Here is a 115,343-nt window from a genome sequence, read left to right on the forward strand (position 1 = left end):
GAGTACTGGTTGAACGCGGAACCCGACTTCCTCACCCGGTCACGACTGTGGAACGCCATCCTCGACATCGCCGCGGTCCGCCCGGTGCAGGGGTGGGGCTGGGTGGGCACGTGGCCCGACTTCCTGACCCCGTACTCATACATCCGTCTGAGCACCGACCAGCCGCACCGCTCCGCCTTGAACGCCTGGATGGATGTCCTCCTCCAGGCGGGCACCGTCGGCGTCGTCCTCCTGTTCGCCTTCGCCGGTCTCGCACTGGCCCGGGCCTGGATGACAGCCAGCGAGCGCCGCTCGACGGTGCACGTCTGGCCGGCCCTCGTGATCATCACGATCCTCGCCGACTCCGTCGTCACCTCTTCTCCCCTCGGAGGCTTCGGGTGGTTCCTCCTGGTGGTCTGCGCCACCCAGGCGTCGCTCGTGCGGGGCTGGCGAAAGAGCTGGCAGGAGCGTCGCGCGCGAGCGGACGTCAGCGACCTGCCCCCGGGCGCCGCCGAGGACCCCGCATAGAATCGAGGGATACCGTCGAGGGCATGGAGGTTCCGGTGCGAGCACTTCGCAGTCGACTGCGAGGGAACACCTTCCTTCAGAAGTGGCGGTTCGCGCCATACCTCCTGGCATACGCTGTCCTCGTCCGGTGGGTGCGCGTAGAGCCCGGTCGTGTGCTCTTCCTCTCCGACTCCCGCCGCGACTTCACCGGGAACATCGGCTTCCTGCGGGACGAGATCCGGCGGCAGGACCCGACGGCCCGCATCGTCGGGATCTTCAAACCCTCGCTCGGGTCGCGGCGCCCCATCGCGGAGATCATCCGCCTCCCCTGGGAGATGGCGCGCGCCCAATCGATCGTGCTCGACGATTACTACCCGGTCGTCTATGCCCTCACGATCCGCCCCGACACCCGCCTGATCCAGGTCTGGCATGCGGCGGGCGCGTTCAAGCGGGTGGGCTGGAGCCGCGTCGGACTCCCCGGCGGACCGCTGCCGGGCTCTCTCGCCCATCGGAATTACACCGATGCGACGGTGAGCGCCGAGGGCATCCGCGCCGACTACGCCGAGGCCTACGGAATCGACATCGAGCGTGTCCACGCGCTGGGTGTGCCCCGCACCGACGTCTTCTTCGACACCGAGGGTGTGGCGCGCAGCGCCCGCTCGGTGCGCGCCAGACACGGCATCCCGGACGGGCAGAAGATCGCCGTCTTCGCCCCCACCTTCCGAGGGAACGGGCAGCTGACGGCGAGATACGACATTGAAGCTGTGCCGTGGGAACGCTTCCTCGACGACCTCGGCGAGGACTGGACCGTCCTCGTGAAGATGCACCCCTTCGTGCCGCCCGTCGCAGATCGGATGCCGCGGCATCCCCGTCTCATCGATGTCTCCCACGAGCGCGAGCTGAACGACCTCCTGATGGCCGCAGACGTGCTGATCACGGACTACTCCTCGGCGATCTTCGAGTACGCACTGCTCGACCGGCCCATCGTGTTCTTCTGCCCGGACCTGGAGACGTACACCGCCGACCGGGACTTCTACCGCCCCTTCGAGGAGTACCTGGCCGGTCCCCTCGTGACCGAGGGCGAGAAGCTGGCCGAGGCCGTCCGCACCGCGGAGGTGGGGCCGCTCGCCGCCGCCTTCCGGGAGCGGTTCATGTCGGCGTGCGACGGGCGCTCGAGCGAGCGCATCGTCCGGGAGGTCATCCTGCGCCGCCGCGTCGAGGTGACCGCCGATCCCGTGGCCGCCGGAGGCACCCCCGAGCCCACCCGCGTCCGCGGTGCAGCCTGGGCCCAGATCGCCGTCGCCGCCCTCACCCGCGCGTCCCTCACGGCGGTGTACGCCCCTCTCAAACTGCTCCCCACCCGGCGCAAAGTCGTGATGATCAGCCGCGAGCATCCCACCGAACCGGAGGACTTCGCCGACCTCCGCGCCGCGATCGGCCGCGCCGACCCGGGCGTCGAGGTCGTCTCCCTCGTGAAGATGGTGCCGCCGGGGATCATCGCGAAGGCCGGCTACGTGCTCCACATGCTGGTGCAGCTCTACCATGTGGCGACCGCCCGGGTGCTCGTCGTCGACACCTACGCCATCGTCGCGAGCGTCCTCACCCACAAGTCCGACCTCACCGTCGTGCAGATCTGGCACGCGCTCGGCGCGTTCAAGAAGTTCGGCCTCAGCATCCTCGGCCAGGCCGAGGGTCGCGACGCGCGACTGGCCGAGGCGATGCGCATGCACGCCGGCTACGACATCGTGCTCGCGAGCGCGGAGGACTGCCGGGCGCCCTACGCCGAGGCGTTCGGCACGCCGCCGAGCCGCATCGCGGTGGCCCCTCTCCCCCGCGTCGATCGGCTGCGCGATCCGGAGCGTCGCGAGGGTACCCGGGAGCGCATCTACGAGCGCCACCCGCACCTGTACGGCCGCACCATCGCCGTCTTCGCGCCGACCTTCCGCCTCGACGGCACCATGACCGTCGACGTCGCCGCGCTCAGCGACGCGCTGCACGCCGTCGGCGTCCACACGGTGGTGAAGCTCCACCCCCTCATGCACGGCGACCTCGGCGATCTCGACACCGCGCCCGGTTTCAGCACGCAGGAGCTACTCTCCGTCGCCGACATCTTCATCACCGACTACTCCTCCGCGCTCTACGAGGCGGCGATCCTCGGCATCCCGAGCTATTTCCTGGCACCGGACCTGGATGACTACCTCGCTTCGCGCGATTTCTACCTCGATTACCGTGCGGATCTCCCGGGGCCGATCCTGCGTACGGTGAGCGAACTCGCCGAGGCCGTGCGCGAGCGGCGCGCCGACGCAGACACCGCCATCCGCTTCGCGCGGCGGTGGGTCACCGTGCCCGGAGACCCGGCTCCCGCACCCGGGGCGACCGTGTGCGCGGACGCCATCGCGGCGCTCATCCTCCCCCGCCTGGCACTCCCGTTCTCCCCGGGAAGCCCCACGTAGGATTGCGGTGCGGAGGCGCCCCCTCCGGCGCACCATCCCCGAGGAGTCACCCTGTGAGCACACCGCGCACCGTCGCCGTCGTTTTGGCCGGTGGCATCGGCGTCCGCGTCGGCCTGGGCATCCCGAAGCAGCTCATCAAGATCGCCGGCAAGGCGATCGTCGAGCACACCCTGGAAGCCCTCGAGGCGAGCCCACTGATCGACGAGATCATCATCATGATGAACGCCGCCGCTCTCGACGAGCTGGAGCACCTTCTGCGCAGCGGCCGCTTCCCCAAGCTCTCCCGGATCCTCCCCGGCGGCGAGACCCGCAACGACACCACGAAGCTGGCGATCGCCGCACTCGAGGGAGATGACACCAAGGTCCTCTTCCACGACGCCGTGCGCCCCTTCATCGACGACCGCATCATCGAGGACTGCGTCAACGCGCTCGACGAGTACGACGCGGTCGACACCGCGATCCCCTCCGCCGACACCATCATCCAGGTGAACGAAGACCGGATCATCACCGGCATCCCGAACCGGTCCCTGCTCCGCCGTGGACAGACTCCGCAGGCCTTCCGCCTGCGCACCATCCGCCGGGCGTACGAGATCGCCGCCAGCGACCCCGCCTTCACGGCGACCGACGACTGCGGCGTCGTGTTCACCTACATGCCGGACGTTCCGATCTACGTCGTCGACGGCACGGCCGAGAACATGAAGGTGACCGAGCCCATCGATGTCCACATCGCCGACAAGCTGTTCCAGCTGCAGTCGGCGAGCCTGTCGCTCGAGAGCATGACCTCGATCCCCGACCTCGACGGCAAGAGCATCGTCGTCTTCGGCGGCAGCTACGGGATCGGCGAGAGCATCGTCGCGCAGGCCCGCGCCGCAGGCGCCGTCGTGAGCGAGTTCAGCCGCTCCTCCACCGGCACCGACGTCCGTTCCGCGAAAGCCGTCCGGAAGGCTCTTGCGAGCGTCAAGAAGGACGTCGGCCGGATCGACGTCGTCATCGTGACGGCGGGAGTCCTCCGCATCGCCCCCCTCGTGGAGAGCCCGAAGCGCGACCTGAAGGACACCATCCAGGTGAACCTCATCGCCCCCGCCATCGTCGCCCGCGAGGCCCACCCCCACCTGCGCGAGACCGGGGGCCAGGTGGTCCTGTTCACCTCCAGCTCGTACACGCGCGGCCGCGCCGGGTACAGCGCCTACTCCGCGACCAAGGCCGGTGTCGTCAACCTCACGCAGGCCCTGGCCGAGGAGTGGGAGGCCGACGGCGTGCGCATCAACTGCATCAACCCGCAGCGCACCCGCACCCCGATGCGCACGCAGGCGTTCGGCGACGAGCCGGTGGAGACGCTCCTCGACCCCGCCGACGTCGCGCGCGTGACGCTCAACGTGGCGGCATCCGATCTGACCGGTCAGATCGTGACCGTTCAGGTCGCCGCGATGCGCGACCTGAACCCGAGCTGATCGCGGGGCGCTCGCCCGAGCGCGGATGCCGCGAGACAGCGCCGCTCGGCGGGCTCAGCCGCCGATCTGGTTGCGCTCGAGCACGTCGAAGAACGCGCGGCAGATGTAGTAGTCCTCCGCCGTCGTGATCTTGATGTTCGACCGCGGGCCGTCGACCCGGTAGAGGGTGTGTCCGTAGCGGCGCAGCAAGCTGCAGGTGTCGATGGAGTCGTGCTCGCCCTCGGCGACGGCCTGGTCGTAGACACCGAGCGCCGTCTCCAGCGTCGCGCTCTGCGGCGCCTGGGCGACGTAGAGCAGGTCGCGCGGGATGACGTCGTCCACGACGCCCTCGGTCGAGGCGATGATCGTCTCGTTGAACTTCGTGCTCGTGATGGCCGGTCCCCGCGTCTTCACCGTCTCGATGTTCGCGGTGATGACGTCGGCGTTGATGAGGGGGCGCACGCCGTCGTGGAGGAGCACCACGGTGTCACCGGGCGCCTCGTTCGCGACGGCGCGCAGGGCGCGGTGCCGCGATTCCTGGCCGGTCGCACCGCCGTCGACGATCCAGTTCACCTTGGTCAGCTCGTAACGGGCGACGAGGCGCGCGAACCGGTCCCGCCACTCGGGGAGGATCGACACCGCGATCCGGTCGATCTGAGGGTGGTCCTGGAAGTGCTGGATCGTGTGCACGATGAGGGGCGTGCCGTGGATCTCCAGGAACTGCTTCGGCAGCGTCGCGGAGGTCATGCGGGATCCGATGCCGCCGGCGAAAATGATGGCGATGTTCACGCGATCTCCTCTTCTGGGATGTCGGTCTCCGACGACTCGGTGTCGACGTCGGTCTGCTCCTCGGTCGCCGCCGCGGCGCTACTGGCCTCGGTCTCCGGCCGCCCCAGGATCAGCCAGTCGATGACGCGGTCGGCGGCGCCGGTGTCCACCCGGTCGAAGTTCTGGGCGCGGAAGGCGGCCACCTTCTCCTGCTCGAACTCGCCGGTCCGGAGCGCGTCGAGCACCTCATCGAACGTCGAGGCCACCCGGCCGGGCGCCGTCTCGGCGTAGTCTCGGTGGAACCCGCGGGTCGCTGCGTAGTTGACGCGGTCGGGCGCGAAGAACAGCATCGGCCGGTCGAGCAGCGAGAACTCGTAGATGATCGACGAGTAGTCGGTGATGAGGACGTCGACCGCGTGCAGGAGGTTGAGTCCGTCGCGGTAGTGGGTGAAGTCGAAGAACCGATCCCGATACTGCTCGGGGATCTCGATCGGCTCCTTGACGAAGTGGTGCATGCGGAAGAGCACGACGGTGTCGTCGCCGCAGACATCGGCCAGTCCCGCCCAGTCGATCTGCTCGTAGTCGTAGAACGCCGTGTAGATCGAGCGGCCGCGGAAGGTCGGGGCGAACAGCACGACCCGTTTGCCGGCGATCTGGGGGAAGTCCGCGGCGAAGCGCTGCAGGAAGTCGTCGCGACGCACCGGATCGAGGAACCAGTCCACGCGCGGGAGGCCGGTCGGGATGACCGCCGCCTCCTCGATCCCGAAGGCCTCCGCATAGACGTGACGCAGATGCTCCGAGCCGGTGATGGCGTAGGTGTACTGCCGGTGCGGATGCCAGAGCTTGGGCGACCCGAGGTTGCCGAAGCGGCTGTACCCCACCGACTTGAACCCGCTGCCGGCGTGCCACAGCTGGATGACCCGGGTGCGGGGGTTCAGCGTGATGCTCTTCAGGATGCCGAAGTAGTCGTCGAGGAGGACGATCTCGCTCGTCGCGAGCAGGTACAGGATCCGGATGGTCGTCCCCCAGCCGCCCGATCGCGGCAGCCGGAACGAGTACTTCATGTCGAAGCGGTCGGCGAGTCCGCGCTCTCGGAGGCGTTCCTGCACCCTGAGGAGGTTGCCTTCGATGGACAGGCGCTGATCGGACGCGAAGAGGATGCGGCCGGGCTTGACCCCCACGGTGCGCGTGATGGCGCCGTGGATCCAGCCGGCGTACCGCTGCTTGGCCCGGTCGCCGAGCAGCAGGGTCTTCACCCTCTTGAACGGTCGCCGCTTCTTGGGCTTCGCGCGCTCGCGGAAGAGGTGGTACGTGCGCATCAGGAAGTCGAGGCGTTCCAGGTCGACCGCGTTCTCCGCGATGCCGAACGACGCGGTGACCACCGACCGGTTGCCCTCGTAGAGGAACACGCGTGCGGCGTCATCGAGTTCGGCGAGCGCCGCGCCGTCGAAGGTCGCGGGGGCCGTCCGCTCACCGTGGGCGAACAGGACGACGCGCCAGGTGCCATTGGGGATCGCCTGACGCGCGAGGAAGGTCGGGACGTTGATGGTGAGGTCGTAGAGCCCGTCGCCGAGATCGGTGTAGGGCACCGGAAGCCGGCGGCGGCCGTCGACGAGGCGGAACTCGACGGGCGCGAACGGATCTTGGCCCTCTTCGGGGGCGAGCGGGATCCACGGGCCGGTCTGCTGCACGGAGACCCGGAGCGTCAAAAGCGCACGCTCCCACGTGAGCTTCTCCACCCGCACGACATACGGCGGGTACACCCGCTCGGCGAGCGGAAGGAGGACGGGCTCACCGCCGCGCACCGCGGGACGACGACGGAGCGCCTGCGTCAGGCGTGCCAGCGGACCGGATGCCGCGGCGCCGCGCCCGGGATCGGTCGGCGCGCTCACGCGCGACGCTCCTCGTGCCAGGCGATCGTGCGCGAGACACCCGCCGCGAGGCCGGCGCGAGGCGCCCAGCCCAGGGCGCGGAGTCGCTCGTCGGAGAGCCCCTGCCCCTTGACCGGGTTGTAGGCGCTCACGTCGACGCCCTCGCGGAAGCGCACCTTGAGGCCTGCCTCGGGCCGCGCCTGCGTGAAGGTCTCGGCGAGCTGCCGGATGCTGATGAAGCCGTCCCGGTCCGAGATGTTGTAGGCCGTCGGCTCCCCTTGCAGGATGGCGGTGAACATCCCCGCGATCGCGTCGCCGAGGTAGGTGTACGTGCGTCGCGCGCTGCCGTCGCTGTTGAGGGTGATGTCACGGCCGTTCAGGACGTCAGCGGTGAAATCCGCTTGGACACGGCCGTCATCGAGCGCCATGCCGGGGCCGTAGATGTGACCGAATCGAGCGATCGTCACGGAGACGCCATGCTGGGCGTGATAGCTCACCGCGATCGTCTCGGCGGCACGCTTGCCCTCGGTGTAGCAGGCGCGCGGATTGAGGATGTCGACGGAGCCGTACTCGTCCTCGCGCACGAGCGAGCCGTCGTCTGCCCGGTGTCCGTAGACCTCGGCAGACGACATCAGGACGAAGTGCGCCCCGCCGGAGCGGACGCAGAGATCGAGCAAGCCGAAAGCTCCGACGACGTTCGCTCGGATCGTGTCGACGGGGCTCGCCGCGTGGAGCGCGGGCCGTGCGGGCGAGGCTCCGTGAATGACCATGTCGACCGTGCGACCCAGGTCGATCTCCTGCTGCACATCACCCGGGATGAGCTCGAAATCGGGACGGTCTGCAACGGCACCGAACGTGCGTCGCGCCTTCGCCACGTCGCGGACGAGTCCGAGGACGGTGATCCCCGCGGCATGCCGGTCGTTCAGCGCGAGCAGTGTGTACACGGCGTAGGCCGGGATCATGCCTGCGGCACCGGTGACGAGAACGGTCTTCCCTGCCAGGTCGCCCCACGGCAGAGGCGCCGAGAGGATCTCCGCGAGATCACCGTTGACGACGGCGCTCCCGGTCACTCGGACGGCGCGCGCGGACGCGGAACGGGCATCACCGGCTGCATGGTCGGGCATTCTGCCGATCCTACGGCACGACCCTCGACGACCGCCGGATGCCGGTCATCGCAGACCCCAGCGGCGCAGGACCCGTCCGACCTTCCGCCGGGCCCGCTTCCACAGTGGCAGCGGGGCGGGCGTGGGCGGCGGGACAGCCGTCGGTGCGGCCGACGGTGCAGCGGCCGGCTTCTCGCGGGTGCTGCGCCGCGGAGTGGTGTCGGTGCCGTCGAGCCGGACGATCCAGGCGGCAGGTCCACCGGGCGTTCGGTCACCGACGCGGATCTCGGCGGACTCACCGTGGAGGCCCGCGATCTGAAGGTGCGCCGTCCCGTCCGCATCGAGGGAGATCGTCGCGGGGCGGTCGGTGAACGTGTTCTTCCCCTCGTCCCACACGCCGACGACGGTGTCCACGGCGCCCTGTCCATCGTGCGTTCCCGACAGCACGAGGCGGAGACCCCCGCGGTGGCGGACGTCCACGGACACCGGCGCGAGACGTCGAACCGCCTCGCGCTGCCCGCCGGGGATGAGCGTGGCGCTGCCACCGTCGTTGGGATAGATGAGGTGCAGCCGATTCTGGGTGATGGTCGCCGAGGCGGGGATGTCGGTCCGCATGCTCCGATCGGTGGCGCCGCTGCCGAACCGCGTGTGGATGTTGATGTCCCAGTGCGTGGCGGTGTCCAGCGGCGCGCCGAAGGCGGCCGTCATCGGGTCGAGCGTGCCGGAGACGGATGCCGACATCGTGACGGTTCCGTCCTCGGCGTCCTCCGTCGTTACGGTGCCGGTGGCGGGGAGGCTCCATGCGACCCGGGAACGACGTCCGTGGACGAACATGCCGAGTTCGACGGCGGCGATCTCGTCGGTCACATCGGCGAGCGCCTCGGGGATCGCCGCTGCGACCTCCTCGGGGAGCGCCTTGACGATGCGCTCGCCCGAGCGGACCAGCGCCGGCACCCGGCCCGCCGAATCCGACCACTGCACGTCGGCCTCGATGTGGAGCACGCCTTCACGCCACTGGATCGCCCGGGCCCTCCCCCAGCCGGGCACCGCGGCATCCGCCGAGCACACCGTTTCCATCAGGTCCTGGCGACCCGTCTCGAGAAGGTGCGCGCGAATCCTCCGCGACGACGGCAGCCGGTCGTCGAGCCGGGAATACCCGAAGTCCTGCTGCAGCGAACGCGAGTGGTCGAAGATGAACTTCCGGTTCCGCTCCGACCGCTTCGTGTAGGCGAGGTCGAAGACCCCCACGATCCGCGTGGAGTACTGGTGATAGTTGAGCTGCTCGCGCTGGAGGCGGTGCTCCTCCCCCGCGAGCACGCTGTCGGTCTCCTCGCAGACCCGCCGCAGCCAGTGCCAGTAGTCATCGGCCGACTTGATGAACGTCGTCGACCCGCTCCCCTCCGTGGTGACCCAGTGGTAGTAGGGAACGCTGGAGAGCGTCGAGATGACCTTCGCGTCACGGCTCACCTGCAGGTTGAAGAAGATGTCCTCCCACAGCACGCGGCGTCCCTCCGGGAACCGGATGCCGTTCTCGAGAAGGAAGCGGCGACGGTACAGCTTGTGCGGGTTCATCGGCAGGAGCGGATGACGGGCCGTCGAACCGATCACCTGTGCGTCGTCGGCCTCGTAGACGCCGATGCCCCACGCGGGTGCATCGGTGCGCGATTCCTTGCCGTTGACGACGTCCGAGCCGTTCGCGACGGCGAACTCGTACGCCGCTCGCAGCCCGTCGGGGTAGATCTGGTCATCGTGGTCCATGAAGGCGACGAACTCACCGCGGGCCTTGTCGATGCCGACGTTGCGGGGGCGCGACGGCCACCCGGAGTTCTCGATCACCTCGACGGAGATGTGGGGACGCGTGCGGGCTACCTCCCGCAAGCGGGTCACGGTGTCATCGGGCGAGCCGTCGTCCACGAAGATCACCTCGAAGTCGCGCCGAGACATCGTCTGGGCATCGAGGGATGCGATGAGACCGGCCAGACCGTCCTGCGGCGTCTGATAGGTGGGGATGATGACGGAGACCTTCAGCACGCCACCACTTTAGGCGAGCGGGCCGAACCCGCCGAGGAGCGCCACCGTCGGGGCACCCATGGGCCGTGTGGGACGATAGGCGCATGAAGGGCATCATTCTCGCGGGGGGTTCGGGGACGCGGCTGCACCCGATCACGCTCGGTGTTTCCAAGCAGCTCATTCCGGTGTTCGACAAGCCGATGGTGTACTACCCGTTGTCGACGTTGATGCTCGCGGGCATCCGCGACATCCTCATCATCACGACCCCGCATGACGCGGAGCACTTCGAGCGCCTGCTGGGGGACGGGTCGAAGTTCGGCATCAACCTGACGTTCGCGCAGCAGCCGTCGCCGGATGGTCTGGCGCAGGCGTTCACGATCGGCGCGGACCACATCGGTGAGGACAAGGTCGCCTTGGTCTTGGGTGACAACCTGCTCTACGGTCCGGGGCTCGGCGCGCAGCTGAAGCGTTACGCCGACGTCGACGGTGGTGCGGTGTTCGCGTACTACGTCGCAGAACCCAGCGCGTACGGTGTCGTCGAGTTCGATGCCGACGGTCGCGCCATCTCGCTCGAAGAGAAGCCCGCTGAGCCGAAGAGCAACTACGCCGTGCCTGGCCTCTACTTCTACGACAACGACGTCGTCGAGATCGCCCGCGGTCTCGCGCCCTCGCCCCGGGGGGAATACGAGATCACCGACATCAACAAGGCGTACCTCGAGGCGGGCAAGCTGCAGGTCGAGGTCCTTCCGCGCGGCACGGCGTGGCTCGACACCGGCACGTTCGACCAGATGCTCGACGCGGGCGAGTACGTCCGCACGATGGAACGTCGGACGGGTCTGCGCATCGGTGTGCCGGAGGAGGTCGCCTGGCGACAGGGCTTCCTCTCGGACGAGGAACTGAGGGAGCGGGCTGAGAAGCTCGTCAAGAGCGGCTACGGCCGCTACCTGTTGGAAACGCTGGAACGAGGCCTGTGAACATGTCCCACCTTCTTGTCACCGGCGGCGCCGGCTTCATCGGATCGAACTTCGTGCACCACGTCGTGGCGCACACCGACCACACCGTCACGGCGCTCGACAAACTCACCTACGCCGGCAACGAGGCGTCCCTCGCGGGCCTCCCGGAGGATCGTGTGAACCTGGTCGTCGGCGACATCGCCGACGCCGAGCTGGTCGATTCGCTGTTCGCGAAGGCGGATGCCGTGGTGCACTACGCCGCCGAGTCGCACAACGACAACTCGCTCCACGACCCGCGGCCGTTCCTCGACACGAACATCATCGGGACGTACACGCTGCTCGAGGCGGCCCGCAAGTACGACACCCGGCTGCACCACATCTCCACCGACGAGGTGTACGGCGACCTTGAGCTCGACGACCCCGCGCGGTTCACCGAGAACACCCCGTACAACCCGTCGTCGCCCTACTCGTCGACCAAAGCCGGCAGCGACCTCCTCGTCCGCGCCTGGGTCCGCTCGTTCGGGGTCCGCGCGACGATCAGCAACTGCTCGAACAACTACGGCCCGTACCAGCACGTCGAGAAGTTCATCCCCCGCCAGATCACCAACGCGATCCGCGGCATCCGTCCCAAGCTCTACGGCAAGGGCGAGAACGTCCGCGACTGGATCCACGCCGACGACCACTCCTCCGCCGTTCTCACCATCCTCGACAAGGGCGAGATCGGGGAGACCTACCTCATCGGCGCCGACGGCGAGAAGGACAACAAGACCGTCGTCGAACTGATCCTCCAGCTGATGGGACACGAGCCCGACGCGTACGACCACGTCACCGACCGTGCCGGTCACGACCTGCGGTACGCCATCGACTCGACCAAGCTCCGCACCGAGCTCGGCTGGACGCCCAGCTTCCAGGACTTCGAAGCGGGACTCGCCGCGACGATCGACTGGTACCGAGCCAACGAAGCCTGGTGGGCACCCGCCAAGGATGGCGTGGAGGCGTTCTACGCCTCGAAGGGACAGTGAGCGTGACGGAGTTCTCCAAGGCCCTCCAGCCCTCCCCGACCCCCATCCCGGGTCTCACCATCTGGGACCTTCCCGTGCACGGCGACAGCCGCGGCTGGTTCAAGGAGAACTGGCAGCGCGAGAAGATGACCGCGGCCGGGCTCCCCGACTTCGGTCCGGTGCAGAACAACATCTCCTTCAACGACGCCGTCGGCACCACCCGCGGCATCCACGCGGAACCCTGGGACAAGTGGGTCTCCGTCGCCACGGGACGGATCTTCGGTGCGTGGGTGGACCTGCGCGAAGGACCGACCTTCGGCGCCGTGTTCACCGCGGAGATCGATCCGTCCCGGGCGATCTTCGTGCCGCGCGGCGTGGGCAACTCGTATCAGACCCTCGAGCCCGACACGGCGTACACGTACCTCGTGAACGACCACTGGTCTCCGGACGCGTCGTACTCGTTCCTGAACCTCGCCGACGAGACCGCCGCGATCGCGTGGCCGATCCCGCTCGCCGAGGTCGAGATCTCCGCGAAGGATCTCGCGCACCCCCGTTTGGCGGACGTCGTGCCGATCCCGCCGAAGAAGACCCTCGTCGTCGGCGCCGGCGGCCAGCTCGGCCTCGCCCTGCGCGCCGAGTACGAGGGCGACCCGAGCGTCGAGTTCGCGACCCGCAGCGACCTCGACCTCACCGGCGACCTCACCACGGCCCGCCGCTGGCGTGACTACGGCACGATCATCAACGCAGCGGCCTTCACGGCCGTCGACGCGGCAGAGACCGACCGGGCGGGTGCCTGGGCGGGAAACGTCACCGCCGTCGCCCAGCTCGCCCGCATCGCGACGGCGAACGGCATCACCCTCGTGCACGTCTCCAGCGACTACGTCTTCGACGGCGCCGCATCCGCGCCGTACCGGGAAGACGAGCCGGTGGCGCCGCTGGGCGTCTACGGTCAGACCAAGGCTGCGGCGGACGCCATCGTCTCGGCGGTCCCGCGCCACTACATCGTCCGCACCTCCTGGGTCATCGGAGAAGGCAAGAACTTCGTCCGCACGATGGCCTCCCTCGCCGAACGCGGCGTGGACCCCAGGGTGGTCGGCGACCAGGTCGGACGGCTGACCTTCACGACCGACATCGCCCGCGGCATCCGGCACCTGCTGGAGACGAGCGCCGAATACGGCACCTACAACCTGACCGGGGATGGCGAGCCGACCTCCTGGGCCGACGTCGCACGGGCCGTCTACGAGCTCACCGGGCACGACCCGGCGCGCATCGCGGACGTCACCACGGCCGAGTACTTCGCGTCCGCGTCGGCACCGGTGGCGCCCCGCCCGCTGTACAGCGTGCTCGACGTCTCGAAGATCGCGGCGACGGGTTTCGCCCCCACCGCCTCACTCACCGGGTACCTGGCTTAGTCGCCACCCAGAAACGGGCCGCTCACCTGAGGTGAGCGGCCCGTTTCCGTGCGCCGATGCCGCCGGTCAGCGACCTTCGGCCATGCGCCCGAGCTTGCGGAATGCGCGCGCGGCGAATCGCCGCGCGCGGCGGACGAAGACGGGGCCGGTCGGCGGGATCGCCTCCAGCGGGATCTCCTCCTTCGCCTTGCGGGCGGCGTCGGATCGCATGATCTCGAGGTACATCCGCGACCACTGCTCGTTGCGGATGTCGAGGAGCCGCTCGAGACGGTCGGCCGGGGCGCCGTACTGGGCCCACGACGTGACGTGCTCGATGACACCGAGGATGTTCGCGTGGGCACGCTCCCCCAGCACCTTGCCGCGGTCGTCGGCCGGCATCGCGAGCGCCTTCGCCGCCGCGGCATCCATCTGGTGGTGGTTGACGCCCCACGGCATCTCGTCGTCCCACGTGCGGACGTAGTCGTCGACCTTGCGCTTGGCGAAGCTCACCCGGGGCACACCGTAGGCAGCAGAGATGATGCGACCGTGCAGCGAGCTGCCGATCCACAGCTTCGCTTTGGCGATCTCCTCCACGCGGGCCCACGGGTCGATCGTCCGGCTGATCTCGATGCGGCGGCTCGGGTCGGCCGCTTTGACGATCGCGAGGATCTCCTCATACTTCTCGAACGAGTCGTGCCCGGTCGCGGTGCCGGCGGTGAAGAGCCGGACGGGGTGCGCTTTGAGGACCGGGCTGTCGATGATGGCCTTTGCGAACCCCTGGATGCCGTACTTGCGCAGGTGGGCGGTGGAGGCCTGGATCAGGATGTAGTCGCCGCGGTCGGCGCCCAGCTCGGGGCGCGTCACGGCGATCGAGTGCACGAGGTCGGGCTCGAGGTTGTGCGCGACGCCCTCGCGCTCGAGGAACGCACTGGCGTACTTGTCGCGGACCGTGATGCTGGTGGCCTCGTGGAGGATGCCGATCATGCCGGCCTTCCGGACGGCGCCGAGGCCCTGGATGCCGGCGAGTCCGACGGAGTTCATGACGGTCGCCGCCTGACGGTTGCGGGCGTAGGCGCTCGCGCGGGGAAGGTAGGGCGACTCCATCGGCACGGTGCCGTTCTCGGTCGCGAGGATCGCTCGCTTCTCCTCCGGGGTCATCGCGCTGTACTCGGCGAACGCCTTCTCCCCGTGCGCCGTGCGGTAGGCGTAGTCCAGCCCGGTGCCGCCGACCTCACCGCCGACGGTCCATACGGCGTCGAAATGCTCGTTCTCCAGCAGCGGACCGTATGCGGGGACCTTCAGGCCTAGGAGGTCGGTCATGTCGGCTTCGAAGGGCGCCGCGTACACGGCGTCAGCACCGGCCTGCGAGAGGTACTCGGCGGTGATGATCTGGAACAGCAGATCGCCGAAGTTGTCGCGCTCGTAAGCTCCGACACAGAGGATCCGGGGGCGGCGCGGCGCGGAGGCGTCGGTCATAGCGGGTTCACTGCTCTCTCCGGAGGTGTCCGGGGTCATCGTGCCTCGACGTACGTCAAGGCTTCGTCGATCGGGCCGTCGAAGATGACGCGACCCTTCTGGATCACGACTCCTCGCGTGCACAGCTTCTTCACGACGTTCTTGCTGTGGCTGACGATCATCATCGTCACTCCGCGCTCGGCGAGTTCCTTGAGCTTGGCGTTGCACTTCGCGCGGAACGGCGCATCACCGACGGCGAGCACCTCGTCGACGAGGAGGACGTCGAGTTCGACGTGGATCGCGACGCTGAACGCCAGTCGCATGAACATGCCGGACGAATAGTGCTTCACCTCCTGGTCGATGAAGTCACCGATTTCGCTGAAGGCGACGATCTCGTCGTAGCGGTCTTTCGTCTCCTGCTCGCTCATGCCGAGGATCGCGGCGTTGAGGAAGACGTTCTCACGCCCGGTCAGATCGGGGTGGAAGCCGGCGCCGACCTCGATGAGACCCGCGACCCGGCCTCGCGTGAAGACCCGTCCTTCGTCGGGCTCCATCACTCCGGAGACGAGCTTGAGGGTTGTCGACTTGCCGGACCCGTTGAGACCCATAACGGCGACGGATTCGCCTTCGCCGATCTGGAAGGACACGTCATCGAGCGCCTGGAACTGACGGGAACGCACGGCGCGACCCCGGACGAGATTGATGAAGGCGTCCTTCAGCGACCTCGAGCTCCTCTTGTTGAACCACTTGGAGACGTGCTCGACGACGATGCGCGGCTGCGGGGCGGTGGCGGTGTCCATCACAGATCCTGGGCGAAGGTGCGCTCGGCACGGCGGAAGACGAACTGACCGATCACGAGTGACACGAGGATGATCGCGACGGAGGAGATGACGTATACCTCGAACATCGGCGGCCACCCGAGGTTGTCGGGCGCCGGAACCTCACCCGTCACGACCGGAAGGGTTCCCCAGAACGCGTGGTGGAAGAACTCGACGGCGACGGCGAGGGGGTTCGACATGTACAGGTGGAACAGCCAGGGGATGGTCTGAGCGCGTTCGTAGACCATGGACCAGGTGTAGAGGATCGGCACCGACCATGTCGCGATGGTGCGGATGATGTCGACGATGTTGCCGGCGTCGCGGAACCGAACGTTGACGGCGGAGAAGAAGAGTCCGAGTCCGACCACGAAGCCCAGCACGATCGCGAGGCCGGCGAGGATGAGCCCGACGGAGGCGAACGACGGCAACCACCCGAACAGCAGGCTGACGACGACCAGCACTGCCAGCTGCGGCAGGAAGTGGGTGAGCGCACCGATGATGGCAGCGAGCGGGAACAGCTCGCGGGGAAGGTAGATCTTCCGCACCAGCGCCCGGTTGCCGACGATCGACTTGGTCGCTGCCGAGAGCGTCTCGTTGAAGAGGTTCACGAGGACCAGGCCGCTGAACAGGTACAGCGGGAACGCCGGGAGGTTGCGGTGCATCCCGAGGATCTCGCCCACGACGAGGAAGTAGACGAGGAACTGGATGGTCGGTCGCACGTACGACCAGAACCAGCCGAGCACCGAGTTGCGGTACCGGAGCGACGTGCTCTTGCCGATCAACAGCCTCAGGAGGTACCGATACTTGACGACGTCGAGGAGACCTCGCCCGCGCCCGGGGACGTCGAAGGCGCTGTAATCGATCTGTGTCACGGGCTTCCTCGGGAGTGCGGGGATCCTTCCGGGTGAGCCGGCGGAACGTCGATCATCCTAACCGAACCGGCCTGGGCGCCTGCCGCACCACGGCGGGCAGGCTCACTTCAGGTATTTACCGTGAACCCAGCCGGTGCGACTGCCGACAGTCACCTTCCGCCACACGCCCGAACCCGCGACGACCCGGACCTGGGTTCCCTTGGCCAGCACGGTGACGATCCGGGCGGATGTGGAGGCGGACGATCGCAGGTTCAGGCCGGTCGTGGTGGTGCGGAGTGTCGCTGCCGGGCGATTCTTCAAGAGGTCCTTGTGGACCCAGGCGGTCCTGGACCCGTAGTTGATGAGTCGCCAGGATCCCTGTCCGGCTCGCACGGTCACGGGGTGCGCCTTGCGCAGCGTGCCCCAGACCTTGCCCGACGCCGACGCGGTAGCGCGGACCTTCGCAGCGACGGTGGTCTGCATCGCCCGCGGCGTCGCCAGCGCGGCGAGGTGAGAACCCTGCATCCAGCCGGATACGGAGCCCACGGTAACCGCCCGCCACGCGCCGAACGTCTCGAGGACCTCGATCTCGTCGCCGACCGTCACCGTCTTCAGCACCTGCCCATTTCGGGACGCGGTCTGACGCACGGGCGTCTTGTAGACGGCCTGGCGCGTTCGCGCCGTCTCTGTCGCCGGCTTCTCGCGGGCTAGCTTCGACGTGACGACCCATCCGCTGCGGTCACCGAAACTCACCTTGCTCCACTTTCCGTCGACTGTAGAGACACTGACCTTCTGCCCCTTCCGGAGGGTGAAACCCAGGGTCGGCGATCCAGCGCTGGGTCGCAGGTGGGTCGGCGAGGCCGCGAACATCGTGATCGTCTCGACCGGCTTCGCTGGGGTCGGAGCGGGCGTCGGCTTCGGCGTCGCCGTGGGAGCGGGGGCGGGTACCGGCGGCTTGGTCGGCGTCGTCGTGGGAGTGGGAGTGGGGGTGGTGGGCTTGGCCGGCGGTTTCGCGTCCGCGAGCTTCAGGTAGTCACTGTGCGCCCAATACGTGGACCCGTTGGCCGTGAGTCGCCACCACGAACCGTAGACGCCCGTTCGAGCGTACGACGCCCCCTGGGTGAGGGTGATGCGCCCGGTGGCACACGATGTCATCGGAGCCTTGCGCCCGTTCAGGGCGGCCGAGAGAACGACGGCCTGACCCTCGGCCTTGGTGATGGCCGACTCCGCGGGGACGGCGCACGCGCCTTGCCCTGCCGAACTTCCACTGGCCGGGAGCGCAGACACCGGGACCCAACGGGTCTTGCCGGAGATGGAGACACGTCGCCACGCACCATACGAGCCGGTGATGCTGACCTTCGTCCCCTTCGCTATCGACAGCGGACCCGAATCACACCCGTTCGTGGGTGCCCTGCGACCGACGGTGGCTGCCGTCGTGGTGAGCGACCCGGTCGCCGACATGACATCGGCCGCGGCGGGGACGGTGCAGGCGTCGATGAGAGCGGGTGCGCCCGCCGAGTCATTCGCGTCCGGCGCGAACCACTGGACGTAGTAGTTGTAGAAGTTGCGGTTGCCGTACGTCGAGCACGTGTCACCCGTCGCGTAACCCGCCGCCAGGGCTGCGACGTTGGGACGGTAAGGCGTATAGATGTAGAGGTTCGCGGTGGCCTGATTCTCGATGTAAACCTTCGACGTTCCGCACGACGCGCTCGGGTGCCACTGAATCGTGTTCACCTGGCCCGCCTTGTAGTTGTAGCTGTTCGGGTTCTTCGCATACACCTGTTGCTGCCGGACACCCATCGTGATCTGCTTCGCGAGGCCCGCGTATGCGGGATTGCATCGTGCGAAGTCTGGGCAGTCATAACCCATAGCCGCTTGATAGGACCATTCCGACGGACGCGTTGCCGTCACGACACCCTGCTCCTTTTGCAGCATCACCAAGACCACCTTCGGATTGATGCCACACGCTCTCGAAACGACGACGATGATGTGCGCCGCGGTCGCGTTCCGCTTAGCGGCAATCGCTGCGCAGTACTTGTCAGCCCCGCGCGAGGGCAGGTCGGCTCGATAGTCACGGAGGCATGTGGGACCAGTCGTGGCCTTGCAGGTCGGCACGCGCTTCTCGAGGAAGGTCTGCACCTGCGCAACCGTCATCGAGTCACCGTCGAAGAACTCTTCGTCGCTGATGATGTAGCCACCGTCGAGGATGGATGCCGGCAGCTCCGCGGCGCGAACCGGCGCGGGCGCGAGAGCGGACAGCAGGGCGACGGCGAGGGCGACGACCAGCGCCATCGCCGAGGGCCGGGCGATCTGGGATCGGCGGGCGGTCGGGGTGTGACGCATGAGAACAGTGTTACTGAAGTCGATCAGAGATACCAGTCGAGCCATCCTGGAGCCGGACGACACGCCGATCCGGCGCTCTCAGAGATCGGCGTGCAGCTGCCACACCCGCTCAGCGGCACCCGCCCACCCGAAGGCGCGACCCCGGTCGGCGGCCAGCACGGACAGTCGCTCGACCGCATCGGTCGATCCGAGGGCGGATGCCACTGCCGCCCCCATCGCCTCCGCGTCGCCCGCCGGAGCCAGCGCGGCCGCATCGAGGAGGACCTCACGGTGGACCGCGGTGTCCGTGGCGACGGTCGGCACCCCGAGCCGCAGTGCATCGATCGCCCGCCATGGCGTGCCGCTCCCCTGCTCAGTCGCGAGGTAGGCCACCGCGCCTCCGAACACGGAAGCCCGGTCTGCGGCGTCCAGTCGGGGCCGGACGCGCACACGGCCCTCCGCCAGACCCGCTGCAGCGGCGAGCTCGGTCACGGCGGGCTCGTCACCCTCCGGCACGTCGATGACCACCGCCGGGGTGTCGCGCCCCGCGGCGACGAGCGCGGCGAATGCGTCGATCAATCCGTGCGAGGGCGCGAAGGACCCGCTCATGAGCACGTATCCCTCGGGGAGGTCGAGCCCCCGACGCCGGCCGATCTCGTCGGAGGGCACCCGAAGACCGGGGGTGGGAGCGCCTGCGATCACGCGGATGCGATCCCCGAAGGGGGCGATCTCGCCGAGGCGTCGCGCAAGCTCGTGGGTGGGCGCGACGACAGCATCCGCGTGTCGATGGGCGCGACGGAGCATGGCCTTCGCCCATCGCACCTCCGCTGCGGGAAGCTCGTCGGGGAACTCCCACGGCCGCAGGTCCCACACGGTCACAACGGTCTGATCGTGGTCGTGCACGCGGTCGTGCCGGACGAGCGGTGCGGACAGGGAAGCGGAGTGGATAAGCCCATCGCCCGCGCCGGCGCGCTGACCGATCGCCCAGAGTCCGGCGACGGCGGAGGCACGCAGCGGGAGCCGGTCGACCCCTGCGACCCCCTCGATGTCCGCGGCCCCGTCGCTGCCCACGATTGCGTGCACATCACAGCCGCTGGGGCTGGTCGCCACGAGCGCTGCCGCGAGGTCGCGGGATGCCTGGACGACATCGGGGTCCGCGCCCGGAGGGAGCGGATCGAGGACGACGCGGAGAGTGGTCATCGCTGTGCCCCGCCCGTCACGGTTCCGGCGTTGCGGTCGGCGTCGGCGGGTGCATCAGCTCACGCGCCGCGTCTCGGATGAGCTGCCAGTCGGAGCTCGTCGGGTCCTCCGGGTCGATGCCGACCCCCTCCGGCGTGAGCTCGAGGTTCTGCACCTCCTGCTCCTTCGCCTTGACGGCGAGGTCGACGAGGAAGGGCAGCAGCGAGTCGGGGACATCGGTCTGGACCAGGTTGGTGCCGGCCGAGACGATCTCGCTGAACCGTGCGACGACGTTCGAGGGGGTGGCCTGGGCGAGGATGGCGGACTGGAGCTCCCGCTGCCGGCGCATCCGGTCCCAGTCGCTGGTGGTGTAGCGCGACCGGGCGTACCACTGGGCCGTCGTACCGTCCATCAGCTGGGTCCCCTCCTCGATCCAGCCGGTGGCCCACTCCTCGACCGGCTGTCCCTCGTAGCGAGGGCCGGGGCCTTCCGGAAGGCGTTCCTCGACGGTGATCTCGACGCCGCCGAGCGCGTCGACGAGGTCGGCGAAGCCGTGCATGTCGATGAACACGTGGTACGGGATCTCGATGCCGAGGATCGCCTCCGCGGCATCCTTCGTCGCTTCGACGGCGGGGCTGGAATTGCTCGCCACTGCGTCGGGGTACAAGCCCGCGCCCCGGTCCTCCCGACAGGTCTCCACCGCGTTCATGAGCTGGTTGATGCCCGATCCCCACCCACAGCTGCCGGAGATCTGGCCCTGGAAGCCCTCCGGGTACAGATCCTGCATGGGCCCCTCGGAGAAGGGGGCGTGCCGGAGGTCGCGCGGGATGCCGAAGATCGTCACCGCGCCGCTGTCGGCATTGACCGAGACGACCGAGATGCTGTCGAACCGCATCGAGTCGCGGCCCTCGCCGCTGTCGGCTCCGAGCAGGAGGAAGTTGTAGTAGCCGTCGGACGGCGGGACGCTCGGCCCGGACGCGAAGATCGACAGCCCCGTCCGCAGCGGCGCGACCACGGCCTGCGCGGCGTACACGGCCCCGGCACTGGGGATCAGCGCCAGGACGAGGGCGACTGCGACCGCCGCGACGCCGGTGCGCTGCGGCACCCGCCCCACGCGGATGAGCCGGAGTGTGTCGACGGTCAGCACGAGCCACAGCGCCGCGTACACCCAGAGCAACAGCTGCACCGTCATCAGGGTCCACCAGGAGGCGAGCACCGTCGTGAGAAGCGGGCGGGCGAACAGCGCGGCGAGGATCGTCACGATGAGGGCCGCCCACAGGAGGACGGTGGCGATGAGGCCCACTCTGCCGAGGCGCCGATCACCGGCGACGATCTGAGCCGACCCGGGGAAGAGGAAGTTCGCGATGACGAGCCACCACGCGCGGCGGCCCATGATCTGCGGCGACGAGCTGTCGGGATGCCGCAGCGGGCGCTCCTCGAGCACGCGTCGCGCGGCCGGGGCCGTGGCCCGCGGCGGACTGCTGACGCTCACGTCCGCGACCTCACAGCGAGTCCTTCAGCCGCTGGTTCTTCGCCTCGACCTGACGCTCGAGATCCTCGGCGTAGGCGTGCAGACGCGTGGCGATTCCCGCATCGGTCGCGCCCAGCAGGCGCGCCGCCAGCAGGCCGGCGTTCTTGGCGCCGTTGATCGAGACAGTGGCGACGGGGATCCCGGCCGGCATCTGCACGATGCTCAGGAGCGAGTCCATGCCGTCGAGCGTGGCGAGCTGCACCGGAACGCCGATGACGGGGAGCGTCGTCACCGAGGCGAGCATTCCCGGCAGGTGCGCGGCACCGCCCGCGCCGGCGATGATGACGCGGATGCCGCGCTCGCGCGCTTCTCGGCCGTATCGCAGCAGCTTGTCGGGGGTGCGGTGCGCGGAGACGACCTCGACCTCGTGGGGGATGGTGAAGTCGGAGAGGATCTGGGACGCATCGCTCATGATGCGCCAGTCGGAGTCGGATCCCATCACGACGCCGACCAGGGGGGACGAAGAGGAGTGAAGCGGGCGGGTCACGGCTCCAGGCTAGGCCGCGATCCCGGGAGTTCGCCGCAACGGCACGATCAATCGGTGAAGAACGACGCCGCTCCGCGGGCCTCGTAGCAGACCGCCGCGAGGTCGTCCCCCGCGACCGTGACATGCCCGACCTTCCGACCGGGTCGGGGGTCCTTGCCATAGGTGTGGACCTTCGCCGACGGGTGCGCCTCGAGAGCGGCGGGCAGGCGTTCGGAAAGCGTGCCGTCCGTGGGCCCGCCGAGGATGTTCACCATCACCGCCCAGGGAGCCCGGAGCGCCGTGTCCCCCAGCGGCAGGTCGAGCACAGCGCGCAGGTGCTGTTCGAACTGACTGGTGATCGCACCGTCCTGGGTCCAGTGCCCGCTGTTGTGCGGACGCATCGCGAGCTCGTTGACCAGCAGACGCTCGTCCGTGGTCTCGAACAGCTCGACGGCGAGCATGCCGGTCACTCCGAGACCGACGGCGATCGCCTCACCGATGTCGCCGGCCACATCGGCCAGTCGGCCCGCGGAATGCGGGGCGGGGGCGATCGCTTCGGCACAGACACCGTCCTTCTGCACCGTCTCCACGACGGGGTAGACGACGAGCTCCCCGGAAGGCCGCCGCGCGACCTGCTGCGCGAGCTCGCGGGTGAAGTCGACCAGTTCCTCGACGAGGAGTTCCCCGCCGTCCTCGAGTGCGTCCAGCCAGTCGGCGGCATCGGATGCCGCGGCGACGACCCGCACGCCCTTGCCGTCGTATCCGCCGCGCGGCGTCTTGACGACGGCGCGGCCGCCGTGCGCGGCGATGAAGCTGTCGAGGGACGCGGCGTCGGCGACCGGAGCCCAGTCCGGCTGAGGCATCCCGAGCTCGGCGAGCTTGGCGCGCATGCGCAGCTTGTCCTGAGCGTAGAAGAGGGCGTCGGGGCCAGGGTGGACGGCGACGCCGGCCTCGACCAGGGCGCGGAGGACGTCCTGCGGGACATGCTCGTGATCGAAGGTGATCACGTCGACGTCGCGGGCGAAGGCCATGACGGTCTCGACGTCGCGATAGTCACCGACGTCGGTCGCTGCGAGGGCGGCTGACATGCCGTCCTGTTCCGCGAGGACGCGCACGTCGATGCCCAGTTCGACGGCGGGAGCGATCATCATCCGCGCCAGCTGTCCGCCGCCGACGATCCCGACCTGCAGTGCCATCTCGTTCCCTTCGTCGAGTCCATCTTCTCGCACTCGACGACGCGCGATGCGCCTCAGGGACGCTCGCCCACGACCGGCACCGCGTGCGAGTCGCGATGGGCGAGGATCTGGCTGACCTCGACCTGGTCGGCCAGGGTCTCGTGCACCAGGCGCACGGAGGGGATGTCGACGAGGCGAAGCGGAGCATCGACGCCGTTCGAGAGGCTGAGCGAGCCACTCCCCCACAACCGCTGCAGCGGCGTGCGCCGCTCCGAGATGGTGTAGCCGCGGGCGTGCGAGACATCGACCCGACGCCGACTGAGCAGACCGCTGCGCTCGATGACGCGCCGTGTGGTGAGGGTGTAAGTGCGGGAGAGCCACCGCAGATAAGGCACCACGACGAGCAGGAGCACGATGACGGCCGCGGCGATCCAGAGCATGAGGTCGGTCATCCATCCCGAGACGGCGTCCGGAAGATTTCCGGAGAAGAAGCCGACGGCTCCCGAGGTGGCGATGAGGACGAGCGCGGGAAGGATCAACCGGCGAGCGTGCGGCCGCAGCCGCGCGATCCTCATCTCGGGGGCGGCACTGCCCGGCGCCGGTGCGTGCGGGCGCCCGGTGAAGGCGGTCGGCTGGCTCACCCTCACATCATGGCGTGACCGGCCGACGGCGAGCTGACGGCGCGCCCTTGTTCATCGGACGTGCACCACGTCCCCCGCCGCGACGCGACGCTCTCCCTCCGGGCTCTGCACGACGAGCGATCCGTCGGGATCGAGGGACAGGGCCCGCCCCGTCAGCGAGGTGCCGCCCGGAAGGCTCACGACCACCTCGGCACCGAGGGTCGCACACGCGTCAGCGATGCGCTCACGCAGCGCCGCGAAGCCGGAGCCACCCAGCGCGATCGTCGCGACCCCGTCGCGCAGCCCGGTGAGGAAGTCGGCGAGCAGTCGGTCCTCGTCGACATCCTCGCCGCGCGCCGCGAACGAGGTCGCGGTCGGGACGGGCAGCTGCGCGGCGGTCATCGCGGTGTTCACTCCGACCCCGACGACGACCGCGTGGGGGTTCGACGGCATGACTTCGGCGAGGATGCCGCTGATCTTCAGCCCGTCGACGAGGACGTCGTTGGGCCATTTGACCGCGACGTCGGCACCCGGCGCCTGCTGCCGGACCGCGGCGGCCATCGCCTCGCCGGCGGCGAGGGGGATCCAGCCGCGGGCGTTCACCGGGACGGCCTCGACGCGCAGCAGGACCGATACGGCCAGCGCGCTGCCGGCAGGGGCGACCCACGTGCGATCCAGGCGGCCTCGACCCGATGTCTGGTCCCGCGTCAGCACCACCGAGAGATGAGGGTGCCCGTCAGGGTCGTCGAAGGCGTCCCGGAGGAGCTTCGCGTTCGTCGAACCGACCTGTTCGACGATGTGGAGGCGAGGGCTGACGGCCGCGGCGCGGGGGTAGCCGGAACCGGGGTGTGCATCGGTGGGCGTCGACATGCCGTCACCCTACGTGCGTGGCCGCTCGCCCCGCCCGGCCTTGACACCGCGCGCCGCCAGTGACCCGCTGCGCGAGACCCGTGACGATGTCGGAATCCACAGCGGAACGCAGATCCGGTTGTCGCATGTCGCCAACGCTCGGCGGAGGCGGCTCGCTAGGGTGGAATGCGTGCCAGACCCGTCGAACGAGCCCCTCCAGTCGAACCAGCCGGGATCTCCCGACCTCTTCACGACGGCCGGCAAGATCGCCGACCTCCGTGCCCGCTACGAAGAGGCGGTGCGCGCCCCGGAGGAAGCCGCGCGTGCGAAGCAGAGCGCGAAGGGGAAGCTGACCGCGCGTCAGCGGATCGAGCTGCTCGTCGACCCCGGCTCGTTCGTCGAACTCGACGAATACGTCCGCCACCGCACGACCGCGTTCGGGATGGACCGCTCCCGCCCGTACGGCGATTCCGTCGTCACCGGCGTGGGCACCATCCACGGTCGAACCGTCGCGGTGTACGCGCAGGACTTCACGACCTTCGGCGGCTCGCTCGGCGAGGTGGCGGGCGAGAAGATCGTCAAGGTGATGGAGCACGCGCTCCGCGGCGGCATGCCGATCATCGGCATCCTCGACTCCGGCGGCGCACGCATCCAGGAGGGGGTCGTCGCCCTCGGCAAGTACGGCGAGATCTTCCGCCTCAACACCGCGGCATCGGGCGTCATCCCGCAGATCTCGCTGATCATGGGCCCGGCCGCCGGCGGCGCGGTGTACTCCCCCGCCCTCACCGACTTCGTCATCATGGTCGACAAGACGAGCCAGATGTTCGTCACCGGTCCCGACGTCATCAAGACCGTCACCGGCGAGGACGTCGGCATGGAGGAGCTCGGCGGCGCCTACACGCACAACACCCGTTCGGGCGTCGCCCACTACCTCGCCGAAGACGAGGACGACGCGATCGACTATGCGCGCACACTCATCGGGTACCTCCCGGACAACAACATGTCGGACGCGCCCGGCTACGAGAGCGCCTTCGACTTCGAGACGACAGACAGCGACCGGGTGCTCAATACGATCATCCCCGACTCGCCGAACCAGCCGTACGACATCCACGAGGTGATCTCCCATCTGGTCGACAGCGGTGACTTCCTCGAGGTGCAGCCCCTGTTCGCACCCAACATCGTCATCGGGTTCGGGCGCATCGAAGGTCGAACGGTCGGCATCATCGCCAACCAGCCGTCGCAGATGGCGGGCACTCTGAACATCGACGCCGGAGAGAAGGCGAGCCGCTTCGTGCGGTTCTGCGACGCCTTCTCCATCCCGATCCTCACCCTGGTCGATGTCCCCGGGTACCTGCCCGGCACCGATCAGGAGTGGACCGGCGTCATCAGGCGCGGCGCGAAGCTGCTCTACGCCTACGCCGAAGCGACGGTGCCCCTTGTGACGGTCATCCTGCGGAAGGCCTACGGCGGCGCCTACATCGTGATGGGCTCGAAGCAGCTCGGCGCCGACTTCAACCTCGCCTGGCCCACGGCCGAGATCGCGGTCATGGGCGGGCAGGGCGCCGTGAACATCCTGTACCGCGGCGAGATCAAGCGCGCCGAGGAAGCGGGCGAAGACGTCGCGGCCGTCCGAACGAGGCTGGCGAACGAGTACACCTACAACGTGGCCTCGCCCTTCCTGGCGGCCGAGCGCGGCGAGCTGGACGGCATCATCGAGCCGGCCCAGACCCGCGTCGCCGTGGCCAAGGCGCTGCGCACCCTTCGCGGCAAGCGGGCGAACCTGCCCGCGAAGAAGCACGGTAACATCCCGCTATGACGCGGGAGGATGCCGACGGAGCCGCGACGCTCCGCGTCGACGTGCTGCGTGGCAATCCCACGGATGAGGAACTCGCCGCGGTCGTCGCCGTCGTCACCGAGTCTTACGTGCGCGAGGCCTCGTCGGCCGTCGCGGAGGAGCAGCCGACGACTACGTGGGCCGTCTCGGCGCGTGGGCTGCGCGAGCCGCTCCGCCGAGACTCGCGCTGGGGCGCTTTCCGCGGGTGACGGCGCGATGGACGTTCTTGTCCCCCAAAGTACCTACAGACAACCTGTGAATGATCGAAGAGACTTGAACCGCTGGAACGCTTCTGCGTTCGGTTGACCCGCATCCCTCAGAACGCGGGTCGACCTGCGGGTCGGTTTTCGGGTAACCACCCGCGTGGCGAGGGGCGGGCGGCTTCGCCGCCCCTCGCCTCCCTCCCCCTCATCGTCGCGTTTCTTCGCGACGGGGGTTCGGCTCTCCCACGGAGCGACCAGGGCGAAGCGGTCAGTGCCGCGCGTCCCCCGGATGTGCGATCTCGCGCCAGAGGTCGACGATCTCCTCGCCGTCGACGCCGTCCTCCTCCTTCGAACGTCCCACGACGGTGACGGCGATGCTCTCGTGCGGAGAAGTGCGGATGTAGATGCGGTCGGATGCCGCGCCCTCGAGAGCCTGTGCGAGGTCGGCGCGGATGCGAGCCAGTGCGTCCGCGTCGGTCGACTCCAACCCGCCCTCGTCGAGGACGGTGACGATGCTGCCGCGCCGCCGGGCCTCCGCCAGTCGCTCGCGCACCGTTTCGTCGAGCAGGCGCGGACCCCTCAGCTCATCGCGGAGAGCTCCCTCGGCGAGGCGCGCACGTTCACGCTCCTCGTCGCTCAGGACGCCGTCCATCTCGATCGTGCGCATGAGGACGGGGCCGGCGAGGTCGATGGCACGTTGGACGCGGACGCGGCGTTCGCGCCGGCGCCCCTCCTGGCTGGCGAGCCACTCCGACGACCGCCGCTGGATGTCGCCCAGTTCGACCGTGTCGACGGCCGCGCGATCAACCAGCCCGCGCAGGAGCTGCGCCGCGACGACCCACACCACGGCTCCGACGACACCCAGGGTGAGGGCGTCGACAGGACCGATCCAGGCGGTCGACGCGACCGCGAGGGCGGCGACCCCGATCCAGGCGATGAGCGGCCGCCGCCGCACCATCACGATGGTCATCAGCGCGCCGATCCCGCCGAGGGTCCACGTCACGAACGGCTCGGAACGCACCTCGGCATCGACGGAGAGGAAGGTCACGGAAGGGATGATCCCGCTGGCCGCCAAGGCCAGGAGGGCGACCCCGAGGGGAAGAGTCGAGCTCTGTCGCCCTGCGCTCGCGTGTTCCGACTCCTCGGAGGGTGACGCCACCGTCGACGCGGCGACCCCCGGGGTCTCCGCCTTCCAGAAGATGCAGATCCATGTGACGGCGAGGAAGATCGCCACCGCGCCGAGGAACAGCAGCGGACGCTCGACCGGCGCCGTCCAGAACAGGGCGCCGGCGACGAGGTAGGCCGTGAAGATCACGGCGAGCAGGGAGAGGCCGGTGTGTACGCGCGCGTTCATCGGGTGCGCTCCCATCGCAGTTCGACGATCGTCCCCGACTCGGAGCTGCGCACGCGGGCATGTCCCCCGACCGCGGCGACGCGCGCGATGATGGAGCCTCGGATGCCGAGCCGGTCCTCTCCCACGGCTCCCGCGTCGAACCCGGCCCCCTCGTCGATGACGCGGACCACCACTCTCCGATCGTCCACCGCCACGTCCGCGCGCAGGCCCGCTCCGCCGGCGTGCTCGACGGCGTTCGCGATCGCCTGCCCGGCGGCGAGCACGAGCGCCCGAGCGACGCGACCGGGAAGAGGCGGTGTGCCGTGGGCCACGGCGGTGTCGACCCGGAGGGACACGTCGTGTTCGGCGGCCACGCCACGCAGACCCTCGATGAGGAAAGCAGGGGCCACCGGATCGTCGGGCCCCTCTTCGGCATCGCGGTCAGCGTTGGCCAGGCGAGTGAGCGCTTCGCGCGCCATCGCGACGGCGAGATCGCGCTCACGCGGACTCGTGGCGCGCTCGGCGGCGATGAGGGCGGCGAGGACGCTGTCGTGCATGAGCGCGGCGACGGAGACGCGTTCCTGCTCCATCGCGTCAGCGGCCGCGGCCGCGGCGTACGAGGCCACAGCCGACTCCCGCGTGTGGTCGAAGTCTGCCGCCAGCCGTCGGAGGAGGTGCCCCACCATGATCACGACCACGGCCAAGATGACCGCGAACACGACCTGGCGCCCCACGGCGAGGATGACCGACGCCTCCGGGCCGAGCTGGATGACCCGCGCGACACCGTAGAGCACCGGCACCATGACCGCCCACACGAACTGCACCCGCACCGAGAACACGAAGGCGCTCGCGAGCGTCGCGAGGTTGAGGAGATACCAGATCCACGGCTCACCCGCCGCGAATTCCTGGCGCCCCGCCGTGGCGAACGGCCATGCGATGAGCACCAGCGGGAACACGATCGCGAAGATCGCGCCGAAGAGCCGCACGAACATCCCGACGATCCCCGCGACGACCATGAGACCCAGCGGCGCGAACGTGACGGTCATCAGGATGATCCGCCACAGCGGATCCTCGTGGTCCGACGCCATCGCGTTCAGGAATGCCTGCAGACCGATGAGTGCGCTGGCGATGCCCCCGACGAGCCCGATGATGCGCTCGATGCGCGCACGGGTGAAGAGGCTGACGTCGGCCGGGCTGGTGACGCCGAAGACGGCGGAGTCAACGGCCATCCGGTCCCCCCTCGGTGACGAGCCCGTCCTCGATCGCGCGTCGGAGCAGATCGATCTTCGTCGGCGCGGGGCGCCCCACCTCGACGTACTTCACACGCACCCGCGTGATGTTCTCCTTGGCGGTGGAATAGGCGATGCCCAGCCGCTCGGCGACGGCCTTGAGCGGCAGCCCTGCGGCGTACAGGCGCAGGACTTCGCGCTCGCGGGTGGCGAGTTGGGCATCGGCGAAAGCGCGGTCGCCGTCGATTGCCGAGGCCCACTCGACGGTGTCGAGACTGTCTCCGCGCGCGACGGTGCGGATGGCCCCGAGCACGTCGTCGATGCGCGAGGACTTGCTCACCACTCCCGCGGCTCCGGCGCCCAGCGCCTCGCGCACCGCTGCGGGACGGTCGGCGACACTGTGGATGATCACGGGCGACCCATCGGCGACCAGTCGCGTGACGTTCTCGGTCACCGTGGCGCCGTCCCCCAAGGTGAGGTCGAGGACGACGACGTCGACCGGGTGCTCGCCGCGGGCGGAGCGCCACTCGAGGTAGGCGGCCACGGTCGTGCCCGAGTACAGCACGACGGTGTCCTCAGCCCGCACGCAGGCGGCCTCGAGGCCGAGTCGGACCGACTCGTGGTCGTCGATGAACACCACGCGGATCATGTCGTCAGATTACCCAGCACGCTCAGCGGGCCAGCACAGCGATCGCCTCGACATGATGCGAGTGCGGGAACAGATCGAACGCACGGATGCCGTCGGTGCGGTAACCCGCCTCCGCGAACGTCCCGAGGTCCCGGGCCAGCGCGACAGGGTCGCACGCGACGTAGACGATCCGGTCGGGCGCGAGACCCACGAGGCGCTGCACCACTTCTTTGCCCGCTCCGGCGCGGGGCGGGTCGAGGACGACGACTCCGCGGCTGAGTCGCTCGCGCTGCGCGGGCGACGCGCCGGCATCCCACGCGGCCAGCCATCGGTCCACCCGGCTGGTCTCGGCGCGCGCGCCGATCCACTCTGCGAGGTTCTCACCGGCGTGCTCGGTCGCACGGGCGTCGGCTTCGACCGATGTCACGCGTGTGCCCTCGCCCCCGACCGACCCGAGCGCCGCGGCCAGCAGGCCGACGCCGCCATAGAGGTCGAGGTGCTCGGCGGTCGGGTCGAGCACGCCGGACGTCGCGCTGACGACGGCGTCGTGGAGGGTCGCAGCGGCGAGCCGGTGGACCTGCCAGAACCCGCCCGCATCGAGCCGGAATGAGCGGCCGCCGACGCGCTCGTCGATGACCTCGCGCGCGGCGGGGTCTACCGGCGTGCGGCGGGTCGCGGCATCCGGTCGGGGGATGACACGCACCCGCCCGTCGGCGGGGTGTACGAAGTCGAGACGACCGGCGGCTGCCGATCGCGCCTGGCGGGCGGCGTCGGCGATCGCGGCCGTGGCGAGCGGGTGCTCGTCGACGGGGATGACGCGGTGGCTGCGCGCGGCGTAGGGACCGACGCGGCCGGCGCCGTCGACGTGCAGGCTGACGCGGGTGCGCCATCCGGTGCCGTCCGCGGCATCCTGCTCTTCGCCGGCGGCAGCGGCCTCCATCGTGACGGGGACCTCGTACCGGGCGAAGCGGCGAAGCGCGTCACGGACGACCTCCGCTTTGAGCTCGCGCTGGTGGTCCAGCGCGATGTGCCCGAAGTCTGCGCCACCGGGACGATCGGCCGGGGCGACCGACACGTCGGCGGCCGACCAGACATGCGGGCGACGATGGGGCGAGGCGTCCAGCACCTCGACGACATCACCGCGCCAGAACGATGCTTTTCGGGTGTCGGTCAGCGTGACCCGGACCCGCTCACCCGGGATCGCGTCGGGGACGAAGACCACGCGGTTCTCGTGGCGGGCGACGAAGACGCCCCCGTGAGCTGCGGCGGTGATGTCGAGGTCGAGGAGGTCTCCCGGTTGCACCCTTCGATGCTTTCACATCCCGGCAGGGCGCCCGGTGTATCGCATGACCGTCGGGCGTGCAACCACCTCCCGCGATCACGGTGGCGGCGACCGTGCGACGCTGTGGTTCTCCCCGGACAAGCTCCACGTCTTCGATCCCGAATCCGGTGTCAACCTGACACGCGACGAGGCGAAGGCGGAACGCCTCGAAGCCGACGCACGCGACCAGCGGACGCGAGCACTGGAGCGGGCGAAGGCCGCGATGGCCAAGGAGGAGACCGCCCCGAAGTGAGCGCGCACTAGCGTGGACCGCATGCGTGTCTGCCTCGCCTCGACCTCCCCTGCCCGCCTCATGCTGTTCCGACAGGCGGGCGTCGAACCCCTCACCCGGGCCCCGCGAGTCGACGAGGAAGCGGAGATCGCCCGCGTCGAGCGAGCCGAGGCGCGCACCCTTCCCCCGGAGGAGCACGTTCTCGTGCTCGCGCGGCTCAAGGCTGCGGACGTCGCCCACTCGCTCGCCGAGGAGGGCTTCGACGGCATCGTCGTAGGGGGCGACTCGATGTTCGAACTGGACGGCGAGATCCTCGGCAAGCCCTACACCCCGGATGCCGCGCGGGCACGGTGGCAGTCGATGCGCGGGCGCACCGGGGTGCTGCACTCCGGTCACAGTGTGTTCCGGGTCCGGCCCGGAGAGGTGCCCGTCGAGGCGCACGCCGTCGCCGAAGCCTCGGTCACCTTCATCTCCGACATCACGGATGCCGAGATCGATGCGTACGTCGCGACCGAGGAGCCCCTGCTGGTCGCCGGCGCCTTCACCGTCGACAGCCTGGGCGGCCCGTTCATCGACCGGGTGGAGGGCGATCCCTCGACGGTCGTGGGGATGTCCTTGTCGACCGTGCGCAGACTCGTGCGTGAGCTGGGCGTGGAGTGGACCTCGCTCTGGAACCGGCCCGCTGATTCGTAGACTTCCCCAGATGATTTCCGGATGATCTTGTGCGAGTGATCCAAAGGAGAGCATGCCCGGCTGGGTAGGCTCGAATCCATGCCTGAGCGCGTGCCCCCCCGCATCTCGAAAGTCCTGATCGCCAATCGGGGCGAGATCGCCGTGCGCATCATCCGCGCCGCCCGCGATTCCGGCGCCCTCTCGGTCGCCGTGTATGCCGACCAGGATCGCGACGCCCTGCACGCCCGGCTCGCCGATGAGGCCTATTCGCTGAGCGGCAACACCAGCGCCGACACGTACCTCTCCATCGAGAAGATCCTCTCGGTCGCCCGGCGCTCCGGCGCGGATGCCGTCCACCCCGGAGACGGCTTCCTGGCCGAGAACGCCGAGTTCGCCCGCGCTGTCATCGGCGCGGGTCTGATCTGGATCGGCCCGTCCCCCGAGGCCATCGAGGCACTCGGCGACAAGGTCACCGCCCGGCACGTCGCCGAGAAGGTCGGCGCGCCGCTCGCTCCCGGCACCCCCGGCCCCGTCGCGGGCGCGGACGAGGTCGTCGCTTTCGCCCGCGAGTTCGGACTCCCGATCGCGATCAAAGCCGCCTACGGCGGCGGCGGCCGGGGCCTGAAGGTCGCCCGCGAGTTCGAGGAGATCGAGGAGCTGTTCGATTCCGCGACCCGAGAGGCGATCACCGCTTTCGGGCGCGGCGAATGCTTCGTGGAGAAGTACCTCGACAAGCCGCGTCACGTCGAGACGCAGTGCCTCGCCGACGCCCACGGCAACGTCGTGGTCGTCTCCACGCGCGACTGCTCGCTGCAGCGCCGCCACCAGAAGCTCGTCGAAGAGGCGCCTGCACCCTTCCTCACGGATGCGCAGAACGAGGTCCTCTACTCCGCCTCGAAGGCGATCCTGAAGGAGGTCGGGTACGTCGGTGCGGGCACCTGCGAGTTCCTGATCGGCGCCGACGGCACGATCTCCTTCCTCGAGGTCAACACCCGCCTGCAGGTCGAGCACCCGGTTTCGGAAGAGGTCACCGGCATCGACCTGGTCCGCGAGCAGTTCCGTCTCGCCGTCGGCGGCACGCTCGACTACCCCGACCCGGAGCCGGTCGGACACTCCATCGAGTTCCGCATCAACGGCGAAGACCCCGGTCGCGGCTTCCTCCCGGCGCCGGGCAGCATCCACGTCTTCAAGACGTTCGGCGGCCCGGGCGTCCGACTGGACTCCGGGGTGACCGCCGGCGACAGCGTCTCGGGCGCGTTCGACTCGCTGCTCGGAAAGCTCATCATCACCGGGCGCACGCGCGAGGAAGCCCTCGAGCGCTCCCGCCGCGCGCTCGACGAGTTCGAGGTCACCGGCATGCCCACTGTGCTGCCGTTCCACCGCGAGGTCGTCCGCGACCCGGCTTTCACCGCTGAGGACGGCACGTTCGGCGTCTTCACCCGGTGGATCGAGACGGAGTTCGTCAACGACATCCCCGCGTGGGACGGCGAAGCGGCCCCGATCCCCGAGCCCGAAGCGCGACACACGGTCGTCGTCGAGGTCTCCGGCAAGCGGCTCGAAGTCAGCCTTCCCGACCGCATCGCGCAGCCCGCCGTGAGCGCCGGACGACCGGCCGCGGTGCCGCCGTCTCGCCGGTCGCACGCGACGACCGCGATGGCGGGCGCGAGCGGGGACACCGTGGCATCCCCCATGCAGGCCACCATCGTCAAGGTCGCCGTCGAAGAGGGTCAGCACGTCGTGAAGGGCGACCTCGTCGTCGTCCTCGAGGCGATGAAGATGGAGCAGCCCATTCAGGCCCACAAGGACGGCACCGTCGCGGCCGTCAACGCCGAGCCCGGCACCACGGTCTCGGCCGGTCACGCTCTGCTCACGATCGTCTGAGCCGGAGCACCTTCCGCACTGCTTACGCCTATCGTGTCGGCATGAGGCGCTCACCGGTCCTGCTCGTCACCGCCACGGCCACCCTGTTCGCGCTCAGCGGCTGCGCGTCATCGCCGAGCGTCGACCTGGACGCCGCCGAGGAGTGGGCGCAGGACGTGGTCGCCGCCGAGTCCGATGGGCCCGGCTCCGCGGGCACGCTGTCGACGAAGGTCGGCCCCGACGGGAAGGCCGCAGCGCTGACGCTCGCCTTCGAGCAGCCGACCTCCCTCGTCCGCATCGACGTGCGGTGCTACGACGGCGACCTCGACGATGTGACGGCGACGGTGTCTGCCGCGATCACCGTGACCGACGGCGACGTGGCGACCGCTAAGGCCGACGTCCCCTGCGACCGCGAGCTCCACGAACTGATGGTGGATGCCGCGGACGCGGTCTCCGTCGATGTGGAAGCGACCGCGAACGTGCAGACCTACCTGCACGCGACCATGATCCAGGAGCTTGTGATCGAGCGCTGAGACCGGCTCAGAAGGCGAGCATGCGCACGTGCGACGTCACACGCCAGGACCGCGCGGAGGCGTGCCACCCGTAGGAGCGCGTGCCGTGTGTCGCGGCGCCGAATCGGGAGCCGGTGCTCAGCGCCGTCTGGACGCCGTCGCGACCGAAGCCGACGATGTCCGCGCGGCCGTCACGGTTGATGTCGACGACGGTCCGCGGCATCCACCCGTTCGTCCACTCCCGTGAGCCGAACGCGCGTGTCCAGCGCTTCTGGGCGGAGAACGACGAGCCTTGGTTGATCGCCACGTAGGTGCCGGCGCTCGCGAACCCGACGATGTCCGCACGCCCGTCGCCGTCCACGTCGGCCAGCGTGCGGGGGTGTCGGTCGGTACGCCACGTGCCGGCCGGGGCGGAGCGGAAATCGCGCGACCACAGCGTCGGGGACGCGAATGCGTCTCCCGTGTTCTTCGCCACCCACACTCCCTGGGGTCCGAACCCGACGATGTCAGGGCGACCGTCGCCGTCCGCGTCGATCACGTGGCGCGGGGTGCCGGCGACGGACCACCCGCGAGCGGCGCCGAAGCTCCCCACCCAGCGGCGGGGGCCGTCGAACGCCCCGCCGGTGTTCCGCGCGACGTACACGCCGTCGGTCCCGAATCCGACGAGGTCCGCGAGACCGTCACCGGTGACGTCGACGACCGTCCGGGGCGTCCGCGACTGGTTCCACCCGCCCGCCGAGGCCGACGAACCCATCTGCCCGGTCCACAGTCGCGGCGCCTCGAAGGAGGACCCGATGTTGCGTGCGACGTGGACACCCGCCGGACCGAACCCGACGATGTCCGGACGGCCGTCGCCGGTCACGTCCACGACGCTGCGCTGGTGCACGCCGACCCGCCAGCCTTTGTTCGTGCCGAAACTGCGCACCCACAGGCGCGCAGAGGCGAATTTCCCGGGCGCCCCCGGTGCGACGTAGACGCCGCCCGGTCCGAACCCGACGATGTCCGGTCGGCCGTCGCCCGTCACGTCGACGGTCACGCGCGGGTGGTCTTGCGCGTCCCAGCCGCGTGAGCTTCCGAACGCGCTCGTCGCGAGGCTCGCCGCGGTGAAGGCCCTCCCCGTCCCGGCCGAGGTGTACACGCCGACGCTGCCGAAGGCGACGATGTCGGGGGCCCCGTCACTGTTGAGGTCTGTGTCGACGGCGCTCGCGCCGAGGTCGTCGTCGACCCCGTCCCCGTCCGAATCGGGTCGCGGCGAATCCAGGGGCTGCGGACCGACTCCTGAGGACGCCGTGAGGCAGCAGCGGATGCCGCGTGAGGTCACGACCGTGTCGCCGGAGAGGTCCCGCCACACCCCGTTGTACGCGCCGCTGGTGTCGCGCAGCGTGTACCCGTCGAACTGGACGCCGTCGACGGGGACGTAGCTGCGCTTGCCGCTGGGGACGTCGACGGCCTCGTTGAGGATCGACAGGTGGACGTGGGCACGCGAGCCCGGCGTGCCGCCGCACGGGAGGGTCTGCGCCGCATCGCCCAATCGGGTTCCCGCCTCCACCCACGAACCGACGAGACCGGCACGCGCGTTCTCGAGGTGGTAATACTCCGACATCCAGCCGCCGCCGTGGTCGACCCCCAGGAACCACCCGCGCCCGCAGGTCACCCGGTAGACGGTGCCCGAGGCGACGGCGAGGACGCTCCTGCTCGCCGAGCCGGTGGGGGCGAAGTCGATCGCACCCCGGTGGATGCCATCGCTGTCGGCATGGGAGCCGCTGACCGCCCAGCGCGCACCGGCGGCGTAGGGAAGGCGGAACACCGGTTGCGGACCGTACTCCGGCACGGTGAGCCGTCGCGGCGCGATCGGCGAAGGGGAGGCGACCGGAAGCTCGCGTGTCAGCGGAAGAGTCGGCCCGTCAGTTCCGTGATCGTGCGGCAGCTCCTCCGCGGCCTTCACTTCGGGCTCGGACGGGGACTCGGCGGCGTGCGCGGGCGGCCCGACGAGCAGCGCGGCCAGAAGGGCGCCGAGCAGTCCGGTGGTGATGGTCCGTGTAGGTCTTGAGCGCATGTCTCCTCCGGGTCTCCCCAGAAGGTCTCAGCCTACGTGAGCGCATCCGCGGCCGGGCGGGTCAGGAGAACGTGTCCTCGTCGCGGCCGACCTGGTGCATGGCCCGGGTCGCGTCGGTGATGCTGCCGGCGAGCGAGGGGTACACCGCGAACACGCGCGAGAGCTGGTCGACCGTCAGGCGCCGTTCGACGGCGATGGCGATCGGGTAGATGAGCTCCGACGCGCGGGGCGCGACGATGACGCCGCCGATGACGGTACCCGATCCCTCGCGCGCGATGACCTTCACGAAGCCGTCCTTGACACCCATCATCTTGGCGCGGGCGTTCGCGGCGAGCGGCAGCTTGTGCACGTAGCCGTTCACGGCGCCCGAGGCGATGTCCTTCTCCTGGCGTCCCACCGTCGCGATCTCGGGGGCCGTGAAGATGTTCGCCGTGACGCGGTGCTTCTCGAGCGGGATGACCGTGTCGCCGAGGGCGTGGAAGACGGCCATGCGGCCCTGCATCGAGGCGACCGATGCCAGCGGCAGGAAGGTCGTGCAGTCCCCGGCCGCGTAGATGTTCGGCACGGAGGTGCGCGCCACCCGGTTGACCTGGATGTGACCGGATGCCGTGAGCTGGACGCCTGCCTCCTCCAGTCCCAGGCCCGCCGTGTTCGGGATGGAGCCGACCGCCATGAGGCAGTGGCTGCCCTCGACCGTCCGACCGTCCGACAGCGTCGCGACCACGCCCGTCGCGGTGCGCTCCACCTTTTCGGCACGGGACTTCGACAGGACGGTCATGCCGCCGCGGGTGAACACCTTCTCGATGACCGCTGCGGCATCCGAGTCCTCGCCGGGGAGGACCTGGTCGCGGCTGGAGATGAGCGTGACCTTCGAGCCGAGGTTCATGTAGGCGCCGGCGAACTCCGCACCGGTCACACCCGACCCCACGACGATGAGGTGTTCCGGAAGCGACTTCATGTTGTAGAGCTGCGTCCAAGTGAGGATGCGCTCGCCGTCGGGCTTGGCGCTGTCGAGCTCGCGCGGGGACGCACCCACCGAGACGACGAGGGTGTCGGCTTCGATGCGGTCGAAGTCGGTGCCGTCCGGGCCGGTGGACACCACGACGGCGTGCGGCCCGTCGAGGCGACCGTGCCCCGAGACGATGCGGACGCCCGCGTCGATCAGGTGCGCACGCATGTCGTCGGACTGCTGCCGCGCCAGCGCGAGGAGCCGCTTGTTGACGGCCGCGAGGTTGATGGCGATCTCGGTCTTGAGGGGCTTCGCGTTGTCGTCGCGGGCGAACAGCTGCACGCCCAGGTCGGACGCGCCGCGGATGGCGACAGCGGCGTCGGCGGTGGCGATGAGCGACTTCGAGGGCACCACGTCGGTGATGACGGCGGACCCACCGACACCGGCGCGCTCGACGAGCGTCACCTCGGCGCCCAGCTGCGCGGCGGCGAGCGCCGCCTCATATCCGCCGGGGCCGCCGCCCAGGATCGCGACGCTCTGAGTGGTCTCGAAGCTCACAGACATGATGTCCATTCTCTCAGTACGCGCGGCGCTCGCGCCGCCATCTGGCTCCGCCCCCCTCGGGGTTCCTAAAGTGGACTCATGTCCGATCACACCAACCCCCTCGACGACACCTCGAACGACCCCTTCGAGGTGGCCGCCACCGCGGCCGCCGACATCGCACGTCTGACCGGTGTCGAGCGTCACGACATCGCCCTCACCCTCGGAAGCGGCTGGGGGAAGGCCGCCGAGCTCATCGGCGAGACGACGGCCACCCTCGCGGCCACCGATGTCACCGGTTTCAGCAAGCCGGCCCTCGCGGGGCACGTCGGGTCGCTGCGCAGCATCCTCACCCCGAAGGGCAAGCGCGTCCTCGTGATCGGTGCGCGCACCCACTACTACGAAGGCCACGGCGTCCGCCGCGTCGTGCACAGCGTGCGCACCGCTGCGGCCACCGGCGCCAAGACGATGGTGCTCACCAACGGCGCGGGGGGCATCAAGACCTCCTGGAAGCCCGGCCAGCCCGTCCTCATCAGCGACCACATCAACCTCACCGGCGACTCCCCGCTCGAAGGCGCCACCTTCATCGACCTCACGGACCTGTACTCGACGCGACTGCGCGATGTCGCACGCTCGATCGACCCGACCCTGGACGAGGGCGTCTACTGCCAGTTCCGCGGCCCGCAGTACGAGACCCCGGCCGAGGTCCGCATGGCGAAGACCATCGGCGGCAACATCGTGGGCATGTCGACCGCGCTCGAGGCGATCGCCGCCCGTCAGGCCGGGATGGAGATCCTCGGCTTCTCCTTGATCACGAACATGGCTGCCGGCATCCAGACAACGCCGCTGAGTCACCAGGAGGTCATCGACGCGGGCCGCGAGGCCGAGCCGGTGATCTCGGATCTGCTCGCCCGCGTGATCGGCGCGCTATGAGCGCGGCGCACCTCGACGCGGCCCGCGCCTGGCTCGCGCAAGACCCCGACTCTGCCACGCGGGACGAGCTCACCGCGGTCATCGATCGCGCCGAGGCCGGAGACCCCGGCGCGATCGCCGACCTCGCCGACCGGTTCGACGGTCGCCTCGCCTTCGGGACGGCGGGCCTGCGCGGTGCGCTGGGCGCCGGGTCGAACCGGATGAACCGCGTCCTGGTGGGACAGGCGGCCGCCGGCTTCGCCGCCTACCTGCGTGATCGGGAGCCGGAGGCCACACCGTCGGTCGTCATCGGTTACGACGGGCGTCGCAACTCCGATGTCTTCGCCCGCGACAGCGCGGAGATCTTCGCTGGAGCGGGCCTGCGTGCGATCCTCCTCCCGCGCCTTCTGCCCACCCCGGTGCTGGCCTTCGCGGTGCGGCATCTGGGCGCCTCCGCGGGCGTCATGGTCACGGCATCCCACAACCCTCCCGACGACAACGGCTACAAGGTCTACCTCGGCGGCGCGGAGGAGGGCGCGCAGATCGTCTCGCCCGCCGACGCCGAGATCGCCGCGCACATCCAGGCCGTCGCCGACCGCGCAGACCTCGGCTCCGTCCCGCGGTCGGAGGACTACGAGATCGCCGACGAGTCCGTCGTGGATGCGTACGTCGCCGCGACCGCGCTCGTCGCCCCCGCCCCCGCCGGCGCCGCCGGGATGCCGTGGGTGTACACGGCCATGCACGGTGTCGGATGGGCGACCCTGCGCCGCATCCTCGAGACCGCCGGGTACCCTCTTCCCACCGTGGTCGCCGAGCAGATCGAGCCGGACGGCCGCTTTCCCACCGTCGCCTTCCCGAACCCCGAGGAGCCGGGCGCGATGGACCTGTCCTACCGGACGGCCACCGCCGCCGGCGCGGAGTTCATCCTCGCGAACGACCCCGACGCCGACCGTCTCGCCGTCGCGATCCCCGACGCCACCGCCGCCGAGGGCTGGCGCCGTCTCACCGGCAACGAAGTGGGGCTCCTCCTCGGGTGGCGCGCCGCGCGCACGGCATCCGGCGGATCCCTCGCGTGCTCCCTCGTCTCCTCCCCCGGACTTCAGGTCGTCGCCGAGCACCACGGTCTGGACTTCCACGCCACCCTCACCGGCTTCAAGTGGATCTCCCGCGCACCGGACCTGGTGTTCGGGTTCGAGGAAGCCCTCGGCTACCTCGTGAACCCCGAGACCGTCCGTGACAAGGACGGCATCTCGGCGGCCGTGGCGATGCTCGGGCTCATCGCCCAGGCGCGTGAGGACGGGGAGACGCTCGCCGAGCTCCTCGCCCGCTTCAGCGAGACCTTCGGATTCTTCGCGAGCGGCCAGGTGTCCATCCGGGTCGACGACGTCTCCGTCATCGGCCGGATCATGGCGGGGCTGCGCGCCGCGCCGCCCGCCGTTGTGGGAACGGTGGCCGTCGACCGGATCGACGACCTTCTGGAGGCCGCCCCCGGCCAGCCGTCGGGCGACGTGCTGCGGTTCTGGCTGGCCGACGGCTCCCGGGTCATCGTCCGCCCCAGCGGCACTGAGCCGAAGCTGAAGGCGTACCTCGATGTGCGAGGCGACTCCGCAGCGGATGCCGCGGCGCGCCTGGCCGCGCTCGAGGCCGGCGCGCGCGTGGTCGTCGCCACCCCCGAGGGCTGATCGTGGCGATGGGTCCGCAGGGGTCCTACGCTGACTCCATGCGCCTCATCGACCCGATCGTCCTGGAGAACTCCCATGTGCGGCTGGAGCCGCTCGACGGCCGTCACGCGGATGACCTGACGGCCGCACGCGAGGGCCTCGAGTACGCCTGGTACACGTCGGTGCCGGCATCCGTCCCCGCCGAGATCGACCACCGCCTCGCCGAGCACGCCGCGGGGCGGATGAACCCCTGGGCGGTCGTCGCGGGGTCGCGCGCAGTGGGGATGACGACCTTCTGCAACATCGACCAGGACAACCGGCACGTCGAGATCGGCCACACGTGGCTGAGCCGGGGCGTGCAGCGGACCGCTGTGAATACCGCGGCGAAGCTCCTCCTGCTCGCCCACGCCTTCGAGACGTGCCAGGCGATCGCCGTCGAACTGCGCACCGCCTGGCACAACCGACAGTCGCGCGCGGCGATCGAGCGACTCGGCGCGAAGCAGGACGGCGTCCTGCGCAACCATCGCCTCGGGCCGGACGGCAGCCTCCGCGACACGGTGGTCTATTCGATCCTCCCGCACGAGTGGGCGGGGGTCCGGCTCGGCCTGGAGGCGTCGCTGCAGCGCTGAGCGGCGGTCTCAGCCGTCGACGACGGCGACGAGTTCGTCGAGGAACGCCGCGAAAGAGGTGCCGCGACGGAGGATGCGCTGCACCCTGTCGCGCTCGCTGAAGACCTCGACGAGCTGCTCGAAGACGGTCTGGAACGCCTCCCGGTCGGATTCGGAGAAGGCGACCATCGCGACGACCTGCACGCGCCGCTCCCCCCAGGCGACCGCGGGGTCGGCCAAGCCGACGGCGATCGCCGTGCGGGTCCCCGTCATGCCGATGGCGTGCGGCACGGCGAGCGCGTCGGTGAAAGCGGTCGAGGACATCCGCTCCCGCTCGAGGGCGCGCTCGATGTAGTCCTCCTCGATGATGCCCTGCCGCACCAGCAGCGCGCCGAGCTGACGGATGACCGACTCCTCGTCGGATGCCGCGTCGAGGCGCGCGATGAAGGCGTCCGCCGAGAAGTACCGTTCGAGCTCCTTGCGCAGGCCCGCGAGGCGCCGGGCCCGGCGTGCCCGCGAGGCGGCCGTCTGCACGCGCTCGACGTCGCTCTCGGTCAGGAACGGCTGGATCCTCACGATGCGCTCGGCGGGGGCGGCCGGATCGATCGTGGTGAGGACGAGGTCGGTGTCGAGCTGCGACCAGTCCGGGTCGGCGCGACTTTCCACGGCGACCACCTCGATCTCCCCTCCCAGGGCGCGATCGATGCTGGCGTGCAGCAACTCGTGCATCTCGTAGTACCCGGGGCTGACCAGGGTCGCCGTGAGCAGCCGACCCGCCTGCCGGGATCGTTCGAGACGGCCGCCGACGTGCATAGCGATGTAGGCGATCTCATCCTCGTGCAGGGGCGCACCGATGAGTCCGCGCAGTTGCTCGGCGATGTAGACGGCGACCTCGAAGATCATCGGATACGTCGCCTTGAGCGATCGGGTCAGCGCGTTGCGCGACCACGCCTGCTCCTGCGCGCGGTGCCGCAGGTTCTGCACGTGCAGCGAGAGGCGGAGGATGAAGTCCTCGTGATCGATGTCGACGAGGAACTCGGATGCCGCGCTGCCCACGACCGCGCGCACGACGCCCTCGAGATCGTCGTCGAGGCTCCCCCGGATGACGGTTTCCGGCTCGGCGGCGCCGGGGGCGACCACACGGGTCTGGACGAGAGCGGCGAGGTGATCGCGGTCGCCCGCTCCGAGCCGCACACCCAGGTGCGCATCGGTCAGCCGCTCGATGAGGGCGCCGATGGTGGAACGGGCGGAGGCGGGCTCGGCGACCTGCTCGTCGAGCCGGTGACCCCGGCCGGCCCGGTCAGCAGCGATGGCGATGTGCATCATCACGTCGCCGATACCGAACTCGTTGACGAGGTAGCCGAGCTCGCCGAGGCCGGCGACGAGGTCCGCTTTGAAGGCCCCGAGCGCGGAGGTGTCGATGGTCTGCTCACCGAGCGCCCGCCGCAGCGATCGGAGATCGAAGGCACCCTGCTCCATCTCCTCGTGCGCGAGTCGGCTGAGCAGGCGCCGCTGCGCCATTTCGGAGCCGACCAGACGCACCCGCGCCGCCGAACGCTCCAGAGTGAGGTGGGTGCCGCCGAGCAGCGCGCGCAGGCGTCCCAGATCGCCGTCGAGAGTCGCCTCGCTGACGTGGAACCTCATGGCGGTGTCGTAGACGTCGACGCCGTCGTCCGAGTCGAGGATCTCCCGCACCAGCCGGTGCAGCCGGTCGCGCGGCGTCTCTTCGATCGGCGACGCGCGGAGGGCGAGCGATGCGCCCGACCCGGCGCGGTATCCGGAGGGCCCTGACTCGACGGCATCCGCGCCCGGCACCCGCGCGTTCAGGGCGGCGACGTACGAACGGATGCTGCGCGGGGTCACGCCGAGGAGGTCGGCGAGCTCTCCGGCGGTCCGCCACCCGCCCTCGCGGGACAAGAGCGCCATCACGCGGTCCTGTCTCGTCCGGCTCACCGTCTCAGTCAATCACGGGGTGGACGCTTCCTCCCCGACCGGGACGTTCCTTTCCTCCCCTGCGGAAGAAGGAGTGGTTGTCGCGGCTGAGGCGGCGCGATCAGAATGTCGGAAGAGACAAGGAGGCGGATCGATGAAGATCCTCGTCGTCTGCGGCGCCGGCGCGTCGAGCACGTTCGTCGCCCAGCGGGTGCGCGCCGCCGCACAGCGCCTAGCACGGAACGTGGTCGTCGTGGCGGGCACCCCCAGCCGGGTCAGCGCCGAGGTCGAGGCAGGCGACGTGGTGCTGGTCGGTCCGCATCTGCGTTCCGCGCTCCCCCATGTGCGTGCCGACGCCGCGAGCCGGGGCGCGCACGCCGTGCTGCTGCCGGCCGACATCTTCGACGATCGGGAGGGCGCGCGGGCGCTCGCCCTCGCCGACGAGGCCGCCGCGGCCCCCGCACCGACCGAAAGGACACCCCGATGACCGTGAAGGCCACGCGAACGGTGCGGATCGGATCGGCGAACGGGCTGCACGCCCGTCCGGCGAAGCTGTTCGCCCAGGCGGCGAAGGAGGCCGGCGCACCCGTCACCGTCGCGAAGGGATCGGGCGCCGCCGTCAACGCCGCCAGCATCCTCAGCGTCATCTCACTCGGCGCCGAGTACGGCGACTACGTGACCCTGACCGCCGAGGGCGAGTCCGCCGAGCGGGTGCTCGACACCCTGACCGAACTTCTCACCACCGATCACGATGCCTGAGGGAACCATGACAGAGCTCCGCGGAGTCGGAATCGGCCTGGGCGTCGCCCACGGCCCCATCGCACGGATGGCAGCGCCCCTGCCCGCCCCCGAGGACAGTCCCAGCACGGCGACACCCGAGGAGGAGACCGCGCGCGTGCGCGACGCGATCGCCGCCGTCGCGCGCGACCTCGAGACGCGCGGCGAGACGGCCGGCGGCGCCGCGCAGGAGGTGCTCGAAGCCCAGGCCATGATGGCGGAGGACCCCGCCCTCGAGGAGGAGGTCGCCGCGCGGCTCGCCGCGGGCAAGACTGCCGAGTTCGCGGTCTTCGACGCGTTCGCCTCGTTCCGCGACACCCTCAGCGCGATGGGCGGGTACCTCGGTGAGCGTGCCGCGGACCTCGACGACGTCGCCCAGCGGGTCATCGCGCACCTGCGCGGCCTGCCCGCTCCGGGCGTCCCCGACCCCGGGCATCCGTTCGTCCTGGTGGCGAAGGATCTCGCGCCCGCCGACACGGCGCTGCTCGACCTCGACAAGGTCCTCGCCCTCGTGACCACCGAGGGCGGGCCCACCTCGCACACTGCGATCCTCGCGCGGGAGAAGTCGATCGTCGCGATCGTCGGCGTGCACGGCGCGGGCGACCTGGCCGACGGCGAGACGGTCATCGTGGATGCCGCGCAGGGCACCGTCGTGACGTCGCCGAGCGAGACGGACATCGCGCAGGTCGAGCGCCGCAAGGCCGACCGGGCCGCTGCGGCTGCGGCGCCCATCACCCCGGGCGCCCTCTCCGACGGCACCCCCGTCCCGTTGCTGGTGAACCTCGGCAAGCCGGACGGCGCCGCCGCGGCCGTCGAGCTCGGCGCCGAAGGCGTCGGGCTGTTCCGCACCGAGTTCCTGTTCCTGAGCTCCGCACAGGCGCCGGGCGTCGAGGAGCAGACGAAGGCATACACCGAGCTGCTCCAGGCGTTCGAGGGCAAGAAGGTCGTCGTGCGGGCGCTGGATGCCGGAGCCGACAAGCCGCTCGCCTTCCTCAACGACGCGCACGAGGAGAACCCGGCGCTGGGTCTGCGGGGCCTGCGCGCCCTGCGCGCGAGCGAGGACATCCTGCGCGAGCAGCTGACGGCCCTCGCGAACGCGGATGCCGCGACGAACGCCGATCTGTGGGTCATGGCGCCGATGGTCTCGACCGTCGAGGAGACGGAGTACTTCGTCGCCATCGCGAAGGAGCACGGCATCAAGACAGCGGGCGTCATGGTCGAGGTGCCGTCGCTCGCGCTGCTGGCCGACAAGGTGCTGGCGGTCGCGGACTTCGCCTCCATCGGCACGAACGACCTCACGCAGTACACCCTCGCCGCCGACCGGCTGCTGGGTTCGGTCGCCTCGTTCCAGGACCCGTGGCACCCCGCCGTGCTGCAGCTGGTCAAGGCGACCGGCGACGGCGGCCGCGTGCACGGCAAGCCCGTCGGGATCTGCGGCGAGGCGGCGGCCGACCCGCTGCTGGCCGTCGTGCTCGTCGGCCTCGGGGCGACCACCCTGTCGATGGCGCCGACCGCCCTCGCCGATGTGCGCGCCACCCTCCTCACCCACAGCCTCGACGATGCGCGCCGCATCGCCTCGGCAGCCCTCGCCGCGTCCGACGCGGCATCCGCCCGAAGCGCAGCCCACGAGGCTGCGTCCCTCCCGAAGGAGATCCACTCATGACAACGACGTCCTCTCCGTCGGCGCCGGGAGGTGTCCGGGTCGCCGTCCAGCGATTCGGGACCTTCCTGTCCGGCATGGTGATGCCCAACATCGCCGCATTCATCGCCTGGGGCCTCATCACCGCCCTGTTCATCGATTCCGGCTGGGTCGGCAAGGAGAGCCCCGTCGAAGCCTGGCGCTGGTCAGACTCGCACATGCTGGGCGGCGGCGAAGGCCCCGACGGCACCGTCTGGGTCGGCCTCGTCGGCCCGATCATCACCTACCTCCTGCCGACCCTGATCGCCTACACCGGCGGCCGCATGGTGCACGGTGTCCGCGGCGGCGTCGTGGGTGCCGTCGCCGCCATGGGCGTGATCGTCGGCGCGAACGGCACCGTCATGTTCCTCGGAGCCATGATCGTCGGCCCGCTCGCAGCCCTCGCGCTCAAGTACGTCGAGAAGCTCTGGGAGGGCAAGGTCCGTGCCGGCTTCGAGATGCTGGTCGGCAACTTCAGCGCCGGCTTCGTCGGGTTCTTCACCGCCCTCGCCGCGTTCTTCTGGGTGGCACCGGTCATCAAGGCCGTCACGACGGGCCTGGGCGCGGCCGTCGGCTTCCTCATCCAGAACGGCCTGCTGCCGCTGGCGAGCATCCTCGTGGAACCGGCCAAGGTCCTCTTCCTCAACAACGCCATCAACCACGGCGTGTTCACCCCGCTCGGCAGCCAGCAGGTCGTGGACGACGGCAAGAGCCTCCTGTTCCTCGTCGAGGCGAACCCCGGCCCCGGTGCCGGCCTGCTGATCGCGATCACCGCGTTCGGCGTCGGTGCCGCCCGCGCCACCGCTCCCGGTGCGCTCGTCATCCAGTTCCTCGGCGGCATCCACGAGGTGTACTTCCCGTACGTGCTGGCCAAGCCGCTGCTGATCCTCGCGCTCATCGCCGGTGGCGCCTCGGGCGTCGCCACGAACGCGATCTTCCAGTCGGGTCTCGTCGCCGCAGCCTCCCCCGGATCGATCTTCGCCGTGCTGATCCAGACCTCCCCCGGCAGCCACCTCGGCGTCATCCTGTCGGTCGTCATCTCGGCAGCGGTGACGTTCGCCGTCGCCAGCGTGATCCTGCTCGCCGCCCGCAAGCGCGACCTCGCCCGGGAGGCCTCAGGACAGGGCGGCTTCACCGAGGCGATCGCCCGCACCGAGGCCAACAAGGGCAAGAGCTCGTCAGCACTGTCGGGCCTGCGCGGGACGGATGCCGCTCCGGCAGCGGCCGCCGCGGGAACGCTCACCGCCGGCGACCGTGAGATCCGCTCGATCGTCTTCGCCTGCGACGCCGGCATGGGGTCGTCGGCGATGGGCGCGAGCGTGCTGCGCAACAAGATCAAGAAGGCCGGCATCGACGACGTCACCGTCGTCAACAAGGCCATCGCAAACCTGGACGGCACCGCTGACCTCGTGATCACCCAGCAGCAGCTGACCGACCGGGCGAAGCACCAGAACCCCGACGCGATCCACGTGTCGGTCGACAATTTCATGAACTCGCCGAAGTACGACGAGGTCGTGGAGATGGTGCGGCGTCAGCACGACGCCCCCTGATGCGGACCGCTGCGGGGTCGGAGACAATGGTCCCGGCCCCGCAGCCCCGCTTCCGTTCCACCCCACCAGCAGGAAGAGAGATCCCCATGGCCCGCGACGTCCTCACCCTCGGTCAGATCCGCATCCACTCCGGTTCCGTCAGCCAGGAGGAGGCGATGCGGGAGGCCGCTGACATCCTCCAGACCGCCGGCGCCGTCACCGGCGCCTACTTCGACGCGATGCAGCAGCGCGAGGTCGCCGTCTCGACCTACATGGGCAACGAGCTCGCCATCCCGCACGGCACCAACGACACGAAGGACACGATCCTCGACTCGGCGCTCTCCTTCGTCCGCTACGACGGAGGCGTCGACTGGGGCGGCGAGCCGGTCACCTTCGTCGTCGGCATCGCCGGCAAGGGCGACGAGCACCTCGAGATCCTCTCCCAGATCGCCCTGCTCTTCTCGGAGGACGAAGACGTCGCCCGTCTGAAGGCCGCTCAGACCCCCGAAGATCTGTTCCGTCTCCTGTCGACGGTGAACGAGGCATGAAAGCCGTCCACTTCGGCGCCGGCAACATCGGTCGCGGCTTCGTCGGCCTGCTGCTGCACGAAGGCGGCTACGACCTCGTCTTCTCCGACGTCGCCCCCACCCTCGTCGACACGATCAACGGCGTCACGGAGTACACCGTGCACGAGGTCGGCACCGGCGGGAGCGACAAGACCGTCACGGGCTTCCGTGCGATCAACAGCCAGACCGATCCCGATGGCCTCGCCGCCGAGATCGCCACGGCCGACGTCGCCACCACCGCAGTGGGCCCCACGATCCTGCCCTTCGTCGCGCCCAGCATCCTCGCGGGACTCGCGCGGCGGGACCCGGCATCCGCTCCCCTGCAGGTGATGGCGTGCGAGAACGCCATCAACGCCACCGACCTGCTCCGCGCCGAGATGGAGAAGCTCGCCGGCGACGAGTGGGAGGCGCTGTCCGCGCGCGCGGTGTTCGCGAACACCGCCGTCGACCGGATCGTCCCCGGCCAGCCCGCAGGCGGTGGCGTCGACGTCACCGTCGAGCCGTTCCTCGAGTGGGCGATCGAGCGCGGTCCCTTCGGCGACGACCCGCCGCACATTCCGGGCGCGCACTTCGTCGACGACCTCGCGCCGTACATCGAACGGAAGCTCTTCACCGTGAACACCGGCCACGCCGCCACGGCCTACCTCGGTGCGCAGGCCGGCCTCACCCGGATCTCCGACGCCCTCGCCGATCCGACGATCGCCGCTTCGGTGGAGCGCGCCCTCACCGAGACGTCCGCCCTGCTCCACGCCGTCCACGGACTGGATGCGGCAGAGCTCGCCGACTATCGCCGGACCATCCTGCAGCGCTTCGCCAACCCGGCCCTCCCCGATACCGTGCAGCGCGTCGGTCGTCAGCCGCTGCGGAAGCTGTCGCGGCACGAGCGCTTCATCGGCCCGGCCGCCGCGGCCGCCGAGCGGGGACTCCCCGTCGAGGGACTCGTCGCCGCGATCTCAGCGGCGCTGCGATTCGAGGACGCCGGGGACCCGCAGGCGGTCGAACTGCAGCAGCGGCTCCGGACGGAGGACGCCGACGCGTTCGTGGCATCCGTCACCGGTCTCGACGCCGGTCACCCGCTCTCCCCCACCGTGGTCGCCGCCGTCCGCGAGCGGCAGAGCGAGCTGGGCTGACCGCGCTTGTGACGGGAACAGTCGAACTCCCGCAGGAGGCCGTGAACTGACGGCAGGCCGCCGCCGTCGGCGCCGACAGCGGATCGTGAAGATCTCGCGCTCTCCCTCGCCGGGGTGCTGGTCGCGGGAGCCATCGGCCTCATCGCCTGGACCCAGACCGGCGTCATGGCCGCCGAGGAATCCGCCTCAGCACTACGGCACCCAGTCCGGCGACGGCGACCCCACCATCACCGACGCCGAGATGGCCGCCGAGATCGCGGCATCCGTCCGCACGCTCCTCGGCCGCCTCTGACCCCGGTCCGCCGCGGCGGCGCGCTGAGCGGCCCGCCGTCGCCGCCGTGCCGCAAGTCCTGAAGAACGGCCGGGATCGGCATCAGATCGCGCACCGCACTGCGCGACAGCCGGGAATGTAAGGAGTTAGCGCACGCCGCCCGTTCCAAACTGGGTCCGCAGAGCCGACGACACGCTCGGCCACACGACCGCGCACGGGCTCCTCCCCCGCGGGCGGTGAGCACGACTTGTCCCCCGGTCCGTGGCGGGCGCGCCTGAACCCGGGCAGCTCGGACACCATCGCCCCGTGATGATCCGCCGCGCACTGACTCGGAGCGAACTGCCGCTCAGCCGTCGCGCCCTCCGCGAGGCCGTGACGCACGGACATCTCCTCCGCGTGCGTCGCGGTCGGTATCTGCCGGCTTCTGCTCACCCGGACATCGTCGCCGCCGCCCGGCTCGGCTGCCGCCTCGACTGCGTCTCGCTGCTGCGTTCGCTGGGAGTCTTCGTCCTCGATCACGCCGCCCTGCACGTTCACGCGGCGAACGGGTCGAGCAGACTGCCTCTGCCCGGCGACCGCGTCGTCCGGCACTGGCGAGCGTGCGCAGACGCCGCCGGGACCGTGGTGGTCGACCTGGTCGACGCGCTGGCGCAATCGTGCCGCTGCCAGGACCCGCGATCCGCGATCGCCACCCTGGACAGCGCGCTGCATCTCGGGCTGATCGACGAGGACGGACTCACCGAGGTGTTCCGACGTCTCCCGGCGAGGTTCGCGCATCTCCGCCGGCTTCTCGATCCGCGTGCGGAGTCTGGAGCCGAGACACTGATGCGACTGTTGTTGCGCACGCTGCCCTGCTCCGTCCAGGTCCAGGTCAGGATCAACGGAGTCGGACGCGTGGATTTCGTCGTCGACGGATGGCTCATCATCGAGTGCGACAGCAGAGCCCACCACGAGGGGTGGGATGCGCAGCGCAACGATCGGCGCCGCGATCTCACCGCCGCCACCCTCGGCTACACCACGATCCGGCCGATGGCCGAAGACATCTTCTTCCGCCGGGACGAGCTCCGCGAGACCATCGCCGCGATCCTCCGCCACCGGCCCGTCGCCGCCCGCTGACTCACAGCTCGGCCAGCCGGACCGTGCGCCGCCGCCAACGCCGCACAGACAGACGAGACGCGTGTGCTAACTCCTCAAGCCCGCCATCACGCCGCGATACCGGAGGCCGGTTTCCGCGGCAAACTCTCAACGATGAGGAGTTAGAGCACGCGGAGGACGGGAGCGCGCTCGCGCACGCGCACGTAGAGGGCCGGAACGCGTCCAGGGCACGCAAACGGCCGGGCGCGGCCTCACCGCTCGCGGACGGCCGGCGCGGGCCGCCCGCGGCGAGCTCAGCGGGAGAAGCCCTCGGCGATGAGCTCGATGAGCTCCTCACGCTCCTCGACGGTCAAGAACGCGGCCGCGGCGGCGTTGAGCTGGAACGCCTCGAGGTCGTCGAGGGTGTACTCGAACGTGTCGGCCAGGAGACTCAGTTCGCGGGTCAGCGAGGTGCGGCTCATCGTGCGGTTGTCGACGTTCACCGTCACCGCGAAACCGAGCTGGTACAGCAGGTCGAACGGGTGATCGACGAGCTGGGTGCCCCACTTGGCGATAGCTCCGGTCTGCAGGTTCGAGGACGGCGACAGCTCCAACGGGATCTCGCGGTCCCGCACCCAGCGGGCCAGGGCGCCGAACCGCACCTGCACCTCGTCGCCCTTCTCCTCGACGACGTCGAGGTCCTCGGCGATGCGCACACCGTGCCCGAGCCGCAGCGCGCGACCGTCGATGAGCGCCGAACGGATCGAGTCGAGTCCGGCCGCCTCGCCGGCGTGCGCCGTGACGGGGAAGAACTCGGATGCCAGATAGTCGAACGCCTCACGGTGCTTCGAGGCCGGGAACCCGTCCTCTGCACCCGCGATGTCGAAGCCCACGGCGCCGCGCCCGCGGTGCGCGATCGCGAGCTTCGCGATCTCCAGGGACCGGTCGGCGTGGCGCATGGCGGTGATCAGCTGACCGACGCGGATGTCGTGACCGGATGCCTCGGCGGCGTCCTCGCCCTCTTCGATCCCCTCCTGCACGGCTTCGACCGCCTCGTCGAGGCTGAGCCCGCCCGCGAGGTGCTGCTCGGGAGCCCACCGCACCTCGCCGTAGATGACGCCGTCGGCGGCGAGGTCCTCGACGAACTCCTTCGCGACGCGGCGCAGTCCGTCACGGGTCTGCATCACGGCGGTGGTGAGGTCGAAGGTCTTCAGGTACTCGACGAGGGAGCCGGAGTCGGCCTGATCCTCGAACCAGTCCGCGAGGTCGTCTGCGGCATCGGTGGGAACCTCGACGCCCGCCTCGTCGGCGAGCTCGATGATCGTCTGAGGCCGCAGCGCACCGTCGAGGTGGTCGTGCAGCGACACCTTCGGAAGCGAACGGATCGAGACGCCCTGCAGCTTCGCGTCGCCGTGCTGGTCGATGGCCATGAGGGTCTCCTCGTTGTGGGGGGTCAAGCGGTGATGCGTTCGAGGACGAGCGGGCGGGATGCCGGTGCGTCCGCGCCGATCTCCCATGCGCCGTCCAGCGCCTCGGCGGCGCGGTCGAACCGCTTGTCATCGTCGGCCAGCAGGGTGAACAGGGGCTGTCCGGCGGTCACCGTGTCGCCCGGCTTCACGTGCAGGTCGATGCCGGCGGCGTGGATGACGGGGTCTTGCGCGCGCGCACGACCGGCGCCGAGACGCCACGCGGCGATGCCGAAGGGCAGCGCTTCCATCCGCGTGAGGATACCCGAGGTCGGCGCGGTGACCGTGTGGGTCTCGCGGGGGGTGGGCAGGGGCGCGTCGGGGTCGCCGTCCTGGGCGGCGATCATGGCACGCCACGCGTCCATCGCTCGGCCGTCCTTGAGGGCCGCTTCGACGTCGGCATCCGGCTGTCCCGCGAGGGCGAGCATCTCTCGCGCGAGCGCGACGGTCAGCTCGACGACGTCGGCGGGGCCGCCTCCGGCGAGCACTTCGACCGATTCGCGGACCTCGTTGGCGTTGCCGATCGCAAGGCCCAGCGGCGTGTTCATGTCGGTGAGCAGCGCGGTCGTGGCGACACCGGAGTCGGTGCCGAGCGCGACCATCGTGCGAGCGAGCTCGCGAGCCTTGTCGACGTCGCGCATGAAGGCGCCGGAGCCGAACTTCACGTCGAGCACGAGCGAGTCGGTGCCCTCGGCGATTTTCTTCGACATGATGCTCGACGCGATCAGCGGGATCGCCTCGACGGTTCCGGTGACGTCGCGCAGTGCGTAGAGCCGCTTGTCGGCGGGGGCGAGCCCCGACCCTGCGGCGCAGATGACGGCGCCGACGCCGCGCATCTGCTCGACCATCTCCTCGTTGGACAGGGCCGCGCGCCAGCCGGGGATGGCTTCGAGCTTGTCGAGCGTGCCTCCGGTGTGTCCGAGGCCACGGCCGGAGAGCTGCGGCACGGCGACGCCGAACGAGGCGACCAGTGGCGCCAGCGGGAGGGTGATCTTGTCGCCGACGCCACCGGTGGAGTGCTTGTCGACGGTGGGCTTGCCGAGTCCCGCGAAGCTCATCCGCTCGCCGGAGGCGATCATCGCATCGGTCATGACGCGGATCTCGTCACGGCTCATGCCGTTCAGGAGCACCGCCATCGCGAACGCGGCCATCTGCGAGTCCGCGACGTACTCACGCGTGTAGGCATCGATCATCCAGCGGAGGGCGTCTTCGGGGACCGCGCCACCGTCGCGCTTGGTGCGGATGACGTCGACCGCGTCGAACGGCTCCACACCGCTCATCGAGCCGCCTCCAGGTCGCGGGGACCGAACGCGTCGGGGAGGACCTCGTCGATGGAGCGGATGCCGGAGACGGTCTCCAGCAGCATCCCGGGAAGGGCGAATTCGTAGAGCAGCTGGCGGCAGCGACCGCACGGCATGATCGTCTCGCCGTCGTTGTTGACGCACACGAAGGCGACGAGCTCGCCGCCGCCGGTCATCTGCAGGTTGCCGACGAGCCCGCACTCGGCGCACAGCCCGACGCCGTACGAGGCGTTCTCGACGTTGCAGCCGGTGACGATGCGTCCGTCGCTGACGAGGGCGGCGGCGCCCACCCGGTAGCGGGAGTACGGGGCGTATGCCTTCTCCATGGCGTCGACGGCGGCGGCACGCAGCTCGTCCCAATCGATGTCTGTCACGGGAGGACTCCTAGCTCTTGACGTAGGGGACGCCGGACGCGGCGGGCGGACGCGACCGCCCGACGACACCGGCGACGGCGAAGATGGTGACGAGGTAGGGCAACATCAGCATGAACTGGCTGGGCACCGGCGAGCCGATCACCGACAGGATGCCCTGCAGGTTGGTCGCGAACCCGAACAGCAGCGCCGCGAGGGTCGCCCGCAGCGGGTCCCACTTTCCGAAGATGACGGCGGCGAGGGCGATGAAGCCCGCCCCGGCGGTCATCTCGCGGTTGAAGGCCGGCACCGAGACGAGCGTGTAGAACGCGCCGCCCATACCGGCGACCGCGCCCGCGAGCATCATGTTGACGTACCGGGTGCGCGCGACTTTGATGCCGACGGTGTCGGCGGCCTGCGGGTGCTCACCCACGGCGCGCAGGCGCAGACCCCAGCGGGTGCGGTACATGCCGTACCAGACCAGGAACACGGCGAGGAACATCACGTAGACGATGACGCTCTGGCGGAACAGCACCGGTCCGATGATCGGGATCTCGCTCAGCAGCGGGATCGAGACCGTGCGGAACAGCTCAGGACTGTTGAGGGTGTCCGAGTTCGGGACGAGCACCTGCCGGTAGAGGAAGGTGGTCAGGCCGATGACGAGGACGTTGAGCACGACACCGACGATCACCTGGTTGACGTAGTACGTGATCGCGAAGACGCTCAGCACGAGTCCGACCAGCACGCCCGCGACCATCGCCGCGACCAGGCCCGCCCAGGGCGATCCGGTGAGCGAGGAGGCGACCGCGGCGCTGAAGGCACCGGCGAGCAGCTGTCCCTCGATGGCGATGTTGACGACACCGACCCGCTCCCCGATGACGCCGCCGAGGGCGCCGAACACGAGGGGCGTGGCGAGGGCGATGGACCCCGCGAGGAGGCTGACCACCGGAAGCGTCGCTCCGGCCGAAGCCCAGGCGAGGAATCCGATCACGAGGACGACGCCGAAGACGGCCGTCAGCCACAGCGGCGTGCGTCGTCCGCGCGTCGTGAAGAACGCGGCGGCGACGGTGACGAGCGCCATGACGACGACGGCGAACCAGGCGGTGCCATCGGCCGGGAGGACCAGGTCGGCGAGCTGGATGGCGTCGCCGCCGGCGGCGAGGCGGAAGGCGCTCTCGCCACGGCGGGGCGCCAGCAGCGGCAGGAGGGCGAACAGCACCGTGAAGACGGCGAACACGATGGTCGTCTTCCAGGAGACGACGGTGACGGTGCGCTGGCCGTCGGAGACGACGGCGGTTGCGGGGGTCGTGGTCACGCCGCCACCTCCTTCTTCGAGGAGCGCTGCTTTCGGCGCGCCGGGCGATCCTTCTGCGGGAGGCGGAAGATTGCGCGCACCAGCGGCGGCGCGGCGATGAACAGCACGATGAGCGACTGCACGACGAGGACGATCTCGACGGGGATCTGCTCGGATGCCGACATCGCGAAGCCACCGGCCTTGAAGGCGCCGAAGAGGATGCCGGCGGCGAGGATGCCGAGCGGCGACGAGCGTCCGAGGAGGGCGACGGTGATGGCGTCGAAGCCGATGCCGGCGTCGATGTCCTGACCGAAGCCGGTCGTCACGGTGCCGAGCATCTGGCTGACGCCGGCGAGGCCGACGAGGGCGCCCGCGATGATCATCGCCCACAGGTACATCCGGCCGACGTTGATGCCGGCCGTCTTCGCCGCGGCGGGGTTCTCACCGACGGCCTTGAAGCGGAAGCCGAGGCTGGAGCGCTGCAGGAGCCACCACACGAACCCGACGGCGAGGAGGGCCAGGATGAAGCCGGCGTGCAGCTTGTACTGCGGGCCGAGGATCTGCGGCAGGATCGCCGACTCGGGCATCGCGGCGGTCTTGGGGTTGCTGGAGCCCGGCGCCTGCAGGATGCCCTGCGTCGCCAGCATCCAGGCGATCAGATAGACGCCGACGTTGTTGAGCATGATCGTCACGATGACCTCGTGCGCGCCGGTGCGCGCCTTGAGGAATCCGGCGATACCGGCCCACAGGCCACCGGCGACCATGCCCGCGAGGATCGCGAGCAGCATGTGCAGCGGCCACGGGGCGTTGACCGAGGTCGCCAGCCAGCCGGCGGCCGCGGCGGCCATGAGCATCTGACCCTGGCCACCGATGTTGAACATACCCGCACGGAAGGCGAGCCCCACGCCGAGACCGGCGAGGATCAGCGGTGTCGCGAACTTCAGCGTTTCGGTCAGCGGACGGATGCCGGTGGCGAAATCGGCCGCGTTGACGTTGTAGATCGCGCCGCGGAACAGGGCGCCATAGGCGCCGCCGATCGCCTCGCCGAGCGCGACGATGGTGTCCATCGGTCGAGCGAAGAAATACCCCGCCGCAGCCTGGACGCCTTCGTCGGTGAAGGCGATCATGATCGAGCCGGCGATGACGGCGAGCAGCACGGCGAACACCGAGATGATCGCGTTGCCGGTGACGACGTTCCGCCACGCGCTCTGCCAGCGGTTGGTGCCCGTCGGCGCGTTGGGGTGCTCGAGACGGTCGGGCTGGGGAAGCTGCGTCTCGGGGCTCGCGGCGCTCATGCCGTTGCTCCTTCCGTGGCCGAGAGGCCTGCCATCATGAGGCCGAGTCGGTCACGCGGGGTGTCACCGGGGACGATGCCGACGACCTTTCCGCGGTACATCACCATGATCCGGTCGGCGAGGGCGGTGACCTCGTCGAGTTCCGTGGAGATGACGATGACCGGAACGCCGGCGTCGCGGGTCTCGATGACCCGCTTGTGGATGAATTCGATCGAGCCCACGTCGACGCCGCGGGTCGGCTGCGCAGCGACGAACAGACGCAGATCGCGGCTCAGCTCACGAGCGAGCACCACCTTCTGCTGGTTGCCGCCTGACAGCCGTCCGACCGGCTGCGCCGGTCCCTGCGTACGGATGTCGAACTCGGTGATCTTCTCGCGCGCGAACGTATCGAGGTCGCGGAGCTGGAGCGTGCCCGCCCTGACGAAGGGCGCACCGTTGGATCGGTCGAGCATGAGGTTCTCGGCGATCGAGAACTCCCCCACGAGACCGTCGACCTTGCGATCTTCGGGCACGAACCCGACCCCGGCGTCGAGGATACCGCGCACCGACTTGCCGATGAGCTCCTCGCCGTCCAGGCTGACGGAGCCGCTGACACGGTCCTGGAGACCGACGATGGCCTCGGTCAGCTCGGTCTGCCCGTTGCCCTGGACGCCGGCGATCGCGAGCACCTCACCGCGGCGCACCTCGAAGGACACATCGTCCACGAGGACGAGGCCGGCGGGGTCGGTGACGGTGAGACCCGTCACACTGAGCGCGACGTCGCCGAGCTTCGGCGCGTCCTTGTGGACGGTCAGCTCGACGGCGCGGCCGACCATGAGGGAGGCGAGCTGCTCGTTCGTGTCGGTGGGCTCGGCTTCGCCGACCACCTTGCCGAGACGGATGACCGTGATGCGGTCGGCGACGGCGCGGACCTCGCGGAGCTTGTGGGTGATGAAGACGATGCCCTTGCCCTCGGCCTTGAGCTGGCGCATCGTGCCCATCAGCTCGTCGGTCTCCTGGGGCGTCAGCACGGCGGTGGGCTCATCGAAGACGAGGTAGCGCGCGTCGCGGGAGAGCGCCTTGATGATCTCGACCCGCTGCTGGACGCCGACGGGGAGGTCTTCGACGACCGCATCCGGGTCGACGTCGAAACCGAACCGCTCGGAGATCTCGCGCACCTTCGCGCGAGCCGCACCGAGATCGAGCCGGCCGCCGAAGGAGGTGGACTCGTGGCCGAGCATGACGTTCTCGGCGACCGTGAAGACGGGGATGAGCATGAAGTGCTGGTGCACCATGCCGATGCCGGCGGCCATGGCGTCGCCGGGGCCCGCGAAGGCCTGCGCCTCGCCGTCGAGGAGGATCTGGCCTTCATCGGCCTGGTAGAGGCCGTACAGGACGTTCATCAGCGTCGATTTGCCGGCGCCGTTCTCGCCCAGGAGTGAGTGGATCTCCCCGGGCCGGATTGTGAGGTTGATGTGGTCGTTTGCGACCAGCGCGCCGAACCTCTTCGTGATGTCGCGCAGCTCGAGGGTCATGTTCCGATCCTAATGAGGGCGTGGATGCTGCGGCAGGTGCGCGCCGCAGAGCGCAGAGAGAGGGAGGCCGGCGTGACGCCGACCTCCCTCTGTCGTGGCGGGTGTCAGCCGAGGTAGCTGGTGACCTCGACCTCGCCGGCGATGATCGAGGCCTTCAGGGCTTCGACCTCCTCTGCGAGGGCGGGGTCGACCTTGTCCGCGAAGTTGTGGAAGTCGGCGATGCCGACGCCCTCGTTCTCGAGCGTGCCGACGTAAGCCTCGGGGTCGAATGCACCCTCAGCGGAGGTCAGGACGGCCTGCTGGACGGACAGGTCCATCGACTTCAGGATCGATGTGAGGACGACCTCCTGGGTGGAGGGGTCGGTCTCGTAGAGGTCGGCGTCGACACCGATCAGGGCGATGTCGCGGCCGGACTCGTCGATCGCCTGGAGCGCCGACTGGTAGATCGGGCCACCGACGGGCAGGAGGACGTCGACACCCTGGTCGATGATGTTGACGGCGACCGTCTTGGCCTCCTGGTTGGCCTCGAAGCCACCGGTGAAGGAACCGGTCTTGCCGTTCCAGCCGACGACCTCGACGGACGCGTCGTTGACCTTGTTGTAGTGGTCGACGCCCTGCTTGAAGCCGTCCATGAAGATCGTGACCGTCGGGAACTCCATGCCACCGAAGGTGCCGACCTTGCCGGCCTCCGAGTAGCCGGCCGACAGGTAGCCGGCGAGGAACGCGGCCTCAGCCGTGTTGTAGAGGAGCGGCTTGATGTTGTCCGCGTCCTTGGTGCCGTCGAAGTCGTTGTCGGCGGCGTCGTCGACCAGGATGAAGTCGATGTCGGGGTTGGCCGTGGCGGCCTCGACCGTGGCTGCCGAAAGGGCGAAGCCGACCGAGACGATGGCGTTGCAGCCCTCGCCGACCAGGCTCTCGATGTTCGGGGCGAAGTCCGTCTCGCTGTCGGACTGCACCTCCTTGGGCTCCACGCCGACCTCGTCGGCGGCGGCGGCGACGCCTTCGTAGGAGAGCTGGTTGAACGACTTGTCGTCGAAACCACCGGCGTCGGAGACGATGCAGGGCAGGAAGTCGGGAGCCTCAGGCGCTGCCGAGCCCTCGGGGGCGGCCTCGGGAGCCGTGCCGCAGGCGGCGAGCGTGAGGAGGAGCGCAGCGGCGCCCGCGGCGCCGGAGAGCTTCTTGGTGGTCGAGATGGTCAATGCAGCCTCCACATTGATGAACCCCACGGATCTCGCGGGGGCATTGTGAAAAGTTACCTACTGTTTCACGTTTCGCACATGCCGAGAGCGCCCCACAGAGGCAAAGGTTACAAAGCCGCAATCTATCCGACACGCCGTGGCGGCGATCGGTCTCCCGATCGGGTCAGAGGACGTCGCCGCGACCGGTGACCTTCAAGGCATCCACCACGCTCTTCACGCGCTGGGCGTGCTCGGCGGTGGTGACCAGAAGCGCGTCGTCGGTGTCGACCACGACGATGTCCTTGACCCCGATGATGCTGATCACGCGGCTGGTCTGCGACACGACGATCCCGCTCGCGGCGTCGGAGAGGACGCGAGCGTTCTCCCCCAGGATGGCGAGGTCGTTGCCGCGCGCGCTGGAGTTGAGTTTGGCGAGGCTCGCGAAGTCGCCCACGTCGTCCCAGTCGAAGTGGCCGGGGACGACGGCGAGCTTGCCTTTCTCCGCGGCAGGCTCGGCGACGACGTAGTCGATCGCGATCTTCTCGAGCTTGGGCCAGATGCGGTCGACGGCGGGGCCGCGGCGTTCGCGGTCGTCCCACGCCTCGGCGAGTTCGAGGAGGCCTGCGTGCAAGGCGGGGTTGTTCGCCTCGATCTCGGCCAGCAGCACATCCGCGCGGGCGATGAACATGCCCGCATTCCAGAGGTACGAACGATCGGTCAGGTACTGCTTGGCCGTTTCGAGGTCGGGCTTCTCCACGAACCGCTCCACGAGGGACGCATCGCGGGCGCCGTCGACGACGAGTTCATCGCCACGCTTGATGTAGCCGAACCCGACAGCCGGCTCGGTGGGCGCGATGCCGATGGTGACGATGTACCCCTCGCGGGCGACCTCCACGGCATCCCGCACGGCGAACTCGAACACGCGGGTCCCGCGGATGACGTGGTCGGCCGCGAACGAGCCGATGATGACGTCGGGATGCCGCCGGTGCAGGATCGCCGCCGCGAGACCGATCGCGGCGGCGGAGTCGCGGGGCTCGGACTCGAGGATGACGTTCATGTCGGCGATGCCGGGAAGCTGGTCCTCGACGGCCGCGCGGTGCGCGCGGCCGGTGACGACGGCGATGCGCTCGGGGCCCGAGAGCGGCTCGAGACGATTCCAGGTCTCGCGCAGCAGGGAGTGCCCGGCACCGGTCAGGTCGTGCAGGAATTTCGGCGCGTCCGCGCGCGACAGCGGCCACAGGCGGGAACCGACGCCTCCGGCGGGGATGACGGCGTAGAAATCGGGGATGTGCTCGACCATGCTCCGAACCTAACCGACCAGCGCTGGTCCCCTATGAACGACGACCGCGGGCGCCCGCTCCGCAAAGTGTCTCGACATCGAGAGAACTTAGGCCACCCTTCCTCGCCCGCCCCTCGAATCTGTCCGTAGGATGGAAGCCACGCCCGTGTGCGAGGACCGGTGACGTGCGCAGCGATGTGAACGGCCCGAGTCCCGCTCCGTAGGCGCCCCATCTCACCCAAGGGAGGACGACCGTGTCTGCACCAGCACGCGTCACACCGTCGGTAGCTGAGACCACGTCCAAGACCCCGCGCGGAACGCTGTACCGCGGCAACGAGGGCATGTGGTCGTGGGTGCTGCACCGTATCACCGGCGTCGCCATCTTCTTCTTCCTGCTCGTGCACGTGCTCGACACCGCGTTGATCCGCGTCGCGCCCGACGCGTACGACGCCGTCATCGGCACGTACAAGAACCCGATCATGGGTGTCGGTGAGGTCGCCCTCGTCGGCGCGATCGTCTACCACGCCTTCAACGGCCTGCGCATCATCGCGGTCGACCTGTGGCCGTGGGCGACCCGCCACCAGCGCCAGCTCTGGTGGGGTGTGCTCGCTGTCTGGGCGGTCACCCTCATCGGCTTCTCGGCCCGACACCTGCCCAACGTCTTCTCGCACATGGGAGGTGGCAACTGATGAGCGCCGACACCCTCGCCGCACCGCGGAGCCCGCAGAGCTCGGTCCGCTCGTCGGGCCCGAACCTGGAGAAGTGGGGCTGGATCTTCATGCGCGTCTCGGGCGTGCTGCTGATCGTCCTGATCTTCGGTCACCTCTTCGCCAACCTCATGGTGGGCGACGGCATCTCCGGTCTCGACTTCGCGTTCGTCGCCGGCAAGCTCGCCAACCCCCTGTGGCAGTGGTGGGACGTCGCCATGCTCTGGCTGGCATTCATCCACGGCACCAACGGCATGCGCACGATCGTCAACGACTACGTCACGAGTCCCAAGGTCCGCAAGGTCCTGATCGTCACCCTGTGGGCGGTCGCCGCACTGATGATCATCCTCGGCACGCTGGTCGTCTTCACCTTCGACCCCTGCATCCCCAACCTCAGCGACGCCAGCATCCTCTCCGAGGCCTGCAAGGCACAGGGCTGAGCCGGTCACGCCCCGGCACGCACACGGACAGAACAGAGGCAATACTCACGTGAGCACGCAGACTGCGGACACCGTCGTCAAGGACGGCGTCCATTACCACCAGTTCGACATCGTCATCGTCGGCGCCGGCGGCGCGGGCATGCGCGCGGCGATCGAGGCCGGCCCCGGCGCGAAGACGGCCGTCATCACCAAGCTCTACCCCACCCGCAGCCACACCGGTGCGGCACAGGGCGGCATGGCGGCGGCGCTCGCCAACGTCGAAGAGGACTCCTGGGAGTGGCACACTTTCGACACCGTCAAGGGCGGCGACTACCTCGTCGACCAGGACGCGGCGGAGATCCTCGCGAAGGAAGCCATCGACGCGGTCATCGACCTCGAGAACATGGGCCTCCCCTTCAACCGCACCCCGGACGGCAAGATCGACCAGCGTCGCTTCGGCGGCCACACGGCCGACCACGGCAAGAGCCCGGTGCGCCGCGCCTGCTACGCCGCAGACCGCACCGGCCACATGATCCTGCAGACGCTGTTCCAGAACTGCGTCAAGCTCGGCATCAACTTCTTCAACGAGTTCTACGCGCTCGACCTCATCACGGTGAAAGACGACGAGGGCAAGACTCAGGTCGCCGGTGTCGTCGCCTACGAACTGGCCACGGGTGACCTGCACGTCTTCCACTCGAAGGCCGTGATCTTCGCGACCGGCGGGTTCGGCAAGATCTTCAAGACCACCTCGAACGCGCACACCCTCACGGGCGACGGCGTTGGCATCGTCTGGCGCAAGGGCCTCCCGCTGGAGGACATCGAGTTCTTCCAGTTCCACCCGACGGGCCTCGCCGGCCTCGGCATCCTCCTCACCGAAGGTGCCCGCGGTGAGGGCGCGATCCTGCGCAACGCGTCGGGTGAGCGCTTCATGGAGCGCTACGCCCCCACCATCAAGGACCTCGCCCCCCGCGACATCGTCGCCCGCTGCATGGTCAAGGAGGTGCTCGAGGGACGCGGCGCCGGCCCGAACAAGGACTACGTGTACCTCGACTGCACCCACCTCGGTGCGGAAGTCCTCGAGACGAAGCTCCCCGACATCACCGAGTTCGCGCGCACCTACCTGGGCGTCGACCCGGTCGTCGAGCCGGTGCCGGTCATGCCGACCGCCCACTATGCGATGGGCGGCATCCCGACCAACAACGACGGCGAGGTCCTCGCCGACAACACGACCGTCGTCCCCGGCCTCTACGCCGCGGGCGAGTGCGCATGCGTGTCGGTGCACGGCGCGAACCGCCTCGGCACCAACTCGCTCCTGGACATCAACGTCTTCGGCAAGCGCTCGGGCCGGAACGCCGTCAAGTACGTGCAGACGGCCGACTTCGTGCCCCTCCCCGAGGACCCCGCCAAGGAGGTCCGCGAGATGATCGAGGGCCTTCGCAGCAACGCCGGAACCGAGCGCGTCGCGACCCTGCGCAAGAAGCTGCAGGACGAGATGGACGCGAACGCCCAGGTGTTCCGCACCGAGGAGACCCTGACCAACGTCATGGGCACGATCAACGACCTGCGCGAGCGGTACAAGAACGTGCACGTCGACGACAAGGGCAAGCGGTACAACACCGACCTGCTCGAGGCTGTCGAGCTGGGCTTCCTCCTCGACATCGCCGAGATCGTCGCCTACGCGGCGCGCAACCGCCGCGAGAGCCGCGGTGGGCACATGCGCGAGGACTACCCCGACCGCGACGACGAGAAGTACATGCAGCACACGATGGCGTACCTCACCGGCGACCCGCACTCCGCCAACCCCGAGGACCACATCCGCCTGGACTGGAAGCCCGTCGTCTTCACGAAGAACGAGAAGGGCGAGTTCAACTACCCGCCGTTGGAGAGGAAGTACTGATGACTCTCGTCGACACCGCCGACGCGCCCGCTGCTCCGTCGGAGTCTGAGGAATCCGGCATCCAGTCGTACCTGGTCACCTTCATCATCCGCCGGTTCGACCCCGAGGTCGACGCCGAGCCGCGATGGGTGGACTACGACGTCGAGATGTACCCCACCGATCGCGTGCTGGACGCCCTGCACCGCATCAAGTGGGACGTCGACGGCTCGCTCAGCTTCCGCCGCTCATGCGCGCACGGGATCTGCGGATCGGATGCCATGCGCATCAACGGCCGCAACCGTCTCGCCTGCAAGACGCTGATCAAGGACCTCGACATCTCGAAGCCGATCTACGTCGAGGCGATCAAGGGTCTGCCGCTGGAGAAGGACCTCATCGTCGACATGGACCCGTTCTTCGCGTCCTTCCGCGACGTGCAGCCCTTCCTGCAGTCCAACAGCAAGCCCGAGGCGGGCAAGGAGCGCATCCAGTCGATCTCCGACCGGGCGGTCTACGACGACACCACCAAGTGCATCCTCTGCGCCGCGTGCACGTCGTCCTGCCCCGTGTTCTGGACCGACGGACAGTACTTCGGCCCCGCGGCGATCGTCAACGCGCACCGCTTCATCTTCGACTCGCGTGACGACGCGGGCGACGTGCGCCTCGACATCCTCAACGACAAGGAGGGGGTCTGGCGCTGCCGCACGACCTTCAACTGCACCGAGGCCTGCCCCCGCGGCATCGAGATCACCAAGGCGATCGCCGAGGTCAAGCAGGCGGTCCTGCGCGGCTGACCCGACCGATAGCCTCGAGGCGTGACCTCGGACGAGACGCCTCCCCTGCGCGAGCGGTGGGAGGCGTCTCGTCTTCGCGGCGCGCTCGACGAGCCGATCGAGCGCGCGACCGTCGTGACGCGGCGGACGCTCGCCGCCTTCCCGGTCCGGGTGTGGCGGCACTTCCTCCGCAACAACGGGTTCCTGCTCTCGGCGAGCATCAGCTACCAGTCTCTGTTCGCCATCTTCGCGACCATCTACACCGCGTTCGCCGTGATCGGCATCTGGCTGGGCGGATCGGATGCCGCGACCAGCTGGCTCATCGCGGTGGTGAACTCCTACATCCCGGACCTGATCTCCATCGGCGGCCCCGTCCAGCCCGATGACGTGGCCGAGGTGGTGCGAACGAGCGGCGGGGTTCTCGCCGTGACCGGTGCGGTCGCCCTCGCCGTGGCCGTCTGGACGGCAATCGGCTTCGTGACGTTCACCCGGCGTGCGGTGCGGGACATCTTCGGGCTGCCCTTCGACACACGCAACTATCTGAAGCTCAAGCTCGGCGACCTCGTCGCCGCGCTCCTGTTCGGGATCGCGCTCGTCATCGGAGCGGGATTCGGTCTGGTCGCGGGCGGTATCGTCGCCCAGATCTTCGACTGGTTCTCGATCCCCTACGAGGCCCGTGCGATCGACGTGCTCAGCCGCGTGGGATCCGTCGTGGTCGGCTTCGCGGTGAACTCCGCCGCCCTCATGGCGCTGATCCGCTTCCTCACCGGCACCTCGCTCCCGGCCCGAGCGATCGCCCCCGGGGCGATGTTCGGCGGCGGCGCGCTCAGCCTCCTGCAGTTGGGGGCGGGATTCCTCGCCGTCTACTCCCCCACCAACCCGCTGCTGGCGACCTTTTCGGTCCTCATCGGGTTCCTCCTGTGGCTGCGACTGGCGGGGATCGTCGTCCTCGTGGCGGCCTCCTGGGTGACGGTCTCGGCCGGCGATGCGGGTCTCCCCCTCGTCGTCCCCACCGAGGCGGAGCGGCGCGCAGCGGAGAAGCGCGCGCTCCGGATCGTCGCCGAGGCGAGGGTGCGCGACGCGGCATCCGCTCTCGAGGATGCGACCTGGTGGCAGCGGCCCGGCGCGCGCCGGAACCTCCGCGAGGCCCGCGAGCTGCTCGCGCGGGTCTCGGGCGACGCCGCGGAAGGTCGGTGACCCGACCTAGGCTGGAAGGCGTGCCCCGCCGTCTCCGCATCGCCTCCGTGAACGTCAACGGCATCCGTGCCGCCGCCCGGAAGGGGATGCATGGCTGGCTCGAGAACGCCGACGTCGACGTGCTCACCCTGCAGGAGGTGCGGGCCGAGGCCGCCGATCTCGCCGCCGCCCTTCCCGGCTGGCACATCGTGAACGACGAAGCGCTCGCCAAGGGGCGCGCCGGCGTCGCGATCGCCGCCCGCGAGCCGCTGGACGTGTGGCGCATCGAGTTCGGCGACGACACGCTCGACAGCAAGGGCCGCTGGGTCGAAGCCGATATCGACGTGGACGGCGAACACCTTACGGTCGTCAGCGCGTACGTGTTCACCGGCGAGGACGGCACCGAGAAGCAGGTCGCCAAGTACGCGTTCCTCGATGCGATGGAGCAGCGGATGCCGCAGCTCGCCGCCGGGCACGCCGTGATCACCGGTGACCTGAACGTGGGGCACCGCGAGTTCGACATCCGCAACTGGAAGGGCAACGTGAAGAAGGCCGGCTTCCTCCCCCGGGAGCGCGCGTACTTCGACCGCTTCACGGGGCCCGCCGGCGAGACGGTGACGGCGGTCGACGGATCCACCGGCGTGGGACTCGGCTGGAGTGACGTCGGCCGCACCTTCGCCGGCGAGATCGACGGCCCGTACACGTGGTGGTCGAACCGCGGGAAGGCCTTCGACAACGACACCGGGTGGCGCATCGACTACCACCTCGCCTCCCCGTCCCTGGCCGGTCGGGTGACCGACTACCGCGTCGTGCGCGCGCCGTCGTGGGACACGCGCTGGAGCGATCACGCCCCCGTGATCGCCGACTACACGCTCGGCGCCTGACCCGGGCCGGGGCGGGGCGGCATCCGTTCGCGCCTAGGATTGACGGGTGAGCAAACCCCGCCTGTACTCCGGAATGCAGCCCTCCGCCGACTCCCTCCAGATCGGCAACTACATCGGCGCGCTGATGCAGTGGCGGGACCTGCAGGAGGCGTACGAGGCGTTCTTCTCGGTCGTCGACCTGCACGCGCTCACCCAGCCGAACGACCCTGCCGAGCTTCGTGAGAAGACCCGTCGCACGGCGGCCCAGTACATCGCCGCGGGCATCGAACCGGCCAAGTCGACGCTGTACGTGCAGTCGCACGTCCGCGCGCACGCCGAGCTCGCGTGGGTGCTGTCGACGATCACCGGTTTCGGTGAGGCCGGACGGATGACGCAGTTCAAGGACAAGTCGTCGCGCTACGGGTCCGACGGCACCAATGTGGGCCTGTTCACCTACCCGATCCTGATGGCTGCTGACATCCTGCTCTACCAGGCCGACATCGTCCCCGTCGGCGACGACCAGAAGCAGCACGTCGAGCTGACCCGCGACCTCGCGGAACGCTTCAACGGCCGCTACGGCGAGGCCTTCCGGGTGCCGATGCCCGTCATTCAGCAGGACACCGCGCGCATCTACGACCTGCAAAATCCCACCGCGAAGATGTCGAAGTCGGCGGAGACGGATGCCGGTGTGCTGTGGCTGCTGGACGACCCCTCCGCGTCTGCGAAGAAGATCATGCGGGCCGTGACGGACTCCGAGGGTGTCGTGCGGTACGACCGCGAGAACAAGCCCGGCGTCTCGAACCTGCTGGTCATCTACGCAGCCCTCACCGGCCGCCAGATCCCGGCGATCGAGGACGAGTACGCCGGTCGCGGCTACGGCGACTTCAAGAAGGGTCTCGCCGAGGTCGTCGTGAACGAGTTCGGGCCGGTCCGCGCGCGTGCGCTGGAGCTCCTGGATGACCCCGCCGAGCTCGACCGCGTCCTCGCCGCCAACGCGGAGCGCGCCGAGGAGGTCGCGGACCGTACCCTCGCCGACGTGTACGACAAGCTGGGTCTGCTGCGTCGTGGCTGACCCCGACGCCCCGCAGCTCGACCCGTCGCCGGAACTCGTCGCGGCGATCGATGCGGCCGCGGCCGCGTCCATCGCCGCACCGGAGGATAACACCGCACAGCAGAAGCTGTGGCGTGCGGTGTTCTCCCTCGACAAGTGGATCTTCATCGCCCGCGGCACGGACACGGAGCCGACGCCGTTCGCCGGGATGACGGAGTCCGGGCCGTCGATCTTCGCCTTCTCCACCGCGGAGCGCGCCATCCGCGCGGCGGCGGGCTTCGGCATCCCGGCAGAGGAAGCCGATCGGCTGCTCGCCGTTCCGCTGCCCGGGGCGTCCGGCTGGGTGGCCTCCCACGCCGAGGTGGGCGTCGAGGCCATGGTGTTCGACGCCGGCGCGATCGGCGCGTTCACTCCCCTGCAGAACCTCGCCGCGATGGCGGTCTGGTTCGAGGAGCACCCCGAGGCCTGAGCCGGCCCACCCTGGTACGACCGCGCGGGGTGACGCTGAGGCCGTGCGCCCGTGCCGACGGCCGAGCTCGGCGGGCTGTCGCACTCGACGACGAGCCACCCGTCGACGAGAAGGTCGACGTGGCCGACCCCTGCGAAGCGGACCTGGAGGTCCCTCTACCAGGCGCCGACCAACCAGCTCGTCGCCTGAGTTTCGCCCCGGACTCGAGCTCAGCGCGCGTCCGCAGCCACCCGCCGCGACGACCTCGTCGACCCGATCGGCATCATCGGCACGGCCAGACCGGCAAACGCGATCAGAGGCCAGAAGCTGCTCGACGCGACGGCCCACACAATCCCTACGATCGCAAGACCGATCGCGATCGACCACATCACGACCTTCAACCAGGCCGGGACCGCGGACTGCTTCCCGCTGCTCATGCCCGAAGCCTATCCGCCGACCTCACGTGCCCTACGAGACGCACACGACGTTCCCAGCAGTCACCCTCGTCGCGCTTGAGAGAGAACATAGGGGCACCCCCCCTGGCGCGGGCGGCGACGAGTGGCAGGATGGCGGCATGCCGGAGATGCCAGAGGTCCAGGGGCTCGTCGACTTCCTGCGCGGCCGCGCGACCGGCCTGACGGTGACGAAGGTGTCGGTCGCGAACATCGCCGCCCTGAAGACGTACGACCCGCCGATCGACGCCTTCGTCGGCGGCTCGGTCACCGCGGTCACGCGCCACGGCAAGTTCATCGATCTGACCACGGATGCCGCGTCCACCGGCCCCGTGCACCTCATCTTCCACCTGGCCAAAGCCGGCTGGCTGCGCTGGTACGAACAGCTCCCGACGACGGTGATCCGGCCGGGAAAGACGCCGATCGCCCTGCGGGTGGCGTTCGATGACGGGTCGGGGTTCGATCTGACCGAGGCGGGCACGAAGAAGTCGCTCGCCTACTACGCGGCTCGCTCCCCCGCGGACGTGCCCGGCATCGCGCGATTGGGACCGGATCCGCTGGATGCCACGTTCACCCGTGCCGCCTTGGCAGCACTGCTCGCCGGACGACGCACGCAGATCAAGGGCGTGCTGCGCGACCAGTCCATCGTGGCGGGCATCGGCAACGCCTACTCCGACGAAATCCTCCACGCGGCGAAGATGTCGCCGTACGCCCTCGCCGCCACGCTGAGCGACGAGAACATCGATCGGCTCTACGCCGCGACCCGTGACACGCTGACGGAGGCCGTGACCGCGGCATCCGGAAAGCCGCCCGCAGACCTCAAGGACGCGAAGCGACGCGGCATGGCTGTCCATGGCAGACGCGGGCAGGCGTGCCCCGTGTGCGGCGACGAAGTGCGCTCGGTCTTCTTCGCCGACAACAGCCTCGAGTACTGCGCAACGTGTCAGACGGGTGGCAAGGTGCTCGCTGATCGCCGGTTGTCGCGACTGCTCAAGTAGCGGCGGACGCTGCGACGCCCCACCGCCGGTCGAAACCGGGCGGCGGGGCGTTCGCTCGCGGGTGGGCTCAGTTGACGTCGTCGTCGACCCAGTCGAACGACTTGGTGACGGCCTTCTTCCACAGCCGCAGCTGACGCTCGCGCTCAGCGACGTCGTCGCTGGGCTCCCAGCGAGCGTCCTCCTGCCAGTTGGCGCGCAACTCATCGAGGTCAGACCAGAAGCCGACGGCGAGACCGGCAGCGTACGCGGCGCCGAGTGCCGTCGTCTCCGCGACGACCGGACGGACGACGGGCACACCGAGCATGTCGGCCTGGAACTGCATGAGGGTGTCGTTGGCCGTCATGCCGCCGTCGACCTTGAGCTCTTCGAGGTCGACGCCGGAGTCCGCGTTGACGGCGTCGAGAACCTCACGCGTCTGGAACGCGGTTGCCTCGAGCGCGGCGCGGGCGATGTGCCCGCGGTTCGCGAACCGGGTGAGGCCGACGATCGCGCCGCGCGCCTCGGGGCGCCAGTACGGCGCGAACAGCCCCGAGAACGCGGGAACGACGTAGACGCCGCCGTTGTCTTCGACGGATGCCGCGAGCTTCTCAACCTCGGGCGCCGATGAGATCAAGCCGACCTGGTCGCGCAACCACTGGATGAGCGATCCGGTCACGGCGATCGATCCTTCCAGTGCGTACCGAGCGGGCTGGTCGCCGAGCTTGTAGCCGACGGTCGTCAGCAGTCCGTTGCGGGAGTGAACGATCTCTTCACCGGTCTGGAAGATCAGGAAGTTGCCGGTGCCGTAGGTGTTCTTGCTCTCGCCCTTCTCGAACGCGGCCTGGCCGAATGTCGCGGCCTGCTGATCGCCGAGGATGCCAGAAATAGGGGTCTCGCGCAGCAGCGACGAGTCCTCCGCGGTGCCGTACACCTCGGACGAGGAGCGGATCTCGGGCATCATCGACAGCGGCACGCCGAAGTCCGCGAGGATGTCCTCACGCCACTGCAGTGTCTCGAGGTCCATGAAGAGGGTGCGCGATGCGTTGGTCACGTCGGTGACGTGGACGCCGCCGTCGGTGCCGCCGGTCAGGTTCCACAACACCCAGGTGTCGGTGGTGCCGAAGATGAGGTCGCCGGCTTCCGCGCGCTCGCGGGCGCCGTCGACGTTCTCGAGGATCCAAGCGATCTTCGTGCCCGAGAAGTAGGTCGCCAGCGGCAGCCCGACGATGCCCTTGTACCGCTCGGTGCCGAGGCCCTCGGTGGCGAGCCGGTCGACGATTGCCTGCGTGCGAGTGTCCTGCCAGACGATCGCGTTGTACACGGGCTGGCCGGTGCGCTTGTCCCAGACGACAGCCGTCTCGCGCTGATTGGTGATGCCGATGGCGGCGATGTCGTGGCGGGTGAGATCGGCCTTGGCGAGCGCGATGCCGATCACTTCCTGGACGTTGCGCCAGATCTCGAGGGCGTCGTGCTCGACCCAGCCGGCGCGCGGCAGGATCTGCTCGTGCTCCTTCTGGCCGGTGGCGATGATCGAGCCGCCGTGGTCGAAGATGATCGCGCGGCTGGATGTGGTGCCCTGATCGATTGCGATGATGTAGTCAGCCATGGGACTTCCTTGTCTTTCGTGAGTGGTTGAGAGCGCGGATGCTGGTGGTCAGACCATCGAGAGCAGTGCGGGTGCCGCGACGGCGGCGATGGCGCCACCGATAAGAGGACCGACGACGGGAACCCATGCGTACGACCAGTCGCTCGAGCCCTTGCCCTTGATCGGGAGCACCGCGTGCGCGATACGCGGGCCGAGGTCACGGGCAGGGTTGATGGCGTAACCGGTGGGGCCACCGAGCGAGGCGCCGATACCGACCACGAGCAGTGCGACCGGCAGCGCGGTGAGCGGGCCGAGGCCGCCGGGGGTGCCGACCTGGATGTCGCCGTAGTCGGCGAACGCGAAGATCGTGAAGACGAGGACGAACGTCCCGATGACCTCGGTGACGAGGTTCCAGCCGTAGGAGCGGATTGCCGGGCCGGTGGCGAACACGCCGAGCTTGGTGGCGGCATCCGATTCGCCGTCGAAGTGCTGCTTGTAGGCGAGCCAGCACAGCACCGCACCGAGGAACGCACCGACCAGTTGGCCTGCGACGGCGACGAAGAAGAGCGTCACCTCGAGGTCACCGGCGAGGAGCAGTCCGAGCGAGACGGCCGGGTTGAGCTGGGCTCCCGAGTACGCGGAGCCGAGCACACCGATGAACACCGCCAGACCCCAACCCCAGTTGATCATCAGCGTGCCGCCGCCGAGGCCTTTCGACTTCGCCAGGAGCACATTGGCGACCACGCCGCAGCCGAGCAGGGTCAGCAGTCCGGTGCCGACCGTCTCTGACACGAAGTAGAGCCAGATGTTGATGTCGTTCATGTGTCGTCGTTGACCTTTCGATTCATGCCCGATGACGACCGTCGTCATCGACCCATCAGTGCCCGGTGCGTGTGTGCGCTTCGACGCCGGACGCGCCGGAGTGTCAGACCAGCTCTGCGTGGTGGTCTTCGTTGACGGCGATGCGGTGGTGCTCGCGCAGGATGCGCACCGCGTCGTCGACCTGCGCCGCCCGCGCGTCGCCGTCCCATCCGAGCACGTCGCCGACCGCGGCAGCGAGCTGGCGCAGACCGCCGATCGTCGCACCGCCGACGAAGGCGACCGAGGTGCGCCGCAGCAGCACATCGGTGAGCGTCACGACATCTTCGGTCCGAGCGAGGTAGGCGATCTCTTCGCCGAAGTAGCCGGGCACCGATGTGAGTTCTTCGGCGTCGTACGGGATCGCTGCGAGCACATCGCTCGCCCGCGTGCCGTACCGTTCGAGCATCCGATCGGCCAGCGCCGCGGCGTGCGCACCGCGATGCTGTTCGATCCATCGGGCACGGGCACCCGGGGTGCGCGGGTAGTCGGCGCCGCCGCCGATGCTCAGCTCCGCCGTCGAGACCGTTCGGGCATGTCCGAGCAACGAGAGTGCATTGGAGGTGACGTCTGCGGCGACGGCGCGGAACGTGGTCCACTTTCCGCCCACAAGGCTCAGCACCGGCGTGCCGGCTGCGTCGCCGCGTTCGATGCGGTAATCACGTGAAACGAAGCCCGGCGCCATGTCATCATGCCGGGGCAGCGGGCGGATGCCGGAGAAGGTGTACCTGATCTGCGAGCGGTCGACAGCGATGTCGGGGAAGACGTGCCCGATCAGATCGAAGAAGTAGTCGATCTCGTCGTCGGTGCACACCATCTGCTCTCGAGGGTCGGCGTCGATGTCGGTGGTGCCGACCATGACGCGCCCCTTCAACGGATAGATCAACACGATGCGGCCGTCGGAGTGCTCGAAGAAGATCTCGTTGCCGCCGGTCGCGGCGCTGAGCTCATCGTTCTCGAGGACGATGTGCGACCCCTTCGTGCCGCCCATGAAGGTGGTCGGCTGACCCAGCGCTTCGTTCGTGAGGTCTGTCCAGGGACCGCTCGTGTTGACGATGACGTCGGCGGTGAAACTGAAGCGCTCACCCGTGACCTCGTCGTGCAGCGTGATCTGGTTCCCGTCCACACCGTCGACGGAGAGGTAGTTCGCGGCACGAGCCTGGTCGCCGCCGGCGCGGACCCCGTCGAACAGCACGTCGAGGGCAAGCCGCTCCGGGTCGTGCATCGACGCGTCGTAGTAGCTCGCGGTGTACTTCACACCCGGGTTCATGCGCGGGAAGGCCTGCCGCGACCGCTTCGCGCGGCGGAAGACGTGCCGCGGCACCGAGCCACCGTCGCGCGAGAAGGTGTCGTAGATCATGAGGCCGACCTTGATGAGCAGCGCGCCGCGCTCGTTCGGCTTTCCGGTGCCGTGCGTGAACAGCAGGCGGAACGGGGCCGTGAGAATGCCGGAGAAGGTCTTGAAGATCGGGATCGTCGTCTCGAGCGGGCGGACGTAGTGCGGTGCCGTGCGCAACAGCCGGTTACGCTCGGTGACCGCTTCCTTCACGAGACGGAACTCGCCGTTCTCGAGGTAGCGAACGCCGCCGTGGACCATGTGGCTGGATGCCGACGAGGCGCCGGACACGTAGTCGCCACGCTCCACGAGGGCGACGTCGACTCCCTGCAGCGCGAGGTCGCGGAACGTGGCGATGCCGTTGATCCCGCCACCGATCACGAGCACCTGGGCATGGGGCCGCTCGCGCAGCGCCTCAACCTGCGGGCGGGTGTGCTGGTGCCGTGTGCTCATAGTGACGAGTGCCCTTCCTTGGAACGTCTGCCCATGCTCACCGCGATCGCACGCATGCGCAACCCGCTTGCACATATGTGCAGGAATCGACGAGAATCGATCCGGAAACCACCTCGACGGCGCGCCGCCGCCTGCCCGGACTGAACGGATGCGTACGCATGGACAGAGCCGCCGAAGCCTTGCGAGCCGCTCAGCTCTACTACGTCCAAGGCGCCGGGATGGCCGCTATCGCCGCAGAGATGCGCGTGTCGCGCTCAACGGTGTCGCGACTCCTCGCCTACGCGCGAGACAGCGGCCTCGTCGAGATCACCGTCCACTCCCCACAGGAGGATCGCGACCACGTCGCCGGCCGTATCGCCCGCACGTACGGCGTGCGCGTGCACATCGTCCCGACGCCGAGCCACGTCAACGCCGCCGAGCGCCTGGACCGCACGGCGCGGAGCGCTGCCCGGCTGGTGGCGCTCCACACCGACACCAACACGGTGATCGGGATCGCGTGGGGCGCGACACTCTCGGCGGTGTCACGGCACCTGCCGAAGAAGCCACTCCACGGCACCCGTGTCGTGCAGTTGAACGGGGCCGCGAACGAATCGACGTCGGGCGTGCCGTACTCATCCAGCATCCTGCAAGCGTTCGCCGAAGCGTTCGGCGCGACTACCGACCTCTTCCCGGTGCCCGCACTGTTCGACGACCCGCAGACCAAGCGCGCGATGTGGCGCGAGCGAGCCGTGCGATCCGTGCTGGACGTGCAAGCACGCGCAAGCGTCATCATTTTCGGGCTCGGCTCGCCCCACGCCGAAGTGCCCTCACACGTCTACTCCGGCGAGTACCTGTCACCGCGCGACCTGGCGGAGCTCAGCACACACGGCGTCGTGGGCGACTGCGCCACAGTGTTCTTCCGCGCCGACGGCTCCACCGACGACATCCCGCTCAACGAGCGTTCGAGCGGTCCCTCGTTCGACACGCTGCGTGCGGCCGCGCACCGCATCTGCGTGATCTCGAGCGGCTCGAAGCTCGCGGCGCTCCGCGGCGCCCTCGCGGCCGATCTCATCACCGATCTCGTCATCGAGGAGTCCGCCGCACGGATGCTGGTGCGCTCAGCAGCCGGCGCTGCGCCCGGTACCGATCCGTGGGAATGAAACCACGATCCGCCGGTTGACTACACTCGAGAGCAAGAAAACGTGCTCCGGGGTCGGTGGGAATCCGAACCGGCGGTGACAGTCCGCGAGCGAGGCCCTCCAGACCTCGTTGATCCGGTGGAAATCCGGGACCGACGGTGATGTGACGAGAGTCGCTAGTCCGGATGGGAGGCAGCACGAGAGGTCGCGGCGACGCCGCGGACCTCCCAGCTCTGCACCCTGCCCCGGACACCCCACTGTGAGGATCCGGATGAGTGTCACCGAGGCAGAACGCGACGCCCTTCGTCGCGCCTTCGCGCTCGCCCTGAACGGCCCGCGCGGCGAGAACCCGCAGGTCGGCGCCGTCATCCTCTCCCCCGGGGGCACCGTTCTCGCCGAAGGCTGGCACCGCGGCGCCGGCACCCCGCACGCCGAAGTGGACGCGCTTTCGCAGATTCCCGCGGATGCCGCACGCGGAGCGACCGCTGTCGTCAGCCTCGAGCCGTGCAACAACACCGGCCGCACCGGTCCGTGTGCGCAGGCGCTCATCGAGGCGGGCATCTCCCGCGTCGTGTACGCGGTCACCGACCCCGGCGAGGCATCCTCGGGCGGGGCCGAGCGGCTCCGATCGGCCGGGGTGGACGTGGTCGGCGGTGCGCTGGAGGACGAGGGCGCCGCGCTCCTCGACTCCTGGCTGACGGTGCAGCGCCTGGGCAGGCCTCACATCACCGTGAAGTGGGCGCAGTCGCTGGACGGTCGGGCCGCGGCATCCGACGGCACCAGCCAGTGGATCACCGGACCCGACGCCCGTGCGGACGTGCACCGCCGCCGCGCGGAGGCCGACGCGATCATCGTCGGCACCGGGACCCTCCTCGCCGACGACCCCGCCCTCACCGCACGCCGCCCGGACGGGTCGCTCTTCGAGAATCAGCCGCGGCCGGTCGTGATCGGCACGCGCGCGGTGCCGCAGGAGGCGCTCGTGCGCCGCCACCCCCGCCCCTTCCTCCAGGACGAGGGTGAGGATCTGCCCGACCTGCTCGACCGACTCCGACTCCTCGGCGCGCACCGCGTGTTCCTCGAGGGCGGCCCCACCCTCGCCGGCGCGTTCCTGCGTGCCGGCCTGGTCGACGACGTGCTCGTGTACATCGCGCCGACCCTCCTGGGCGGCGACCGACTGGCCGTGGGCGACCTCGGCATCCCGACCATCACCGCGCAGCGCCGGCTCACCGTGCGCGCGATCGAACGCCTCGGCGACGACCTCCTCGTCATCGCCACTCCGAAAGAGAGCAGCTGATGTTCACCGGAATCATCGAAGAGCAGGGGACGGTCACCGCGATCGACCCCTCCGGCGACGGCGTGCGCCTCACGGTGCGCGCGCCGCAGGCGGTATCGGATGCCGCGCGCGGCGACTCCATCGCCATCAGCGGTGTCTGCCTCACCGTCACCGACCAGACCCCTGAAGGGTTCACGGCCGACGTGATGCGCCAGACCCTCGACATGTCGACGCTCGGCGCCTTCGCCCCCGGCGCCCCGGTCAACGTCGAGCGGGCCCTCGCCGCGCACGCACGCCTGGGCGGGCACATCGTGCAGGGCCACATCGACGGAACCGGCGAGATTCTCGAGGTGCGGCCCGGCGCTCAGTGGCGCGTCATGCGCATCTCGCTGCCGGCGCCGCTCGCGCCGCTCGTCGTGGACAAAGGCTCGATCGCCGTCGACGGCGTCTCACTCACCGTCTCGGCGGTCTCCGACGCGGCAGCCGACGCGCACTGGTTCGAGATCTCACTCATCCCCGAGACCCTCGAGGTCACGACCCTCGGCGCCCGCATCGTCGGTGACCGGGTCAATCTCGAGACCGACGTCTTGGCGCGCCACGTGCAGCGCCTGCTCCGCTTCTCCCCGACGATTCTCACCCCCGCAGAAGAAGGAGGCTCCCGTTGAGCCTTTCCCCCATCCCCGACGCGCTCGCGGCCCTCAAGGAGGGTCGACCGATCCTGGTCGCCGACGACGAGAACCGCGAGAACGAGGGTGACATCATCCTGTCGGCGCAGCTCGCCTCGCCGGAGTGGCTGGCGTGGACCATCCGCTGGTCGAGCGGGTTCCTGTGCGCGCCGATGCCCGCCGACTGGGCGGATCGCCTCGACCTCCCACCTATGGTGGAGGTCAACCAGGACAGCAAGGGCACGGCGTACACCGTCAGCGTCGACGCCGCGGACGGCGTGACGACGGGCATCAGCGCCTCCGACCGCGCGCGCACCGTGAATGTGCTCGCCGACCCCGACTCCACCCCCGCGTCGCTCATCCGTCCGGGACACGTCCTGCCGCTTCGGGCCGTCGACGGCGGTGTGCGCGAGCGCGCCGGACACACCGAAGCCGCCGTCGAGCTCATGCAGCTGGCCGGGCTCGCGCCGGTCGCCGTCATCGGCGAGGTCGTCGCCGATGACGGCAGCATGATGCGGATGCCGGGTCTGCTGGAGATGGGCGAGCGTGAAGGCATTCCGGTCATCACCATTGAGCAGCTGATCGGCTACCTCGACGGCGTCGAGGGCAGCGGCGCGAGCAGCTCCGCCGCCCACACGCCCGCCGCCGCCAAGCGCCGAGTGAGCCTGCGCGCCGAGGCGAACGTGCCGACCTCCCACGGATCCTTCCGGTTCCTCGCCTACAAGGACCGCGCCACCGGAACCGACCACATCGCGGTCGTCTCCGGAGACCTCACCGAGGAGGCGCCGCTCGTGCGGGTGCACTCGGAGTGCCTGACCGGGGAGGCATTCGACTCGCTCAAGTGCGAATGCGGCCCGCAGCTGGATGCCGCGCTCGATGCGATCGAGCAGGACGGCGGCATCGTCATCTACATGCGCGGCCACGAGGGACGCGGCATCGGCCTCATCAACAAGCTCCGCGCCTACAGCCTCCAGGAGCGCGGGATGGACACCGTCGACGCGAACCTCGCCCTCGGGCTCCCCGCGGACGCCCGCGACTACGCCGCCACCGCCGGCATCCTCCAGGATCTCGGCGTGCGCCAGATCCGTCTCCTCACCAACAACACCGACAAGGTCGCGCAGCTGAAGAACCTCGGGCTGTCGATCGTCGAGCAGGTGCCGCTGCTCGTTGGCGTCGGCGCGAACAACCACCAGTACCTGGCGACGAAGGCCGAGCGCATGGGCCACATCATCGACGCCGACGACCTGCGCGACGCGCTCGCGCACAGCGAGGAGCACACGGCATGAGCGGTCACGGAGCACCGAAGACGGAGCGAGTCGACGGCACGGGACTGGAGGTCGTGGTCGTCGCCGGACAGTGGCACGACGTCATCACGGATGGTCTCATCGCCGGCGCCGCACGCGTGCTCGATGCCTCCGGCGCGTCATGGCGGCTCGTGCGCGTCGCCGGGTCGTTCGAGCTTCCCGTCGTGGCCAAGGCCGCGTTGGACGCGGGGGCGGATGCGGCCGTGGCCCTGGGCGTCATCATCCGCGGCGGGACCCCGCACTTCGACTTCGTGTCGGCGGCGGCGACCGACGGGCTCACGCGGGTCGCGTTGGACACAGGCAAGCCGGTCGGGTTCGGGGTCCTGACCCTGGACGACGAGCAGCAAGGCATCGACCGTGCCGGTCTCGCAGGGTCGAAGGAGGACAAGGGCGCCGAAGCCGCAGATGCCGCGCTGCGCACCGCCCTGACGCTGCGGGAGCTGCGCGGCTGACCACCGCTCACGTCGACGCGGCAGTTGCCGACGACGCGTCGGCATCCTGGATTACCTTCAGGTATCCTGAGGGCATGGAGATCCTGCGCGGTGTCGTCGTCCTCATCCATCTGATCGGCTTCGCCACTCTCTTCGGCTCGTGGCTCGTCGAGCTCTTCGGCCAGAAGCGAATCACGAAGCTCATGCACTGGGGCCTCGCGATCGCGATGGGCGCCGGCGTGATCCTCTCGGCGCCGTGGGGCATCGACTACGACCTCAACCACGTCAAGATCGCGATCAAGCTCGGCGTGCTCATCGTCATCGGCGCCCTGCTCGGCATCGGTTCGGCGCGTGCGCGCAAGAGCGGGTCGGTCCCCGCGGGCATCTTCTGGCCCGTCGGCATCCTCACCCTCGTCAACGCGGGTCTCGCCGTCATCTGGTGACCCGCTCTCCCCGCGGTCCCCACACGTGGACTGCGGGGACCCGACCTGATCAGGCGGGGTAAACTGGACGATTGTGCGCCGGCGACCCCGCCGGCGCTTCCGGTTGCCAACGCGATCCGCCCCGACACCACCCCGTCCCCGGGCAGACCGCCGCCGAGATGTCCCACGAGGACCCTTCCGCTCTCCCCGAAGGTCTCCTGCATGTCCTCTGCTTCTGCAGCCCCGGCGGCTCCCGCCGCCCCCGCCAATCCCCGCTCCCGCGTCATCACCGCGAGCCTCGTCGGCACGACGATCGAGTTCTACGACTTCTACGTCTACGCGACCGCCGCCGTCCTCGTCTTCCCGATCCTCTTCTTCCCGAGCGACAACGAGACCGCCTCCCTCCTCTCGTCGTTCGCGGTCTTCGGTGCCGCCATGGTCGCGCGCCCCATCGGCGCCGTCATCTTCGGCCACTTCGGCGACAAGTTCGGCCGCAAGGCCACGCTCGTGGCATCCCTGCTCACCATGGGTATCGCGACGATCCTCATCGGCTGCCTGCCGACCTTCAACGACATCGGCGCGTGGGCAGCCCTCCTCCTGCTGATCCTCCGCCTCTTCCAGGGCTTCGCCCTCGGCGGCGAGTGGTCGGGCGCCGCGCTCGTCGCGACCGAGAACGCACCCAAGGGCAAGCGCGCCTGGTACGGCACCTTCCCGCAGCTGGGCGCCCCGATCGGGTTCATCATCGCCAACACGGTCTTCCTGCTGATCTACTTCGCGCTGCCGCACCCCGACGGCGCGGGCCTGCGCTCCGAGGAGTTCCTCGCGTGGGGCTGGCGCGTGCCGTTCCTGTTCTCGGCCGTCATGGTCATCGTCGGCCTCTGGGTGCGCCTCAAGCTCGTCGAGTCGTCGACGTTCTCGCGCGCCGAGAAGAGCGGCTCGCTGTCGAAATTCCCCCTCGGCACTGTCTTCCGTCGCCACTGGTGGCAGATGATCATCGGCACGTTCATCATGCTCGCGACCTACGTCCTCTTCTACCTGATGACGAGCTTCACGCTCTCGTACGGCACGAAGGCGACACGAGAGGGTGCTGAGGCCGCAGCCGCAGCCGGCGGCCCCGCCTACGACGCGGCAACCTACGTGCCCGGTCTCGGCTTCGGCTACACGGACTTCGTCATCATGCAGATCATCGGCGTGGTCTTCTTCGGCATCTTCACGCTTCTGTCGGGTCCCGTCGCCGACGCCATCGGTCGCCGCAAGCTCCTCATGTGGGTGACGGGCGCGATCGTCGTCTTCGGTCTCCTGTTCAATGTGTTCCTGCTGCCGCAGGCCGACCCGAAGTTCTCGGGCGCTCTGGTGCAGGCGTTCCTCATCTTCGGGTTCCTCCTCATGGGGTCGACCTTCGGACCGATGGGCGCCCTGCTGCCCGAGCTGTTCCCGACGAACGTCCGCTACACCGGCTCGGCCGTGTCGTACAACGTCTCGTCGATCCTTGGTGCCGCGCTCGCACCGATCGTCGCCGTCGCCCTCTGGGCGGCCGCCGACGGTTCGCCGTGGCTCGTCGGCGTGTACCTCACCGGCTCGGCTGTCCTCACCTTCATCGCCCTGTGGCTCTCGAAGGAGACCAAGGACGTCGACTACGACACCTTCATCGGCGAGGTTCAGCCCACCAAGCGCTGACCTGCCCTTCACACGCGGATGCCGCGTCCCGCCGTCTCGGCAGGGCGCGGCATCCGTCGTTCGGGGTGTCAGGGGGCGCGGCGCGCGAGATGGAGCCGGAACCGCGCGGCGAGGGGGCGCGGGTCGGCAACGTCCCCGGCATGTGGTCCCGGGGGCGCGAGCGCGGCCCGCGCGTCAGTCGAGGAACAGCGCGCGCAGCCGCTTCGTCGTGAAGACCAGTCCGACGGCGATCATGCCGACGTAGTAGAGGACGTGCCACAGCATCCCGAGGTGCAGGAGGCCTGTGGTCAGCCCGCGGATCAGTTCGACACCGTGCCACAGCGGCAGCGCCATGACGACGCCCTGCACCCACTCGGGGTAGACGGTGATCGGGTAGAACGTCGCCGAGAAGAGGAACATCGGCAGCATGACGAAGTTGATCCAGTCCATCTGCTGGAACGTCTTCATGTAGCTCGTGATCGCCATGCCGAGGCTCGCGAATCCGAACGCGATGAGCAGCACCGCCGGCAGCGCGAGGATCGCGGTCGCCGCGAGGTTCAGCCCGAGGACCTGCATGATGACCATGAACCCGGTCGCGTACAGCAGCCCGCGCAGCAGGGCGTAGAGGATCTCCCCGAGGGCGACGTCGAGCGGCCCGAGCGAGGTCGCGAGCATGCCCTCGTAGAGCTTGCCGTAGTTCAGCTTGAAGAAGACGTTCCAGGTCGAGTCGTAGACGGCGCCGTTCATCGCCGACACCGCGAGCAGCGCCGGCGCGATGAACGCGGCGTACGAGACATCGACGCCCTGCGCGGTCTGGACGTCGCCGATGAGCGCGCCGAGGCCGAGCCCCATCGAGGCGAGGTAGAACACTGGCTCGAAGAAGCCCGACAGGACGACGACCCAGCTCGACGAGCGCGCCGCGAGGAACCCGCGCTGCACGACGGCCCCGGGGTTGCCGGCCCAGAGGGCGCGGACGCCGCCGCGCCGGGAGACGGATGCCACGGCGGTCACTTCGCGAGCCTTTCGATGAAGATCTTGCGACCCCAGAGGTAGCCGATGCCGGTGAGGACGACGAGGTAGGCGATGTGAACGCCCACCATCGCGGGCGGGACGGCTGCGCCGTAGGTGGCGATGCGTCCGAGCTCGGCGCCGTGCCACAGCGGCGAGATCCAGCCGATCCACTGCAACCACACCGGCAGGGTGTCGAGCGGGTAGAACGTGCCCGAGAACAGGAACATCGGCATGAACAGGAACCGCTGCACGAGCGCGAACTGGCCCTTGTCGTCCTCGATCGATCCGGCGTAGGCCATGAGCGGCACACCGAACGCAATACCGGCGGCGATGCCGGCGGGGATCGCGAGCCACCCGGTCTCGGGCTGCGGCACGGTCGTCCAGCCGACACCGAGCGCGCCGAGCAGCCAGATGAAGAGGTAGTACGCGGCAACGGCGAACGCCATGCGCGCCGTCGCCCCGACGATGACCCCGTTCGCGATCTGCGGACTCGACAGCGGCGACGCGTTGAACCCGTAGAAGTAACGGCGCCACTTGAATCCGGCCATGACCGGGTAGGTCATCTCTTCGGATGCCACGGCGATCGCGGCCGTCACCAGCAGCGCCGGCGCGACGAAGACGAGGTAGTCCACCTCGACGCCACGATCGACGATGGGCGCCTGGATGAGCGCGGCGAGCCCCGCGGCGAGCCCGAGCAGGTAGAGGATCGGCTGTCCGAGCGCGCCGACCACGATCGTCCAGCCGTACGCGCGCATCGCCCGAACCATGTGCTCGGTGACGTACCAGGTGCCGCGGCGGCGCGGCTTCCGACCCCACTCCAGTGCCTCCGCGCGGAGCTCGTCGAGGCTGGGCTGCGTCGACGTCGTGGCATCCATCGATTCGGCGCTCATTCGATCAGCGACCGTCCGGTGAGGCGGAGGAAGACGTCCTCCAGGCTGGAGCGGCGGACGAGACTCGTGATCGGCTGCAGCCCCGCCGCGGTGACGCGTTCGAGGGCTGCCTCGCCGTCTGCGGCGTAGACGAGGACGCGGTCGGGGAGCACCTCGACGCGATCGCCGATGCCCTGCAACTGCGGGGCGACCTGCTCGTTCCGGTCGGATCCGAAGCGCACCTCGAGCACCTCCCGGCTGGAGTGCTCGCGGATGAGCGAGGCGGGCGTCCCCTCGGCCATGATGCGGCCCTTGTCCACGACGATGAGCCGGTCGCAGAGCTGCTCGGCCTCATCCATGTAGTGGGTTGTCAGGACGAGTGTCGTGCCGCGCTCTTTGAGTCGGAACAGACGATCCCACAGGACGTGCCGCGCCTGCGGGTCGAGGCCCGTCGTCGGCTCGTCGAGGAGCAGGATGCGCGGGTCGTTGATGAGCCCGCGCGCGATCGTGAGGCGGCGCTTCATGCCGCCGGAGAGCTGATCAACCTTGCTCTTGGCCTTGTCCTCGAGCTGCGCGAACGCGAGCAGCTCATCGGCCTTCTGGGCGCACACGTTGCCGGGCAGTCCGAAGTAGCGCCCGTAGATGTACAGGTTCTCCCGCGCGTTCAGCTCGCCGTCGAGGTTGTCCTGCTGCGGCACGACGCCCAGGCGCGAGCGGATCTCGGGGCCATAGCGGTCGGGGTCGAGGCCGAGGATCTCCAGTTCGCCCGCCGTGCGAGTCGAGACCGCCCCGATCATCTTCATGGTCGTCGACTTGCCGGCGCCGTTCGGCCCGAGCAGGCCGAACGACTCGCCCGGCGCGACCTCGAAGTCGAGGCCGTCCACTGCGAGGAAGTCGGGCTTCCCCTTGGTCCGGTAGGTCTTCACGAGACCGCGGGCGGAGATGACAGGTTCAGGCACCCGTCAACCTTAGTGCGGGGCTCCGACATCCATACCGGCCACCCCCGCCCGACGCCGGCCGGCAGCGCGCGGGCTCACACCTGATTCGTCTGCTGCGCGGCCAGTCCCGCGCACAGCGGCCAGTCCCGCGCACAGCACGTAGGCACGAAGATAGGAGGTACGCCTTCCCAGAACTCAGGACGCCCACACATGTCTTCCGACACCGCCCGCCGCACCCGCGGCATCCGCCGTTCACGCAAAGAGGACGGGCCCCGCGCCAGCCTGAAGCAGCTGCTGCCCTTCCTCCTCGAGCACAAGAAGGTGCTCATCGTGGTGGCCGTCCTCAGCGTTGCCGAAGCGATCGCGACGCTGCTGCAGCCGCTGCTGGTGGGCGAGCTCATCTCGCGCGTACAGGAGAGCGTGCCGCTCGGCGCGCTCATCTGGGCCCTCATCGGTCTCGTGGTGGCGTCGTCGGTCATCGGCGGGTTCCAGCATTACCTCCTGCAGCGCACCGGCACCGCCGTCGTCTACTCGAGCCGCCGCCGTCTCATCGCGAAGCTCCTGCACCTGCCCGTCCGGGAGTATGACGCGCGCCGGACGGGCGACCTCGTGTCCCGCGTCGGCACGGACACGACGCTCCTCTACGCCGTCCTCACCCAGGGACTGGCCGATTCGCTCGGCAACGTGCTCATCTTCGTCGGTGCCATCGTCGCGATGCTCGTCATCGACCCGCTGCTGCTGGCCAGCATCATCGTCGTGATCGGCGCCTCGGTCGCCGTCGTCGGCGCGCTCAGCGGTCGCATCCGCCGCGCGACGCAGGCACAGCAGGAGAAAGTCGGCGAGCTCGCCTCGGGCGTCGAGCGCGCCGTCGGATCGATCCGCACGATCCGCGCCGCAGGCGCCGCCGCCCGCGAGGAGGACGCCATCCGCGAGACGGCTGCCGGAGCGTATGCCGCGGGTCTCGATGTCGCCAAGGCGTCGGCCCTCGTCGTCCCCGTCGCAGGCGTCGCCCTGCAGCTCTCGCTCCTCGTCGTCCTCGGCGTCGGCGGCTTCCGCGTCGCCGCGGGCGCGATCTCCATCGCCGAGCTCGTCGTGTTCGTCATGTTCCTGTTCTTCCTCGTCCAGCCGCTCGCCTCCTTCTTCGGGGCGCTCACCTCGGTCAACCAGGCGCTCGGCGCACTGGGGCGCATCCAGGAGGTCCTCGACCTCGACGACGAGACGGCGCACGACGCCGAGCTCGCGGCATCCGTTCAGCGGGATGCCGCGCCCGCGAGCACCGCGGCCGAGGTCGGCGCGATGGCGACCGAGCCCGACGCCGCGGCCACGCGCTCCGCACAGGATCACGCGAGCGATGCCGCCGTGGAGTTCCGGGACGTGCACTTCTCCTACCCCGCTGCCGTCATCGAGGCACGGCGCGGCGCGACGGACGAGGCGCTGAAGACCCTCGCCGACGGGCACGTGCCGCTGCCGGAGGAGACCGCCGCGCCCGCCGAGGGCGAGGTGCTGCGAGGGGTCTCTTTCCGCGTGCCGCGCGGTGCTCGCGTGGCCCTCGTCGGCCCGTCGGGCGCCGGCAAGTCGACGACGCTGTCGCTCATCGAGCGGTTCTACGACCCCACCTCCGGCGCCGTGCTCATCGGCGGAACGGACGCGCGGACGCTCGACCGCCTCGCCCTGCGCGCTCAGCTCGGCTACGTCGAGCAGGACGCCCCGACCCTCGCGGGCACCCTCGCCGACAACCTGCGGCTGGCGTCCCCCGCCGCCACCGATGCGGACTGCGAGCGGGTGCTCCGCGCCGTGAACCTCGGGGATGTGCTCGAGCGCAATCCGCTCGGGCTGGACGCGCCGGTGGGTGAGGCGGGTGTCATGCTCTCCGGCGGCGAGCGTCAGCGTCTCGCGATCGCCCGTGCCCTGCTCGCTGCTCCCCCGATCCTGCTGCTCGACGAGTCGACGTCCTCGCTCGACGGGCTCAACGAGCAGCGCATGCGCGAGGCCATCGACGCCGTGGCATCCGGTCGCACCCTCATCGTCATCGCGCACCGACTGTCGACCGTCGTCGACAGCGACCTGATCATCGTCCTGGAGGACGGCCGCGTCGTCGGACAGGGCACGCACGCCGAGCTCGTCGAGACCGTGCCGCTGTACCGCGACCTCGCCGCCCGCCAGCTCCTGGTCTGACCACGCCCACCGGCCGAGCCGTGCACTCGGCGCTGAGCCGGACACGCGAGAGGGCCCCTGCACCGTGCAGGGACCCTCTTGGCGTGAGCGGGGAGCGGGGACTCAGGCGTCCTGCTGAGCCCGCTTCAGGCGGTAGCGGAGCGCGGCGAGCTCGGCGTACAGGGCCGGCGGCACCTTGCCCTCGAAGGTCTGGTAGAACTCCTCGGTCAGGTCCGCCTCCTGCAGCCACAGCTGCGGGTCGATGTCGAAGAGCTCCTGAAGGTCCTCGGCCGGGACGTCCACGCCCGCGAGGTTGAGGTCCTCGGTCTTCGGCAGACGCCCGATGGGGCTGTCCTCGGCGCCGACCGAACCGTCGATGCGGCGGATGATCCAGTCGATGACGCGCGCGTTGTCACCGAATCCGGGCCACAGGAACCGGCCGTCGGAACCCTTGCGGAACCAGTTGACCTGGAAGATGCGCGGGGCGCGGTCGAAGCGGAGCGCCTGACCGACCTTCAGCCAGTGGCCGAAGTAGTCCGCCATGTTGTAACCGCAGAACGGGAGCATCGCGAACGGGTCGCGACGCAGTTCGCCGACGGTGCCCTCGGCTGCGGCGGTGCGTTCGGACGAGATGTTCGAGCCCATGAACACGCCGTGCGTCCAGTCGGTCGCCTCGACGACGAGCGGGACGTTCGTGGCGCGGCGGCCGCCGAACAGGATCGCGTCGAGCGGCACGCCCTCGGGGGCGTCCCAGTCCTCGGCGATCTGCGGGCACTGGCCGGCGCTCACCGTGAAGCGGGAGTTCGGGTGCGCGGCGGGCGTGCCGGACGCGGGCGTCCACGGCTTGCCCTGCCAGTCGGTGAGCTCGGCGGGCGCCTCGTCGGTCAGCCCCTCCCACCACACGTCACCGTCGGGGCGGAGCGCGACGTTCGTGAAGATCGTGTTGCCCCACAGCGTCTCGACGGCCGTGACGTTCGTGGACTCGCCGGTACCGGGCGCGACGCCGAAGAAGCCGGCCTCGGGGTTGATCGCCCAGAGACGTCCGTCCTCGCCGGGACGCAGCCACGCGATGTCGTCGCCGAGGGTCTCGACGCGCCAGCCGGGGATGGTCGGACGGAGCATGGCGAGGTTCGTCTTGCCACAGGCCGAGGGGAAGGCGGCGGCCACGTGGTACGCCTTGCCCTTCGGGTCGATGACACGGATGAGGAGCATGTGCTCGGCGAGCCAGCCCTCGTCACGGCCGATGACCGAGGCGATGCGCAGCGCGAAGCACTTCTTCGCGAGGATCGCGTTGCCGCCGTAGCCAGAGCCGTACGACCACACCTCGAGCGTGTCGGGGAAGTGCACGATGTACTTCTCGTCATTGCACGGCCACGGCTCGTCCTTCTGGCCCGGGGCCAGCGGCGCACCCACCGAGTGCACCGTCTTGACCCACGGCTTGCCGGCGGCGATCTGCTCGAGCACCGTGGTGCCGACGCGGGTCATGATGCCGATCGAGGTGACGGCGTACGCACTGTCGGTGACCTGGACGCCGATGTGCGAGAGCGGGCCGCCGACGGCACCCATGGAGAAGGGGACGACGTACATCGTGCGACCCTTCATGCTGCCGGCGAACAGCGGCGTGATGGTGGCGCGGATCTCGTCGGGCGCGACCCAGTTGTTCGTGGGGCCGGCGTCTTCGGGGCGCTCCGAGGCGATGAAGGTGCGGGCCTCGGTGCGGGCGACGTCGCTCGGGTGCGAACGGGCCAGGTAGGAGCCGGGACGCCACTCCGGGTTCAGCTTGATGAGCTTGCCCTCTTCGACCTGCTCGCGCAGGAGCGCGTCGTTCTCGGCGCGCGAACCGTCGACCCAATGGATGCGGTCGGGCGTCGTGAGCGCGGCGATTTCATCGACCCACGCCTCGAGGGCGGCTATGCCCTCGCCGGTCAGTGCGGGGCGCACGCCGCGCGGCGCAACGACGGGGTTGGATCCGGTCGTGGTGGTGCGGGTGAAGAGGTCTGCGATGGCCATCCGGCGCTCCTTCGGTGGTGGGCGTATCTCCACATTGCCTTCGCCGCAGAGGTTCCTTCCGGGAAATCAGGCGCCAAGAATCGCGATTCTTTCCACTACGCTCAAGATATGGCCACTCCGATCGAGCTTTCCACCCTGGGACACCGCATCCGCCATCACCGGATGGAGAACGGGTTCACGCTCGACGAGCTCGGTGCGATCGTCGGAGTCGCGGGCAGCCAGCTCTCCCTCATCGAGAACGGCAAGCGGGAGCCGAAGCTGTCCCTCCTCCAGGCGATCGCGAGCGCGACCGGGACCGACGTGACCGACCTCCTTTCCGCGGAGCCGCCCAACCGCCGGGCGGCGCTCGAACTCGAACTCGAACGTGCCCAGCAGAGCCCGGTGTTCCGGCGGCTGGGAGTCGCGCCGGTCAAGGTCACCAAGACGATGTCGGACGAGACGATCGAGGGCATCCTCGCGCTCCACCGCGAGCTCGACCGACGCGAACGCGAGGCCATCGCCACCCCCGAGGAGGCACGTCGTGCCAACACCGAACTGCGGCTGCGGATGCGCGACCAGGCCAATTACCTGCCCGACATCGAGAAGCTCGCCGAGAAGCAGCTGAAGGCGGCCGGCCACACGAGCGGCGCGCTGACCCACCGCACCGTGAGCATCATGGCCGAGCAGCTCGGCTTCGAGCTGATCTACGCGAGCGACCTCCCTCATTCGGCTCGCTCGGTCACCGATCTGGAGAACGGCCGCATCTACCTGCCGCCCGCCTCCATCCCCGGCGGTCACGGCCTGCGGTCGATGGCCCTCCAGGCGATGGCCCACCGTCTGCTCGGGCACACTCCACCGACCGATTACGCCGACTTCCTGCAGCAGCGACTCGAGATCAACTACTACGCGGCGGCCGCGCTGATGCCGGAGACGGCGTCGGTCGCGTTCCTCAGCCAGGCGAAGAAGGACCGCAACCTCGCGGTCGAGGATTTCCGCGATGCGTTCGGCGTGACCCATGAAGCGGCGGGGATGCGCCTGACCAATCTGGCGACCGAACATCTCGGCATCCGACTGCACTTCCTCCGCGTCGACGGCACGGGCGCGATCAGCCGTGTCTACGAAAACGACGGTCTCCCCCTCCCGATGGATGTGACGGGAGCCGTCGAGGGCCAGATGGTGTGCCGCAAGTTCGCTGCGCGCTCGGCCTTCGCGGAGCAGAACCGCACGACCGAGCACTACCAGTACACCGACACCCCCAGCGGGACGTTCTGGTGCTCCAGCCAGACCGGCTCGACGACGGACGGCGAGTTCTCCATCACTGTCGGGGTTCCCTTCGACGACGCACGCTGGTTCCGCGGTCGCGAGACGCAGAAGCGGGCGACCTCGACCTGCCCCGACGTCGCCTGCTGCCGTCGACCGGATGCCGACCTGACGCGGCGCTGGGAGGGCAAGGCGTGGCCGAGCGCCCGCGTCCACATGCAGATGTTCTCGCCGCTGCCGGCCGGGTCCTTTCCGGGGGTGGACGACGGCGAGGTCTACGCCTTCCTCGACCGGCACGCCGGCGGCTGAGCGTCAGCCGACCAGGAAGGCCCGGTATCGCTCGAGCCCATCCTCGACGCGATCGACCGGGGTCCGACCCCACAGGTGGGCGACGGGCGGATCGCCGAGACGTCCGGCGGCCAACGAATGCGACCATGTGCCGACGACGACACCGCGATCGCGGCGGTGGACGGGGTGGACGGGGTGTTCGTCGGGCCGTCGGACCTCGCCGCGTCGATGGGGCTGCTCGGTCAGCAGACCCACCCCGAGGCGCTCGCACAGAGATGGGTCACCGCGCAGGGGCCGGTGGAGCGGGACTCGTACTGACGCGCCGGCACCGGCGGAGGTGACATCGGTGTAACAAACCGTCGCCACCCGCACCACGCGCGGGTGTCTCGCGTCAGAATGATCGACGGCACCGGCCGACAGCAACGGCCGCCACTCACCCCCCGGAGGCCCACATGTCCCGTCGTCCCGCTCTGCGCACCGTCCTGCTCGCGACCGCCGCAGCCGCCGCCCTCACCCTCGCCGGGTGCGCGACGGGTGCCGCCGACACACCCGAAGAGACGACGGATGCCGCCGGCCCCGCGCCCGAGGACTTCGTGACGCCCGGTGTGTTCACCGTCGCCACCGGCGAGACGGCGTACGAGCCGTACGTCATCGGCGACGACCCCGAGTCGGGCGAAGGCTTCGAAGCCGCCGTCGCGTACGCCGTCGCCGAGGAGCTCGGCTTCTCCGCCGACGAGGTCGAGTGGGTGCGGACGAGCTTCGAGTCGGCCATCGCCCCGGGCCCGAAGAACTTCGACGTGAACATCCAGCAGTACACGATCACCGAGGAGCGCAAGCAGGGCGTCGATTTCTCGTCGCCGTACTACGCCGCCAGCCAGTCGATCGTCGCCATCAAGGGCGGCGCCGCCGACGGCGTCACCGATGTCGCGGGCCTCAAGGACCTCGTGATCGGAGCGATGGCGAACTCCACGAGCGCCCTGACCCTCGAGGCCTTGGACGCCGGCATCGAGCCGAAGCTGTACAACTCGAACGAGGATGCCACGGCCGCGCTCGGCGCGGGTCAGATCGACGCCATCGTCCTCGACACCCCCACGGCCTACGTCGCGGTCAACTTCTACATCGAGGACTCGTTCTTCGTCGGCGAGCTGCCCAAGGCCGGCATCGAGGACGAGTGGGGCATGCTCCTGGCGAAGGACTCCCCGCTCACCGACGACGTGAGCGCCGCCGTCGACGCGCTCCGCGAGGACGGCACCCTCGCCGCGCTCGAAGAGGAGTGGCTGTCGGGCCTCACGGAAGGCGTGACGCAGCTGCAGTGACCGCGCGCTAGCGTCGATCCGTGAGTACCTTCGTCCCGAGCCAGCTCGAACTCGAGCGGCGCGCGTATCGCCGCGGCCGCCAGTTACGGTCGGTGCTGATCGCCGCGGCATCCACTCTCGCCTTCGCGCTCATCGTGTGGATCACGGTGATCAACACCGAGGGCTGGGCGACGGTGCAGCGCACGTTCTTCGACCCGGAGATCGCACTGCAGGCGCTGCCCAAGGTCTGGCACGGCTTCCTGCTCAACCTCCAGGTGCTGGTGATCTCGCTCTTCACCGTCGGTCTGAGCGCGCTCGCGATCGCGCTGCTGCGCACCCTCCGCGGGCCGGTGTTCTTCCCGATCCGGGCGCTCGCGGCCGGCTACACGGATCTGTTCCGGGGACTGCCGTTCGTCATCGTGCTGTACCTGGTGGGCTTCGGGCTGCCGACGATCCTGAACGAGCGGATCAACGAGGTCGTCCTCGGCGTCATCGCGGTCACGCTGACCTACTCGGCGTACGTGGCCGAGGTGATCCGGGCGGGAATCGAGTCGGTGCACCCGTCACAGCGGCTGGCGGCGCGCGCGCTCGGGCTCAGCCACGTGCAGACCCTCCGCAGGGTGGTCCTCCCCCAAGCGCTTCGGCGCATGACGCCGCCGCTGATGAACGACTTCATCTCGATGCAGAAGGACGTCGGCCTCATCTCGATCCTCGCCGCGCTCGACGCGATCGCGAGCGCGAAGAGCGTCGTCGCCCTCACCTACAACTTCACCCCGTACGTCGTCGCGGGCGTGCTGTTCGTCCTCCTGGCGATCCCGACGATCCGGCTGACCGACTGGTACACCGCGAAGCTCCGCGAGCGCGAGCAGACGGGATCGATCCTGTGACCGACGTGCTCCGCGCCACCGGCATCCGCAAGTCCTTCGGCGAACGCGAGGTGCTCGCCGGGGTCGACGTCTCGCTCGCGCAGCACGAGGTCGTCGCCCTCATCGGGGCGAGCGGGTCGGGCAAGTCGACGCTGCTGCGCTGCCTGGGGCTCCTCGAGCCGATCGACGACGGCCAAATCTTCCTCGGCGACGAGGACATCTCCGACCCCCGCATCGACGGGAACCGGGTGCGCGCCCGCTTCGGCGCGGTGTTCCAGAGCTTCAACCTGTTCCCGCACCTGTCGGTGCTCGAGAACATCACCCTCGCTTCGAGGGTCGTGCACCGGATGCCGCGACGCGACGCCGAGGCTCGCGCGATCGAGCTGCTGGCGCGGGTCGGCCTTGCCGACAAGGCCGGCGCCCACCCCGATCGGCTCTCGGGCGGTCAGCAGCAGCGCGTCGCGATCGCCCGCGCGATCGCGACTGACCCGGAGGTGCTGCTGCTCGACGAGATCACCTCGGCGCTGGACCCGGAGCTCGTCGGTGAAGTGCTGGAGCTCGTCCGCGACCTGGCGTCCGAAGGCGCGACGATCCTCATGGCGACCCACGAGATGGCGTTCGCCCGCGACGTCGCCGACCGAGTCGTCTTCCTCGACGCCGGCACGATCGTCGAGCAAGGGCCGCCGGCGGCTGTGCTGCGGCATCCGCGTGAGGAGCGCACCCGCGCCTTCCTCGCCCGTTTCACCGCCTGACGCCCGCCGCGCCCGCCCGGCGCTCCTGCTCTGAATTGCAATGGATGCCGCGCGACACGCGGCACCCATCAGCCAACCGTCGGCGCGTCGCGCACGATCCATTGCGATCGCGCGCGCCGCGGACTCAGGCGCGCAGGCCCGCCTGGCGCTCGGCGACCTCGACGACGTTGGTCATGAGGAGCGCGACCGTCATGGGGCCGACGCCGCCGGGGTTCGGAGATAGGAAACCCGCGACGTCTGCGACGTCGGGGTGCACGTCGCCGTAGACGCGGCTCTTGCCGGTCTCGGGGTCGTCTTCGCGGGTCACGCCGACGTCGAGCACGGCGGCGCCGGGCTTGACGTGCTCGGCGCGGACGATGTGCTTCACGCCCGCAGCGGCGACGATGACGTCGGCCTGGCGCAGGTGCTCCCCCAGGTCGGTGGTGCCGGTGTGGGTGAGGGTGACGGTCGCGTTGTACTCGCGCCGCGTGAGCAGCAGGCCGATGGAGCGGCCGATCGTGACGCCGCGGCCGACGACGACCACGTGCTTGCCGTTCAGGTCGTAGCCGTTGCGCAGCAGCAGCTCGATCACGCCGCGCGGCGTGCACGGCAGCGGCGACGCGATCGGGGTGTTGACGTTGAGCACGAGGCGCCCGAGGTTCGTCGGGTGGAGGCCGTCAGCATCCTTCTCGGGGTCGATCCGCTCCAGGATCCGGTCGGTGTCGAGGTGCTTCGGCAGCGGAAGCTGCACGATGTAGCCGTGGCACGCGGGGTCGGCGTTGAGCTCATCGATCAGCGCCTCGACCTGCTCCTGCGTCGCGTCGGCGGGGAGCTCGCGCTGGATCGAGTTCATCCCGATCGCCTCAGACTGCCGGTGCTTCATGCCGACGTACAGCTGGGATGCCGGGTCGGCACCGACGAGGACCGTCGCGATGCCAGGCGTCACGCCGTGCTCCTTCAGCACCGCGACGCGCTCGGCGAGCTCGGTCTTGATCGCGGCCGACGCCGCCTTGCCGTCGAGGACGCGAGCGGTCACTGCTGCAGGCCGGGGTACAGCGGGAAGGCGTCGGCGAGGGTCGCGACGCGCGCGCGGAGCGACTCGAGGTCGGCGCCGGGCTGCAGAGCCAGGGCGATGACGTCGGCGACCTCGGTGAACTCGGCATCGCCGAAGCCGCGGGTCGCGAGCGCCGGGGTTCCGATGCGCAGACCCGAGGTGACCATCGGCGGACGCGGGTCGTTCGGCACCGCGTTGCGGTTCACCGTGATGCGGATCTCGTGCAGCAGGTCTTCGGCCTGCTTGCCGTCGATCGCGGCGTCACGCAGGTCGACGAGCACGAGGTGCACGTCGGTCCCGCCCGAGCGGATCGAGATGCCGGCATCCTTCACGTCCTGCTGCGAGAGCCGGTCGGCGAGGATCGCAGCTCCCCGGACGGTGCGCTCCTGACGCTCCTTGAACGCGTCGGTCGCGGCGAGCTTGAACGCCGTCGCCTTGGCGGCGATGACGTGCATGAGCGGACCGCCCTGCTGGCCGGGGAACACGGCGGAGTTGATCTTCTTCGCGATGTCGGCGTCGTTGGTGAGGATGAAGCCCGAACGCGGGCCGCCGATCGTCTTGTGCACCGTCGAGGAGACGACGTGCGCGTGCGGCACGGGCGACGGGTGCAGGCCCGCCGCGACGAGACCGGCGAAGTGCGCCATGTCTACCCACAGCAGTGCGCCGACCTCGTCGGCGATCGCACGGAAGGCGGCGAAGTCGAGCTGGCGGGGGTAGGCCGACCAGCCGGCGATGATGACCTTCGGCTTGTTCTCGATCGCGAGGCGGCGCACCTCGTCCATGTCGACGAGCGAGGTGTCGGCGTCGACGCCGTACGCGACGATGTTGTAGAGGCGGCCGGAGAAGTTGATCTTCATGCCGTGCGTCAGGTGACCGCCGTGGTCGAGCGACAGACCGAGCAGGGTGTCGCCGGGGCGGGCGATCGCGTGCAGCACGGCGGCGTTGGCGGAGGCACCGGAGTGCGGCTGGACGTTGGCGTATTCGGCGCCGAAGAGGGACTTCGCGCGGGAGATGGCGAGCTCCTCGGCGACGTCGACCTCCTCGCAGCCGCCGTAGTAGCGGCGGCCGGGGTAGCCCTCGGCGTACTTGTTCGTGAGCACCGAGCCCTGCGACTGCAGGACGGAGACGGGCACGAAGTTCTCCGAGGCGATCATCTCGAGGAATCCGCGCTGGCGGTCGAGCTCGCGCTCGAGGACCTCCGCGATCTCGGGGTCGACCTCGGCGAGCGGGGCGTTGAAGAGCGGATCGGTCATGGCGTACTCCTGACGACGGCTTTCGGGATGAGAATCTCGCATCGGCCCAGGCGCGCGGTCGAATGCCGTGTCAATCGCTCCCCGGTGGTGGCCCACCTCAGACGCCAGTCGCGACACCCTGAGCATATCGGATGCCGCGTCGCGGCGGGGCAGGCTCGGCAGCCCCGCCCCGTAGGATCGAGGCATGTCCGACCTCCCCACCGTGCGTCCCGAGAAGCCGGCCGAGCCCCTCCCCGCCGGCACCCGCGCCCCGCTGTCGGTCATCGACATCCTCAGCCTGCTCTGCGCCCTGTTCGCCGTCGGCACCCTCGCCGTGTGGGGCTTCACGGCCTGGGACCTGCCGTGGAACATCATCGTCGGCATCGCCGCACCTTTGGGCGCCCTGGTCCTCTGGGGCCTCGTCGTCTCGCCGCGGCCCGTGCTTCGCGTGCACCCCTTCGTCCGCGGCCTCGTCGAACTCCTCATCGCCCTGTCGGCCACCATCGTCTGGTGGAGCGCCGGCCAGGCCTGGGTGGGCCTCGGTTTCGGCGTCATCGCCGTTGTCGTCGGCGTGCTGGTCGGACGCAAGCGCCTGTCGTGACCGACGTCCTCGCGCTGCTGCGCGACGAGCTGGGTGAGCGCGTCGACACCAGCTCCGCCGCACGCGAGGATGCCCGCGCCGACAAGTCCGGCCACCGCTCCCCCGCCCCCGGGCTCGGCGTCGTCCACGCGCGTTCGGTCGCCGACGTCCAGGCCACGATGCGCATCGCCCACCGCACGGGCACACCCGTCGTCGTGCGCGGCGCCGGCACCGGTCTCGCGGGCGCCGCGAACACTGGCCCGGGAGAGATCGCCTTGTCCCTGCGGGGAATGGACCGGATCCTCGAGGTGCGGGCCGATGACCTGCTGGCGGTGGTGGAACCCGGCATCCTCAACGGCACCCTGAACGCGGAGCTCGCCCCGCTCGGCCTGTGGTGGGCACCCGACCCGGCCAGCCGCGACATCTCCACCGTCGGCGGCAACATCGCCACGGGAGCGGGCGGGCTCCTGTGCGCCAAGTACGGCGTCGTGCGCGACGCCGTACTCGCCCTCGACGTCGTGCTCGCCGACGGCACGCTCATCCACGTCGGTCATCGCAGCGTGAAGGGCGTCACCGGTTACGACCTGACCGCTCTCATGATCGGCTCCGAGGGCACCCTCGGCGTCGTCGTCGGGGCGACGCTGAAGCTGCGCCGGTTCGTCCCGGGCACCTCCCGGACCCTGACCGCCGTGTTCCCCGATGTACGCAGCGCCGCGGTCGCATCCGCGGCGGTCACCGCGTCGGGCGCCGCCCCCGCGATCATGGAACTGATGGACGCGACGAGCCTCGCCGCCGCTCACGACCTGCTCGGGCTCCCGGCGCCCCGGCCAGGCGCGGCCCAGCTCACCGTGCAGACCGACGGTGTTGCCGCCGAGGACGAGCAGGCGACGATCGCCGCCGTCCTGTCCGCCGCGGGCGGCGAGGTGCGCCTGGCCGAGGACGACGCCGAGGCCGAACGCCTCTGGACGATCCGCCGCTCGATGCACCCCGCGATGGAGCGCCTGGGCACCACCCTCATCGAAGACGTGTCCGTGCCGCGGAGCGCCCTGCCCGCGATGTTCGATGAGATCGCCCGCGTCGAGCGCACCTACGGTCTGACGATCCCGACCGTGTGCCACGCCGGCGACGGCAACCTCCACCCCAACTTCGTCTTCGACGGCGACGAGGTCCCCGCGCAGATCTGGGATGCCGCGGACGAACTCTTCCGCGCCGCGCTGCGCCTGGGCGGCACCCTCACCGGGGAGCACGGGATCGGGGTCCTCAAGAGCCGGTGGCTCGCCGACGAGCTCGGGCCCGATCAGGACAGGCTGCAGCGTGGCATCAAGGCGGTCTTCGACCCCACCGGCATCCTCAATCCGGGCAAGGTCTTTCGGCCCCGGATCTGACGCGTGTCAGCCGTGGCTGACCTGCGGGCCCATCGCCGCGGCGCGGGCGGCGCCCGGCCGGGTCGTCACGGCGAGGACGATGGACACCACGCCGATGAGGGCGGGCATGGTCGCGGGGAGCGTCCACGCTTTCACCCCTGCCGCGTGCGGCGCGAGGAGGGGAACCATCACGGCGAAGAACAGCGACAGCGCGAGCGCGAGCGAGACCGCGGCCAGGGGGATCCAGCTCCACGGCGCCGGGACGACTCCGGCCCGGGCGATCACGATCGCCGCGGCGAGAGTGAGCGCGTAGACCGCTGCCGCCCCCAGAACCGTCGACGCACCGTCGGCGCTTCCCCTCCCGGCGGCCTCGACGAGGGAGACCACGCCGAGCGACATCAGCACGAGGATGCCGCCGGGTCGCCGGCCGACGACGCTCTCCGAACGGTTCACGCCGATCGCGAAGACCGCGCACGCGACGAACGTGCACGCGGCGGCGCCGAGCGCCGCGGTGGGCGCGACCGGGTCACCGTCGGCGCGCGCGAACACCGCTGTGAGGGAGAGTGCGCTCTGTGCGATCAGAAGCATCCCACCGATCAGCCACGACCACACCGTTGTGCGTTGCATGGCCACACCATAGGGCGCGGCGCTGGCGCTGAGCGACCCCCTTGCGGATCATGAGGAAGATCTCATACGGCCGGCCCCTCGCCTCGTGGCACGCTGGAGGCTCCGCCTTCTTCCCTCGGAGCTCCTCGTGACCACCCTGCGCCCGGCGCACCGCGGCTTCCGCCCCGCTCTCGCGCTCACCGTCCTCGCGCTGTCCTTTACCGCCTGCAGCGCCCCGGAAGAACCCGCCGAACCGCGCTCCTCCCAGAGTCGCGCAGCCGCGTGCGCGGCGGTGGCAGAACACGTCGCGTCGGCGATGGCCGCCTTCGCCGACGTCGATCCGGGCGATCCGGAAGCGGCAGCCGGGGCCCTCGGCGAGGTGGTCGACGGCCTCACCGAAGCGGGCTCCGCCGTGAGCCATCGCGAGGTGGGGCGCACGGTCGCCCAGATGCACGACGGCTTCGCCGGGCTTCGGGATGCCGTGGCCGCAGCCGCCGGCGGAGACCTCGCCGGAGCCGCCGAGCTCGCCGCGGCCACCGAGAAGATCCGCTCGGCAGGTGCCGACTTCGCCACTTCGTGTCAGGGCTGAGGCCGCCTCCCAGCCTGGTCGCGTACCATTTACCACAGGTGTGCGGGTTTCCGCGCGCTGAGGGGCACTACTCGGGGGATATCGATGTCCGAAGTAATCACGCGGCGCGAGGCCGACGACGTGGCGTCGGGCGACGCCCCTGACGTCCGGTGGGCACCGGCCGAACCGGCGCCCAAGCGCCGCCGCCTCGGCCTGAAGATCGGCATCCCGGTCGGCATCGTCACCGCCGGTGCGGTCGCCGCCTCGCTCGTGCTCATCGCTCCCGGCACCGCCGTCGCGGGCATCCCCGTCGGCGGTCAGACCGCCGACATGGCTGAGGGCAGCATCGCCGGTCACCTCGCCAACCTCACGATCACCCTCGGCGAGGGCGGCCCAACCGTCACCGGCGCCGATCTCGGCGCGACCGTCGACGCCTCCGCTCTCGCCGACGCCGCGTTCTCACAGAGCCCGATGTGGAACGTGGGCGCATGGTTCTCCACGGTCGACGGCCTCGAGGTCTCGCTCGACGAGGCGCAGGCCCACGAGGCGCTGCGCGCAGCGGTGCCCGACCTCTACACCGACCCCACCCCCGCCGCCGTGGTCTTCACCGGCACGGGGTACGAGGCGCAGCCCGCCATCGACGGTACGGGCATCGACCTCGCCGCCCTGACCGCGGCGATCGAGGGCGCGGTCGCCGACGGCGCATCGCAGGCGACCATCGACGCCGCGTCGATCCCGGTGGCATCCGTCACCACGACCGAGATGGCCGAGGCCACCGCCGCGACCCTCACCGAGATGATCGCCGAAGCCGGCTTCTACGCCGGCGAAGAGCGCGTCGTCCCGATTTCGGCCAAGCGCCTCGATTCGTGGCTGGCGATCGGCACCGACGAGTCCGGCGCCTTCACGATCACCGCCGACCCCGCGGCCGTCCAGAAGACGGTCGACGGGCTCGCCGACAAGGTGAACCAGGACCCCGTCACCGCCGAGATCCTCACCAGCGAGAAGGGCACCCAGCTCGTCACGATCGTCGAGGGTCAGGACGGCCGCGTGCTCGGCGACACGTCGAACATCGCCTCCGACTACGCCGCGCAGCTGTCGACCGGCGACGCTGCGTACGCGCTCCCGGTCGACGTCACGCCGCGCGAGACGGTCACGACGACCCGCCTGGCCGAAGTCGACCTCAGCGAACAGCGCCTCTACCTGAAGGAGAACGGCAAGGTCATCGACACCTGGCTCATCTCCAGCGGCCGTCCGGGCGCTGAAACACACACCGGTCGCTATTCAATCGGTTGGCGGTTGGAGAGCCAGGACATGTCCGGAACAGCCCGCGACTCGGGATTGCCCTATACGCGCGAGGGCGTGCCGTGGGTCATGTACTTCAACGGCAACCAGGCGTTCCACGGCGCGTACTGGCACAACAACTTCGGCAACCAGATGAGCGCCGGGTGCGTCAACATGCCGCCGAACCTGGCCAAGAAGCTCTACGACTGGCTGCCCAACGGCGGCGACGTCTGGATCCACTCCTGATCGACTGATCCCGCCGCCGTCCCGGCGGCGGGCATGAAGAAGGCCGGATGCCACGTGGCATCCGGCCTTCTTCATGGGATCAGATCCCGTCGATGATGCCGTTCAGCGTCTTCGAGGGACGCATCACCGAGGCGACGAGCTCCTCGTCGGGCCGGTAGTAGCCGCCGATCTCGGCGGGCGAGCCCTGCACGGCGTTCAGCTCTGCGACGATCGTCTCCTCGTTCGAGGTGAGCGCCTCGGCGACCGGCGCGAACGCGGCGGCGAGCTCGGTGTCGACGGTCTGCGCGGCCAGCTCCTGCGCCCAGTAGGTGGCGAGGTAGAAGTGGCTGCCACGGTTGTCGATCGTGCCGAGCGCACGACCGGGCGACTTGTCGTTCTCGAGGAACGTGCCGGTCGCGGCGTCGAGCGTGTCGGCGAGGATCTTCGCCTTGGGGTTGTCGGTGAAGTCGGCGAGGTGCTCGAACGACGCCGCGAGGGCGAAGAACTCACCCAGCGAGTCCCAGCGGAGGTAGTTCTCCTCGACGAGCTGCTGCACGTGCTTGGGAGCAGAGCCGCCCGCACCGGTCTCGAAGAGCCCGCCGCCCGCGAGCAGCGGGACGATCGAGAGCATCTTGGCGCTCGTGCCGACCTCGAGGATCGGGAACAGGTCGGTCAGGTAGTCGCGGAGCACGTTGCCGGTGACCGAGATGGTGTCGAGGCCGTGACGCATGCGCGCGAGCGTGTAGCGGGTGGCCTCCTCGGGGGCGAGGATCGTGATCTGCACGCCGGTGGTGTCGAGCAGGGCGAGCGCCTGGTGCACCTTGGCGATGAGCTGAGCGTCGTGCGCACGGTTCAGGTCGAGCCAGAACACGGCGGGCGAGCCGGTGGCGCGGGCGCGCGTGACAGCGAGCTTCACCCAGTCCATGACCGCGATGTGCTTGGTCTGCGTCGCGCGCCAGATGTCACCGGTGCCGACGGTGTGCTCGATGAGCACGGTCCCCTGCGAGTCAGTGATCTGGACGACTCCGGGAGCGGCGATCTCGAACGTCTTGTCGTGGCTGCCGTACTCCTCGGCGGCCTGGGCCATGAGGCCGACGTTCGGGACGGTGCCGATCGTGGTCGGGTCGAGCGGACCGTTCGCGATGACGTCGTCGATGACGGCCTGGTAGACGCCGGCGTAGGACGAGTCGGGGATGACCGCGAGGGTGTCGTCCTCGCCGCCGTCGACGCCCCACAGCTTGCCGCCGTTGCGGACGAGCGCGGGCATGGACGCGTCGACGATGACGTCCGAGGGAACGTGCAGGTTCGTGATGCCCTTGTCACTGTTGGTGTACGACAGCCGGGGGCCGGACTCCATGGCGGCGGTGAACGCGGCGGCGATCTCGTCGCCGTTCGCGACGTCCGCCAGGCCCGAGAGGATCGAGCCGAGGCCGTTGTTCGGCGTCAGCCCCGCCTCGGCGAGCGCGTCGCCGTAGCGGGCGAAGACGTCGGCGAAGAAGGCCTTCACGACGTGGCCGAAGATGATCGGGTCGCTGACCTTCATCATCGTCGCCTTGAGGTGGACGGAGTAGAGCACGTCGTCCGACTTCGCCATCTCCAGCGTCTCGGCGAGGAACGCGTCGAGAGCGGCAGCAGAGAGGAACGTCGCGTCGATGATCTCGCGCGGCAGGACCTTCAGGCCGTCCTTGAGGACCGTCTCGGTGCCGTCCTCGGCGATGTGACGGATGGTGAGCACGTCGTCGTGAGCGGCGACCCAGCTCTTCTCGTTCGACTTGAAGTCGTCGTGGCCCATGGTCGCGACGCGGGTCTTCGAGCCGTCAGCGAACGGCTTGTTGCGGTGCGGGTGCTTGCGGGCGTAGTTCTTCACCGACAGCGGCGCACGGCGGTCGCTGTTGCCCTCGCGCAGCACGGGGTTCACGGCGGAGCCCTTGATGCGGTCGTACCGGGCGCGGATGTCCTTCTCCTCGACGGAGGTCGGCTCGTCCGGGTAGGCGGGGATGTCGTACCCCTGCGACTGCAGTTCGGCGATGGCCGCCTTGAGCTGCGGGATGGACGCCGAGATGTTCGGCAGCTTGATGATGTTGGCCTCGGCGAGGGTCGCGAGGCCGCCGAGCTCGGCGAGCGCGTCGCCGACCTGCTGCTCGGGCGTCAGACGCTGCGGGAAGGCGGCGAGGATGCGACCGGCGAGCGAGATGTCGCGGGTTTCGATCTCCACGCCGGCCTGACCGGCGACGGCCTTCACGATCGGGAGGAACGAGGCGGTGGCGAGCGCCGGGGCCTCGTCGGTGTAGGTGTAGATGATGGTCGACTCGGACACGTGTCGTCTCTCCGTTGAATCGTCGGGGGAATGCCTCTCAGCCTATCGCACGACACTGAAGTCTCTCGATGTCGAGATACTTTGCGCAGGCGGTGGGATCTGCGCGCGCCGGGACACTTCTGCCGAACGGGTGTACCCGGATGCCGCACATGCCGCTAGCCTGGCCGCATGACGGAGCTGCGATTGGTCGAACTGTCCGCCGAAACCATCGTGGCGGTGAACACGATGTCCCTGAAGCCTGGCCAGGAGCAGTTCCTCGCCCCGACGAGCTACGCCGTGGCCGGCGCGGTCGTGAACCCTGCCACCGCGTGGCAGCGCGTCGTGCTCGACGGTGACGAGGTCGTCGGCTTCGTCAGCGCGAACTTCGACGAGGATGCCGCGCAGGAGCACTTCCGCTCCGTGCTGTGGCGCATCAACGTCGACGCCGACGATCAGGGCCGCGGCGTCGGCCGCTTCGCCGTGGAGAAACTCCTCGACGAGGCCCGCGAACGAGGCTTCGACCACATCAACGTCATCTACGAAGCCGGTGACGGCGGCCCCGAGGCGTTCTTCCGCCGCGTCGGCTTCACCCCGGTCGACGAGACCGAGTACGGCGAGGTCGTCGCCGAGCGTCGCCTCTGACCCCCGCCCGGACCCCGAGACGGCTGCAGCGGCAGCCCGAGACATCGGTCTCGGGCTGCCGTCCAGGGCCGTGCCTGCCGTCTCCCGGTCAGGGGGTGAGCTCAGACGAGCGACTGCTTCCAGGCGCTGTGGAGCTGAGCGAACTTGCCGGTGCCGGCGATGAGGGCGGCAGGGGTGTCGTCCTCGATGATGCGGCCGTGCTCCATGACGAGCACCCGGTCGGCGATCGCCACGGTCGACAGCCGATGGGCGATGATGATCGCGGTGCGGTCGGCCAGGAGCGTACCCAGGGCCTCCTGAATCTGCCGTTCGCTCGGGATGTCGAGCGACGCCGTCGCCTCGTCGAGGATCAGCACCGCCGGGTCCGCGAGGAAGGCGCGTGCGAACGAGATCAGCTGACGCTGTCCCGCCGACACACGACCGCCGCGCTTGTTGACGTCGGTGTGATAGCCGTCCGGCAGACGTTCGATGAACTCGTGCGCCCCCACGGCGCGCGCCGCCGCCTGGATCTCCTCGAGCGTCGCGTCGGGCTTTCCCAGCGCGATGTTGTCGGCGACGGTCCCGCTGAACAGGTACGCCTCCTGCGTGACCATGACGATCGCCCGCCGGAGGTCCTTCGGGTGCAGGCTCCGCAGGTCGACGCCGTCGAGGGTGAGCCGGCCGACGGTCGGATCGTAGAACCGCGCCACCAGCTTCGCGAGCGTCGACTTGCCGGCACCGGTCGTGCCGACCAGCGCGATCGTCTGACCCGCGGGGATGTCGAGGGAGAAGTCCGGCAGGATGGTCCGCTCGTCGGAGTACCCGAAGGTGACGCCCTCGAAGCGCAGGTGCCCGCGCGCCTCCCACAGATCGACAGGCCGCTCGGGGTCGGGCACCGTCGGCGCCTCCTCGAGTACGCCTGACACCTTCTCGAGCGCGGCGGTCGCCGACTGGTAGGAGTTCAGGAAGAACGCCACTTCCTGCATCGGCGCGAAGAAGTTCCGCACGTAGAGCACCGCCGACAGCAGGAAGCCGAGCTCGAGCGCACCGTTCGTGACGCGGAACCCGCCCCAGAACACGACGAGGGCGAGGGCGAGGGATGCCACGGCCATCATGCCCGGCTCGAACGTACCGAACAGGCGGATCGAGCGCATGTTGACCTCGCGGTAGTCGCTCGCGAGACCACCGAACTCGGCGTCGTTGGCGGGCTCCTTGCGGAACGCCTTGACCGCGCGGATGCCGGTCATCGACTCCACGAACTTGACGATGACCTTCGCGCTGACGACGCGCGACTCGCGGTAGACGATCTGCGATCGCAGGTAGAACCAGCGCATCAGGAAGTACAGCGGGATGCCCATCGCCGCGAGGATGAGGCCCGACTGCCAGTCGAGCAGCAGGAGAGCGACGAGCGTGAACCCGCCGTACAGCAGGCCCGACACGAGTTCGTTCAGACCCCCGTCGAGCAGTTCGCGGATGGTGTCGAGGTCGCTCGTCTGACGGGAGATGATCCGGCCCGACGTGTACGACTCGTGGAACTCGAGACTCAGTCGCTGCGTGTGCAGGAAGATCCGCTTGCGCAGGTCGAGCATGACGGCCTGCGTGAGGCGCGCGGCGACGACCGCGTACCACCCGATGAGCGCCGCGCCGCCGATCGCGGTGACGATGAAGATCCCGACGACGAGGAAGGTCGGCATCCAGTCGGCCTCGGCCTGCACCGCAGGGAGGGCGTTCGCGATGCCCCAGCCGACGAGGGCGGGGCCCGCCACGCGCAGCGCGGTCGAGATGACCAGCACGACGGCCGCGAGGACGAGCTGCATCTTCAGGGGCATGACGAGCGACCCCAGCAGTCGCAGCGACCGGCGCCGGATCTCGCGGCTCTCGGCGCGCGTGTAGTCGGAGCGGTCTTCGCCGCTCGTGCCGGTGACGGTGCTCACAGGGACACCTCCCTCTCCTGCTGGCGTTTCTGTTCGTCCTCGAGGCTCGAGATGACGTGGCGGTAGTGCTCGCTGGTGCGAAGCAGCTCGGAGTGCGTCCCGACCGCCGTGACGCGCCCCTCCTGGAGCAGCGCGACCCGGTCGGCGAGGGTCACTGTCGAGGGACGGTGGGCGACGATGAGCGCCGTCGTCTCGGCGAGCACCTCGCGCAGCGCGTCTTCGACGAGCGCCTCGGTGTCGACGTCCAGCGCCGACAGCGGGTCGTCGAGGACGAGCACAGCGGGGCGAGCGGCGACGGCGCGGGCGAGGGCGAGCCGCTGACGCTGGCCGCCGGAGAGGCTGAGCCCCTCCTCGCCGATGACGGTGTCAACGCCGTTCGGCAGATCATCGACGAAGCCGGCCTGCGCGACCTGCAGCGCTTCGCGGAGCACGCGCTCCGCCTCGGCGCTGCCGGGAACCAGGTCCTCGCGCCCGAGCAGCACGTTCTCCCGAACCGTCTGCGAGAACAGCGTGGCGTCCTCGAACGCCATGCCGACGTGACGGCGCAGCTCGGTGAGGGTGAGGTCGCGGACATCCACCCCGTCGAGGGTGACCCGGCCGCCGGTGACGTCGTACAGGCGCCCCGGCAGGGTCGTCAGCGTGGTCTTGCCCGACCCGGTGAGACCGACGAGCGCCATCGTCTCGCCCGGACGGAGGGCGAGGTCGATCCCGTTGAGGAGGTCGCGCTCGGCGTCACCGGCATCCTGATACCGGAAATGCGCATCCTCGAAGACCAGCTCCCCGCGAGGGCTGTCGATCGTGGTCGGGTTCTCGGGGTCGGTGATGGTGTTCTGCTCGTCGAAGACCTCGAAGATGCGGTCGGTCGCGGTGCGCGCATCGACGAGGAAGGAGAACAGGAAGCCGATCGATTCCACCGGCCACCGCAGGATCGTCGCCAGCGCGAAGAAGGCGATGAGTGCGGCATTGTCGATCTCGCCCGCCTGGGCGAGGAAGATGCCGGCGCCCAGGCACAGCGCGAACGCGATATCGGGCAGGAGGACCAGCCAGAACCAGATCCAGCCGACGGCCCGGGCCTTGCTGATCTCGGTCTCGCGGAGGGTCTCCGCCTGACGCGTGAACTTCTTCAGCGCGTGGCCGCCGCGGCCGAAGGCCTTGAGGACGCGGATGCCGTGGACGGATTCCTCCACCGCGGTCGCGAGGTCGCCGGCCTGGTCCTGGCTCTGGCGCGACAGCGCGCCGTAGCGGTTCTCGAAGATGTACCCGGCGATCCACAGCGGCGCGGACACGGCGACGAAGATCGTGCCGAGCAGCCAGTGCCAGCGGAACAGGATCACCGATCCCACCACGATCGTGATGACGTTGACCACGAGCAGCACGACGCCGAAGGCGAGCCACCGACGGATGAGGCTGATGTCCTGCATCATCCGGCTGAGCAGCTGGCCGGACTGCCACCGGTCGTGGAACGCGACGGGCAGTCGCTGCAGTCGGGCGAAGAAGTCGGTGCGCAGCTCGTACTCGACGGCGGTGGCGGGGCCGAGCACGAACCAGCGACGCGCCCACACCATGAGCGCTTCGAGGAGGCCGAGCAGGAGGACGAGCCCCGCACCGAGGGCGATCAGGCCGGGCTGGCCCGACGCGATGGGGCCTTCGTCACCGACGATCCGCTCGAGGACGAGGGGGATGCCGAGGGCGAGGAGGCTCGCGATGAGGGCGCTGACGGCCCCGAGCGCGAGGCGCGGCAGGACCGGCTTCGCGAACGGGATGAGCCGCGCGAGCGAACGGGCGGTGGACAGACGGGGAGGCGTCGAAGAGGTCATGTTCCTGCAGGGGTGGAAGCGGATGCGGCGGCGGCGGCGGGGAGCGCGGCACTGCGCAGAAGATCAGGGTCGAGGAGGCCCTCAGAGGAAGAACAGCGAGGGGCGCGGATTGCTTCCGCGCCGGGTCATCCCTGGCGGGCCGGGCGTCCGATGGCGAGGAAGGCGACGGACTTCGTGATGACGATCTCCGGGAACATGGCTTCCTCCTCGATGGGGTCGGACGGGGGCACCCGCGTCGTGAGCGGGAGCCCTCCAGATTATCCCTGAGGATCAGCCGACTGCAAGATCGCGCTCTCGCGGGCGAGCAGCCGCTCCTTGACCTCGAGCCCCCAGGCGAATCCGCCCAGACCGCCGCCGGTGCGGATGACGCGGTGGCAGGGCACGAACAGCGCCGGGGCGTTGCGCGCGCAGATGGATGCCGCGGCCCTCACGGCACCGGGGCTCCCCGACCGCTCCGCGAACGCCGTGTAGGTGAGGACCTCTCCCGCCGGGATGCCGCGCAGCGCCGCCCAGCCGGCGAGCTGCATCGCTGTCCCCGCCTGAGACACCGGGACCGCATCGATCGCGGAGAGGTCGCCGGCGTAGTACTCGCGCACCGCTGCGGTGGCGGCGGAGCCCGACCCCGGCTCCGCGAGCGCGATCGTCGAGGGCCGGAAGGCGGGGCGGAGCCGGGCGACGATCGCGTCGGCATCCGCCGTCCAGCCCGAGGCGAGGACGGCGCCGTCTTCCTCGAGCAGGGTGAAGGGACCGTCGGGGGTGTCGATCGTCCGCAGGTGCGCGGTCATGTCGGGTCCTTCCGAGAGTGCGGGGGTAGCGCGCGCCACGATTGGGTCACGGGAGCCGCGGCCCAGAGGTGCGCCATGAGGTAGCTGCGCCAGGGAGCGACCCGGGCGCTCCAGGCGGTGAGCCCGGCGGGGTCGGCAGGCAGACCTGCGGCATCGGCACCGGCGCGGGCGGCGACATCTCCCGGGAGCGCGATGTCGGGATCTCCGAGCACCCGCATGCGCACGTAGTCGGCGGTCCACGGGCCGACGCCGGGGAGGGCGAGGAGGGCGGCGCACTGTTCGCCGGAGTCATCGCCGGGGGTCAGCACCAGCCGGCCCGTGGCGAGCGCGTCGGCGGCCGCGACGATGGCGCGGACGCGCACAGCCGGTCCGCGCAGCACCTCGGTGCCACGCTCGGCGAGCGCCCGCATGGTCGGGAACAGCCGAGCCGGGCCGCGCCCCGTCCCGACCGGCGCGCCGAGCTCGTCGACGAGGCGTCCGATCACGGTGCGAGCGGCGGCGACGCTGATCTGCTGCCCGATCATCGCGCGGATGAGCATCTCGTCGGCATCGACGGCAGCCGGCAGACGGATGCCGGGGATCCGCGCGACCAGCGGGCGGAGCTCTTCGTGTCGGGACAGCGCCTGATCGATCGCAACGGGGTCGGCATCCAGGTCGAACAGCCGCCGCACGCGCGAGATGAGGGTGGACAGGTCGCGGAGCGAGGTGACCTCGACCTCGAGCCGCACTCGCCCGGGGCCGGCGGAGCGCACCTCGAACCAGGCCGGCCCGCCGGGCAGGCGCACGACGCGCGCGAACGCGTCGAGGTCGCCCGCCTCCATGCCGGGCACCGCGTGGGCGCGCATCCATCCGAACAGCCCCACGGCGTCGAACGGCTCCCGCACGGGGAGGAGGAGGGTGATCCGACCGGGGGTGCGGTCCTGCCGTGCCCCGCGAGCGCGGAGTTCGGTGGGGGTGAGCGCGAAGACCTCCGCAATGGTCTCGTTGAACTGCCGAACGCTCGCGAATCCCGCCGCGAAGGCGACGTCGGCGACGGGCAGGTCGGTGTCGACCAGCAGCGTGCGCGCGGTGTGGGCGCGGTGCGCACGGGCGAGAGCGAGGGGCCCGGCTCCGAGCTCGGCGGTGAGGATCCGCCCGAGCTGTCTCGAGGAGTATCCGAGGGATGCCGCGAGCGCCGACACCCCGTCGCGGTCGACGACACCGTCGGCGATGAGCCGCATCGCGCGACCTGCCAGGTCGCCGCGCAGGTTCCAGTCGGGCGACCCCGGCGTCGCTTCGGGCAGGCACCTCTTGCAGGCACGGAACCCCGCCTCGTGCGCGGCCGCGCTGGTCGGGTAGAACGTGACATTGCTCGGCTTCGGTGTCCGGGCCGGACAGCTCGGGCGGCAGTAGATGCCGGTCGAGTGGACCGCCGTGACGAAATGGCCGTCGAACCGGGCGTCACGAGCGTCGATCGCGCGGTAGCGCTCGTCGAAGCTCATCGCCGGGATCGTCGTCATCACCCCAGCCTGACACGCCCCGAAGCATCCGGCTCGCGGAAATCGGACACGACGGTCAGGGCGCGGCGACCCACTGCGAAATGCCGGAGAGGATCGGCGCCACCGCACCGTCGCGGGGGGTGACACCCGTCACCCCCGGCGCGACGATCGTCACCCGAGGAGCCATCGCGAGCGGACGGGCCACGGCGGCGCGCACGATCGACGCCTCGATCTCGGCGCGGATCTCGCGGGCCGCGTACACATCCACCGTCTGTGCGAGGGTCGCGATCAGCTCATCTCGCGCGGCGTCCGCATTGCCGATGACGGATGCCGACCCGTCCGTCCCCCACTGCGCCGCGATCTCCGCCGGCGTCGAGGGCACCGAGACCCGCTGGATCACGGCATCCCACCGCCCCGCGTCTCGCGCTGCACCGAAGTCGTCCGCACCACAATCGGCGACCGACCAGCCACCCTCCTTCACGGGTTCGCGGAGCGCCGCGAAGGCGCCCTTCGCGAACGCGCTGCGCTCGTCGTAGAGGACGCACACCCGGGCACCCGAGCGCACCCCGGCCTTCGCCCGGTCCTGCGCCGGCTCGTCGGCGGGCGTGCCGAGCGCGGCGGCGAAGCCGGAGTCCGCGGTCACGACGTCGAAGGCGCGGGAGCCGGGAGCCGCGAGCATCGAGGTCGTCTTCGTGTAGGCGGACTCCCACTCCCCTGCCCCGGCCGTGACCATCTCGCCTGCGGGAACGGCACGGAGGAAGGCGGCGCGCGCCGCCGCCGAGGAGAACACGCCGGCGGGGCGGAGCAGCAGCGCCCAGACTGTGCCGTCGTGCGTGGCCTGCACGGCGAAGTCCCGCCGCTCGCGCTCCGTGATGGGCGCGCGGTTCGCTTCCGTCGGCGCGACGGTCGCGACGTCGAGCGACTCGCCGACCGCGGCGACCGGGTCCTCCCCGGGCGCAGTCAACGTGATGCGCTCGACCTGCGGCATCGCCGTGCCGGCGAACTCGGGGTTCGGCGCCAGCGTGATGCGCTGTCCCTGCTCTTCCGCGGCGACCTCCGTGATGAGGTACGGCCCGCTGGAGAGCAGCAGCTCGGCCGGGACGTCACTGCCCTCGGCCAGGTCGAATCCGTCACGCCACACCGTGCCGACCTCGGTGAGCGCGGCGGCATCCATGCCCCGGATCGCGGTGATGACGGCCTGCTTCGCCTCCATGGGGTCGTCGAGGCCGAACGCGCGCTTCCCGACGATATGCGCCGGGACGGGCACCGTGACGAACGACTGCCAGTCGCTCCTCGGCCCGGCGAAGCGCACATCGATCGACCGGGCGAACTCGTCGATCTTCGGCGGTGTGAGCCCGTCGAGCGCGGCGTCTTCGGCGAGACCGCCGACCGCGGCGATCCAGCCGAGCACCAGGTCCGCGGCATCCAGGGGGATCCCGTCCGACCAGGCCGGTTCGGCGAGGTCGTAGCGGACGGTGAACGGGTCTTCCGACACGATCGTGACCGTGCCGAAACTCTCGTCCGGGGTGAACTCGCCGTCAGCGGTGCTTCCGAATCCGGCTCGCGTCGCCGCCGCGATTTCGGCATTGGCGCCGGTGCGATCGGACACCGCGTTGAGCGAGGTCAACCCGCCCGTCCACCCGACGGTCACTTCGCTTCCTTCCACGACGGTGGGCGGAAGAGCGGGTGCGCAGGCGGAGAGGACCAGAGCGGATGCCAGAACCGCGGCCGCCGCGCCGCGGCGGAGTGCGCGCATCGCGGCGATCAGGGGAGGTCGACGCCGTCGTCGGCCTCGGCGGCCATCTGACGGAACGGCTCGCTCTCGTCGCTCTCGAGCCAGCTGCGGGCGTACTCGATGAGGATGGCGGGGGAATCCTCCGCCTCCGCGGCGCTTCCGAAGGGGCCCAGGCAGTCTTCGGAGGGACGCTCGTCATCCTGGATGACGGACTGCGTAGAAAGGTTGTACCAGTAGGTCTGCGACACCATCGGTGAAGGCTCCGTTCGTTTCCCTGATCCTCATCAGCCGGTCACGCGGACGAGCCGTGGTGCGAAGGTATCGCACCACGGCCCGTATCAGCGTCGTCGGATCAACCGCCGGCCAACTCCGCATCCGTGTCGCGGATGCGGTCGGCCATGCGGTCGAGCGCCTGCGCCATGTCGTTGACGGCCTCTGCGGCGTCGTCGAGCGACGTGGTGAGCTCGGAGTAGGCCGTCGAGTACGCCTCCGAGGCGTTCTCGGTCTTGAAGCCGTCCTGCACGAGGTCGTCGATGATGCCCTGCAGTTCCTTCAGCGTGTCGGTGACGGTCTGGCGGCCGTCGCGGAGGCGCTGAGCCGCGCTCTCCATCTCGCTGTACGTTGCACCGAAATCGTGTGCCATGAACCCGCCTCCCAGCGTGTCGTCGTTGTGCGGATGTCCGGTTCGGCCCCCGCCTGAACGATGCTAATCACCTCATCTTCCAACGCCTATGGGGAGAACTACCCACTTGTCACCGGCTAAGGTTCTTCCTGCGCGCGAGAAGACCGGTCGGCGGGCACTATCCCCCGATCCGTCCGGCAGGCGTCTCCACGGAAGGGGTCGCCCGCGCCGCCGCACGCGTCATCGGCGCCTGCGCGGCACCGGCAGGCTGCGGAGCGTCCGCGACGAGCGGCATCTGCACGGTGACGGCCCGGCCCGCCTGCACGAAGATGCCGCGACCGACGGGGAAGTCCGACCGCTTGACGCGTCCGAACGGCGTCTTGAAGATCGCTTCGCCGTCGTAGGTGTCGGGCTTGAGGACGATGCCCTGCCGGCCGGTCTTCCACTCCCCCAGCACGCCGATGCTCCCGGTGGCGCGCGAGATCTCGGCGTCACCGATGAGCAGGTGCTCGCTGTCGTTCATCGCCTGCAGGAGCGCACGCATGGGGCGATCGGCCGGACCGTCGGCGAGGTGCGGCATGTCCTCGACCACGATCATGATGCGCCCCTCGCCCTCCGTGACGACCAGCTCGGCGAGCTCGGCGGCCAGGTCGCGCTCGTCCTCGGGCTTCGTCGCGCTCTTCACCCACGGACGGAAGTCCTTGAGCTCCGCACGTCGACTGCCGAAGTGGTACAGCCGCACCGTCGGATCGAAGCGCTCGACGGCGACGATGAGCGCCTTGAGCGCGTTCGTGCGGCCGGACGCCGGCGGACCGGACACCACGAACGAGCCGATGGGCTCGAACCCGCGCGGCGCCAGGGTGTCGTCGGCGACGCCGAACACCGGCATCCCGTCGACCTGCGCCGGCATGTCGGAGGCGGGGACCGCCGTGGGGAGCGCACCGATCTCGGGGAGGTCTCGCACGCCCGCGGCGCGCAGCTTCTCACCGAGCTCGCCGAGGGCCTTGGTCTGCTCGACCGCGTTCGAGGTGCCGCCGAGCACGGCGATCTGCGCCTCGTGACCGTCGATGACCGCGCGCCCCGGCACAGACTGCTCGTCGAGCACGTCGCGCGGCGCTCCGAGCAGCATGTACTGCGACGGGTCACCCATCCGCAGGATGACGCGGCGGGAGATGTTGGATGCCACGGCGCTGGGCACCGCGTTGCCGCGGTCGGCGGTGATGACGGTGTGGATGCCGAGGGTGCGACCCTCGCCGAGGATCCGCATGAAGGTCCGGTAGAACGGTCCGCGCCCGGGGGCGACCTCCCAGTCCTTCTTGAACTCGGGGTAGTTGTCGATCAGCAGGATGATCCGCGGCATCGACGGATCCTTGATGTCGCGGTACTCCTGCAAGGTCGCTGCGCTGGCGGCCGAGAACGCGACCGAACGTCGGTCCATCTCGCCGTCGAGGGTGCGGAGCAGGCGCTGGATACGTTCGACGTCGCCGCCGTCGACGACGGAGCCGACGTGCGGCAGCGCGGTGAGCGCGCTGAGCGCGCCGGTCGCGAAGTCGAGGCAGTAGACGTTCACGCGACCGAGGTCCGGCCGCATGCCGGCCGCCGTGGCGATGGTGCGCAGGACCGTCGACTTGCCCGAGCCGGACGTGCCGTAGACGACCATCGATCCGTCTCGGTCGGGGACGAATGCGGCTGGCTCCTGACGCTGCTTCTCGGGCACGTCCATGAGCGCGATCGGGATGCGGGTGTCGCCCTCGTTGCCGAGGTCGGCGAGGTCGATGAGAGCCGACAGGTCGTCGAGCCACGGGCGACGCGGCCGCGGCAGCTGGGCCACTTCGCTGGCCTTCACCAGGGTGGAGACGATGCGCTTCTGGTCGTTGGGGCCGAGATCCTCGTCGTGCGAGTCGGACTCGGCGGGCCGGTCGGGCTCCCACTCGGCGGTCGCGCCGAAGCGCAGCTCGGCGACGCGTACCTCGACGGCGGCGCCTTCCTCATCGTCGGTCCAGGCGCCGGTGTAGGCGGATTGGAACGGGACGAGGCGGCCGGGTCCGGTTTTCGCGATCGCACGCCCGGGCACGGTCGCGGGAAAGCTCGCGGCGACCTCGTCGTCGACGACGTCGCGCGAGTCCGACTCGTCGGCCATGCGGAGGGCGATGCGGAGGTTCGTGTTGGCGCGCAGGTTGTCCTTGATGACGCCGGCGGGCCGCTGCGTGGCCATGATCAGGTGGATGCCGAGGGAGCGGCCGCGCTGGGCGATGTCGACGACCCCGTCGACGAACTCCGGCATCTCGGAGGCGAGGGCCGCGAACTCGTCGATGACGAGCACGAGCGACGGCGGGCACTCCGGATCCTGCCGTTTCTCGAGTTCGAGGAGATCCTTCGCCTTCTTGCGGTTGAGCAGGTGCTCGCGGTGCTGCAGCTCGGCGCGGAGGCTCGTGAGGGCTCGGCGCACGAGGTGGGGGTTCAGGTCGGTGACCAAGCCCACGCAGTGCGGCAGTTCAACACAGTCGGCAAAGGCGGATCCGCCCTTGTAATCGACGAAGAGGAAGGTGACGCGGTCGGGGCTGTGCGCCGCGGCCATGCCGAGCACCCACGCCTGCAGGAACTCCGACTTGCCGGCACCGGTGGTGCCGCCGACGAGCGCGTGCGGGCCGTGGGTGCGGAGGTCGAGGACCATCGCCTCGCTGGCGCCCTGCCCGATGATGGCGCGGAGGGTGCCCGCCTTCTTCAGACGCGGCCGGGGCGTCGGCGAGCGGTCGACGATCGTGTTGTTCTGCCGCCACCGTTCGATCACGACGTTCGGGTTCTCCGCGATCGCCGGGTCCACGAGTTGGAGGAACATCACCGAGGTCGGGATGTCGGAGGCGTCGTGGACGACCGTGCTGGCGTCGACGACGGGAGCGAGCCGGCGGGCGAACATGTCCATGTAGGCGTTCGAGACCCCCTCCACGGCGACGTGCTCGAACTGCTCGCCGCTGCGCACCAGTCCGACGCGCGCGTCGGTGAGCGACTCCGTCAGCTCGATGTAGCTGCGGCAGACGGCCGGGAGCGACTCGACCGTCGACGACACGAAGACGGCGTGCACGCCGTGGTCGGCGCCCCGCTCGAGCACGTCGGTGAGGCGACCCCGGTCGACCGGGGCGTCACCGGTGACGAAGACGATGACCGACACCGGAGGTGTGCGGGGACGGTCTTCCGCGGCGCGGGCGACGTCGGTGCCGTAGACGAGCGGCTTCCAGTCCTCCTTGAACGGGCCGCGCGGTTCCGGCGAGCGGCCGCTGGACGCGCGGCGGACGTACTCTTCGAGCGCGTTCAGGAGCGCGGCGCCCGTGGGGGCGGAGTCCGCGAGCGCGTGGGTGCGGAACGGGCTGCGCTCCGACGAGGTGTGCGGCATCCACTTCAGCCACTCCAGCTCGGGCGTCCAGGCGGAGTCGGCGAACGCGACGGCGACCACATCGTTCGGCGCGTGCAGCCCGAACAGCTGCACCGCGACGCCGCGCATCGCGTCGGCGACGAGGGCGCGGGGGCCGGCGATGCCGATCGATCCCGCGGCGGGGAGCGTGTCGAAGACCGGCACGTCGTCGACGGTCGCGTACCGCTCGCGAAGGCGGTCGACGCGGTCGACGAACTCGGGCAGGCCGTCGGGGGCGTCGGCGTCGTCGATCATGTTGCGGGCGGGCAGTTCGCAGGCGCCCAGGCGCAGACCGAGGAAGTTCCAGTGCTCGGGCCGGCGCGTCCACAGCATCGGGCCGAGCCGCATCGCCTCGTCGAAGACGGCGGCGACCGGAGGCGCCTCGGCGTTCCGGGCGCGCTCCTCCTCGGGCTTGCCGCGGAAGAAGTCCTCTTCGAGTTGCTCGAACTGTCGCTCGAACAGCATGTACTCGTGGTTCTCGGTCTTCTTGCTCTGCACCGACTGGTTGATCAGGTTGCCGAGCGCCATGAGCGGCGTCATCACGATGAGCAGCAGCGAGCGCGGGTTGCCGTTGAGCGCGAACAGGGCCGCGCCCATGAGGATGGGGGCGACCATGATCGCCCAGGGGAAGATCTTGCCGATCTTCTCGGTCGGCAGCCGCGGCGGCTTGAACTTTGTGCCGGGGTAGCGCACCTCCACACGAGGGCTGCGGTTGAACAACAGGCCGCCGCCGCGCTCGATGACGGGCTCCTCCCCCGCCGCCCCGTCCCACGAGCGGGTGAGGTAGACGACGAGCGTGGTGCCGCCGATGACGAACGGCTTGCCGTCCTCCACGCGTACGCGCTGCATCTCGACGCCGTCCACCACGACGCCGTTGGCGGAGTTGAGGTCGACGACCTCGGCGTGGGTGCCGACCTCGATCCGCGCATGACGCTTGGAGACCATCGGGTCGGCCAGCACGATGTCGTTGCCGGGGTCGCGGCCGATGGAGACATGCCCCATCGACAGCGCGAATTCCTGCCCGGCGAGCGGGCCGGCGGTCGCGCGGAGCACGCCCGCCACTTCGCGCGGGTCGGTGGAGACGTAGCCGGCACCGTAATTGAGGACGGATGCCGCGAATCCCGACCCGATGGGAGCCTCACCGATCGGCAGGCTGGGCTGCAGGGGCACCATCCGCGTCCCCGTGGGCGGCGCCACGGCGAGGGTGAGCACGTCGCCCTCGGTGAACGGCACCGACCGCGCGGGGTCGGATTCGGCGATGTAGCGTGCCACGTCGCCGGCAGTGGCGGTGGAGTCGGCGGTGATGACGATGTCGACAGGATCGTTCTCGTGTCGGTGCAGGGTCAATTTGAGCCGCAATGCTCACCTCCGGAAGGAGCTGATGGGATGGGCGGTATGGGGCGGGCACAGCGGATCACGAGCGGATCACCTCGGCGTGGCGGTCTCCGAGTCGGACGCCGTCGCCCTCGACCACGAGAGCCGGGATGCCGGGTTCGAGCTCACGCTCCACGCCGCCGCGGATGACGGCGCACCCGTTCGTGGAGTGCCAGTCGACGATCTCCATTCCCCCGTCGACGACACGCACGAGCGCGTGCGTCTTGGAGAGCGAACGGCTCTCATCGGCGACGCTCGCCAGAGCGGCGCCGGGCTGGGCTCCGGCATCCGGATCCCGACCGAGGAGGGTCGGACCGGCGATCTCCACGCGCTGTCCGGTGTCGAAGCGCAGCGCGTAGCCGGCGACGGGCTCAGCCACGACGGCACGCTTCGCTGTCGGCACGGGCGCCGGCGTCACGGCCGGGGTGGGCACGGGTGCGGCGGGTGCCGCCGCCGGTGCAGCAGGTGAGGGCGCGAGGGGCACGGGTCGCTCGGGGATGCTGCCACCGGAGGTGGACAGGTCGGCGGGACGACCGACCCCGAGGACGCCGGCGCTGATCCGGGAGCCGGGCCGGTACCCGGGCTCGCCGGGGCTCATGGCGGTCGCCAGCGACGGCAGCTTCTCCCGCTCGGGCACGGGCTCGGCGGTCACCGACTTCCGGGCGATGCGCATGCGCTTCTCGTCGTACGGGTTCAACCCGCGGCGGATGTCGACGAGCCACATGCGCGTCGCGCGGTCGTGCAGCGCGCGGCCCCGCTGCTGGGGGTCGAACGTCGGCGAGGCGAGCATGATGACCGTTCCCACCACCGGAACGACTCCGGCGACCGAGACGAGCAGGAGCCGGAGCAGCACGACCCAGGCGCCGGGCCGCTCCAGAGACCGGACGTTCACGCTGCGGATGCCGACGATGGCTTTGCCGATCGTCAGTCCGCGCCGCCCGTGCAGGACCCATTGGACGATGCTGAAAGCGAGCAGCAGCGCGGTCGAGATGCTCGCCATGACGACCGCGAGGACGAAATCCGGGTGGTTGACCAGGCCGTACGGAGAGATCGCCCCGCTGATCATCTTGAACACCAAGGGCATCGCGCCGAGCCACAGGGGCAGCTGCAGCAGCCCGAAGGCGGCCAGGTCGATCACGTAGGCGAGAGCGCGCCGTCCGTACGGCGCGGGGACGAGCCCCAGCGCGGCGGCGTAGGCCGGGTCA

98 protein-coding genes and 1 pseudogene (1 of these 99 running past the window's edge) are annotated in these 115,343 nt (G+C 69.7%); 49 read left to right on the forward strand and 50 right to left on the reverse strand.

The genetic code is table 11. The features are described 5' to 3' along the window. From ACHFGS_RS10335 to ACHFGS_RS10345, 3 genes are all read left to right on the forward strand, one after another. On the forward strand, window positions 1-507 hold a 507-nt coding region (locus ACHFGS_RS10335; protein WP_394289444.1), incomplete at its 5' end, for an O-antigen ligase family protein. A 23-nt stretch (window positions 508-530) separates the two neighbouring features. Then, window positions 531-2,939, forward strand: coding sequence for a CDP-glycerol glycerophosphotransferase family protein (locus ACHFGS_RS10340; protein ID WP_394279472.1), 2,409 nt, complete (start codon window positions 531-533; stop codon window positions 2,937-2,939). 53 nt (window positions 2,940-2,992) lie between these two features. Continuing rightward, window positions 2,993-4,390 carry an SDR family NAD(P)-dependent oxidoreductase gene (locus ACHFGS_RS10345; RefSeq protein WP_394279473.1) on the forward strand — a complete coding sequence of 466 codons (1,398 nt, stop codon included), beginning with the start codon at window positions 2,993-2,995 and terminating at the stop codon, window positions 4,388-4,390. A gap of 54 nt (window positions 4,391-4,444) precedes the next feature. Here the strand turns inward: ACHFGS_RS10345 and ACHFGS_RS10350 are convergent, their stop codons facing one another. Genes ACHFGS_RS10350 through ACHFGS_RS10365 form a run of 4 tightly spaced genes read right to left on the reverse strand, consistent with a single transcriptional unit; the run spans window position 4,445 to window position 10,142 of the window. Further along, a complete protein-coding gene (locus ACHFGS_RS10350) occupies window positions 4,445-5,158 on the reverse strand; it encodes a 2-C-methyl-D-erythritol 4-phosphate cytidylyltransferase (protein WP_394279474.1) in 714 nt (237 codons plus the stop codon). Further along, a complete protein-coding gene (locus tag ACHFGS_RS10355; protein WP_394279475.1) occupies window positions 5,155-7,029 on the reverse strand; it encodes a CDP-glycerol glycerophosphotransferase family protein in 1,875 nt (624 codons plus the stop codon). The genes ACHFGS_RS10350 and ACHFGS_RS10355 overlap by 4 nt, the downstream gene beginning before the upstream one ends. Next, window positions 7,026-8,132 carry an NAD-dependent epimerase/dehydratase family protein gene (locus ACHFGS_RS10360; protein ID WP_394279476.1) on the reverse strand — a complete coding sequence of 369 codons (1,107 nt, stop codon included), beginning with the start codon at window positions 8,130-8,132 and terminating at the stop codon, window positions 7,026-7,028. The genes ACHFGS_RS10355 and ACHFGS_RS10360 overlap by 4 nt, the downstream gene beginning before the upstream one ends. A gap of 45 nt (window positions 8,133-8,177) precedes the next feature. Further along, window positions 8,178-10,142, reverse strand: a complete 1,965-nt coding sequence (locus ACHFGS_RS10365; protein WP_394279477.1) for a glycosyltransferase family 2 protein — start codon at window positions 10,140-10,142, stop codon at window positions 8,178-8,180. An 83-nt stretch (window positions 10,143-10,225) separates the two neighbouring features. Here ACHFGS_RS10365 and rfbA point away from each other — a divergent pair, with 83 nt between their 5' ends. From rfbA to ACHFGS_RS10380, 3 genes are read left to right on the forward strand one after another with little or no spacing between them, the layout of a single operon-like run. Beyond that, window positions 10,226-11,095: a glucose-1-phosphate thymidylyltransferase RfbA gene (gene rfbA / locus ACHFGS_RS10370; RefSeq protein WP_394279478.1), complete on the forward strand. Its 870-nt coding sequence runs from the start codon at window positions 10,226-10,228 to the stop codon at window positions 11,093-11,095. A 2-nt stretch (window positions 11,096-11,097) separates the two neighbouring features. Next, the gene (gene rfbB / locus ACHFGS_RS10375) at window positions 11,098-12,096 is read left to right on the forward strand and encodes a dTDP-glucose 4,6-dehydratase (RefSeq protein ID WP_394279479.1); all 999 of its coding nucleotides are present in this window, start codon (window positions 11,098-11,100) and stop codon (window positions 12,094-12,096) included. Beyond that, window positions 12,093-13,487, forward strand: a complete 1,395-nt coding sequence (locus tag ACHFGS_RS10380; RefSeq protein WP_394289445.1) for a sugar nucleotide-binding protein — start codon at window positions 12,093-12,095, stop codon at window positions 13,485-13,487. Before rfbB ends, ACHFGS_RS10380 begins: the two co-directional genes overlap by 4 nt. Window positions 13,488-13,553: 66 nt before the next feature. Here ACHFGS_RS10380 and ACHFGS_RS10385 read toward each other — a convergent pair whose 3' ends face one another. The 10 genes from ACHFGS_RS10385 to ACHFGS_RS10430 all read right to left on the reverse strand — a co-directional run bounded on the left by ACHFGS_RS10385 (window position 13,554) and on the right by ACHFGS_RS10430 (window position 24,753). Beyond that, the gene (locus tag ACHFGS_RS10385; protein ID WP_394278415.1) at window positions 13,554-14,942 is read right to left on the reverse strand and encodes a polysaccharide pyruvyl transferase family protein; all 1,389 of its coding nucleotides are present in this window, start codon (window positions 14,940-14,942) and stop codon (window positions 13,554-13,556) included. A gap of 35 nt (window positions 14,943-14,977) precedes the next feature. Next, entirely contained in the window at window positions 14,978-15,721 is a 744-nt protein-coding gene (locus ACHFGS_RS10390; RefSeq protein ID WP_394278414.1) for an ABC transporter ATP-binding protein, read from the reverse strand. Further along, window positions 15,721-16,611, reverse strand: coding sequence for an ABC transporter permease (locus ACHFGS_RS10395; RefSeq protein ID WP_394278413.1), 891 nt, complete (start codon window positions 16,609-16,611; stop codon window positions 15,721-15,723). The genes ACHFGS_RS10390 and ACHFGS_RS10395 overlap by 1 nt, the downstream gene beginning before the upstream one ends. Before the next feature lie 102 nt (window positions 16,612-16,713). After that, window positions 16,714-18,933 (reverse strand): SH3 domain-containing protein, encoded by a 2,220-nt coding sequence (locus tag ACHFGS_RS10400; RefSeq protein ID WP_394289446.1) that lies wholly within the window; start codon window positions 18,931-18,933, stop codon window positions 16,714-16,716. A 78-nt stretch (window positions 18,934-19,011) separates the two neighbouring features. Beyond that, window positions 19,012-20,112, reverse strand: coding sequence for a glycosyltransferase (locus tag ACHFGS_RS10405; protein WP_394279702.1), 1,101 nt, complete (start codon window positions 20,110-20,112; stop codon window positions 19,012-19,014). A gap of 16 nt (window positions 20,113-20,128) precedes the next feature. Beyond that, window positions 20,129-21,583, reverse strand: coding sequence for an LCP family protein (locus ACHFGS_RS10410; RefSeq protein ID WP_394279701.1), 1,455 nt, complete (start codon window positions 21,581-21,583; stop codon window positions 20,129-20,131). Window positions 21,584-21,593: 10 nt separating this feature from the next. After that, window positions 21,594-22,061, reverse strand: a complete 468-nt coding sequence (purE, locus tag ACHFGS_RS10415) for a 5-(carboxyamino)imidazole ribonucleotide mutase (protein ID WP_394279703.1) — start codon at window positions 22,059-22,061, stop codon at window positions 21,594-21,596. A gap of 95 nt (window positions 22,062-22,156) precedes the next feature. Continuing rightward, window positions 22,157-23,284 carry a 5-(carboxyamino)imidazole ribonucleotide synthase gene (locus tag ACHFGS_RS10420; RefSeq protein WP_394279700.1) on the reverse strand — a complete coding sequence of 376 codons (1,128 nt, stop codon included), beginning with the start codon at window positions 23,282-23,284 and terminating at the stop codon, window positions 22,157-22,159. Between the two features lie 53 nt (window positions 23,285-23,337). Beyond that, on the reverse strand, window positions 23,338-23,904 hold the full coding sequence (locus tag ACHFGS_RS10425) for a PH domain-containing protein (protein ID WP_394279699.1): 567 nt from the start codon (window positions 23,902-23,904) through the stop codon (window positions 23,338-23,340). A 51-nt stretch (window positions 23,905-23,955) separates the two neighbouring features. Further along, window positions 23,956-24,753, reverse strand: coding sequence for a biotin--[acetyl-CoA-carboxylase] ligase (locus ACHFGS_RS10430; protein ID WP_394279698.1), 798 nt, complete (start codon window positions 24,751-24,753; stop codon window positions 23,956-23,958). A gap of 169 nt (window positions 24,754-24,922) precedes the next feature. On the opposite strand from ACHFGS_RS10430, the gene ACHFGS_RS10435 reads away from it, so the two are divergent. Both ACHFGS_RS10435 and ACHFGS_RS10440 read left to right on the forward strand, forming a co-directional pair. After that, a complete protein-coding gene (locus ACHFGS_RS10435) occupies window positions 24,923-26,548 on the forward strand; it encodes an acyl-CoA carboxylase subunit beta (RefSeq protein WP_394279697.1) in 1,626 nt (541 codons plus the stop codon). Continuing rightward, window positions 26,545-26,775, forward strand: a complete 231-nt coding sequence (locus ACHFGS_RS10440) for an acyl-CoA carboxylase subunit epsilon (RefSeq protein ID WP_394279696.1) — start codon at window positions 26,545-26,547, stop codon at window positions 26,773-26,775. Before ACHFGS_RS10435 ends, ACHFGS_RS10440 begins: the two co-directional genes overlap by 4 nt. A gap of 262 nt (window positions 26,776-27,037) precedes the next feature. Here ACHFGS_RS10440 and ACHFGS_RS10445 read toward each other — a convergent pair whose 3' ends face one another. From ACHFGS_RS10445 to ACHFGS_RS10460, 4 genes are read right to left on the reverse strand one after another with little or no spacing between them, the layout of a single operon-like run. Beyond that, window positions 27,038-28,123 carry a hypothetical protein gene (locus tag ACHFGS_RS10445; protein ID WP_394279695.1) on the reverse strand — a complete coding sequence of 362 codons (1,086 nt, stop codon included), beginning with the start codon at window positions 28,121-28,123 and terminating at the stop codon, window positions 27,038-27,040. Then, window positions 28,120-29,331, reverse strand: coding sequence for an ATP-binding protein (locus ACHFGS_RS10450; protein ID WP_394279694.1), 1,212 nt, complete (start codon window positions 29,329-29,331; stop codon window positions 28,120-28,122). Before ACHFGS_RS10450 ends, ACHFGS_RS10445 begins: the two co-directional genes overlap by 4 nt. Next, the gene (locus tag ACHFGS_RS10455) at window positions 29,321-29,980 is read right to left on the reverse strand and encodes a response regulator (RefSeq protein WP_394279693.1); all 660 of its coding nucleotides are present in this window, start codon (window positions 29,978-29,980) and stop codon (window positions 29,321-29,323) included. The genes ACHFGS_RS10450 and ACHFGS_RS10455 overlap by 11 nt, the downstream gene beginning before the upstream one ends. Window positions 29,981-30,002: 22 nt before the next feature. Next, window positions 30,003-31,262, reverse strand: coding sequence for a class I SAM-dependent RNA methyltransferase (locus tag ACHFGS_RS10460; RefSeq protein WP_394289447.1), 1,260 nt, complete (start codon window positions 31,260-31,262; stop codon window positions 30,003-30,005). A gap of 43 nt (window positions 31,263-31,305) precedes the next feature. Here ACHFGS_RS10460 and ACHFGS_RS10465 point away from each other — a divergent pair, with 43 nt between their 5' ends. The 4 genes from ACHFGS_RS10465 to ACHFGS_RS10480 all read left to right on the forward strand — a co-directional run bounded on the left by ACHFGS_RS10465 (window position 31,306) and on the right by ACHFGS_RS10480 (window position 34,577). Then, entirely contained in the window at window positions 31,306-31,533 is a 228-nt protein-coding gene (locus ACHFGS_RS10465) for a hypothetical protein (RefSeq protein WP_394278740.1), read from the forward strand. Between the two features lie 21 nt (window positions 31,534-31,554). Further along, window positions 31,555-32,205 carry a Maf family protein gene (locus ACHFGS_RS10470; RefSeq protein WP_394278739.1) on the forward strand — a complete coding sequence of 217 codons (651 nt, stop codon included), beginning with the start codon at window positions 31,555-31,557 and terminating at the stop codon, window positions 32,203-32,205. 78 nt (window positions 32,206-32,283) lie between these two features. Next, window positions 32,284-34,065: an acetyl/propionyl/methylcrotonyl-CoA carboxylase subunit alpha gene (locus tag ACHFGS_RS10475; RefSeq protein ID WP_394289448.1), complete on the forward strand. Its 1,782-nt coding sequence runs from the start codon at window positions 32,284-32,286 to the stop codon at window positions 34,063-34,065. Between the two features lie 41 nt (window positions 34,066-34,106). Next, window positions 34,107-34,577: a hypothetical protein gene (locus ACHFGS_RS10480; RefSeq protein ID WP_394278737.1), complete on the forward strand. Its 471-nt coding sequence runs from the start codon at window positions 34,107-34,109 to the stop codon at window positions 34,575-34,577. A 7-nt stretch (window positions 34,578-34,584) separates the two neighbouring features. Here the strand turns inward: ACHFGS_RS10480 and ACHFGS_RS10485 are convergent, their stop codons facing one another. Together ACHFGS_RS10485 and ACHFGS_RS10490 are read right to left on the reverse strand one after the other, a co-directional pair. Then, window positions 34,585-36,612: an FG-GAP-like repeat-containing protein gene (locus ACHFGS_RS10485; protein WP_394278736.1), complete on the reverse strand. Its 2,028-nt coding sequence runs from the start codon at window positions 36,610-36,612 to the stop codon at window positions 34,585-34,587. A gap of 61 nt (window positions 36,613-36,673) precedes the next feature. Next, a complete protein-coding gene (locus ACHFGS_RS10490; RefSeq protein WP_394289449.1) occupies window positions 36,674-38,125 on the reverse strand; it encodes an NAD(P)H-quinone dehydrogenase in 1,452 nt (483 codons plus the stop codon). 78 nt (window positions 38,126-38,203) lie between these two features. On the opposite strand from ACHFGS_RS10490, the gene ACHFGS_RS10495 reads away from it, so the two are divergent. The 3 genes from ACHFGS_RS10495 to ACHFGS_RS10505 are packed head-to-tail and all read left to right on the forward strand — an operon-like array spanning window position 38,204 to window position 41,303. Next, window positions 38,204-39,034 carry a purine-nucleoside phosphorylase gene (locus ACHFGS_RS10495; protein ID WP_394289450.1) on the forward strand — a complete coding sequence of 277 codons (831 nt, stop codon included), beginning with the start codon at window positions 38,204-38,206 and terminating at the stop codon, window positions 39,032-39,034. Beyond that, window positions 39,031-40,695, forward strand: coding sequence for a phospho-sugar mutase (locus ACHFGS_RS10500; RefSeq protein ID WP_394278914.1), 1,665 nt, complete (start codon window positions 39,031-39,033; stop codon window positions 40,693-40,695). The genes ACHFGS_RS10495 and ACHFGS_RS10500 overlap by 4 nt, the downstream gene beginning before the upstream one ends. A 38-nt stretch (window positions 40,696-40,733) precedes the next feature. Beyond that, entirely contained in the window at window positions 40,734-41,303 is a 570-nt protein-coding gene (locus ACHFGS_RS10505; RefSeq protein ID WP_394278912.1) for a GNAT family N-acetyltransferase, read from the forward strand. A gap of 9 nt (window positions 41,304-41,312) precedes the next feature. Here the strand turns inward: ACHFGS_RS10505 and ACHFGS_RS10510 are convergent, their stop codons facing one another. Next, window positions 41,313-43,208 (reverse strand): BglG family transcription antiterminator, encoded by a 1,896-nt coding sequence (locus tag ACHFGS_RS10510; RefSeq protein ID WP_394278911.1) that lies wholly within the window; start codon window positions 43,206-43,208, stop codon window positions 41,313-41,315. A gap of 160 nt (window positions 43,209-43,368) precedes the next feature. Between ACHFGS_RS10510 and ACHFGS_RS10515 the strand changes: the two genes are divergently transcribed. From ACHFGS_RS10515 to ACHFGS_RS10545, 7 genes are all read left to right on the forward strand, one after another. Then, a complete protein-coding gene (locus ACHFGS_RS10515) occupies window positions 43,369-43,701 on the forward strand; it encodes a PTS sugar transporter subunit IIB (protein ID WP_394278910.1) in 333 nt (110 codons plus the stop codon). Then, window positions 43,698-43,973: an HPr family phosphocarrier protein gene (locus ACHFGS_RS10520; protein ID WP_394278909.1), complete on the forward strand. Its 276-nt coding sequence runs from the start codon at window positions 43,698-43,700 to the stop codon at window positions 43,971-43,973. Before ACHFGS_RS10515 ends, ACHFGS_RS10520 begins: the two co-directional genes overlap by 4 nt. 7 nt (window positions 43,974-43,980) lie before the next feature. Further along, a complete protein-coding gene (ptsP, locus tag ACHFGS_RS10525) occupies window positions 43,981-45,654 on the forward strand; it encodes a phosphoenolpyruvate--protein phosphotransferase (protein ID WP_394289451.1) in 1,674 nt (557 codons plus the stop codon). Then, window positions 45,651-47,219, forward strand: a complete 1,569-nt coding sequence (locus ACHFGS_RS10530) for a PTS mannitol transporter subunit IICB (RefSeq protein ID WP_394278907.1) — start codon at window positions 45,651-45,653, stop codon at window positions 47,217-47,219. Before ptsP ends, ACHFGS_RS10530 begins: the two co-directional genes overlap by 4 nt. 86 nt (window positions 47,220-47,305) lie before the next feature. After that, the gene (locus ACHFGS_RS10535) at window positions 47,306-47,746 is read left to right on the forward strand and encodes a PTS sugar transporter subunit IIA (protein WP_394278906.1); all 441 of its coding nucleotides are present in this window, start codon (window positions 47,306-47,308) and stop codon (window positions 47,744-47,746) included. Next, on the forward strand, window positions 47,743-48,894 hold the full coding sequence (locus ACHFGS_RS10540) for a mannitol-1-phosphate 5-dehydrogenase (RefSeq protein WP_394278905.1): 1,152 nt from the start codon (window positions 47,743-47,745) through the stop codon (window positions 48,892-48,894). Before ACHFGS_RS10535 ends, ACHFGS_RS10540 begins: the two co-directional genes overlap by 4 nt. 580 nt (window positions 48,895-49,474) lie before the next feature. Further along, complete coding sequence (locus ACHFGS_RS10545; protein ID WP_394278913.1) at window positions 49,475-50,281, forward strand: hypothetical protein; 807 nt, start codon at window positions 49,475-49,477, stop codon at window positions 50,279-50,281. A 272-nt stretch (window positions 50,282-50,553) separates the two neighbouring features. On the opposite strand, the gene ACHFGS_RS10550 is transcribed toward ACHFGS_RS10545, so the two are convergent. The 8 genes from ACHFGS_RS10550 to ACHFGS_RS10585 all read right to left on the reverse strand — a co-directional run bounded on the left by ACHFGS_RS10550 (window position 50,554) and on the right by ACHFGS_RS10585 (window position 59,937). Further along, window positions 50,554-51,669: an adenosine deaminase gene (locus ACHFGS_RS10550; protein ID WP_394278904.1), complete on the reverse strand. Its 1,116-nt coding sequence runs from the start codon at window positions 51,667-51,669 to the stop codon at window positions 50,554-50,556. Between the two features lie 23 nt (window positions 51,670-51,692). Continuing rightward, complete coding sequence (locus ACHFGS_RS10555) at window positions 51,693-52,985, reverse strand: thymidine phosphorylase (RefSeq protein WP_394278903.1); 1,293 nt, start codon at window positions 52,983-52,985, stop codon at window positions 51,693-51,695. Beyond that, window positions 52,982-53,380, reverse strand: coding sequence for a cytidine deaminase (locus ACHFGS_RS10560; protein ID WP_394278902.1), 399 nt, complete (start codon window positions 53,378-53,380; stop codon window positions 52,982-52,984). The genes ACHFGS_RS10555 and ACHFGS_RS10560 overlap by 4 nt, the downstream gene beginning before the upstream one ends. A gap of 10 nt (window positions 53,381-53,390) precedes the next feature. Next, a complete protein-coding gene (locus tag ACHFGS_RS10565; RefSeq protein ID WP_394278901.1) occupies window positions 53,391-54,671 on the reverse strand; it encodes an ABC transporter permease in 1,281 nt (426 codons plus the stop codon). Next, window positions 54,668-55,945 carry an ABC transporter permease gene (locus ACHFGS_RS10570; protein ID WP_394278900.1) on the reverse strand — a complete coding sequence of 426 codons (1,278 nt, stop codon included), beginning with the start codon at window positions 55,943-55,945 and terminating at the stop codon, window positions 54,668-54,670. The genes ACHFGS_RS10565 and ACHFGS_RS10570 overlap by 4 nt, the downstream gene beginning before the upstream one ends. Continuing rightward, on the reverse strand, window positions 55,942-57,459 hold the full coding sequence (locus ACHFGS_RS10575; RefSeq protein ID WP_394278899.1) for an ABC transporter ATP-binding protein: 1,518 nt from the start codon (window positions 57,457-57,459) through the stop codon (window positions 55,942-55,944). Before ACHFGS_RS10575 ends, ACHFGS_RS10570 begins: the two co-directional genes overlap by 4 nt. 104 nt (window positions 57,460-57,563) lie before the next feature. After that, complete coding sequence (locus ACHFGS_RS10580) at window positions 57,564-58,658, reverse strand: BMP family protein (RefSeq protein ID WP_394279925.1); 1,095 nt, start codon at window positions 58,656-58,658, stop codon at window positions 57,564-57,566. 163 nt (window positions 58,659-58,821) lie between these two features. Then, complete coding sequence (locus ACHFGS_RS10585; RefSeq protein WP_394289452.1) at window positions 58,822-59,937, reverse strand: mannose-1-phosphate guanylyltransferase; 1,116 nt, start codon at window positions 59,935-59,937, stop codon at window positions 58,822-58,824. A 233-nt stretch (window positions 59,938-60,170) separates the two neighbouring features. Between ACHFGS_RS10585 and sdhC the strand changes: the two genes are divergently transcribed. The 8 genes from sdhC to ACHFGS_RS10625 are packed head-to-tail and all read left to right on the forward strand — an operon-like array spanning window position 60,171 to window position 67,247. Then, window positions 60,171-60,605, forward strand: coding sequence for a succinate dehydrogenase, cytochrome b556 subunit (sdhC, locus tag ACHFGS_RS10590; RefSeq protein WP_394279923.1), 435 nt, complete (start codon window positions 60,171-60,173; stop codon window positions 60,603-60,605). Next, window positions 60,605-61,063: a succinate dehydrogenase hydrophobic membrane anchor subunit gene (locus ACHFGS_RS10595; protein ID WP_394279922.1), complete on the forward strand. Its 459-nt coding sequence runs from the start codon at window positions 60,605-60,607 to the stop codon at window positions 61,061-61,063. Before sdhC ends, ACHFGS_RS10595 begins: the two co-directional genes overlap by 1 nt. A gap of 49 nt (window positions 61,064-61,112) precedes the next feature. Further along, window positions 61,113-62,939, forward strand: coding sequence for a succinate dehydrogenase flavoprotein subunit (sdhA, locus tag ACHFGS_RS10600; RefSeq protein WP_394289453.1), 1,827 nt, complete (start codon window positions 61,113-61,115; stop codon window positions 62,937-62,939). Beyond that, on the forward strand, window positions 62,939-63,709 hold the full coding sequence (locus ACHFGS_RS10605) for a succinate dehydrogenase iron-sulfur subunit (RefSeq protein ID WP_394279920.1): 771 nt from the start codon (window positions 62,939-62,941) through the stop codon (window positions 63,707-63,709). The genes sdhA and ACHFGS_RS10605 overlap by 1 nt, the downstream gene beginning before the upstream one ends. Before the next feature lie 21 nt (window positions 63,710-63,730). Continuing rightward, window positions 63,731-64,885, forward strand: a complete 1,155-nt coding sequence (locus tag ACHFGS_RS10610; RefSeq protein WP_394279919.1) for a YihY/virulence factor BrkB family protein — start codon at window positions 63,731-63,733, stop codon at window positions 64,883-64,885. A gap of 20 nt (window positions 64,886-64,905) precedes the next feature. Next, on the forward strand, window positions 64,906-65,748 hold the full coding sequence (locus ACHFGS_RS10615) for an exodeoxyribonuclease III (protein ID WP_394279918.1): 843 nt from the start codon (window positions 64,906-64,908) through the stop codon (window positions 65,746-65,748). A 46-nt stretch (window positions 65,749-65,794) separates the two neighbouring features. Next, the gene (gene trpS, locus ACHFGS_RS10620; protein WP_394279917.1) at window positions 65,795-66,799 is read left to right on the forward strand and encodes a tryptophan--tRNA ligase; all 1,005 of its coding nucleotides are present in this window, start codon (window positions 65,795-65,797) and stop codon (window positions 66,797-66,799) included. After that, window positions 66,792-67,247 carry a hypothetical protein gene (locus ACHFGS_RS10625; RefSeq protein ID WP_394279916.1) on the forward strand — a complete coding sequence of 152 codons (456 nt, stop codon included), beginning with the start codon at window positions 66,792-66,794 and terminating at the stop codon, window positions 67,245-67,247. Before trpS ends, ACHFGS_RS10625 begins: the two co-directional genes overlap by 8 nt. Before the next feature lie 209 nt (window positions 67,248-67,456). Here the strand turns inward: ACHFGS_RS10625 and ACHFGS_RS10630 are convergent, their stop codons facing one another. Next, on the reverse strand, window positions 67,457-67,663 hold the full coding sequence (locus ACHFGS_RS10630; RefSeq protein WP_394279915.1) for a hypothetical protein: 207 nt from the start codon (window positions 67,661-67,663) through the stop codon (window positions 67,457-67,459). 137 nt (window positions 67,664-67,800) lie between these two features. Between ACHFGS_RS10630 and ACHFGS_RS10635 the strand changes: the two genes are divergently transcribed. After that, window positions 67,801-68,676: an Fpg/Nei family DNA glycosylase gene (locus tag ACHFGS_RS10635; protein ID WP_394279914.1), complete on the forward strand. Its 876-nt coding sequence runs from the start codon at window positions 67,801-67,803 to the stop codon at window positions 68,674-68,676. Between the two features lie 67 nt (window positions 68,677-68,743). On the opposite strand, the gene glpK is transcribed toward ACHFGS_RS10635, so the two are convergent. The 3 genes from glpK to ACHFGS_RS10650 form a co-directional block, all read right to left on the reverse strand. Further along, window positions 68,744-70,261: a glycerol kinase GlpK gene (gene glpK, locus ACHFGS_RS10640; protein WP_394279913.1), complete on the reverse strand. Its 1,518-nt coding sequence runs from the start codon at window positions 70,259-70,261 to the stop codon at window positions 68,744-68,746. Window positions 70,262-70,309: 48 nt separating this feature from the next. Then, entirely contained in the window at window positions 70,310-71,062 is a 753-nt protein-coding gene (locus ACHFGS_RS10645) for an MIP/aquaporin family protein (RefSeq protein ID WP_394279912.1), read from the reverse strand. Window positions 71,063-71,165: 103 nt separating this feature from the next. After that, entirely contained in the window at window positions 71,166-72,887 is a 1,722-nt protein-coding gene (locus ACHFGS_RS10650; RefSeq protein WP_394279911.1) for an FAD-dependent oxidoreductase, read from the reverse strand. Between the two features lie 158 nt (window positions 72,888-73,045). Between ACHFGS_RS10650 and ACHFGS_RS10655 the strand changes: the two genes are divergently transcribed. The 7 genes from ACHFGS_RS10655 to ACHFGS_RS10685 all read left to right on the forward strand — a co-directional run bounded on the left by ACHFGS_RS10655 (window position 73,046) and on the right by ACHFGS_RS10685 (window position 79,777). Then, window positions 73,046-74,026 carry a sugar-binding transcriptional regulator gene (locus ACHFGS_RS10655; RefSeq protein ID WP_394279910.1) on the forward strand — a complete coding sequence of 327 codons (981 nt, stop codon included), beginning with the start codon at window positions 73,046-73,048 and terminating at the stop codon, window positions 74,024-74,026. Window positions 74,027-74,276: 250 nt separating this feature from the next. Then, a complete protein-coding gene (gene ribD, locus ACHFGS_RS10660) occupies window positions 74,277-75,299 on the forward strand; it encodes a bifunctional diaminohydroxyphosphoribosylaminopyrimidine deaminase/5-amino-6-(5-phosphoribosylamino)uracil reductase RibD (RefSeq protein WP_394289454.1) in 1,023 nt (340 codons plus the stop codon). Beyond that, window positions 75,299-75,943, forward strand: a complete 645-nt coding sequence (locus ACHFGS_RS10665) for a riboflavin synthase (protein WP_394289455.1) — start codon at window positions 75,299-75,301, stop codon at window positions 75,941-75,943. Before ribD ends, ACHFGS_RS10665 begins: the two co-directional genes overlap by 1 nt. Next, the gene (gene ribA / locus ACHFGS_RS10670) at window positions 75,940-77,229 is read left to right on the forward strand and encodes a GTP cyclohydrolase II (protein ID WP_394279091.1); all 1,290 of its coding nucleotides are present in this window, start codon (window positions 75,940-75,942) and stop codon (window positions 77,227-77,229) included. The genes ACHFGS_RS10665 and ribA overlap by 4 nt, the downstream gene beginning before the upstream one ends. Next, the gene (gene ribH / locus ACHFGS_RS10675) at window positions 77,226-77,699 is read left to right on the forward strand and encodes a 6,7-dimethyl-8-ribityllumazine synthase (RefSeq protein ID WP_394279092.1); all 474 of its coding nucleotides are present in this window, start codon (window positions 77,226-77,228) and stop codon (window positions 77,697-77,699) included. The genes ribA and ribH overlap by 4 nt, the downstream gene beginning before the upstream one ends. A gap of 74 nt (window positions 77,700-77,773) precedes the next feature. Next, a complete protein-coding gene (locus ACHFGS_RS10680) occupies window positions 77,774-78,121 on the forward strand; it encodes a Fe-S protein (RefSeq protein WP_394279093.1) in 348 nt (115 codons plus the stop codon). Between the two features lie 201 nt (window positions 78,122-78,322). Then, window positions 78,323-79,777, forward strand: a complete 1,455-nt coding sequence (locus ACHFGS_RS10685; RefSeq protein WP_394279094.1) for an MFS transporter — start codon at window positions 78,323-78,325, stop codon at window positions 79,775-79,777. A gap of 174 nt (window positions 79,778-79,951) precedes the next feature. On the opposite strand, the gene ACHFGS_RS10690 is transcribed toward ACHFGS_RS10685, so the two are convergent. The 3 genes from ACHFGS_RS10690 to ACHFGS_RS10700 are packed head-to-tail and all read right to left on the reverse strand — an operon-like array spanning window position 79,952 to window position 82,595. Next, on the reverse strand, window positions 79,952-80,767 hold the full coding sequence (locus ACHFGS_RS10690; RefSeq protein WP_394279095.1) for an ABC transporter permease: 816 nt from the start codon (window positions 80,765-80,767) through the stop codon (window positions 79,952-79,954). Continuing rightward, on the reverse strand, window positions 80,764-81,657 hold the full coding sequence (locus tag ACHFGS_RS10695; RefSeq protein WP_394279096.1) for an ABC transporter permease: 894 nt from the start codon (window positions 81,655-81,657) through the stop codon (window positions 80,764-80,766). The genes ACHFGS_RS10690 and ACHFGS_RS10695 overlap by 4 nt, the downstream gene beginning before the upstream one ends. Continuing rightward, window positions 81,654-82,595, reverse strand: a complete 942-nt coding sequence (locus ACHFGS_RS10700) for an ABC transporter ATP-binding protein (protein WP_394279097.1) — start codon at window positions 82,593-82,595, stop codon at window positions 81,654-81,656. The genes ACHFGS_RS10695 and ACHFGS_RS10700 overlap by 4 nt, the downstream gene beginning before the upstream one ends. A gap of 189 nt (window positions 82,596-82,784) precedes the next feature. On the opposite strand from ACHFGS_RS10700, the gene ACHFGS_RS10705 reads away from it, so the two are divergent. Beyond that, window positions 82,785-84,749 (forward strand): ABC transporter ATP-binding protein, encoded by a 1,965-nt coding sequence (locus ACHFGS_RS10705; RefSeq protein ID WP_394279098.1) that lies wholly within the window; start codon window positions 82,785-82,787, stop codon window positions 84,747-84,749. A 102-nt stretch (window positions 84,750-84,851) separates the two neighbouring features. Here the strand turns inward: ACHFGS_RS10705 and ACHFGS_RS10710 are convergent, their stop codons facing one another. Continuing rightward, the gene (locus tag ACHFGS_RS10710; RefSeq protein ID WP_394289456.1) at window positions 84,852-86,738 is read right to left on the reverse strand and encodes a phosphoenolpyruvate carboxykinase (GTP); all 1,887 of its coding nucleotides are present in this window, start codon (window positions 86,736-86,738) and stop codon (window positions 84,852-84,854) included. Window positions 86,739-86,846: 108 nt separating this feature from the next. On the opposite strand from ACHFGS_RS10710, the gene ACHFGS_RS10715 reads away from it, so the two are divergent. The 5 genes and pseudogenes from ACHFGS_RS10715 to ACHFGS_RS10735 all read left to right on the forward strand — a co-directional run bounded on the left by ACHFGS_RS10715 (window position 86,847) and on the right by ACHFGS_RS10735 (window position 91,178). Continuing rightward, window positions 86,847-88,286 (forward strand): helix-turn-helix domain-containing protein, encoded by a 1,440-nt coding sequence (locus tag ACHFGS_RS10715; protein ID WP_394279907.1) that lies wholly within the window; start codon window positions 86,847-86,849, stop codon window positions 88,284-88,286. A gap of 147 nt (window positions 88,287-88,433) precedes the next feature. Then, window positions 88,434-88,535 (forward strand): annotated as a pseudogene (locus ACHFGS_RS10720) (aldolase/citrate lyase family protein); the annotation flags it as partial. 182 nt (window positions 88,536-88,717) lie between these two features. After that, the gene (locus ACHFGS_RS10725; RefSeq protein ID WP_394279906.1) at window positions 88,718-89,581 is read left to right on the forward strand and encodes an ABC transporter substrate-binding protein; all 864 of its coding nucleotides are present in this window, start codon (window positions 88,718-88,720) and stop codon (window positions 89,579-89,581) included. Between the two features lie 20 nt (window positions 89,582-89,601). Further along, on the forward strand, window positions 89,602-90,447 hold the full coding sequence (locus ACHFGS_RS10730) for an amino acid ABC transporter permease (protein WP_394279905.1): 846 nt from the start codon (window positions 89,602-89,604) through the stop codon (window positions 90,445-90,447). Then, window positions 90,444-91,178 (forward strand): amino acid ABC transporter ATP-binding protein, encoded by a 735-nt coding sequence (locus ACHFGS_RS10735; protein ID WP_394279904.1) that lies wholly within the window; start codon window positions 90,444-90,446, stop codon window positions 91,176-91,178. The genes ACHFGS_RS10730 and ACHFGS_RS10735 overlap by 4 nt, the downstream gene beginning before the upstream one ends. A gap of 124 nt (window positions 91,179-91,302) precedes the next feature. Here the strand turns inward: ACHFGS_RS10735 and ACHFGS_RS10740 are convergent, their stop codons facing one another. Together ACHFGS_RS10740 and glyA are read right to left on the reverse strand one after the other, a co-directional pair. Beyond that, window positions 91,303-92,193, reverse strand: coding sequence for a bifunctional methylenetetrahydrofolate dehydrogenase/methenyltetrahydrofolate cyclohydrolase (locus ACHFGS_RS10740; protein ID WP_394279903.1), 891 nt, complete (start codon window positions 92,191-92,193; stop codon window positions 91,303-91,305). Beyond that, a complete protein-coding gene (gene glyA, locus ACHFGS_RS10745; protein ID WP_394279902.1) occupies window positions 92,190-93,464 on the reverse strand; it encodes a serine hydroxymethyltransferase in 1,275 nt (424 codons plus the stop codon). The genes ACHFGS_RS10740 and glyA overlap by 4 nt, the downstream gene beginning before the upstream one ends. Before the next feature lie 184 nt (window positions 93,465-93,648). On the opposite strand from glyA, the gene ACHFGS_RS10750 reads away from it, so the two are divergent. Together ACHFGS_RS10750 and ACHFGS_RS10755 are read left to right on the forward strand one after the other, a co-directional pair. After that, a complete protein-coding gene (locus tag ACHFGS_RS10750) occupies window positions 93,649-94,044 on the forward strand; it encodes a YrdB family protein (protein WP_394279901.1) in 396 nt (131 codons plus the stop codon). Next, entirely contained in the window at window positions 94,041-95,408 is a 1,368-nt protein-coding gene (locus tag ACHFGS_RS10755) for an FAD-binding oxidoreductase (RefSeq protein ID WP_394279900.1), read from the forward strand. Before ACHFGS_RS10750 ends, ACHFGS_RS10755 begins: the two co-directional genes overlap by 4 nt. Window positions 95,409-95,414: 6 nt before the next feature. Here ACHFGS_RS10755 and ACHFGS_RS10760 read toward each other — a convergent pair whose 3' ends face one another. Continuing rightward, window positions 95,415-96,014 (reverse strand): hypothetical protein, encoded by a 600-nt coding sequence (locus ACHFGS_RS10760; RefSeq protein ID WP_394279899.1) that lies wholly within the window; start codon window positions 96,012-96,014, stop codon window positions 95,415-95,417. Window positions 96,015-96,141: 127 nt separating this feature from the next. Here ACHFGS_RS10760 and ACHFGS_RS10765 point away from each other — a divergent pair, with 127 nt between their 5' ends. Then, the gene (locus ACHFGS_RS10765; protein ID WP_394279898.1) at window positions 96,142-96,582 is read left to right on the forward strand and encodes a hypothetical protein; all 441 of its coding nucleotides are present in this window, start codon (window positions 96,142-96,144) and stop codon (window positions 96,580-96,582) included. Between the two features lie 84 nt (window positions 96,583-96,666). Next, window positions 96,667-98,088, forward strand: a complete 1,422-nt coding sequence (locus ACHFGS_RS10770) for a L,D-transpeptidase family protein (RefSeq protein WP_394279897.1) — start codon at window positions 96,667-96,669, stop codon at window positions 98,086-98,088. Between the two features lie 79 nt (window positions 98,089-98,167). On the opposite strand, the gene ACHFGS_RS10775 is transcribed toward ACHFGS_RS10770, so the two are convergent. Further along, window positions 98,168-100,384: an NADP-dependent isocitrate dehydrogenase gene (locus ACHFGS_RS10775; RefSeq protein ID WP_394279728.1), complete on the reverse strand. Its 2,217-nt coding sequence runs from the start codon at window positions 100,382-100,384 to the stop codon at window positions 98,168-98,170. A 168-nt stretch (window positions 100,385-100,552) separates the two neighbouring features. Between ACHFGS_RS10775 and ACHFGS_RS10780 the strand changes: the two genes are divergently transcribed. After that, on the forward strand, window positions 100,553-101,005 hold the full coding sequence (locus ACHFGS_RS10780) for a GNAT family N-acetyltransferase (protein WP_394279727.1): 453 nt from the start codon (window positions 100,553-100,555) through the stop codon (window positions 101,003-101,005). A 101-nt stretch (window positions 101,006-101,106) separates the two neighbouring features. Here the strand turns inward: ACHFGS_RS10780 and ACHFGS_RS10785 are convergent, their stop codons facing one another. The 9 genes from ACHFGS_RS10785 to ACHFGS_RS10825 form a co-directional block, all read right to left on the reverse strand. After that, complete coding sequence (locus tag ACHFGS_RS10785) at window positions 101,107-102,918, reverse strand: ABC transporter ATP-binding protein (protein WP_394279726.1); 1,812 nt, start codon at window positions 102,916-102,918, stop codon at window positions 101,107-101,109. Beyond that, window positions 102,915-104,735 (reverse strand): ABC transporter ATP-binding protein, encoded by a 1,821-nt coding sequence (locus tag ACHFGS_RS10790; RefSeq protein ID WP_394279725.1) that lies wholly within the window; start codon window positions 104,733-104,735, stop codon window positions 102,915-102,917. Before ACHFGS_RS10790 ends, ACHFGS_RS10785 begins: the two co-directional genes overlap by 4 nt. Before the next feature lie 257 nt (window positions 104,736-104,992). Next, a complete protein-coding gene (locus tag ACHFGS_RS10795; protein ID WP_394279724.1) occupies window positions 104,993-105,520 on the reverse strand; it encodes a methylated-DNA--[protein]-cysteine S-methyltransferase in 528 nt (175 codons plus the stop codon). Further along, window positions 105,517-107,019 carry an AlkA N-terminal domain-containing protein gene (locus ACHFGS_RS10800; RefSeq protein ID WP_394279723.1) on the reverse strand — a complete coding sequence of 501 codons (1,503 nt, stop codon included), beginning with the start codon at window positions 107,017-107,019 and terminating at the stop codon, window positions 105,517-105,519. The genes ACHFGS_RS10795 and ACHFGS_RS10800 overlap by 4 nt, the downstream gene beginning before the upstream one ends. A 55-nt stretch (window positions 107,020-107,074) precedes the next feature. Next, a complete protein-coding gene (locus ACHFGS_RS10805) occupies window positions 107,075-108,754 on the reverse strand; it encodes a hypothetical protein (RefSeq protein WP_394279722.1) in 1,680 nt (559 codons plus the stop codon). Between the two features lie 8 nt (window positions 108,755-108,762). Then, on the reverse strand, window positions 108,763-108,984 hold the full coding sequence (locus tag ACHFGS_RS10810) for a hypothetical protein (protein ID WP_394279721.1): 222 nt from the start codon (window positions 108,982-108,984) through the stop codon (window positions 108,763-108,765). A gap of 101 nt (window positions 108,985-109,085) precedes the next feature. Further along, window positions 109,086-109,376, reverse strand: coding sequence for a WXG100 family type VII secretion target (locus tag ACHFGS_RS10815; RefSeq protein WP_231370862.1), 291 nt, complete (start codon window positions 109,374-109,376; stop codon window positions 109,086-109,088). A 157-nt stretch (window positions 109,377-109,533) separates the two neighbouring features. Beyond that, a complete protein-coding gene (locus tag ACHFGS_RS10820) occupies window positions 109,534-114,111 on the reverse strand; it encodes an FtsK/SpoIIIE domain-containing protein (RefSeq protein ID WP_394279720.1) in 4,578 nt (1,525 codons plus the stop codon). A 67-nt stretch (window positions 114,112-114,178) separates the two neighbouring features. After that, on the reverse strand, window positions 114,179-115,343 hold the 3' portion of the coding sequence (locus ACHFGS_RS10825; RefSeq protein WP_394279719.1) for an RDD family protein. The gene runs 62 nt beyond the window's last position; 1,165 of the gene's 1,227 nt are visible here — the last part of the coding sequence; its start codon lies beyond the right edge, outside the window; it ends in the stop codon at window positions 114,179-114,181.

It is taken from the genome of Microbacterium sp. (genome assembly GCF_043427715.1).
Lineage (GTDB): Bacteria > Actinomycetota > Actinomycetes > Actinomycetales > Microbacteriaceae > Microbacterium.

Excerpts from the sequence above, each read along its gene's own strand:
- ACHFGS_RS10340 (WP_394279472.1), top strand. The coding sequence starts at position 531 with ATGGAGGTTCCGGTGCGAGCACTTCGCAGTCGACTGCGAGGGAACACC.
- ACHFGS_RS10360 (WP_394279476.1), bottom strand. The coding sequence starts at position 8,132 with ATGCCCGACCATGCAGCCGGTGATGCCCGTTCCGCGTCCGCGCGCGCC.
- rfbA (WP_394279478.1), top strand. The coding sequence starts at position 10,226 with ATGAAGGGCATCATTCTCGCGGGGGGTTCGGGGACGCGGCTGCACCCG.
- rfbB (WP_394279479.1), top strand. The coding sequence starts at position 11,098 with ATGTCCCACCTTCTTGTCACCGGCGGCGCCGGCTTCATCGGATCGAAC.
- ACHFGS_RS10385 (WP_394278415.1), bottom strand. The coding sequence starts at position 14,942 with ATGACCGACGCCTCCGCGCCGCGCCGCCCCCGGATCCTCTGTGTCGGA.
- ACHFGS_RS10390 (WP_394278414.1), bottom strand. The coding sequence starts at position 15,721 with ATGGACACCGCCACCGCCCCGCAGCCGCGCATCGTCGTCGAGCACGTC.
- ACHFGS_RS10400 (WP_394289446.1), bottom strand. The coding sequence starts at position 18,933 with ATGCGTCACACCCCGACCGCCCGCCGATCCCAGATCGCCCGGCCCTCG.
- ACHFGS_RS10405 (WP_394279702.1), bottom strand. The coding sequence starts at position 20,112 with ATGACCACTCTCCGCGTCGTCCTCGATCCGCTCCCTCCGGGCGCGGAC.
- purE (WP_394279703.1), bottom strand. The coding sequence starts at position 22,061 with ATGGGATCCGACTCCGACTGGCGCATCATGAGCGATGCGTCCCAGATC.
- ACHFGS_RS10420 (WP_394279700.1), bottom strand. The coding sequence starts at position 23,284 with ATGGCACTGCAGGTCGGGATCGTCGGCGGCGGACAGCTGGCGCGGATG.
- ACHFGS_RS10430 (WP_394279698.1), bottom strand. The coding sequence starts at position 24,753 with ATGTCGACGCCCACCGATGCACACCCCGGTTCCGGCTACCCCCGCGCC.
- ACHFGS_RS10440 (WP_394279696.1), top strand. The coding sequence starts at position 26,545 with ATGACGCGGGAGGATGCCGACGGAGCCGCGACGCTCCGCGTCGACGTG.
- ACHFGS_RS10445 (WP_394279695.1), bottom strand. The coding sequence starts at position 28,123 with ATGAACGCGCGCGTACACACCGGCCTCTCCCTGCTCGCCGTGATCTTC.
- ACHFGS_RS10450 (WP_394279694.1), bottom strand. The coding sequence starts at position 29,331 with ATGGCCGTTGACTCCGCCGTCTTCGGCGTCACCAGCCCGGCCGACGTC.
- ACHFGS_RS10455 (WP_394279693.1), bottom strand. The coding sequence starts at position 29,980 with ATGATCCGCGTGGTGTTCATCGACGACCACGAGTCGGTCCGACTCGGC.
- ACHFGS_RS10465 (WP_394278740.1), top strand. The coding sequence starts at position 31,306 with ATGACCGTCGGGCGTGCAACCACCTCCCGCGATCACGGTGGCGGCGAC.
- ACHFGS_RS10470 (WP_394278739.1), top strand. The coding sequence starts at position 31,555 with ATGCGTGTCTGCCTCGCCTCGACCTCCCCTGCCCGCCTCATGCTGTTC.
- ACHFGS_RS10475 (WP_394289448.1), top strand. The coding sequence starts at position 32,284 with ATGCCTGAGCGCGTGCCCCCCCGCATCTCGAAAGTCCTGATCGCCAAT.
- ACHFGS_RS10480 (WP_394278737.1), top strand. The coding sequence starts at position 34,107 with ATGAGGCGCTCACCGGTCCTGCTCGTCACCGCCACGGCCACCCTGTTC.
- ACHFGS_RS10485 (WP_394278736.1), bottom strand. The coding sequence starts at position 36,612 with ATGCGCTCAAGACCTACACGGACCATCACCACCGGACTGCTCGGCGCC.
- ACHFGS_RS10490 (WP_394289449.1), bottom strand. The coding sequence starts at position 38,125 with ATGTCTGTGAGCTTCGAGACCACTCAGAGCGTCGCGATCCTGGGCGGC.
- ACHFGS_RS10495 (WP_394289450.1), top strand. The coding sequence starts at position 38,204 with ATGTCCGATCACACCAACCCCCTCGACGACACCTCGAACGACCCCTTC.
- ACHFGS_RS10500 (WP_394278914.1), top strand. The coding sequence starts at position 39,031 with ATGAGCGCGGCGCACCTCGACGCGGCCCGCGCCTGGCTCGCGCAAGAC.
- ACHFGS_RS10505 (WP_394278912.1), top strand. The coding sequence starts at position 40,734 with ATGCGCCTCATCGACCCGATCGTCCTGGAGAACTCCCATGTGCGGCTG.
- ACHFGS_RS10510 (WP_394278911.1), bottom strand. The coding sequence starts at position 43,208 with ATGGCGCTCTTGTCCCGCGAGGGCGGGTGGCGGACCGCCGGAGAGCTC.
- ACHFGS_RS10515 (WP_394278910.1), top strand. The coding sequence starts at position 43,369 with ATGAAGATCCTCGTCGTCTGCGGCGCCGGCGCGTCGAGCACGTTCGTC.
- ACHFGS_RS10520 (WP_394278909.1), top strand. The coding sequence starts at position 43,698 with ATGACCGTGAAGGCCACGCGAACGGTGCGGATCGGATCGGCGAACGGG.
- ptsP (WP_394289451.1), top strand. The coding sequence starts at position 43,981 with ATGACAGAGCTCCGCGGAGTCGGAATCGGCCTGGGCGTCGCCCACGGC.
- ACHFGS_RS10530 (WP_394278907.1), top strand. The coding sequence starts at position 45,651 with ATGACAACGACGTCCTCTCCGTCGGCGCCGGGAGGTGTCCGGGTCGCC.
- ACHFGS_RS10535 (WP_394278906.1), top strand. The coding sequence starts at position 47,306 with ATGGCCCGCGACGTCCTCACCCTCGGTCAGATCCGCATCCACTCCGGT.
- ACHFGS_RS10540 (WP_394278905.1), top strand. The coding sequence starts at position 47,743 with ATGAAAGCCGTCCACTTCGGCGCCGGCAACATCGGTCGCGGCTTCGTC.
- ACHFGS_RS10545 (WP_394278913.1), top strand. The coding sequence starts at position 49,475 with ATGATCCGCCGCGCACTGACTCGGAGCGAACTGCCGCTCAGCCGTCGC.
- ACHFGS_RS10550 (WP_394278904.1), bottom strand. The coding sequence starts at position 51,669 with ATGGCCATCGACCAGCACGGCGACGCGAAGCTGCAGGGCGTCTCGATC.
- ACHFGS_RS10555 (WP_394278903.1), bottom strand. The coding sequence starts at position 52,985 with ATGAGCGGTGTGGAGCCGTTCGACGCGGTCGACGTCATCCGCACCAAG.
- ACHFGS_RS10570 (WP_394278900.1), bottom strand. The coding sequence starts at position 55,945 with ATGAGCGCCGCGAGCCCCGAGACGCAGCTTCCCCAGCCCGACCGTCTC.
- ACHFGS_RS10575 (WP_394278899.1), bottom strand. The coding sequence starts at position 57,459 with ATGACCCTCGAGCTGCGCGACATCACGAAGAGGTTCGGCGCGCTGGTC.
- ACHFGS_RS10585 (WP_394289452.1), bottom strand. The coding sequence starts at position 59,937 with ATGGTCGAGCACATCCCCGATTTCTACGCCGTCATCCCCGCCGGAGGC.
- ACHFGS_RS10595 (WP_394279922.1), top strand. The coding sequence starts at position 60,605 with ATGAGCGCCGACACCCTCGCCGCACCGCGGAGCCCGCAGAGCTCGGTC.
- ACHFGS_RS10605 (WP_394279920.1), top strand. The coding sequence starts at position 62,939 with ATGACTCTCGTCGACACCGCCGACGCGCCCGCTGCTCCGTCGGAGTCT.
- ACHFGS_RS10630 (WP_394279915.1), bottom strand. The coding sequence starts at position 67,663 with ATGAGCAGCGGGAAGCAGTCCGCGGTCCCGGCCTGGTTGAAGGTCGTG.
- ACHFGS_RS10635 (WP_394279914.1), top strand. The coding sequence starts at position 67,801 with ATGCCGGAGATGCCAGAGGTCCAGGGGCTCGTCGACTTCCTGCGCGGC.
- glpK (WP_394279913.1), bottom strand. The coding sequence starts at position 70,261 with ATGGCTGACTACATCATCGCAATCGATCAGGGCACCACATCCAGCCGC.
- ACHFGS_RS10645 (WP_394279912.1), bottom strand. The coding sequence starts at position 71,062 with ATGAACGACATCAACATCTGGCTCTACTTCGTGTCAGAGACGGTCGGC.
- ACHFGS_RS10650 (WP_394279911.1), bottom strand. The coding sequence starts at position 72,887 with ATGAGCACACGGCACCAGCACACCCGCCCGCAGGTTGAGGCGCTGCGC.
- ACHFGS_RS10655 (WP_394279910.1), top strand. The coding sequence starts at position 73,046 with ATGGACAGAGCCGCCGAAGCCTTGCGAGCCGCTCAGCTCTACTACGTC.
- ribD (WP_394289454.1), top strand. The coding sequence starts at position 74,277 with ATGAGTGTCACCGAGGCAGAACGCGACGCCCTTCGTCGCGCCTTCGCG.
- ACHFGS_RS10665 (WP_394289455.1), top strand. The coding sequence starts at position 75,299 with ATGTTCACCGGAATCATCGAAGAGCAGGGGACGGTCACCGCGATCGAC.
- ribH (WP_394279092.1), top strand. The coding sequence starts at position 77,226 with ATGAGCGGTCACGGAGCACCGAAGACGGAGCGAGTCGACGGCACGGGA.
- ACHFGS_RS10680 (WP_394279093.1), top strand. The coding sequence starts at position 77,774 with ATGGAGATCCTGCGCGGTGTCGTCGTCCTCATCCATCTGATCGGCTTC.
- ACHFGS_RS10685 (WP_394279094.1), top strand. The coding sequence starts at position 78,323 with ATGTCCTCTGCTTCTGCAGCCCCGGCGGCTCCCGCCGCCCCCGCCAAT.
- ACHFGS_RS10695 (WP_394279096.1), bottom strand. The coding sequence starts at position 81,657 with ATGAGCGCCGAATCGATGGATGCCACGACGTCGACGCAGCCCAGCCTC.
- ACHFGS_RS10705 (WP_394279098.1), top strand. The coding sequence starts at position 82,785 with ATGTCTTCCGACACCGCCCGCCGCACCCGCGGCATCCGCCGTTCACGC.
- ACHFGS_RS10710 (WP_394289456.1), bottom strand. The coding sequence starts at position 86,738 with ATGGCCATCGCAGACCTCTTCACCCGCACCACCACGACCGGATCCAAC.
- ACHFGS_RS10715 (WP_394279907.1), top strand. The coding sequence starts at position 86,847 with ATGGCCACTCCGATCGAGCTTTCCACCCTGGGACACCGCATCCGCCAT.
- ACHFGS_RS10725 (WP_394279906.1), top strand. The coding sequence starts at position 88,718 with ATGTCCCGTCGTCCCGCTCTGCGCACCGTCCTGCTCGCGACCGCCGCA.
- glyA (WP_394279902.1), bottom strand. The coding sequence starts at position 93,464 with ATGACCGATCCGCTCTTCAACGCCCCGCTCGCCGAGGTCGACCCCGAG.
- ACHFGS_RS10750 (WP_394279901.1), top strand. The coding sequence starts at position 93,649 with ATGTCCGACCTCCCCACCGTGCGTCCCGAGAAGCCGGCCGAGCCCCTC.
- ACHFGS_RS10760 (WP_394279899.1), bottom strand. The coding sequence starts at position 96,014 with ATGCAACGCACAACGGTGTGGTCGTGGCTGATCGGTGGGATGCTTCTG.
- ACHFGS_RS10770 (WP_394279897.1), top strand. The coding sequence starts at position 96,667 with ATGTCCGAAGTAATCACGCGGCGCGAGGCCGACGACGTGGCGTCGGGC.
- ACHFGS_RS10780 (WP_394279727.1), top strand. The coding sequence starts at position 100,553 with ATGACGGAGCTGCGATTGGTCGAACTGTCCGCCGAAACCATCGTGGCG.
- ACHFGS_RS10790 (WP_394279725.1), bottom strand. The coding sequence starts at position 104,735 with ATGACCTCTTCGACGCCTCCCCGTCTGTCCACCGCCCGTTCGCTCGCG.
- ACHFGS_RS10795 (WP_394279724.1), bottom strand. The coding sequence starts at position 105,520 with ATGACCGCGCACCTGCGGACGATCGACACCCCCGACGGTCCCTTCACC.
- ACHFGS_RS10800 (WP_394279723.1), bottom strand. The coding sequence starts at position 107,019 with ATGACGACGATCCCGGCGATGAGCTTCGACGAGCGCTACCGCGCGATC.
- ACHFGS_RS10805 (WP_394279722.1), bottom strand. The coding sequence starts at position 108,754 with ATGCGCGCACTCCGCCGCGGCGCGGCGGCCGCGGTTCTGGCATCCGCT.
- ACHFGS_RS10810 (WP_394279721.1), bottom strand. The coding sequence starts at position 108,984 with ATGGTGTCGCAGACCTACTGGTACAACCTTTCTACGCAGTCCGTCATC.
- ACHFGS_RS10815 (WP_231370862.1), bottom strand. The coding sequence starts at position 109,376 with ATGGCACACGATTTCGGTGCAACGTACAGCGAGATGGAGAGCGCGGCT.